General features: G+C 43.6%; 106 protein-coding genes, 1 tRNA gene and 1 pseudogene (2 of these 108 cut by a window edge). 49 read left to right on the top strand and 59 right to left on the bottom strand.

Translation table 11 applies throughout. The annotated features are described in order from the left end of the window. Positions 1-27 carry the 3' end of an NAD(P)H-dependent glycerol-3-phosphate dehydrogenase gene (gpsA, locus tag ABD128_RS05805; RefSeq protein WP_343987875.1) on the top strand. It extends 978 nt beyond the left edge of the window, so the window shows 27 of its 1,005 coding nt (coding positions 979-1,005); its start codon lies off the left edge, out of view; the stop codon is at positions 25-27. Position 28: 1 nt separating this feature from the next. On the opposite strand, the gene trmL is transcribed toward gpsA, so the two are convergent. The 5 genes from trmL to glnA all read right to left on the bottom strand — a co-directional run bounded on the left by trmL (position 29) and on the right by glnA (position 4,430). Next, a complete protein-coding gene (gene trmL / locus ABD128_RS05800) occupies positions 29-490 on the bottom strand; it encodes a tRNA (uridine(34)/cytosine(34)/5-carboxymethylaminomethyluridine(34)-2'-O)-methyltransferase TrmL (RefSeq protein WP_343987873.1) in 462 nt (153 codons plus the stop codon). Positions 491-492: 2 nt separating this feature from the next. After that, positions 493-1,122, bottom strand: coding sequence for a response regulator (locus tag ABD128_RS05795; RefSeq protein ID WP_343987870.1), 630 nt, complete (start codon positions 1,120-1,122; stop codon positions 493-495). After that, positions 1,115-2,239 (bottom strand): nitrogen regulation protein NR(II), encoded by a 1,125-nt coding sequence (gene glnL / locus ABD128_RS05790; protein WP_343987868.1) that lies wholly within the window; start codon positions 2,237-2,239, stop codon positions 1,115-1,117. The genes ABD128_RS05795 and glnL overlap by 8 nt, the downstream gene beginning before the upstream one ends. Before the next feature lie 91 nt (positions 2,240-2,330). Further along, the gene (locus ABD128_RS05785; RefSeq protein WP_343987865.1) at positions 2,331-2,903 is read right to left on the bottom strand and encodes a DUF4124 domain-containing protein; all 573 of its coding nucleotides are present in this window, start codon (positions 2,901-2,903) and stop codon (positions 2,331-2,333) included. Between the two features lie 117 nt (positions 2,904-3,020). Further along, positions 3,021-4,430, bottom strand: coding sequence for a glutamate--ammonia ligase (gene glnA, locus ABD128_RS05780; protein WP_343987862.1), 1,410 nt, complete (start codon positions 4,428-4,430; stop codon positions 3,021-3,023). A 429-nt stretch (positions 4,431-4,859) separates the two neighbouring features. Between glnA and ABD128_RS05775 the strand changes: the two genes are divergently transcribed. Further along, on the top strand, positions 4,860-7,517 hold the full coding sequence (locus ABD128_RS05775) for a TonB-dependent receptor plug domain-containing protein (RefSeq protein ID WP_343987859.1): 2,658 nt from the start codon (positions 4,860-4,862) through the stop codon (positions 7,515-7,517). 63 nt (positions 7,518-7,580) lie between these two features. On the opposite strand, the gene ABD128_RS05770 is transcribed toward ABD128_RS05775, so the two are convergent. Then, a complete protein-coding gene (locus tag ABD128_RS05770) occupies positions 7,581-8,552 on the bottom strand; it encodes a class I SAM-dependent methyltransferase (RefSeq protein ID WP_343987856.1) in 972 nt (323 codons plus the stop codon). A gap of 52 nt (positions 8,553-8,604) precedes the next feature. Between ABD128_RS05770 and ABD128_RS05765 the strand changes: the two genes are divergently transcribed. Next, positions 8,605-9,264, top strand: a complete 660-nt coding sequence (locus ABD128_RS05765) for a putative 2OG-Fe(II) oxygenase (protein ID WP_343987852.1) — start codon at positions 8,605-8,607, stop codon at positions 9,262-9,264. 16 nt (positions 9,265-9,280) lie between these two features. On the opposite strand, the gene ABD128_RS05760 is transcribed toward ABD128_RS05765, so the two are convergent. Beyond that, positions 9,281-9,502 carry a sulfurtransferase TusA family protein gene (locus ABD128_RS05760; RefSeq protein ID WP_343987849.1) on the bottom strand — a complete coding sequence of 74 codons (222 nt, stop codon included), beginning with the start codon at positions 9,500-9,502 and terminating at the stop codon, positions 9,281-9,283. Then, the gene (locus ABD128_RS05755) at positions 9,499-10,584 is read right to left on the bottom strand and encodes a tRNA (5-methylaminomethyl-2-thiouridylate)-methyltransferase (RefSeq protein WP_343987846.1); all 1,086 of its coding nucleotides are present in this window, start codon (positions 10,582-10,584) and stop codon (positions 9,499-9,501) included. Before ABD128_RS05755 ends, ABD128_RS05760 begins: the two co-directional genes overlap by 4 nt. Before the next feature lie 754 nt (positions 10,585-11,338). Between ABD128_RS05755 and ABD128_RS05750 the strand changes: the two genes are divergently transcribed. From ABD128_RS05750 to dtd, 7 genes are all read left to right on the top strand, one after another. After that, positions 11,339-11,713, top strand: a complete 375-nt coding sequence (locus ABD128_RS05750; RefSeq protein WP_343987843.1) for a hypothetical protein — start codon at positions 11,339-11,341, stop codon at positions 11,711-11,713. A gap of 92 nt (positions 11,714-11,805) precedes the next feature. Next, a complete protein-coding gene (locus tag ABD128_RS05745; protein ID WP_343987840.1) occupies positions 11,806-12,312 on the top strand; it encodes a hypothetical protein in 507 nt (168 codons plus the stop codon). Positions 12,313-12,341: 29 nt separating this feature from the next. After that, positions 12,342-12,875: a GGDEF domain-containing protein gene (locus ABD128_RS05740; RefSeq protein ID WP_343987838.1), complete on the top strand. Its 534-nt coding sequence runs from the start codon at positions 12,342-12,344 to the stop codon at positions 12,873-12,875. Positions 12,876-12,961: 86 nt separating this feature from the next. After that, positions 12,962-13,666 carry a hypothetical protein gene (locus tag ABD128_RS05735; protein WP_343987836.1) on the top strand — a complete coding sequence of 235 codons (705 nt, stop codon included), beginning with the start codon at positions 12,962-12,964 and terminating at the stop codon, positions 13,664-13,666. Between the two features lie 98 nt (positions 13,667-13,764). Next, positions 13,765-15,585, top strand: coding sequence for a translational GTPase TypA (gene typA, locus ABD128_RS05730; RefSeq protein WP_343987833.1), 1,821 nt, complete (start codon positions 13,765-13,767; stop codon positions 15,583-15,585). Between the two features lie 117 nt (positions 15,586-15,702). After that, positions 15,703-16,107: a hypothetical protein gene (locus tag ABD128_RS05725; RefSeq protein ID WP_343987830.1), complete on the top strand. Its 405-nt coding sequence runs from the start codon at positions 15,703-15,705 to the stop codon at positions 16,105-16,107. A gap of 2 nt (positions 16,108-16,109) precedes the next feature. After that, positions 16,110-16,547, top strand: coding sequence for a D-aminoacyl-tRNA deacylase (dtd, locus tag ABD128_RS05720; protein WP_343987826.1), 438 nt, complete (start codon positions 16,110-16,112; stop codon positions 16,545-16,547). A 12-nt stretch (positions 16,548-16,559) separates the two neighbouring features. Here dtd and ABD128_RS05715 read toward each other — a convergent pair whose 3' ends face one another. The 3 genes from ABD128_RS05715 to ABD128_RS05705 are packed head-to-tail and all read right to left on the bottom strand — an operon-like array spanning position 16,560 to position 19,882. Next, the gene (locus ABD128_RS05715; RefSeq protein ID WP_343987823.1) at positions 16,560-17,114 is read right to left on the bottom strand and encodes an SRPBCC family protein; all 555 of its coding nucleotides are present in this window, start codon (positions 17,112-17,114) and stop codon (positions 16,560-16,562) included. A 58-nt stretch (positions 17,115-17,172) separates the two neighbouring features. Further along, positions 17,173-19,053 carry an MFS transporter gene (locus ABD128_RS05710; RefSeq protein ID WP_343987820.1) on the bottom strand — a complete coding sequence of 627 codons (1,881 nt, stop codon included), beginning with the start codon at positions 19,051-19,053 and terminating at the stop codon, positions 17,173-17,175. Position 19,054: 1 nt separating this feature from the next. Beyond that, positions 19,055-19,882 (bottom strand): TatD family hydrolase, encoded by an 828-nt coding sequence (locus tag ABD128_RS05705; protein ID WP_343987817.1) that lies wholly within the window; start codon positions 19,880-19,882, stop codon positions 19,055-19,057. Positions 19,883-19,988: 106 nt separating this feature from the next. Between ABD128_RS05705 and ABD128_RS05700 the strand changes: the two genes are divergently transcribed. Further along, entirely contained in the window at positions 19,989-21,035 is a 1,047-nt protein-coding gene (locus ABD128_RS05700) for an AI-2E family transporter (protein ID WP_343987814.1), read from the top strand. 320 nt (positions 21,036-21,355) lie between these two features. Continuing rightward, on the top strand, positions 21,356-21,844 hold the full coding sequence (locus ABD128_RS05695) for an SF0329 family protein (RefSeq protein WP_343987811.1): 489 nt from the start codon (positions 21,356-21,358) through the stop codon (positions 21,842-21,844). A gap of 134 nt (positions 21,845-21,978) precedes the next feature. Here ABD128_RS05695 and ABD128_RS05690 read toward each other — a convergent pair whose 3' ends face one another. From ABD128_RS05690 to ABD128_RS05675, 4 genes are read right to left on the bottom strand one after another with little or no spacing between them, the layout of a single operon-like run. Further along, on the bottom strand, positions 21,979-23,472 hold the full coding sequence (locus ABD128_RS05690) for an efflux transporter outer membrane subunit (RefSeq protein WP_343987809.1): 1,494 nt from the start codon (positions 23,470-23,472) through the stop codon (positions 21,979-21,981). Continuing rightward, positions 23,465-26,608 carry a multidrug efflux RND transporter permease subunit gene (locus ABD128_RS05685; protein WP_343987806.1) on the bottom strand — a complete coding sequence of 1,048 codons (3,144 nt, stop codon included), beginning with the start codon at positions 26,606-26,608 and terminating at the stop codon, positions 23,465-23,467. The genes ABD128_RS05690 and ABD128_RS05685 overlap by 8 nt, the downstream gene beginning before the upstream one ends. Before the next feature lie 12 nt (positions 26,609-26,620). After that, the gene (locus ABD128_RS05680) at positions 26,621-27,763 is read right to left on the bottom strand and encodes an efflux RND transporter periplasmic adaptor subunit (protein WP_343987803.1); all 1,143 of its coding nucleotides are present in this window, start codon (positions 27,761-27,763) and stop codon (positions 26,621-26,623) included. Positions 27,764-27,775: 12 nt separating this feature from the next. After that, entirely contained in the window at positions 27,776-28,348 is a 573-nt protein-coding gene (locus tag ABD128_RS05675) for a TetR/AcrR family transcriptional regulator (protein ID WP_343987800.1), read from the bottom strand. Between the two features lie 232 nt (positions 28,349-28,580). On the opposite strand from ABD128_RS05675, the gene ABD128_RS05670 reads away from it, so the two are divergent. Beyond that, positions 28,581-29,948: a M24 family metallopeptidase gene (locus tag ABD128_RS05670; protein ID WP_425545675.1), complete on the top strand. Its 1,368-nt coding sequence runs from the start codon at positions 28,581-28,583 to the stop codon at positions 29,946-29,948. 22 nt (positions 29,949-29,970) lie between these two features. On the opposite strand, the gene ABD128_RS05665 is transcribed toward ABD128_RS05670, so the two are convergent. The 16 genes from ABD128_RS05665 to ABD128_RS05590 all read right to left on the bottom strand — a co-directional run bounded on the left by ABD128_RS05665 (position 29,971) and on the right by ABD128_RS05590 (position 44,054). Continuing rightward, on the bottom strand, positions 29,971-30,435 hold the full coding sequence (locus tag ABD128_RS05665; protein WP_110199557.1) for a DUF4442 domain-containing protein: 465 nt from the start codon (positions 30,433-30,435) through the stop codon (positions 29,971-29,973). 68 nt (positions 30,436-30,503) lie between these two features. Then, positions 30,504-31,268, bottom strand: a complete 765-nt coding sequence (tatC, locus tag ABD128_RS05660; RefSeq protein ID WP_343987795.1) for a twin-arginine translocase subunit TatC — start codon at positions 31,266-31,268, stop codon at positions 30,504-30,506. Between the two features lie 5 nt (positions 31,269-31,273). Beyond that, positions 31,274-31,636, bottom strand: a complete 363-nt coding sequence (gene tatB, locus ABD128_RS05655; protein ID WP_343987792.1) for a Sec-independent protein translocase protein TatB — start codon at positions 31,634-31,636, stop codon at positions 31,274-31,276. Between the two features lie 17 nt (positions 31,637-31,653). Next, complete coding sequence (gene tatA, locus ABD128_RS05650) at positions 31,654-31,908, bottom strand: twin-arginine translocase TatA/TatE family subunit (RefSeq protein ID WP_343987789.1); 255 nt, start codon at positions 31,906-31,908, stop codon at positions 31,654-31,656. A gap of 28 nt (positions 31,909-31,936) precedes the next feature. Continuing rightward, positions 31,937-32,275: a histidine triad nucleotide-binding protein gene (locus tag ABD128_RS05645; protein ID WP_343987786.1), complete on the bottom strand. Its 339-nt coding sequence runs from the start codon at positions 32,273-32,275 to the stop codon at positions 31,937-31,939. A gap of 27 nt (positions 32,276-32,302) precedes the next feature. Then, the gene (ubiB, locus tag ABD128_RS05640; RefSeq protein ID WP_343987783.1) at positions 32,303-33,955 is read right to left on the bottom strand and encodes a ubiquinone biosynthesis regulatory protein kinase UbiB; all 1,653 of its coding nucleotides are present in this window, start codon (positions 33,953-33,955) and stop codon (positions 32,303-32,305) included. Next, positions 33,955-34,581: a ubiquinone biosynthesis accessory factor UbiJ gene (locus ABD128_RS05635; protein WP_343987780.1), complete on the bottom strand. Its 627-nt coding sequence runs from the start codon at positions 34,579-34,581 to the stop codon at positions 33,955-33,957. The genes ubiB and ABD128_RS05635 overlap by 1 nt, the downstream gene beginning before the upstream one ends. Then, positions 34,581-35,369: a bifunctional demethylmenaquinone methyltransferase/2-methoxy-6-polyprenyl-1,4-benzoquinol methylase UbiE gene (gene ubiE / locus ABD128_RS05630; RefSeq protein WP_343987778.1), complete on the bottom strand. Its 789-nt coding sequence runs from the start codon at positions 35,367-35,369 to the stop codon at positions 34,581-34,583. Before ubiE ends, ABD128_RS05635 begins: the two co-directional genes overlap by 1 nt. Before the next feature lie 35 nt (positions 35,370-35,404). Further along, positions 35,405-35,794, bottom strand: coding sequence for a gamma-butyrobetaine hydroxylase family protein (locus tag ABD128_RS05625; protein WP_343987775.1), 390 nt, complete (start codon positions 35,792-35,794; stop codon positions 35,405-35,407). A 174-nt stretch (positions 35,795-35,968) separates the two neighbouring features. Next, complete coding sequence (locus tag ABD128_RS05620) at positions 35,969-37,822, bottom strand: S8 family peptidase (RefSeq protein ID WP_343987772.1); 1,854 nt, start codon at positions 37,820-37,822, stop codon at positions 35,969-35,971. A 439-nt stretch (positions 37,823-38,261) separates the two neighbouring features. Then, positions 38,262-39,602, bottom strand: coding sequence for an ATP-dependent protease ATPase subunit HslU (hslU, locus tag ABD128_RS05615; protein ID WP_343987769.1), 1,341 nt, complete (start codon positions 39,600-39,602; stop codon positions 38,262-38,264). A gap of 103 nt (positions 39,603-39,705) precedes the next feature. Then, positions 39,706-40,245: an ATP-dependent protease subunit HslV gene (hslV, locus tag ABD128_RS05610; protein WP_343987766.1), complete on the bottom strand. Its 540-nt coding sequence runs from the start codon at positions 40,243-40,245 to the stop codon at positions 39,706-39,708. A gap of 232 nt (positions 40,246-40,477) precedes the next feature. Next, entirely contained in the window at positions 40,478-40,828 is a 351-nt protein-coding gene (locus ABD128_RS05605; protein WP_343987764.1) for a hypothetical protein, read from the bottom strand. Positions 40,829-40,861: 33 nt separating this feature from the next. Then, on the bottom strand, positions 40,862-41,068 hold the full coding sequence (locus ABD128_RS05600) for a hypothetical protein (protein WP_343987760.1): 207 nt from the start codon (positions 41,066-41,068) through the stop codon (positions 40,862-40,864). A 25-nt stretch (positions 41,069-41,093) separates the two neighbouring features. After that, positions 41,094-41,657: an SPOR domain-containing protein gene (locus ABD128_RS05595; RefSeq protein WP_343987757.1), complete on the bottom strand. Its 564-nt coding sequence runs from the start codon at positions 41,655-41,657 to the stop codon at positions 41,094-41,096. Positions 41,658-41,867: 210 nt separating this feature from the next. Next, on the bottom strand, positions 41,868-44,054 hold the full coding sequence (locus ABD128_RS05590; RefSeq protein ID WP_343987754.1) for a primosomal protein N': 2,187 nt from the start codon (positions 44,052-44,054) through the stop codon (positions 41,868-41,870). A 289-nt stretch (positions 44,055-44,343) separates the two neighbouring features. Between ABD128_RS05590 and ABD128_RS05585 the strand changes: the two genes are divergently transcribed. From ABD128_RS05585 to rpmE, 6 genes are all read left to right on the top strand, one after another. Next, on the top strand, positions 44,344-44,676 hold the full coding sequence (locus ABD128_RS05585; protein WP_343987751.1) for a hypothetical protein: 333 nt from the start codon (positions 44,344-44,346) through the stop codon (positions 44,674-44,676). A gap of 439 nt (positions 44,677-45,115) precedes the next feature. After that, on the top strand, positions 45,116-45,661 hold the full coding sequence (locus tag ABD128_RS05580; protein WP_343987748.1) for a hypothetical protein: 546 nt from the start codon (positions 45,116-45,118) through the stop codon (positions 45,659-45,661). Between the two features lie 25 nt (positions 45,662-45,686). Then, entirely contained in the window at positions 45,687-46,274 is a 588-nt protein-coding gene (locus ABD128_RS05575) for a hypothetical protein (RefSeq protein ID WP_343987745.1), read from the top strand. A gap of 193 nt (positions 46,275-46,467) precedes the next feature. Beyond that, positions 46,468-47,124 (top strand): fimbrial biogenesis chaperone, encoded by a 657-nt coding sequence (locus tag ABD128_RS05570; protein WP_486326929.1) that lies wholly within the window; start codon positions 46,468-46,470, stop codon positions 47,122-47,124. 5 nt (positions 47,125-47,129) lie between these two features. After that, complete coding sequence (locus ABD128_RS05565; protein WP_343987740.1) at positions 47,130-49,817, top strand: carboxypeptidase-like regulatory domain-containing protein; 2,688 nt, start codon at positions 47,130-47,132, stop codon at positions 49,815-49,817. A 172-nt stretch (positions 49,818-49,989) separates the two neighbouring features. After that, a complete protein-coding gene (gene rpmE / locus ABD128_RS05560; protein ID WP_343987737.1) occupies positions 49,990-50,202 on the top strand; it encodes a 50S ribosomal protein L31 in 213 nt (70 codons plus the stop codon). A 96-nt stretch (positions 50,203-50,298) separates the two neighbouring features. Here the strand turns inward: rpmE and ABD128_RS05555 are convergent, their stop codons facing one another. Further along, a complete protein-coding gene (locus ABD128_RS05555; protein WP_343987734.1) occupies positions 50,299-52,833 on the bottom strand; it encodes a penicillin-binding protein 1A in 2,535 nt (844 codons plus the stop codon). A 289-nt stretch (positions 52,834-53,122) separates the two neighbouring features. On the opposite strand from ABD128_RS05555, the gene ABD128_RS05550 reads away from it, so the two are divergent. The 14 genes from ABD128_RS05550 to ABD128_RS05485 all read left to right on the top strand — a co-directional run bounded on the left by ABD128_RS05550 (position 53,123) and on the right by ABD128_RS05485 (position 66,665). Continuing rightward, positions 53,123-54,190 (top strand): pilus assembly protein PilM, encoded by a 1,068-nt coding sequence (locus ABD128_RS05550; RefSeq protein WP_343987731.1) that lies wholly within the window; start codon positions 53,123-53,125, stop codon positions 54,188-54,190. After that, a complete protein-coding gene (locus ABD128_RS05545) occupies positions 54,190-54,786 on the top strand; it encodes a PilN domain-containing protein (RefSeq protein WP_343987728.1) in 597 nt (198 codons plus the stop codon). The genes ABD128_RS05550 and ABD128_RS05545 overlap by 1 nt, the downstream gene beginning before the upstream one ends. Next, positions 54,786-55,400 carry a type IV pilus inner membrane component PilO gene (locus ABD128_RS05540; RefSeq protein WP_343987725.1) on the top strand — a complete coding sequence of 205 codons (615 nt, stop codon included), beginning with the start codon at positions 54,786-54,788 and terminating at the stop codon, positions 55,398-55,400. Before ABD128_RS05545 ends, ABD128_RS05540 begins: the two co-directional genes overlap by 1 nt. Position 55,401: 1 nt before the next feature. Beyond that, a complete protein-coding gene (locus ABD128_RS05535; RefSeq protein ID WP_343987722.1) occupies positions 55,402-55,959 on the top strand; it encodes a pilus assembly protein PilP in 558 nt (185 codons plus the stop codon). An 11-nt stretch (positions 55,960-55,970) separates the two neighbouring features. Continuing rightward, positions 55,971-58,142 carry a type IV pilus secretin PilQ gene (locus tag ABD128_RS05530; RefSeq protein WP_343989363.1) on the top strand — a complete coding sequence of 724 codons (2,172 nt, stop codon included), beginning with the start codon at positions 55,971-55,973 and terminating at the stop codon, positions 58,140-58,142. Between the two features lie 98 nt (positions 58,143-58,240). Then, complete coding sequence (gene aroK / locus ABD128_RS05525) at positions 58,241-58,765, top strand: shikimate kinase AroK (RefSeq protein WP_343987719.1); 525 nt, start codon at positions 58,241-58,243, stop codon at positions 58,763-58,765. 12 nt (positions 58,766-58,777) lie between these two features. Beyond that, entirely contained in the window at positions 58,778-59,881 is a 1,104-nt protein-coding gene (gene aroB, locus ABD128_RS05520) for a 3-dehydroquinate synthase (protein WP_343987715.1), read from the top strand. A gap of 16 nt (positions 59,882-59,897) precedes the next feature. Then, positions 59,898-61,334, top strand: a complete 1,437-nt coding sequence (locus ABD128_RS05515; RefSeq protein ID WP_343987712.1) for an SPOR domain-containing protein — start codon at positions 59,898-59,900, stop codon at positions 61,332-61,334. Positions 61,335-61,438: 104 nt separating this feature from the next. Then, positions 61,439-62,506, top strand: coding sequence for a uroporphyrinogen decarboxylase (hemE, locus tag ABD128_RS05510; protein ID WP_343987709.1), 1,068 nt, complete (start codon positions 61,439-61,441; stop codon positions 62,504-62,506). A 13-nt stretch (positions 62,507-62,519) separates the two neighbouring features. Further along, positions 62,520-63,494 (top strand): hydrolase, encoded by a 975-nt coding sequence (locus ABD128_RS05505; protein ID WP_343987706.1) that lies wholly within the window; start codon positions 62,520-62,522, stop codon positions 63,492-63,494. A gap of 117 nt (positions 63,495-63,611) precedes the next feature. Next, positions 63,612-65,003 carry a coniferyl aldehyde dehydrogenase gene (locus ABD128_RS05500; RefSeq protein ID WP_343987702.1) on the top strand — a complete coding sequence of 464 codons (1,392 nt, stop codon included), beginning with the start codon at positions 63,612-63,614 and terminating at the stop codon, positions 65,001-65,003. A gap of 53 nt (positions 65,004-65,056) precedes the next feature. Further along, positions 65,057-65,539: a pantetheine-phosphate adenylyltransferase gene (coaD, locus tag ABD128_RS05495; protein ID WP_343987699.1), complete on the top strand. Its 483-nt coding sequence runs from the start codon at positions 65,057-65,059 to the stop codon at positions 65,537-65,539. Between the two features lie 70 nt (positions 65,540-65,609). Next, the gene (locus tag ABD128_RS05490; protein ID WP_343987696.1) at positions 65,610-65,873 is read left to right on the top strand and encodes a YfhL family 4Fe-4S dicluster ferredoxin; all 264 of its coding nucleotides are present in this window, start codon (positions 65,610-65,612) and stop codon (positions 65,871-65,873) included. Between the two features lie 36 nt (positions 65,874-65,909). Beyond that, on the top strand, positions 65,910-66,665 hold the full coding sequence (locus tag ABD128_RS05485; protein WP_343987693.1) for a patatin-like phospholipase family protein: 756 nt from the start codon (positions 65,910-65,912) through the stop codon (positions 66,663-66,665). On the opposite strand, the gene ABD128_RS05480 is transcribed toward ABD128_RS05485, so the two are convergent. The 8 genes and pseudogenes from ABD128_RS05480 to radC form a co-directional block, all read right to left on the bottom strand. After that, on the bottom strand, positions 66,662-66,961 hold the full coding sequence (locus ABD128_RS05480; protein WP_343987691.1) for a DUF3301 domain-containing protein: 300 nt from the start codon (positions 66,959-66,961) through the stop codon (positions 66,662-66,664). The two genes, ABD128_RS05485 and ABD128_RS05480, sit on opposite strands and share 4 nt — an antisense overlap. A 1-nt stretch (position 66,962) precedes the next feature. Further along, positions 66,963-67,319, bottom strand: coding sequence for an MmcQ/YjbR family DNA-binding protein (locus ABD128_RS05475; RefSeq protein WP_343987688.1), 357 nt, complete (start codon positions 67,317-67,319; stop codon positions 66,963-66,965). Positions 67,320-67,399: 80 nt separating this feature from the next. Then, positions 67,400-67,819 carry an ExbD/TolR family protein gene (locus ABD128_RS05470; protein ID WP_343987685.1) on the bottom strand — a complete coding sequence of 140 codons (420 nt, stop codon included), beginning with the start codon at positions 67,817-67,819 and terminating at the stop codon, positions 67,400-67,402. A 232-nt stretch (positions 67,820-68,051) separates the two neighbouring features. Beyond that, a pseudogene (locus ABD128_RS05465) lies at positions 68,052-68,417 on the bottom strand (ExbD/TolR family protein); the annotation flags it as partial. A 177-nt stretch (positions 68,418-68,594) separates the two neighbouring features. After that, on the bottom strand, positions 68,595-69,404 hold the full coding sequence (gene mutM / locus ABD128_RS05460) for a bifunctional DNA-formamidopyrimidine glycosylase/DNA-(apurinic or apyrimidinic site) lyase (protein ID WP_343987683.1): 810 nt from the start codon (positions 69,402-69,404) through the stop codon (positions 68,595-68,597). Between the two features lie 133 nt (positions 69,405-69,537). After that, the gene (gene rpmG, locus ABD128_RS05455) at positions 69,538-69,693 is read right to left on the bottom strand and encodes a 50S ribosomal protein L33 (protein WP_068988900.1); all 156 of its coding nucleotides are present in this window, start codon (positions 69,691-69,693) and stop codon (positions 69,538-69,540) included. Positions 69,694-69,704: 11 nt separating this feature from the next. Beyond that, positions 69,705-69,941, bottom strand: a complete 237-nt coding sequence (gene rpmB, locus ABD128_RS05450) for a 50S ribosomal protein L28 (RefSeq protein ID WP_110199480.1) — start codon at positions 69,939-69,941, stop codon at positions 69,705-69,707. Between the two features lie 187 nt (positions 69,942-70,128). Beyond that, positions 70,129-70,803, bottom strand: a complete 675-nt coding sequence (radC, locus tag ABD128_RS05445) for a RadC family protein (protein ID WP_343987676.1) — start codon at positions 70,801-70,803, stop codon at positions 70,129-70,131. A gap of 248 nt (positions 70,804-71,051) precedes the next feature. Here radC and coaBC point away from each other — a divergent pair, with 248 nt between their 5' ends. The 3 genes from coaBC to slmA are packed head-to-tail and all read left to right on the top strand — an operon-like array spanning position 71,052 to position 75,386. Beyond that, positions 71,052-72,257, top strand: coding sequence for a bifunctional phosphopantothenoylcysteine decarboxylase/phosphopantothenate--cysteine ligase CoaBC (gene coaBC / locus ABD128_RS05440; protein ID WP_343987673.1), 1,206 nt, complete (start codon positions 71,052-71,054; stop codon positions 72,255-72,257). Positions 72,258-72,297: 40 nt separating this feature from the next. After that, complete coding sequence (locus tag ABD128_RS05435; RefSeq protein WP_343987670.1) at positions 72,298-74,778, top strand: phosphomannomutase/phosphoglucomutase; 2,481 nt, start codon at positions 72,298-72,300, stop codon at positions 74,776-74,778. 14 nt (positions 74,779-74,792) lie between these two features. Next, positions 74,793-75,386, top strand: coding sequence for a nucleoid occlusion factor SlmA (gene slmA, locus ABD128_RS05430; RefSeq protein ID WP_343987667.1), 594 nt, complete (start codon positions 74,793-74,795; stop codon positions 75,384-75,386). Positions 75,387-75,450: 64 nt separating this feature from the next. Here slmA and ABD128_RS05425 read toward each other — a convergent pair whose 3' ends face one another. The 7 genes from ABD128_RS05425 to ABD128_RS05395 all read right to left on the bottom strand — a co-directional run bounded on the left by ABD128_RS05425 (position 75,451) and on the right by ABD128_RS05395 (position 83,157). After that, on the bottom strand, positions 75,451-76,416 hold the full coding sequence (locus ABD128_RS05425; protein WP_343987664.1) for a hypothetical protein: 966 nt from the start codon (positions 76,414-76,416) through the stop codon (positions 75,451-75,453). Positions 76,417-76,454: 38 nt separating this feature from the next. Then, on the bottom strand, positions 76,455-77,099 hold the full coding sequence (gene pyrE / locus ABD128_RS05420) for an orotate phosphoribosyltransferase (protein WP_343987661.1): 645 nt from the start codon (positions 77,097-77,099) through the stop codon (positions 76,455-76,457). Positions 77,100-77,292: 193 nt separating this feature from the next. Next, complete coding sequence (locus ABD128_RS05415) at positions 77,293-77,628, bottom strand: PilZ domain-containing protein (RefSeq protein ID WP_343987658.1); 336 nt, start codon at positions 77,626-77,628, stop codon at positions 77,293-77,295. 71 nt (positions 77,629-77,699) lie between these two features. After that, the gene (gene rsmA, locus ABD128_RS05410; protein ID WP_343987655.1) at positions 77,700-78,512 is read right to left on the bottom strand and encodes a 16S rRNA (adenine(1518)-N(6)/adenine(1519)-N(6))-dimethyltransferase RsmA; all 813 of its coding nucleotides are present in this window, start codon (positions 78,510-78,512) and stop codon (positions 77,700-77,702) included. A 4-nt stretch (positions 78,513-78,516) separates the two neighbouring features. Beyond that, positions 78,517-79,512 carry a 4-hydroxythreonine-4-phosphate dehydrogenase PdxA gene (pdxA, locus tag ABD128_RS05405; protein WP_343987652.1) on the bottom strand — a complete coding sequence of 332 codons (996 nt, stop codon included), beginning with the start codon at positions 79,510-79,512 and terminating at the stop codon, positions 78,517-78,519. Positions 79,513-79,552: 40 nt separating this feature from the next. Next, positions 79,553-80,854, bottom strand: a complete 1,302-nt coding sequence (locus ABD128_RS05400) for a peptidylprolyl isomerase (protein WP_343987650.1) — start codon at positions 80,852-80,854, stop codon at positions 79,553-79,555. A gap of 2 nt (positions 80,855-80,856) precedes the next feature. Next, the gene (locus tag ABD128_RS05395; protein ID WP_343987647.1) at positions 80,857-83,157 is read right to left on the bottom strand and encodes an LPS-assembly protein LptD; all 2,301 of its coding nucleotides are present in this window, start codon (positions 83,155-83,157) and stop codon (positions 80,857-80,859) included. Between the two features lie 198 nt (positions 83,158-83,355). On the opposite strand from ABD128_RS05395, the gene ABD128_RS05390 reads away from it, so the two are divergent. From ABD128_RS05390 to ABD128_RS05360, 7 genes are all read left to right on the top strand, one after another. Further along, positions 83,356-84,399, top strand: a complete 1,044-nt coding sequence (locus tag ABD128_RS05390; RefSeq protein WP_343987644.1) for an aminoglycoside phosphotransferase family protein — start codon at positions 83,356-83,358, stop codon at positions 84,397-84,399. Then, the gene (gene murU, locus ABD128_RS05385) at positions 84,396-85,094 is read left to right on the top strand and encodes an N-acetylmuramate alpha-1-phosphate uridylyltransferase MurU (RefSeq protein ID WP_343987641.1); all 699 of its coding nucleotides are present in this window, start codon (positions 84,396-84,398) and stop codon (positions 85,092-85,094) included. Before ABD128_RS05390 ends, murU begins: the two co-directional genes overlap by 4 nt. Before the next feature lie 23 nt (positions 85,095-85,117). After that, complete coding sequence (gene djlA, locus ABD128_RS05380; RefSeq protein WP_343987638.1) at positions 85,118-85,948, top strand: co-chaperone DjlA; 831 nt, start codon at positions 85,118-85,120, stop codon at positions 85,946-85,948. A 147-nt stretch (positions 85,949-86,095) separates the two neighbouring features. Continuing rightward, complete coding sequence (locus tag ABD128_RS05375; protein WP_343987635.1) at positions 86,096-86,728, top strand: dUTP diphosphatase; 633 nt, start codon at positions 86,096-86,098, stop codon at positions 86,726-86,728. A gap of 61 nt (positions 86,729-86,789) precedes the next feature. Further along, positions 86,790-87,062, top strand: a complete 273-nt coding sequence (locus ABD128_RS05370; RefSeq protein WP_343987632.1) for a hypothetical protein — start codon at positions 86,790-86,792, stop codon at positions 87,060-87,062. A 12-nt stretch (positions 87,063-87,074) separates the two neighbouring features. Beyond that, positions 87,075-87,830: an SIR2 family NAD-dependent protein deacylase gene (locus tag ABD128_RS05365; RefSeq protein ID WP_343987629.1), complete on the top strand. Its 756-nt coding sequence runs from the start codon at positions 87,075-87,077 to the stop codon at positions 87,828-87,830. Between the two features lie 2 nt (positions 87,831-87,832). Further along, on the top strand, positions 87,833-89,110 hold the full coding sequence (locus tag ABD128_RS05360; RefSeq protein WP_343987626.1) for a hypothetical protein: 1,278 nt from the start codon (positions 87,833-87,835) through the stop codon (positions 89,108-89,110). Positions 89,111-89,144: 34 nt separating this feature from the next. Here the strand turns inward: ABD128_RS05360 and ABD128_RS05355 are convergent, their stop codons facing one another. Then, positions 89,145-90,251 (bottom strand): phosphoribosylaminoimidazolesuccinocarboxamide synthase, encoded by a 1,107-nt coding sequence (locus ABD128_RS05355; protein WP_343987623.1) that lies wholly within the window; start codon positions 90,249-90,251, stop codon positions 89,145-89,147. 255 nt (positions 90,252-90,506) lie between these two features. Between ABD128_RS05355 and acnA the strand changes: the two genes are divergently transcribed. From acnA to ABD128_RS05340, 3 genes are all read left to right on the top strand, one after another. Next, positions 90,507-93,218: an aconitate hydratase AcnA gene (gene acnA, locus ABD128_RS05350; RefSeq protein WP_343989361.1), complete on the top strand. Its 2,712-nt coding sequence runs from the start codon at positions 90,507-90,509 to the stop codon at positions 93,216-93,218. Positions 93,219-93,230: 12 nt separating this feature from the next. Next, positions 93,231-94,541: an MFS transporter gene (locus ABD128_RS05345; protein WP_343987620.1), complete on the top strand. Its 1,311-nt coding sequence runs from the start codon at positions 93,231-93,233 to the stop codon at positions 94,539-94,541. Between the two features lie 79 nt (positions 94,542-94,620). Continuing rightward, positions 94,621-95,826 carry an MFS transporter gene (locus tag ABD128_RS05340; protein ID WP_343987617.1) on the top strand — a complete coding sequence of 402 codons (1,206 nt, stop codon included), beginning with the start codon at positions 94,621-94,623 and terminating at the stop codon, positions 95,824-95,826. A 57-nt stretch (positions 95,827-95,883) separates the two neighbouring features. Here the strand turns inward: ABD128_RS05340 and ABD128_RS05335 are convergent, their stop codons facing one another. Further along, the gene (locus ABD128_RS05335) at positions 95,884-98,700 is read right to left on the bottom strand and encodes a M1 family metallopeptidase (protein ID WP_343987614.1); all 2,817 of its coding nucleotides are present in this window, start codon (positions 98,698-98,700) and stop codon (positions 95,884-95,886) included. Positions 98,701-98,976: 276 nt separating this feature from the next. Between ABD128_RS05335 and ABD128_RS05330 the strand changes: the two genes are divergently transcribed. Further along, entirely contained in the window at positions 98,977-100,197 is a 1,221-nt protein-coding gene (locus tag ABD128_RS05330) for an efflux RND transporter periplasmic adaptor subunit (protein ID WP_343987611.1), read from the top strand. 5 nt (positions 100,198-100,202) lie between these two features. Next, positions 100,203-103,310 carry an efflux RND transporter permease subunit gene (locus tag ABD128_RS05325; RefSeq protein ID WP_343987608.1) on the top strand — a complete coding sequence of 1,036 codons (3,108 nt, stop codon included), beginning with the start codon at positions 100,203-100,205 and terminating at the stop codon, positions 103,308-103,310. 26 nt (positions 103,311-103,336) lie between these two features. On the opposite strand, the gene ABD128_RS05320 is transcribed toward ABD128_RS05325, so the two are convergent. The 7 genes from ABD128_RS05320 to ABD128_RS05290 form a co-directional block, all read right to left on the bottom strand. After that, positions 103,337-104,650: a DUF2254 domain-containing protein gene (locus ABD128_RS05320; protein WP_343987605.1), complete on the bottom strand. Its 1,314-nt coding sequence runs from the start codon at positions 104,648-104,650 to the stop codon at positions 103,337-103,339. Positions 104,651-104,811: 161 nt separating this feature from the next. Beyond that, positions 104,812-104,888: transfer RNA gene (locus ABD128_RS05315), tRNA-Ile, on the bottom strand. Between the two features lie 120 nt (positions 104,889-105,008). Continuing rightward, positions 105,009-106,889, bottom strand: coding sequence for an RNA polymerase sigma factor RpoD (gene rpoD, locus ABD128_RS05310; protein WP_343987602.1), 1,881 nt, complete (start codon positions 106,887-106,889; stop codon positions 105,009-105,011). Between the two features lie 149 nt (positions 106,890-107,038). Continuing rightward, positions 107,039-108,820 carry a DNA primase gene (gene dnaG / locus ABD128_RS05305; RefSeq protein WP_343987599.1) on the bottom strand — a complete coding sequence of 594 codons (1,782 nt, stop codon included), beginning with the start codon at positions 108,818-108,820 and terminating at the stop codon, positions 107,039-107,041. 135 nt (positions 108,821-108,955) lie between these two features. Further along, positions 108,956-109,402 carry a GatB/YqeY domain-containing protein gene (locus tag ABD128_RS05300; RefSeq protein WP_343987597.1) on the bottom strand — a complete coding sequence of 149 codons (447 nt, stop codon included), beginning with the start codon at positions 109,400-109,402 and terminating at the stop codon, positions 108,956-108,958. A 55-nt stretch (positions 109,403-109,457) separates the two neighbouring features. Continuing rightward, entirely contained in the window at positions 109,458-109,673 is a 216-nt protein-coding gene (gene rpsU, locus ABD128_RS05295) for a 30S ribosomal protein S21 (protein WP_110199417.1), read from the bottom strand. A 157-nt stretch (positions 109,674-109,830) separates the two neighbouring features. Beyond that, positions 109,831-112,395, bottom strand: coding sequence for a TonB-dependent receptor plug domain-containing protein (locus ABD128_RS05290; protein WP_343987591.1), 2,565 nt, complete (start codon positions 112,393-112,395; stop codon positions 109,831-109,833). A 181-nt stretch (positions 112,396-112,576) separates the two neighbouring features. Between ABD128_RS05290 and tsaD the strand changes: the two genes are divergently transcribed. Next, entirely contained in the window at positions 112,577-113,599 is a 1,023-nt protein-coding gene (tsaD, locus tag ABD128_RS05285; protein WP_343987588.1) for a tRNA (adenosine(37)-N6)-threonylcarbamoyltransferase complex transferase subunit TsaD, read from the top strand. Positions 113,600-113,620: 21 nt separating this feature from the next. On the opposite strand, the gene ABD128_RS05280 is transcribed toward tsaD, so the two are convergent. The 3 genes from ABD128_RS05280 to ABD128_RS05270 form a co-directional block, all read right to left on the bottom strand. Next, complete coding sequence (locus ABD128_RS05280; protein WP_343987585.1) at positions 113,621-114,391, bottom strand: sulfite exporter TauE/SafE family protein; 771 nt, start codon at positions 114,389-114,391, stop codon at positions 113,621-113,623. A gap of 84 nt (positions 114,392-114,475) precedes the next feature. Beyond that, entirely contained in the window at positions 114,476-115,138 is a 663-nt protein-coding gene (locus ABD128_RS05275; protein WP_343987582.1) for a YoaK family protein, read from the bottom strand. A 110-nt stretch (positions 115,139-115,248) separates the two neighbouring features. Continuing rightward, positions 115,249-115,343 carry the final stretch of a multidrug effflux MFS transporter gene (locus ABD128_RS05270; RefSeq protein WP_343987579.1) on the bottom strand. Its footprint extends 1,093 nt past the window's final position, so the window shows 95 of its 1,188 coding nt (coding positions 1,094-1,188); the start codon falls outside the window, past its right edge; it ends in the stop codon at positions 115,249-115,251.

Genomic DNA, 115,343 nt, shown 5'->3' with positions numbered 1-115,343 from the left:
ACGCGTGACTTAAAGGCTGAATCTTAAGTTACTGACAGCCTTCAAAGCCTAGCTGTCTCAGTGCTTCAAACGCCATAATGGCAGCGGTATTCGATAAATTCAAACTTCGACTACCTTCCTTCATAGGTATTCTCAACAGAGTAGTCGCTAACTCCTCTAAAATATGATCCGGCAACCCTCTGGTTTCAGGGCCAAAAATAAAGTAGTCACCATCCTTATACTCAATTTCATGATAATGCTTTTTACCTTTGGTGCTTAGGGCAAAGAGTCTTTGTGGTTGTTGCTGATTTTTAAAATCATCGAAATTTTCATGGATAATAACATTGGCCCACTCGTGATAATCAAGTCCAGCACGGCGCATACGCTTATTCTCTAGCTCAAAACCCAAGGGTTTAATGAGGTGTAGCTGAATACCTGTATTGGCGCAAAGACGGATAATATTGCCGGTGTTAGGCGGGATTTCTGGCTCAAATAATACGATATGCAGCATACTTATTCTTCTTTGGAATTGGGCTTTTGTTGCCAGTATTTTAATTTACGGCTTAAGGTATTGCGACCCCAACCTAATATTTTTGCTGACTTTTGTTTGTGTTCTTGAGTTAACCTTAATGCCGTTTCAGCAACAAATTGCTCAAATTGCTGCTGCATTTCGATCAAGACCTCTGCATTGCCTTGATGGTACTCACTATCAATGTGCTTTTCAGCATGCTGCAACCACAAAGGCAAATCACTGTCCGGCTTATGACTATTTATAGCGCGCTGGCATAAGTTGATGACATGGTTGATGTCAAAGGGTTTGGGCAAATAGTCAAAAGCGCCTAATTCATGGATTTTGCTACCCAGATCAGTATCGGCATAGGCGGTGATCATTATGACCGGAAGCTCAGGCCATTTCTGGATAATGGTTTCTAATAACTCAAGCCCGCTCATGCCACTCATTTGAATGTCGGTAATCACAAGTTGCGGCTTTTGCTCAGAAATAATACTAAGGGCTTGCTGGCCACTGTCACACGAGATTACCTTGAACTGCGCATTGTTCAGCGCTCGTGCCAAGACCCAGCGGATAGAGCTATCATCATCGATCACAAGGACCGTGTTTGAAGTTCCGATAGTATCAGTCATCAAGTGAGCCCAGTTGATGAGTTGTGGCGGCCACACTAGGCTTAAGTTCTTCTTGCGAAACCACCGGTAGATATATGCTGAAACAAGTTTTATCGGCGCTACTGTTAAACTCTATTAAGCCTTGCTGTTGCTGAATAAGGCTTTGGGCAATTCCAAGCCCGAGGCCACTACTGCTTTTACCGCTTATTAGTGGGAAGAAGATATTAGGCTGTAATTTAGGATCAATAGCTGGCCCGTTATTTTCAACCTGCACGCAAAGTGTCAGCGGGTACTGTGTCTCGCCGATTGTATGCCTAGGCAAAGCTCGAGTGCGCAAGGTAATGGTTGCATCATCTTGCTCATGACAGGCTTCTATGGCGTTTTGAGTGATATTCAAAATGGCTTGATAGACCGAATCGGGGGCGCACATAAACTCAGGAAGGCTAGGGTCGTAGTCACGTGTGAGCGTTATATTGCTCGGCAAGTTGAGCTGGCATAAATCAATAACCTGCTCAGTGGTTTCATGAATATTCATCATGACTCGTGTTGCCTTCTGAGTAGAAAGTAACATGCGATTGACCAGCTGTGTTAAACGCTCAGTTTCTTTCTGGATAATAGTGCTTAATTCGCCAATCCCTTGGCTGACTTCATTTGGAATACTGCTTGCGGTAGTTTCTTGACTGAGCAACTGTGCAGCGCCACGAATACCGCTTAAGGGCGTTTTAATTTCATGCGCTAGATTTTGTAATAGCCGTTCGCTGACTTGAGTTTGTTTGGACAAGCCTTGTGCAAAGCTACGATTGCGGAAGTACTGGGAGCTTTGCCACTCGACCAACAAAAAAGGCTCGTCAGCCATAAACCAGTTGCCAGATATATCGACCGATAACTCCTTGCCATTCAGAAGTTGGAGCTGGATATTGTCTTGTACAAATTGACCATTCTGGCGAAGCGCTTCGAGAATTTCGGCTAACGGAAGGCTGTCACTAGCAATAAAGTAACTATAACGCTTTCCTTTTAGAACCTTGTTGCTGGTGTTGAATGCTTTTTCGGCGGCTTGATTTAAGTATTGAAAACGCCCATGAGCATCGAAAAGAATCACTGATGTCGATAAATTATCTAAAAGGCGCTCAAAACGCATGGGCAATGTTACTCAAAACTGCAAGATATGAAGATTGGTTATTATAGCAGTAACGGCCAGATTTGCACCGTTTTGGTGCGAATGGCGGCTGTTAACGTTTTTTGCGTCTATTCTGATTTAGGCGTGATGCAATAAGCGCATGGAAGCTAACAGTGTCGGAGGATTGAACAGCCTCACCACTATCATCGTCAATAATCACCGCTTGTAGTTGATGAGTACCGCGCTCGACATCTGAGAGGTTGAAGTAAGGAATCTTTTGCGCTTGCCCTGTATTATTGCCATCCATTTTGAGCTGCACGCTATGGTTTGGCCTGAGGTTTGGAGTGACAGCTACTATGACATTAATCCTACCGTCATTAGCTCTAATACCTTCGTCATCCTTAGGTGTGTCGATGGCGAGAACTTCGTACTGAAATTCTTTTTCATCAACCATTTCTGTTGGTTGGCTTATTGATGGCGCTTTAAATGTCGGCTTAGGTGTAGAAACCACATTAACATCTGTTTTTACAGTGATGGGTTTAGAGCCTGGGATTGGTTTGTCGGTAAACACCACGTTGCCATCTTTATCTATTTTTTTGTACATAACCGTTTCTTTAGCTAAAACAGCTAATGAACAACTGGCTAGGACAAATAGCGAAAGAACTGTCAAATATAATGACTTCATGGGGCTTCCTTTAAATTAAACACTCTCTCTAGTATCTAAAACTGTGGTAGTAGTGTCAAAACAAAAAAGCCCGGGCTGTGCCGGGCTTTGCAATACAGACGAATCCACGCTAATCAATTACAGACTGTAATATAAGTCGAATTCAACCGGAGATGGCGTCATTTTTAATAACTCAACATCACCACGCTTTAAATTGATATAAGCGTCGAGCATATCATCAGAGAAAACACCGCCACGCGTTAGGAACTCACGATCGTTATTCAGTTCATTAAGTGCCTCTTCTAACGATCCTGCAACCTGCGGGATAGATAAGGCTTCTTCAGCCGGTAGATCGTATAAATCTTTATCCATAGCATCGCCAGGGTGGATCTTGTTCTGAATACCGTCTAAGCCGGCCATCATAAGGCCAGCGAATGCCAAGTAAGGGTTGGCCATAGGATCAGGGAAGCGAGCCTCGATACGGCGCGCTTTTGCACTGTTTACGTGAGGTATACGAATTGAGGCCGAACGGTTCTTTGCCGAGTAAGCTAGCATCACCGGGGCTTCGAAACCAGGAACCAAACGTTTGTAAGAGTTAGTCGAAGGATTGGTTAGCGCATTAAGTGCTTTGGCGTGCTTAATGATACCACCAACAAAGTACAATGCTTCTTCTGATAGACCTGCGTATTTATCGCCGGCGAAGATGTTTGTGCCTTCTTTGGCCAGTGACATGTGGACGTGCATACCCGAGCCATTATCTCCTGCTAGTGGTTTTGGCATGAATGTAGCCGTTTTGCCATAAGCATGAGCGACGTTGTGAACAACGTACTTTAGGATTTGAGTTTCATCCGCTTTTTTTACCAAAGAGTTAAATTGAGTTGCGATCTCGTTCTGGCCGGCTGTACCAACTTCATGGTGATGCGCTTCGATGACTTGCCCCATACTCTCTAAAACTAGACACATTTGTGAGCGTAAGTCTTGCGATGAATCGACAGGAGGTACTGGGAAGTAACCACCTTTGACGCGCGGGCGGTGTGCAGTGTTGCCACCTTCATAGTCTTTATCAGAGTTCCAAGCAGCTTCAGGATCGTCAATTTTATACGATGAGCCGCTGATATCTGTTTTGAATTTAACGTCTTCAAAAATGAAGAATTCAGGTTCAGGGCCGAAGAAAGCTGAGTCAGCGATTCCTGTAGACTTTAAATACTCTTCGGCACGACGTGCAACAGAACGTGGGTCACGATCGTAACCGGTCATCGTTGCAGGCTCTAGGATATCGCAACGAAGCAACATGGTCGTGTCTTCGTAGAAAGGATCGATAAGGGCTGTTTCAGTATCTGGCATAAGAACCATGTCTGACTCGTTAATTCCTTTCCAGCCGGCAATTGAGGATCCATCAAACATTTTACCGTCTGATAGTAAATCTTCATCGACCACGCGTGCTGGAATAGTCACGTGCTGCTCTTTCCCTTTAGTATCCGTAAAACGTAAATCAACAAATTTAACGTCGTACTCTTCGATCATCTTCAAAACATTGTCAACTGACATTGGATCACACCCCGAAATAAGATTGAATTGAAACTGGCGTCATTATAACAAGGCGATGAATTAAAACTATGAATAAGATGGCTTCTAAAACAAGTCGCTGCACCAAAAGGGTGCAAAGGCAGGTGAAAAATAATAATGAAATAGATTAGAAATTATGGGTATTTTTCTGCTTATTAAATAAACAGCTGTGCGCTGTATTTAATGCAAGTAATTAAAAATAAAAGTTAATAAAAACAAGTGTTTAACAAAATCACATTAGGTTCCGCTTTAAAACATTAAAATGTAAATTTTGTTGACCGGCTAATTTTAATGTGGTACCTATAGCATACTCCAAGGCTGTATTTCGCCATGGCCCCTTCTTTGTGGGAGGCGAAAAATGGACTTGGTACAACAAAGAAAATTTACCAACTTATCTATAGGTAGGAATTTATGACTAACAAGACAATGATAGCTAAAGCTGTAAAAGTCGCTTTATATAGCGGTTTTGCTGCTTCTCTAGCTGTTAGCGCTCCAGCTTCTTTCGCTGCAGACGAAGATGGCGCTGAAGCAGAGAAGGTTATTGTAACTGGTTCTCGTTTAAAGCGTACAGACGTTGAAGGCGCAAACCCAATTACAGTAATCGACCGTGAGCAAATCGAACTTTCAGGTGAGATTTCAGCGGCAGAATTATTACGTAATACTACATTCAACACGACAGGTTCTTTCCGTCCACAATCTGGTTCATCAGCGCAAGGTGTTGCGATGATCGACTTACGTGGTATTGGTTCTTCTCGTTCATTAGTATTGGTAGACGGTCGTCGTTTGACTATGTCTCCATCTACTGGTTCAAGCCAAGATTTGAACTCAATCCCAATGGGTGCTATTGAGCGTATCGAAATCTTGACTGACGGTGCATCTGCGATCTACGGTTCTGATGCAATCGGTGGTGTTGTAAACGTTATTACTCGTAAAGATTACAACGGTGCTGAGTTAAGCCTTCAAAAAGGTTCTCCAAGCATCCCAGCAGACGGCGGTGACCGTGAAGCTGGCTCATTAACTTTTGGTTCTTCAAGCGACACTACAAGCGTTCTAGGTGGTATCTCTTGGAACAAGCGTGAAATCGTATTCCAACGCGACTTCCCATGGGTTGAGCCAGGCGTTTCAATCTACGGTAACAACTGGTCAGATACTGACTTCTCGAATGCATTCCAAGCAATCCCTGGTGGTTGTGAAGGTGAAAACTACTACCGTAATGGCGCTGCGTGTGCGTATAACTTTAACGCAACTAACGCTAACGAAGCTTCAACTACAAACGAATCTTTGTTCTTAAAAGCTAGTCACATGATCAATGATGACTGGGAGTTATATTCTAGCGCTACAATCGCTTCAAATGACTCGTTCGGTCGTTATGCTCCAATCCCAGATAGTAACTTCTTCCAAGGCTTTGCTATCGCTTCGGACAGCTATAACAACCCAACAAACCCAAATGCTTGGATGTATGACACTGCAAACAACCCAAATGCAGTTGCCTATGACCCGACTATTGGTGCAGCGCGTGACGTACACTTGTTCCACCGTTTCGCAGCTTTAGGAAACCGTGACAACACAGTAGAAAACCAAAACGTTGACTTCTTAGTGGGTACTACCGGTTATGTAGGTGACGTAGAGCTAGATTTCAGCATGCGTCGTGTTCGCAACCAAACAAACGAAATTGGTAACGGTTACCTAGCAGCACAGATTGCTTGGACATTCGTTAATGATTTCAACCCAGGTTATGATTCAGGTGGTGTTTTTGTTGGTGATAGCGCTCGTTATGGTTATGACATCCAAAACCCATTCTCAAATCCTGAGCAGGTATTGTCTGGTTCAAAAATCACAACTTCTCGTGTAAGTAAGTTCGACTTTGATGAAGTTGCTGCTTCTGCAAGCTTTGACATCGCAGAAATGGACGGTGGTACTGTTCAAATGTTCGTAGGTGCTGACCGTCGTGAAGAGCGTTACAGCGATCAATACGACGCACAATCAGAAGCTGGTCAAGTTGGTGGTTCTGCTGGTAACTCTGCTGGTGGTGGCCGTGACGTTACAGCTGCATACTTCGAAACAGTTCTTCCATTCACAGAAGACTTCGAAATCAACCTAGCTGGTCGTTTCGATGACTATTCTGACTATGGTAATGATTTCTCACCAAAAGTATCTTTCCGTTGGTCGTTAACTGATGAATTGCTACTTCGTGGTTCATACGGTGAAGGTTTCCGCGCTCCAACGTTAGATATCTTAACGCAGAAAACAGCTTTCTCAGCTGACCCTGTACAAGATGAGCAAACGTGTGTAGTGTTCGGTCAAGCTCCAGATTGTGAAGTTCAAATCAACGCTTACCGTATTGCTAACCCAGACCTAGAGTCAGAGCAATCAACTCAATACGCATTTGGTGTTGCTTACCAACCAACAGATTGGTTCAACATGGCGTTGGATATGTACAACATCGAAGTTGACAACCGTATTGCGTTCTTCAGCTCACAAAACTTGATTAACCGTGAACAAGCTGGTGACCCAATCCCTCCAGGTCTTGGTGTAACTCGTCGTTCAAACGGTTCAATTGAACAAATCCTAACAGGTTATGGTAACGAAGGTGATCTTGAAACTCGTGGTGTTGATTTGAACACTCGTTTCAACTTTGACTTTGAAGATGCTGGCCGTTTAACAACTAACTTCCAAGTTAGCTGGATTGACGAACTTTCAATCGACGGTGGTCGTAACTTAGTGCGTGACCCAGGTACTCCTCAATGGCGTGCAGCGTTACAAAACACTTATAACATCAACGACTTCACAATCGCATGGAACGTAAACTCAATCGGTGGTCAATACACTGACGTAGAAGCTGTTCCTGGTGATGATGGTGTTGGACGTTCTGGTAACATGGGTGTTTGGACAACTCACGATTTACAAGTGAGCTATGCAACTCCATGGGATGGTCAAATTGCCGTAGGTGCTCAAAACGTATTTGAGAAGTACCCTACTATCGAAGACTTCGATGGTCGTGAGTACAACTACTACCTATACAATGGCTATGGCCGTGTAGCATATGTTCGTTATACTCAAACTTTCTAAGTTAGAGATTAACATGACATAAAAAAGCGGGGCTTAGGCCCCGCTTTTTATTTTAGACAGAAATTATTTAATCATTTCTATAAACCAAGCAAAAGGTTTGCCTTGTATCATAAATGTTTGTGCTTTTGCCTTTAGCGTAAACTGCTCAGCTTGAGATTTTAGTAATTCAATTTTTTTATCATTAAACGTAGCCTTAGTTTGATCCTTCAAACGTAAACAGTGCTCATTGAGTAATTTGAATTGTTCCGCGAGAAATGTACGAAGTTGTTTAGGGTTTTCTTTTCCAACAAGTTGAAGTACTGAAACCACTCTTTTAAATATGTCCTGAATCCAAACCTCTTGTTGTTGAGTATTAAACTCCTGCTGTAATTTATCTAAAATCCAACGTATGGTTGTACTTATTGATTGGTTATATGGGTTTTGGGGCCAATTGCCGTACTGTCCTGAGGCTTGAACTTGTGACGCAATATCTAGTAGTAGGTCTACTTGAATAAATAGCGGGCTTGAATTCAGGACGTCATTTAGCACTTCAATTCCAGATTGAGTACTATGAGAAACAGCTGAGTCCTGATGGTGGCTAAGCAGAATAACTTTCCCTTCTGGCTTCAAAGCTTTGGATACTTTCTCAAGTGCGATTTGTGTGTCCGCATATTCAAATCCAAATTGACTTATAAACAAATCTACAGAGCTTTCTTCAAAAGGTAGTTCTTCGACAGGGGTTCTAGGGTAAAAGTTGACTTGCTTCAAATTATTAGATTGAGGATTATCATCAAGTATTTGTGATGGGTCTATGTCTGCGGCGTCAATTGCATGCACATTAAAGTTTAATCTATTTATATTACTATATTCGACTGCAAGGCATGAGAGAGCCCCATTACCGCAACCAATATCGACAACTGTAGATCCTTGCTTTTGCTGAGAAAAAATCGTGTCCCAGAAATCTTTTATTTCTCCAGTATATCCTTGAGCTGAATTAGACTCTGCAAAACTATTTAATGCTTGAGTGGAATTCCAGTAATTTGACCAATGTTCCATAATAAGTAATATTAACGTTGATTATAAAATAAGTATAAGGAAGTTATTTAAAATGAACACATCTAAAAGTGAAATATTGCCATTATTTTCTGTTCCTTTGGGGGTAACTTATAATGATAACCACATGGCGATTAAGAGTGAGTTAATTCAGTTATTTAAAGAACGTGAGCAAAAAAGTAACAAATCACAACATGGTTTGGTAACAAAAAATAGTAAAGTATTTGAGAGTTCATTTGATCTCTTTGATTGGCGAAGTGACTGTATTAATGAGTTGAGAACTTATTGTTGGGGGCAACTTTACCAAATGATAGGTAGTCTGAATCAGTATGATGTGGGCATGCTAAAAAAACTACATATTGCTTCAGAAAGTTGGTACCACATTACTAGAAAAGGAGGTTACTTCGGTATTCATAATCACGCAATGTCAGCCTGGTCAGGTGTTTATTGTGTTCAGGCTGGCGATAAAGTTGAAGGAAGTCCAGATAGTGGTTGTTTAAATATCGTTTCCCCTCATATCGGCACTACAAGTTATATTGACAAGTCTTGTTCCAGTTTGAAAGGGCAGTTCAGCCGTGGAAATAGACTCTTTGATCTAAAAGAAGGTCAGCTAGTTATATTTCCTTCTTGGTTATTACATGAAGTCAAACCATACTTTGGGGAGAAAGAAAGGATTACTGTAGCATTCAATGCTTGGTTTAAAATGGCTACTTAATTAAGTAGCCCTAACGTCACTTTTTGATTATAAAAACAATCTCGTGTTTATCTTCTTCTGTCGAAACGACTTCGTGCTGATTAATACGGCACCAAGTAGGGATGTCACTTAGAGTTCCTGGGTCAGTGCAAGTCACTTCAAGCAATTCGCCCTCAGAGAGTTCTTTGAGGGCGTTTTGTGTGCGTATAACCGGCATTGGGCACAAGAGGTTACGGCAATCTAAAGTATGCTGGCTCATACGTGCCACTCCTGTTTTACTTCTTCAGCGCTCATAGGAGGGACGTCCATGACAAAAGAAGTTCCTTTGTAGTTTTCAACTTGAACAGTGACTTGATCAGCGTTCTTGCCACCTGAGTAACGAGCAGCTATTTGCGCGGCAAGCTTAATATCTTCTTTATCAAACTCTCCATCTAACAGTGTCAGTGGTCCGCCATGGCTAACCGTATGTATACTGGTGAATTGCTTCTTGTAGCCACGTAAGAAATTATTTTCACCTTCTTCACGGCTTACTATCAATTTAAAGTTTTTCTTTGGACGAATATGACGGCCTACTTTAAGAAGCATAATGTCATCAAGCTCATAACGGCGCTCACCACGAGCATCCCATAAGTCGGCAAGCTTCTTAGAGTAGTTTGCGTCAGTCAAGAAGCAACAACCGCCTGCTGGCTGTGCGAAGTCTTCGAAACCAAACTTCTTTGCAAGCTCAAACTGTGGTTTGCGACTACGGCCTGAAAAATCGTAGAGCTCATCGCGATTAACCCATCCTTCACGCTCTGGCAGAGTTGGCATAAGGTTTTTCGCACACAGTGGACGCAATAAACGATCATCCGCTCCGGATTCGCGAGCGATAATTGGCATCGTTTCTTTACGCTGTGATTTTGGTCGCTGACCAATAACCTCACCGGTAATAATGAAGTCGAACCCGTTTTCTTCAGCCCAAGCCCAAGCTTGTGCTTGATTGACCATAAAGATTTTACAGTCTAAACAAGGATTGAGATTAGCGCCATAACCGTGTTTTGGGTTTAATACGATATCTTTGTATTCTTCAGAAATATCGATAATATGAAGTTTAATGCCAAGCTGCTCAGCAACCCACAAAGAATTATTGCGTTTTTGCTTATCTTTGTCTTTTTTACGGATCGCGTGCGTGTGGCCCTCGACGCAAAAGCCCGTATAAAAGTTAATCCCTTCTACATGTATTCCTTGCTCTTGAACGACTTTTGCCGCTAAGAGCGAGTCGAGGCCACCGGAAATTAGTGCCACGGCTTTACGTTGTTTAGGCTGTTCGCCTGTGTTTACTGAAGAAGTTTCTTGTGTCATAACCAAAAATCAATAGCTTGCGGAGAGCTTGGTGCTCAAAAAATGGACAGAGATTATATATTAGCCGAGCGTTACTAGCAAAGATAACTGGTAAATAATTGAGCAAAACTTTCACATTTAAAGTGAGATAAGATAGTATCAATAACATAGGGCTACTGGGGGATCGACTCTGAAATGCTACCAGACGGATTTTCTAAAAAAACAAATAATCTACGGTATATTATTTGGCTTATTTGCATTTTTATTTAATTATAACTTTATAATTCCTATCTATGGCCACTTAGTCCTGCATATTGGGGAAGTTTTTGTTTTCCTGTGCCTCATTTTCCGAGGGTTGATTCCTGCTATCATAGCAACCCTTTTGTCTTTTCTAGGATTATTTTTAGCCACTGAGAATCCATCGCTTCTGATTACGACTCTTCTGCAAACCTTTGTGGTCTGTTTTTTGGTTCGTCGAGGGGTACTTATCCTTATAGCAGATATTATCTATTGGGTAATTATTGGCTTGCCCATCACGTATGTAGTGATCACTTACTTTTATCAAGTGACGTCGAGTGACTTCACGCAAGTAATCCTAATTAAACAGACAATCAACGGGGTGCTAAATATTTCTCTTTCCCTGTTAATACAGCCTTTCTTGCCATCTAGACTATACAGTTCGAATATTACAAATAAACTACCTAAATTATCGAGTCGAATATTTGAACTAACGCTTATATGTATTGTTTTTCCGACATTATTAATTACCTTGATCTTGTCAGATAGTAATGCCGAGCAGTCGGAGAAAGAACTTGAAGAAATTCTTAGAATCAGAGCTGCTCACTTTGCAGAGTTAAGCAGTGGTTATCTTTCCTATCATAAAAAGGCCATCGAAAACTTGTCTGAAGTTATAAGTGATCTGCGAGATGAAACTGAGCAGGTTGATACACTAAAGCACTGGAATACAAACTATACAGGCTTTCTCACTATGCTTATTACTGATGAGAGAGGATTAGTTATAAAAGGTGTACTAAGGGAAAGGTTTGAGAAGTTATTAGCATTACCTGAGTTATCTCGCATGGTTAGCGACCGGGATTATTTTATAAAGCTAAAGAGACGAATCAAAGCTTCATTTCAGAGGTATTTCTAGGTAGAGGGTTTGGCAATGACCCGATAATTGCAATTAGCGCACCCTATTATAGTGATGGGAAGTTTAAAGGCGTTGTTGAAGGCTCGTTAAATTTGCCTAATTTTAGTGATGTTGATTCCACCGGTAACACCTATTCGGTGATTGTTCTCGATAAGTCAGACAAGGTCATCTATTCGTCACCGAATCTAAATATCAAGGCCTTAACAGTATTTTCCCAAAAAGATATGACGTTGGCTTACTCAAGCAATTTACCAGCGATACAAATAGGAGAAAGGGAGTATCTCTATAAAGAAGTAACAACCGACAACGGATGGGTGGTCAAGGTTCTAAGTAAGCCCAACACTTTAATCACAGCATATAAATATAACTTCTATAAATTAATCTTTTCACTATTCATTATTTCAGTTCTCGCGCTGGCGGTGACCAGAAGGTTTGCTAAACAAAGTGCTCGCCCCTTGGAGCGGTTAGTAAGGTACTTTGAAGCTCAGAAACCTGTACCAAATAGATCAATGAAATACTTGTCAAGCGAGGAAGTAGAGTCTATTCGCACGCAATTGATTGATGCACAGTCATTGATGATTGATATCAAGAAAAGTTAAAAAAAGAAGTTGATGGTAAAACTAAAGAATTGAAACTAATCAATGAAAAGCTAGAGTTCCTGAGCAGACAGGATCAACTAACCAATATTTTTAACCGTCGTGGCTTTGAACTCGCGACACAAAAAGTATTTAAGCTCGCCGTTCGTAACAAGAACACTGTTACTTTTGCTGTGTTAGATGTTGATAACTTCAAATTTATAAATGATAGCCTTGGTCATAGCGCTGGCGATAAGTGTTTAGAATTTATAGGAGAAAGGTTGCGGGATATTTTCAAGCGAGATACCGACTTTGTAGGTCGCTATGGAGGAGAGGAGTTCGTTGTCCTGATCGCAGAAGGCACTGGAGACATGCACTTAGACTTGTTGGAGCGGCTAAGAGCATCTATCGAGTCAGGAAGGGTCCCGTATGAAGGGCAACAAGTCAAAATGACTGTAAGTATTGGTGCTTACACGCTTAGCGAGGACTTTTCTCTCAGTTATGAAGGAATTATAAAAAAAGCTGATGATCTTCTTTATATCAGTAAAAGAAGCGGAAAGAACAAGATAACGCATAAAGAGCAATAGCTGTATTCGTCTATAAGTTGAGGAAATGGTTAGTAATAGGTATAAGTGGGCATAGAGATTTAAGTAAACAAGGAAAGGAAATAAAAATGTCTATAAAAAAAGTGTTAATCATTGTCAGTTTAATACTATTCCCAACAATAACCTCAGCAAAAGAAACCCTGTTTGATTTACATAGAGTAGAAGAGGGGGCTGAGAAAAAGGCTGATGAGTATTTTGAGCAAGGAAATTATCAAGCCGCATTTGAGCAATATTTATCACTCGCAAAATATGGCGATAAATATTCGCAATACATGGTTTCTTTTCATTATCTAAATGGCTTAGGGGTTAAGAAGGACATTCTCCAAGCGTATGGCTGGGCAGGTTTAGCAAGGAGAAGCCCCTCACTCGAAATTAAAAGGTTTTATCAGCAGGTTCAGGAAGCTGTTCCGGATGCTGAAAAGCATCAGGCTGAAAAGGTTAAGATTGATCTTTCTGAGCAGTACAGTGATTTAGCGATAGCTATGAACCTTAAGAAAATGATCAGGAACACAATTCCTGAATGTACGGGCTCTCGAATTAGAGGCAACTGTGGCTTTATCCAGCATTACTGTGTTGATAGTGGCAACCAAAAGAGTCTTGATGAATGTTTGCGCAAGGTTAGTTTGACAAATCCCAATGTTATTCGAGCTTTGAAGCAGGATTTAGCCAGAACAAATAGATTTATTGAGCAGAAATTAGCGACTGGAGGCTCCGTTATCAGTACAGAAGTGGAAAGTCCAGAGCAAGAACAGCCTGAAACTGAAGAAAAATGACTATTTTCTGTGCGAATGGCGCTATCTAGTATAGAATGGCGCCAATTTTTTGCACAAACTGGTAATTTACTGCCAGAGTATTGAGTTTCAGGAACTATATGATAGATAAATTAAGAAATATTGCGATTATTGCTCACGTTGACCACGGTAAGACAACTTTGGTTGATAAGCTGCTAGAGCAGTCGGGAACATTAGGAGAGCGTGCCGGCGAGCAAGATCGTGTAATGGATTCGAACGATATTGAGAAAGAGCGTGGTATTACCATTCTTGCTAAAAATACAGCGATTGAGTGGAAAGATTACCGCATTAACATCGTAGACACGCCTGGTCACGCCGATTTTGGTGGTGAAGTTGAGCGTGTTTTGTCGATGGTTGATTCCGTATTGCTTCTAGTCGATGCCCAAGAAGGCCCAATGCCACAAACTCGATTTGTGACGCAGAAAGCTTTTGCTCAAGGTCTAAAGCCAATTCTTGTGATTAACAAGATTGACAAGCCAAGCGCGCGCCCTGACTGGGTGATGGATCAAGTATTTGATCTATTTGATAACCTTGGCGCAACCGACGATCAATTAGATTTTGATGTTGTTTACGCTTCAGCACTGAATGGCTGGGCGAGCAAAGATGCTGATACTAAAAGCGAAAACATGCAGCCTTTATTCGAAACCATCGTGGAAAGCGTATCACCACCGCCGGCTAACTCTGAAGGCGGTTTCCAGATGCAGATCTCGCAGCTAGACTATAACTCTTATGTTGGCGTTATTGGCGTTGGCCGCATTAAGCGCGGACAAGTTAAAGTCAATCAACAAGTTACAGTGGTTTCTGCTGATGGCACCAAGCGTAACGGTAAAGTCGGTCAGGTTCTTGGCTATATGGGGCTAGACAGACACGAAGTGAAGTCTGCGGATGCTGGCGACATTATCGCCATTACAGGTCTTGGCGATCTAAAGATTTCCGACACTATCTGTGATCCAAACGTAATTGAAGCTTTGCCGGCGCTTTCTGTTGACGAGCCTACAGTTACCATGACATTCCAGGTGAATACCTCGCCGTTTGCGGGTAAAGAAGGAAAATTCGTCACTTCACGTAATATCTTAGAGCGCCTAAAGCAAGAGCTAGTGCATAACGTAGCTTTGCGAGTAGAAGAAACGGACAACCCGGATAAGTTCCGTGTTTCAGGTCGTGGTGAACTTCACTTAGGTATCTTAATTGAAAATATGCGTCGTGAAGGCTTTGAAATCGCAGTATCGCGCCCAGAAGTTATTATTCGCGAAGTTGATGGCAAGCTGGAAGAGCCTTTTGAAGCAGTAACTATCGACGTTGAAGAAGCGCACCAAGGTAGCGTGATGGAGCGTTTAGGTGAGCGTAAAGCTGAAATGACGAACATGCAGCCGGATGGTAAAGGTCGTGTGCGTTTAGACTTTATGATGCCGAGCCGTGGTTTAATTGGCTTCCAAACTGAATTCTTAACCCTAACGTCTGGTAGCGGTTTGATGTATCACACCTTTGATCATTATGGTCCTTTCAAAGGTGGTGAAATCGGCCAGCGCACCAACGGCGTGTTAATTTCAAACTCGCAGGGTAAGGCTCTAACCAACGCACTGTTTAATTTGCAGGAGCGTGGTCGCTTATTCACTAAGCACGGTGATGAGGTATATGAAGGCCAGATCGTTGGTATTCACAGCCGCTCAAACGACTTAACGGTTAACTGTCTTAAAGGCAAGCAGCTAACAAACGTACGTGCCTCAGGTACGGATGATGCGCAGGTTCTGTCGCCACCGGTTAAATTAACACTTGAGCAAGCGCTTGAGTTTATTAACGATGACGAATTGGTTGAAGTGACGCCTGAAAGCATTCGTATCCGTAAAAGACACTTAACGGAGAGTGAGCGTAAACGCGCGTCACGTCCGCCAAAGGGCTAGTTTTAGCTGATGTCAAAACCGCTGCATTGTCAGCGGTTTTTTTATGCTGAAAGTTTTTATGACTATGCTATATTGTGGGCAAAGCATCCACTCAAATAAAAAAGGTCAGGTTTTTCTATGCGCTATCCCGTTGCTTCAATTTCCGCCATATTAAGTTTAATTTTGTTATCAGCTTGCAGTACAAGTGGTGGCTCTAGCGAAAGCAATGGTGCGATAAAGACCATAAGTAAATTACTGGGTGGGCAGCATGATCAGTCTGTATTTAAGGACACCACGGTTAAAGAAGAGCTTGAGTTCGAATATCGCGTTTGCCTAGGAGACAACGAAGGCGAGCATGAGAAAATGAAGCAATGTGTACAAGAGGCTTACGCCAAAGTGGTAAAAGAAAAAGGAATAGGAGAGCGCCCGACTGGCGGTACTGTTACCATCAAAAAAGAAGATGAAGGCGTTATTAACGATAGCGACGCATCTAGTGACGCGGATGATAAAGACGTTGACGAAAAAGATAGTAGCAATAACTAGACATGATAGCTTTAATCCAACGAGTCGAAGAATCAAGAGTCGTCGTAGATGGCGAAACTATTGGTGAAATAGGCCAGGGTATCATGGCGCTTATTGGTGTCGAACGTGGTGATGATGTTGCTAGCGCTGATAAACTACTTAAGAAAATATTGGGTTATCGAATCTTTTCTGATGACGATGATAAGATGAACCTTTCCGTAGAGGCAATTAATGGTGGTTTATTATTAGTGCCGCAATTTACGCTTGCCGCTGATACCAAAAGTGGCATGCGACCAAGTTTTTCAACTGCTGCGCCTCCAAAGCTGGGCGAAGAGCTTTTTGACTATCTGGTGACGAAAGCTAAAACTACTTACGGTAAAGTAGAAACGGGGAAGTTCGGTGCGGATATGAAGGTCCACCTTATCAACGATGGACCTGTGACTTTTACGCTTAAAGTGTAGCCAGCGCCAGTGTTATTCCCTCAGGCTGTCCTCAAACGCATCAGGCTGTGATTCTTCAATCAACTCTTTGAGTTGCTCTAGGTTGTGCTGATGGCCTTCGTCAATGGTTGAGCCAAGAAGAAAAAGTAAAGCATTCTGAACAATCCCTTTACCCGTATAATTTAAGGTGAGACTTAGCTTGGTGGTTCCAGAGTCAGTCTGCTCAAATATGGCAGTACTGGTGCCTTCTAACCACTGATTCTGATAACTATAACGAATTAATTCGTCGGCTTTATAAGCTAACAACGTTTGCTCAAGACTGCTAATTTCGCCAGAACCGGTGGTAAAGTTAAGACGATGTTTATTGCCCACCTCATTAATCTGACCTTCAATTTGCTCTAAGGACTGATAATTAGTCATCCAACGCTTATACAGTAAAGGGTTATTGTATACAGCAAACACCTGCGACTTTGATGCATTAATCTCGATACTGGCATGACTTTGATAATCAGTTTTGAATATTCCAATAGCAACTAGCGTTAGGAAAATAACGCCCACAAAAATAAATAAATACTTCGCAAATTTCATAGTGACTCTCTTTAGATTATTTTAATCAATTATAAGTAAGCAGGATAAAGTAACGCCATCATGGCTTATCACCTCTAAGCCCTTTAACCACAGTATACAAGCTATCTTTAGTAGCTTCGTTCGCGGCAATTGGCTTGTCAACTACAAGATGAACTTTGGTCCGTAAGCGTTTTACGCGGTCAATAATTTTATTAACTTTCTTGCGGCTAAATAAACTGTGCCAAAGGCCTTGCAGTGCCATCGGTACCACAGGAACCGGTGACTTTTCTAAAATTCTCTCGACCCCAGATTTAAAGTCGTTCATCTTGCCATTAGTCGTCAGTTTGCCTTCGGGGAAGATACAGACTACTTCACCATTATTAAGCGCTTCTTCGATAGTGTACATGGCTTTATTTAAAAGCTCAGGGTCTTCTTTGTGACCAGCGATAGGAATGGCTTTTGCCGTTTTAAAAATAAAACTAAGCACAGGAATTTTAAAGATTTTATGGTACATCACAAAACGAATTGGGCGTCTTATAGTGCCACCAATAATTAGTGCATCTACATAGCTGACATGGTTACAAACCACCACACAGGCACCTTCTTCGGGCACATTTTCGACGCCTGTTTTCTTCACGCGATATATCGTATTGATAAGAATCCAAATTAGGAAACGCATCAAGAACTCAGGTATCAGAGTGAAGATATAAATAGCGACTACCGCGTTAAGAATCGCTGTGAGCATAAAGAATTGCGGAATAGTCATGCCGTTGCCAAGACATATTGCCGCCAGCAAAGCAGCAAACACCATGAACAAGGCATTAAGAATATTGTTACCGGCAATTACGCGTGATAGGTGAGACTTTTCGCATCGCTCTTGGACTAAAGCATAGAGCGGAACAATATAAAAGCCACCAAAGATCCCAACGAAAGCACAGTTAATCAGCGTGCGTATAGCACCGTCTTGGGCTAGAAATGCCGAAGGGCCAAGTTCGCCGATAAAATCACTGCTAGGGTTGGCAAAATAGATATCGAGCGCAAACCAGGTCAATCCGATTGCTCCAAAGGGCACCAAGCCGAGCTCTACTTTTCGCCCCGATAGAAACTCACACAGCGCCGAGCCAACGCCAATTCCCACCGAGAAAGTAGCCAGAATAATAGTTGCAACATTTTCATTACCGTTAAGACTGACTTTGGTGAAGTTAGGGATCTGAGTTAGGAATACCGCACCATAGAACCAGAACCATGAAATACCTAAAATTGATAGAAACACGACCTTGTTCTGGCGCGTATATTGGAAGGTACGCCAAGTTTGAGTGATTGGGTTCCAGTTAATCTTGAGGTAAGGCTGAGCCGAAGGTGTCTCTGGAATATGGCGACTGGCCCAGTAACCACAGGCAGAGACTATAATCAGTAGGGAACATAAAATCTTAATACCGAGATCGTCAAAGCCTATTAAAACGCCGCCAATGACAGTTCCGATAATAATAGAGAGAAACGTGCCCATTTCAATAAGGCCGTTACCACCAAGTAGCTCTTTGTCGGACAAATGTTGCGGCAAGATACTGTATTTAATAGGTCCAAAAAGGCTCGATTGAAAGCCCATTAAAAATAGAATCCCCAACAAGTACCAGATGTTGCTAGAAAAGAACCCTAAAACAGCGAGTGTCATGATACCGATTTCGAGGACCTTTATTTTTCGAATCAGCGCAGACTTTTCGTATTTTTCAGCGATCTGGCCAGCGGTAGCGGAAAATAGGAAGAAGGGCAGAATAAATAGGCCTGCAGCAATGTTATTCAATAAATCTGAATCTAGCCCTAGTTCGTCGCCAGCTCGAAAGGCGATAAAGATCAGCAAAGCGCTTTTAAAAATATTATCGTTAAGCGCGCCTAGAGCCTGCGTGATGAAAAATGACGAAAAGAACTTTTGCTTGAATAAAGAAAACTGATTCTGAGCCATACTAGTGTTCCTTGGCGTTTATATTTTTAGTTATAGAAAGCTGAAAGAAAGCGACCGTATTGTTATAACAGTTGGAAGCCAACTCTTGTAATGATTGCTGACGACAGCTTGCGACCTTTTGCGCTACATGCGGCATCAAAAAAGGCTCGTTGCGATTACTCTTTAATTGTTTCTTCTGCTCTTTGGTTAAGTCGCGTGGGGTAAGAAAGGGCGCGTCGGTTTCTATCATCAGCTTGTCGTCGGGAATCAAGTGCACCATTTGTGCCAAATCCTGCCCACGGCGTTCATCGCAGATCCAGCCTGTAATGCCAATATACAGCCCCATATCGAGGTATTGCTCTAAACTCGACTGACTGCCGGTAAAGCAGTGAATCACGGCCTTGGGAAGCTTTGATTGATACTGCTGTAGTAGTTGCACCATTTCTTGGTCAGCGTCGCGTTCGTGAATAAACAATGGTTTCTGGGTGTCGCAAGCTAATTGTAACTGGTGCTCAAACACCTCAAGCTGAATGTCTGGAGGCGAAAAGTTACGATTAAAATCGAGGCCGCATTCGCCAACCGCAACAACTTTTTCATTATGCAATAGCTCTTTTAGTATCTCTAAGTCACTAGGCTTAAAATCTTTAGCATCGTGAGGATGGCATCCTGCGGTAGAAAAAAGATCCGAGTATTGGCTCGCTAACTTAAACGCTTGTTGGCTTTCTAGCGCTGAGGTACCGGTGATGATTTGAGCGCTAACGCCATGCTGACGGGCTCTTTCTATAACCTCATGGTAGTCGTCATTAAAGCGATTATTCGTTAGGTTTACGCCAATATCAATATAGGACATAAGTGATTAGTTTTCGTTGTAGACTTGTGATTTTGCATTCTTGTTATAAACTATTTTGACACGAAATGATACTTGCCACCAAATACCAATTATTACAGGGAACCCTATGTCATCAGATGTGAGCCGTGTTACCAATGTATTATTAGCCTTAGCGGCTACCTTTATTGTGATTGCTGGATTAAAAGCCGCCAGTAGCTTTATTGTGCCTGTAATTTTGTCGTTATTCGTCTCTATCATTATAGGACCTTTGTATTTTTATATCGCCAATCTAAAGCTCCCGAAAACTACAAAAACCGTACCCGATTGGTTAGCCATGATATTGGTGGTGGTGATTATGTCGCTATTGTTTTTCTTGATTGGGCGTTTAGTTGGTAACTCGGTGGAACAGTTTTCCGCCAAACTGCCTGAATACGAAATCATGCTACGCAATAAGCTCGCTGGGGCTATGACTTGGTTAGAAGGTTTAGGCTTTAGTATTCCTGAAGCGTCGCTAGCAGAGCGTTTTTCGCCTAGCACGGTGATGAGCCTATCCGCCTCGGTACTTAACGGCTTAGGCGGTATGCTGAGCAACCTATTCCTAATTGTCTTAACCTCGATCTTCCTCTTAATGGAAGCCAGCGTGTTTGGTGAAAAAATGCAACGCGCCTTTCCTAAGACGGACAGCAAAGCACACAGTGGCTTAAACGAAGTTATCGACAAAATTAAACGTTACGCCACCATTAAATCCATCGTCAGCTTACTTACCGGCGTCTTAATCAGTGTGTGGCTAGTGTTTTTAGATGTGGAATACCCGTTCCTATGGGGTCTAGTCGCCTTTATGTTTAACTTCGTACCAAACATCGGCTCCATCATCGCCGCCGTGCCAGCCGTTATCATGGCCTGGCTAACCCAAGACTCGATTACCACGCCGCTGTTAGTGGCTGCCGGTTATTTAACCGTCAACTTCGTCGTCGGCAATATCGTCGAACCCAAATTTATGGGGCGTGGCTTGGGGCTTTCGACTTTAGTTGTATTCTTATCCTTATTATTCTGGGGTTGGGTCTTAGGGCCTGTTGGCATGTTGCTCTCAGTACCATTAACCATCATCGTCAAAATCGTCCTCGACAGTAATAAAGAAACCCATTGGATTGGTATTATGCTAGGGGATAAGTGACATACAACATTAATTCTCATTAATGTTGTATGTCATCCCCACGAAAGTGGGGATCTCGAAAAAGTTTGCTGTGAGCTATAACTATAGAAAAAGAGAAAAGATAAAGGCATTGGCTCCGCGGTTAAACGACCGAAGGGAATGCCCTTGGTGCAATCTCATGCCTTCTTGCTGTGAACCATAAAAAAGGAATATAGAGAAAAATACTGGGTCCCGCGGCATAGCTGTGGCCCATAAAAAGTTCGGCGAACCGTGGATGGTTATTTATCCGCATTTTTGCGAAAATCCACCAATTAATTAGGAATTTTATTAAAGGGGTTCTTATGCAGTGGTCGAAACTAAAAAGTAGAATAGAAGAGTCATTCGCGAACTCTATACAAGGACGAATTCAAATATTTACTACTGCTTACAGGCGTCAAGATGGCATGTCGAGAAGTTGGATTGTTATTGACGGTGAGCAGGTAGTTAGCTTAACTGATGAGGCCTCTTGGAGGGAGCAGGGTGCATACTTTCATGAACTAACTCCAACTGATTGTTCGCAGCATGAGGCTATTAGTGAAGAAGACCGTTGTAATAATACAATATATGAGCGTGGTGAGTTTAGTAGTTACGACTTTAAAATAATGGCATTTGAATCTCTGAATTTATCTGCTCAGGACTGCGTTAATTCGGAGCACCCACTATTAAGAGCTCTAGGAGTTCTTAATAAGAAAACGGGGAAAACCAAGGTTAAAGCTTTACAAAGAGATAAGCATCCTATGGTTGCTTATCTTGCAAAGTTTAGAGCCGAGGCTGAGGCAGCTAATAAATAGTAGTATCTGACAAATAGTAAATACGGGTGAAATAAGTTTCCCTGATTTATAAACCGCGGAGCTTCGGAGTTTTAATAAAAAGCCCTGCAAATGCAGGGCTTTTTAGTGTCTAGCAGTCGAGCTTATTGACTAAGTTACTCGTCTACAGGCTCTGATGTTTCTTCTGGGTTTTCCCCTGTTTCCACGCCTGTCTCTAACTTGCCTTGGGCATTGAAGTTAATCACTTTGTCGCCGCCACCGAGCGCTTTGTACAAGGATATAACATTGGCTAGCTGTGCGCGTTCAGTTTCTAGCAGTGCTTGTTCTGAGCTGAACTTATCTTGTTGTGCGTTAAGCACTTCAAGATAGCTGGCTAGGCCGGCTTTGTACTTGGCTTCGGCGAGCTGTAGGCGTTTCGCTTGGGCTTTGACTAATGAACGGTTGGCTTCTAACTCACTGTCGTAAGTTGTGCGGTTGCTCATTAGCTGATAAACCTCGGAGAAGGCTTGTTGCACGGCTTTTTCATACTCGGCGATTAAGCGTTGTTGCTGTGCTTTGGCAATATCGAGGTTTGCTTGTAGGCCGTTGTTGAAAATTGGAATTCGAATCGATGGCATAAAGCTCCAACTTTTCGAATTACTTTCGAACAGGCTGTCGAACTCGGTACTGGAATAGCCATAGTCTCCTGTCAGGGTAATCGACGGGAAGAAGGCTGCACGAGCGGCACCGATGTTGGCGTTAGCCGCGTACAAACTTTGCTCTGCGGATAAAACGTCAGGACGGCTTAGTAATACTTCTGAACTGATGCTTTCTGGTAGTTCCAGCGCCATCTCGGCGATGCGCAATTGCTCTTTATTAAACGGAACCGTGGATAGTGGTTTGCCGATTAATAGTTCAAGAGCACTTTTTGCCGCGGCGTGGGCACGCTCAAAACGAGCTTTCTGTGCACTTACGGTAGCAAACGATGCTTGTGCTTGTGCTAGGTCTAATTCACTCGCGATGCCGGTATCGAGGCGTTTTTGGATCAGATCACGGCTGTCTTTACGGCTGGTTAGCGTTTGCTCGGCTAAGTTTAAACTGCGTTTAGCCGAAACCCAACTGTAATAGGCGTTCGCGGTTTGTGCGATGACGCTAAGCTTTACCGAGCGAGTCGCTTCTGCGCTCGATAGGTATTGCGCTAGTGCGGCGTTGCTCATCGAATTTACACGACCAAAGAGATCAAGCTCATAAGAAACCAAGCCAACTTTGGCATTATAAACATCAACGATATTGTCGTTGCCTTGAACGTTAATCGAGTTTTGGCTACGGACTTGGTTTACTTCGCCACCGATTGCAGGGAATCTGTTTTCACGCTGGATCTGATAACGGCCTTCGAGCTCAGCCATACGCGCGATGGCTATACGCAAGTCGGTGTTCGACTGTAGCGCTTCTTCGATCATGATGCGAGCGTTGGCGTCTGGGAAAAACTGTTGCCATGCTTCTAATGTAAATTCAGCATGGCTAACTTCAGTTTGCTCTCCAAAACTTTTTTCGATAGCTGCTTCGGGGCGCTCATTCGTAGGCCCCATGGAAATACAGCCTGATAGTACAAGGCTCGCTGCCAAAGCCGTTAGGGAGGTCAGCGCCTTAGTGCCTCTAGTGTTACTCATCGTCTTTAACCTCCATACCTTTAGCGGCAAGTTCATAATGTTTTAATTTTCTCGGGAAAATCTTGCGCACCAGTAAGTAGAACACTGGGACGAAGATGACTGAGAATATTGCGGCTGTAATCATACCGCCCATCACGCTAGTACCGATAGCTTGGCGACTCGCTGAGCCTGCGCCAGTAGCAAGAACCAGAGGCAGTACGCCCATGATAAAGGCTAGCGAGGTCATTAAGATCGGGCGCAAACGTAAGCGACAGGCTTCGGTTACGGCTTCGAGCGCACTTTTACCTTCGCCCTGAGCTTCACGCGCAAACTCAACAATCAAAATTGCGTTTTTGGCAGAGAGGCCAATAATGGTAATTAAGCCCACTTTGAAATAGATATCGTTTGGCATCGAGCTTATTGCAGCGAATAACACCGAGCCTAAAATACCCAAAGGAACGACTAGGATAACCGCTAGTGGTACTGACCAACTTTCATAAAGCGCGGCAAGTACAAGGAAGACTACTAAGAACGATAAAGCGAAAAGTAAGGTCGTTTGGTTACCAGCCACTTTTTCTTCTAGCGACTGACCTGACCATTCGTAACCGATGCCTTTAGGTAGCTGCTCTGCGAACTGCTCCATTAACATCATAACTTCACCTGAGCTTACGCCTGGCGCGCCACTACCGGTTAAAGGTATCGACGATGAACCGTTATAACGAGTCAGCTTCGCTGGTGCTTCTGTCCACTCAGCAGTGGCCACTTCCGATAGGTTGACTAAGTCGCCTTGCTTGTTACGAATTTGCATGCTCAGAATTTCTTCTGGCGTCGAGCGTGTGTCAGCGTCAGATTGCAGCCAAACTTGGCGTACCTTCTGGCCTTCAACATAGTCGTTGATATAGGACGAACCTAAAGCTATTTGTAGCGTGTTGTTCAACTCACCAATATCCACACCTAAAGAACGCGCTTTAACCCGGTCGACTTCAAACGTCAGTAGTGGTGCTGGCGGTAATGTGTCTGGGCGAATTTCAGCAAATTTACCCGACTGCATGGCTTGGCCTAATAATTGGTAAGCTGCGCCGATGAGTTGTTGCGTGCCGACACCTGACTTATCTTGAAGCTGGAAGTCGAAACCACTGCTGTTGCCTAGGCCAGGAATCGAAGGCATATTGAATACAAAGGTATTACCTTCTTGAAATCTCGTGAAAGCACCTGTCGCGGCTTCCGCCAGTTGGTCGGCATCGCGCATCTCTTCGCGCTCTTCCCAAGGTTTTAGGTTAACGAACGTAATCGAAGTGTTTTGACCGGTACCAAAGAAACTAAAGCCGGCGACCGTAATAATACGCTCAACTTCTGGCTGCTCTAGGAACCAAGCGTCAGTTTTCTTGGTCAGTTCTAGAGTTCGTGCGCGCGTCGAGCCTGAAGGCATTAGCGACGAGGCGACAATAAAGCCTTGGTCTTCAGACGGCACGAATCCTGTCGGCATGCTAGCAAAACGCCAGCCGACGAATGCAGTGATTACGACAAATACGGCCATAGTGATGATTAGGCCCGTCTTATTGAATAGCTTTTTGACGCCATTCATATAAACGTTTGTGAACTTACTAAAGCCTTGGTTGAAAAGGCGGAATGGTGCCCACTCTTTCTTGCCTTCTTTTTCTTTTTTCAACAAGCCTTGAGCAATTGCTGGGCTGAGTGATAAAGATAGGAACGCTGAAATAGCAACACTTAAGACAATGGTTAGCGAGAATTGTTGATAGATTCGACCTACTGAACCTGAGAAAAAGGCCATGGGAATGAATACAGCAATCAAAACCGCGGTAGTACCAATAATCGCACCAGAAATCTGCTTCATCGCTTTCTTGGTTGCTTGGTATGGGCCTAAGTCTTCTTCATCAAGAATACGTTTAATATTCTCGACAACGATAATGGCGTCATCGACCACAATACCAATGGCAAGCACCATCGCAAACATGGTTAGCATGTTGATCGAGAAGCCTAGCAAGTAAAGCCCCATGCCAGTACCGATTAACGACACTGGTACAACAATCAACGGGATTAAGGTGGTGCGCCAGCTTTGTAAGAATAAGAACATCACCAGCGTTACAAGGAACACCGCTTCGACCAGCGTTTGTATGACTTGAGAGATTGAGCCTTCAACGAACACAGATGTGTCGTATGGGATGACCCACTCAACGTCTTCTGGGAAATATTGTTCTAAGTCTTTTAACTTATCCTTTACAGCTTGGGCTGCTTCTAAAGCGTTACCGTTGTTACTAAGTTTTAGTGCAAAAGCCGCAGAGTCTTGGCCATTTAACATGGCTTGTGAGCCGTAGTTGTTAGCGCCGCGCTCGACTTCCGCTACATCTTTTAGACGCACGATGGCGCCGTCGCTTGAGGAGCGTAGAATGATGTTGCCGAACTCTTCAGGAGTCGATAAGCGCGATGGTACTAGAATGGTTGCGTTAATTTGCTGATTGCTTGGTGACGGTAATGAACCTAATTCACCAGTCGCTAGCTGGGCGTTCTGATCGCGAATGGCCTGTGAAATTTCGCTCGGCGTAATGGCGTATGACGCCATCTTTTTCGGATCAACCCATACACGCATGGCGTAAGTTGCACTGAATAATTGTGCGCTACCAATACCATCGATACGGCGCATCTCACCTAAAATGGCGCGATCAACATAGTCGCCTAAGTCGGTCGAGTTATAAGTGCCATTTGGCGAGAATAGTGATACCACCATTAAGAAGTCAGGGCGAGTTTTATCAATATTCACACCTTGAGTTCTAACCGAGGCTGGTAAACGAGCTTCAACACGCTTTAAGCGGTTCTGAACTTCAACTCCAGCGATGTCTGTATCGGTGCCGGTTGCAAAAGTTAAGACAATGGTTGAAGAGCCGGTACGAGAACTGTCCGACTTGATGTAACGCAAGCCCTCGATACCATTCATTTCCTCTTCAATAACGGTTGTTACCGTATCTTCAATAACCTTCGCTGACGCACCCGGGTAATTAGCTGTAATCGTCACTTGAGGTGGCGAAATATCAGGGTAAGCCATGACTGGAAGATTCTGCACCGCGAGCGAACCGCCAAGTAGAATCAGCAGGGAGAGTACCCATGCAAAGATAGGTCTGTTAATAAAAAACTGTGCCATAAATAATACCTATTACTGAGCCTGTGACGCTTTTTGTTCTGAGTTCTGGCTAGAAGTTGTCATTGCTTTAACAGGTGTACCTGGTTGCAGGAACTGAGTGCTACTAACGATGACTTTGTCGCCTGCGTTTAGGCCACTTTTTACAACCCAGCTAGTGCCCATCATAGGCCCAAGCTCGACCGGCTGCATCGCTAGCTTGCCGTCTTTGACGACTTTGACCATGGCGCCTTGAGCAGTAACTTGAACTGCTTTTTGGGGTACTTGGATTAGAGTTTGCGAATCAGCGACTGGAGCTTTTACGCGTACAAACATACCTGGCAGTAGCTTGTGATCAGGGTTCTTAACAATCGCACGAAGCATTACCGAGCCAGTATCAGGATCAACCGAAAGGCTTGAAAATTCTAGGTGTGCAGGGTGCTCGTAAGGCGTCCCATCATTAAACAGTATTTCTACCTGCTGTGAGCCCGAATCTGTTGCGTCTGAGTTAGCGAACAAATTACGCATTTTATTCAGCTCAGTCGGCGAACGGGTAAAGTCGATGTATACTTCGTCCAATTGCTCAATAGTCGCCATGTGCGTTGCGTTAGTTGCGCTAACTAAAGCGCCTTCTGTGACTAAAGCGCGACCGATACGACCTGAAATAGGCGCAGTAACTGTGGCGTAATCAAGACTAATTTGAGCTTTTTCTAACTCAGCTTTCGCTTGCTCAACCATGGCGTCTGCCTGTTGGCTTTGGGCAAGATAAGTGTCGTACTCTTGCTGGCTCACGGCACCTTGCTGCAATAGTTCTTCATAACGTTTGAGCGTTTGTTTGTTGAGCTTTTGCTGAGCTCGCGCCGTGCTTAAATTCGCTTTGGCCGCGGCAACATTGGCTTTCATCACTCGGTCATCAATCTGGAATAAGGCTTGGCCTTGTTTGACATCAACACCTTCAGTGAAAAGACGTTTTTCAAGAATACCATCGACACGTGCACGAACCTCAGCGGTACGCACTGCTAGTACACGCCCAGGGAGGTTTTGCGTAATGGTTGTGGTATCAGAAGTCACTTCCGCGACTTGCACTGGAACTGCCTGTTGTTGGCCTTGTTGTGCTGCAAAGCTGGTAGAAGCACCGGCAGTCATCAATAAAGTACTGATTAATATTGCTCTTTTCATAACGTGTTATCCTTACGTCTTTTGCTTGGAGTTACTAAGCGCAGCCCAAGCAAAATTGACCATTGATTCAATTTTTTTATCAGAAATCTCTACCTGATTTACGTAGTAGTAATGCATCAAGTAGCTTATTCCGCCATAGATCGATAAATGTTGTTCTGGTGCATCGGGTGAGCCGATAACGCCAGCCTCATAAGCATCTTTATAGAGCTTAATAAAGGTTTCAAATACGGGGTATAGCTTGTCGCGAGTTTCCTGTGTGATGACAGGAGAAAAAGCGTACAAATGTAAAAATCTAAAATAGGAGCAGTTATCCAGCATAAACCGTATGGTTGAGGTGTAAACTTTTTTGAAGCGTGCTTCAAAACTAGCCTCAGGTTCATAGTGCTCAAGCAAGAACTCAACTTCATTCTGTTTTACATAGAGGAAGCACTCATTAATGAGATGTTCTTTCCCCTCAAAGTAGTTGTAAACGCTACCCGTTGCAACCTCTGCTTCTTTGGCGACGAGCGCCATCGAAGAGCCTTGCAGGCCGCGTTCTACGAATGAACGAATCGCTGCCTCAAGAATTTGTTGTTCCTTGGACATATAAATCGGGTGTAAAATGAACGTTCATTCATTTTAGTGTTGTTGAGCTTGCACTGCAACCAATATTATTAAGTCTCATAGTTGTTTAGGAGCTTTAAGGCACTTTGAAATAGTCATATATTTGACCTAGTATCGGTGATATTATCTCTAACATACTGAAAATAAATATAATTTTTAACGATCATAAGAGCGCAGGCCTTTTATGCTTTAAATTGGTCGATAGGAGATTTCTATGAAAGTGCTAAAAAACATAGTTATTGCATCCATAATAGCCGTAACCGCTATGCAGGCTTACAGCAAGAGCAATGAGCAGGTTTTCGAGCAAGGCTTAGAGGTGGGTGAGTTGCCTAAGGTGTTATCTCATCGCGACAGAGCCGCGCCAATCAATAAGATCTTGCAATATCGCTTGGATAATCTTTTACCACAGCTGATGCGCGAATCTGACTTGGATATGTGGTTGGTGATAAATCGTGAATATGGTGAAGATGCGCTTTTCTATACGCTAGTACCCGAGCCGACTTTTGCAGCGAGGCGTACCACCTTACTGGTATTTGCTAAGGATGGTGATCAGGTAGAGCGTTTCAGCGTTAGCCGATACGACATTGGTGACTTTTATAAAAGTCGGTGGGAAGGCGGCACCGTTGATGAGCAGTGGCAACGTCTTGCTGAGATTATTGGCGAGTATGACCCTAAAAGAATCGGCATCAACGTCAGTGAAGAGTGGGCGCTGGCGGACGGTTTAACTCAGGGATTGCATCAAAAACTAGTGAGTAGCTTACCTAAAAAGTTCCAAGAACGATTGGTTAGCTCAGAAGAGCTGGTGATCCGCTGGATGGAAACTCGCACCGCTCCTGAGCTTGCGGTGTACCCACAAATCGTAAAAGTCGCACGAGGCGTTATTGATGAAGCCTTCTCGAATAAAGTAATTACCCCTGGAGTAACTACGGATCAGGATGTTGCTTGGTACATACGAGAACGATTTGAAGAGCTAGGAGTGAAGCCCTGGTTCCAGCCTTACGTCACTATTCAGCGTAAGGGTGATAAAAACTCACCAGACTCACCATTTTTTGGTAAAAGCAATCGGACGATAGAGCCTGGGGATATTATTCACACAGACGTTGGGATTTGCTATTTAAAACTCTGCACCGATACTCAAGAGATGGGCTATGTGGCGAAGTTCGGTGAGTTTGAAGTGCCAAAAGGTCTAAAAGAAGCGCTAAAAGTCGGCAATCAATGGCAAGATATTCTAACCTCCGAATTTAAGACGGGGCGTAGCGGTAATGAAATCTTAGCCGCGACACATAAAGTTTCGAAAAGACAAGGTATTAAGTCCAGTACTTATACTCACCCGCTGGGTTTCGTCGGACACGCCATAGGCCCAACTATCGGTATGTGGGACAACCAAGGACCAACGCCAGTTAAGGGCGATTGGAAGCTGTATCCGAATACGGGCTACGCCATCGAAGGGAATGTTAAGGTAAAACTACCGGAGTGGGATAACCAGTTAATCCAAATCATGTTTGAGCAATCAGCGGTGTTTGACGGGGAACGAGTAGTCTATCTTGGTGGCCGCCAAACGAAGTGGCATTTTATTCAGTAGAACTATAGGCGGCAAAAGACAGTTATGAGGCTGTCTTTTGCTTTTTTGAAATGTGAATGGTTTTCCAGACTTTAGCAATTAAAGTACCATCGGTATCTGTGATATCCACTTCAAACACAGGTTCAATTTTGTCTTGAGTTTCGAGCTGTTGCTTTAACTCTGACATCATATCTTCTGTAATTTTAAATTCAGCAAAGACGTCTTTGCGACCAGGTTTGATAAACTTAATTTCAGCCTTTTTATCCCAGACCACATACTCACGCCCCATTTTATGCAGTAGCAACAACATGTAAAATGGATCGCACATTGAAAATAGTGAGCCGCCATAATGAACATCCACATAGTTGCGGTTAAACCAGTATTTGCGTAGACGAACCTTGGCATAAGACCAATCATCCGCGAGTTCGGTGACGCGGATACCTGAGCCCCAAAAGGGTGGCCATATATTAAGCAGGCGTTTAAGGTTTTTGGCGGAAACTGTTTTCATAGATGTTGATTGTATACTGATCGGATGAGTCTATTGAATCAGATAGCATCAGTTGTAGCAAGAGTGGGCTATAAATCTTCTTGCTCAGTGGTTTCTGCTTTTTTTGGCGAATAAGCTTTAGCGAAGATCAAACCTAGTTCAAACAATATCCACATAGGGATAGCCAGTAGTACCTGTGAGATCATGTCCGGTGGTGTTAACAGCATGGCAAAAACAAAAATACCGACTACTGTATAAGGGCGCGTGTTGGCAAGCTTTTGGTGGCTAACTAGGCCAGACCATATTAGCAGCATGGTGGCTATGGGGATTTCAAAGGCTAGGCCAAAAGCGAAGAACAGTTTTAAGGCGATTGAAAGTACGCTATTAATATCGGGTAGATAGTTAACATCTTGCGGACCGATGCTCGATAAAAAGCCAAATATAATGGGGAATATCACAAAATAGGCAAAAGCAATACCCGCATAGAAAAGGATAATACTGCTGATCAGCAAAGGTACAGCAAAGCTTTTTTCATGCTTGTAGAGTCCTGGTGAGATAAACATCCAAGCTTGGTGTAAGACGAAGGGCATGGCGATAAAAATGGCTAACACAAAAGCTAATTTAAAAGGCGCGAATAGTGGTGCCGTTACATCGATGGCTATCAGCGTTGAGCTTTCAGGTAATGCTTCTTTTAAGGGTTTAGACAACCACTCATAAAGCTCGTTAGCGAAAAAAGCCATACCAATAAAAATCGCAACAATAACAAGCACCGAGCGCAAAAGGCGCGTACGCAACTCAATCAGGTGCGATAAAAGTGGCATGTCATTGTTTTTGTTATTGGTGCTGTCAGTCATGGCAATTAAGAGGAGGTCTTTTTATCGTCGGTTAGATTTGTAGTGCCTGACTCGATAGCTTGTTCGGCGCGCGTTTTGGCTTCTTCAGCGGCTTTAATTTTCTGCTCAGCTTCGTCACGCAGCTTCTGTAGGTCAGAGCCTTCCGCTTGGCGCTTGATCATAGCTTCGTGCTCGGCGAGTTTTTTCTTCATCTCATCAAGCTCAAGCTCACGATTAACTTGGTGGTTAAAGTTAGTCATAGTGCGCTTAGCTTTGCCTGCCCATCGACCAAAGGTTTGCATTGCTTTAGGTAAACGCTCTGGCCCTAGTACTAATAGTGCCAGAATCATTACAAGCAGTAATTCGGAAAAACCAATGTCAAAAGGCATAATTGGCTAGATTGTTGCTATGATTTCTTGTTACTTTCAGAGTCTTTTGACTCGGAAAACTGGGCGTCTTCCGCTTTATCAGCACGGTCGTCTTTTATGCCTTCATTAGATTCTTCTTTCGAAGCGGTCTTTTCGTCTTCATCTTTGAATGCCTTTTTGAAGTTTTTAAAGGCCGCGCCAAAGTCGCCTCCAGCGTTCCGTATCTTCTTAGTGCCAAATAACAGCAAGATGATAACGAGTAATATTAATAATTCCCACATACCAGGTTTCATGGATATACCTCAATTGTGTCGCTTGATATTAAGCAAAAGGTAAGCGACCGCCGCCGCCCAAAATATGAATGTGTATATGATACACTTCTTGTCCGCCTTCATCACCTGTATTGATGATGGTTCTGAAGCCTTTTTCACAGCCCGCTTCGTGAGCGATTTGTGGTACTTTGCGCATCATGTAACCGAGAAGTTCTTGATGCTGGTCCTCGACCTCAGCTAGGCTGGCGATATGTAGCTTAGGGATCATCAGTAGATGAACCGGAGCTTTCGGTGCGATATCCCTAAAAACATAGATCTTTTCATCTTCATAGACTTTTTCTGATGGGATATCGCCATCAATGATTTTACAAAAAATACAGTCACTCATAATATTCTAAACTCTCTATTGTTTGACTTATTTGGTCTTAATCGGCCACAAGCTTTTTGCTAAAAAGAATAGAGCTAATACACCTGACGATACCGTTGGCAGCCAGTCTTGAGGCAAGCCTAGGTATAGCAAGCCGCTTAATAGCGCAAACCCACTGCCTATAATGGCATGCTTTTGTGCATGGTTCTGACGTAATTTATAATGCTCTAGCTGTGTCAGCTCTTTTTTTAAGCCTTCAAACTTTTCTAATTCTTGACCTAGTCGACTAACATTATCGAACAATAACCCGGGGATTTTCGGCGCCTTGTGTAACCAGTCGGGTAACTGTGCTTTGACTTCGTCGAAGATTGCTTGTGGGCCGATCTGATCTCTGAGCCACTTCTTTAGATAAGGTTGTGCGGTTTCCCACAGGTCAAGTTGCGGATAAAGTTGACGGCCTAACCCTTCGACATACAGTAGGGTTTTCTGTAGCAGAACTAACTGCGGCTGAACCTTCATGTTAAAGCGACGAGCGGTTTGGAAAAGTTGAATTAAGAAGTGTCCGAATGATATTTCTGCTAACGCCTTGCCAAATATAGGCTCACAAGCAGCTCGAATCGCAGACTCAAACTCAGGAATAGATACGTCATCGTCGATCCAACCGGATTCCACATGAAGTTCGGCAATGCGTTTATAGTCACGCTCAAAGAAGGCTAAAAAGTTATGTGCCAAGTAACGTTTATCGGCTTCATCTAAAGTTCCCATAATGCCGCAATCAATAGCGATGTACTGGGGCTTTTCGGGATTCGACGTATCGACGAAAATATTACCAGGGTGCATATCCGCATGGAAAAAACTATCGCGGAACACTTGTGTGAAGAAAATTTCGACACCACGATCGGCAAGCTCCTTCATGTTGACGCCATCATCTTTTAAGCGTTGTACATCACCAATCGGAGTGCCGGAAATTTTTTCTACGACCATGACCTTGTTGCGCGTATAGTCCCAGAAGACTTTGGGCACATAGAGTAATTCTGAGCCTTCAAAATTATGGCGCAGGTGCGAGGTATTCGCCGCCTCGATTCTAAGATCCACTTCGCGCTCAAGTGTTGCGTCGTATTCTTTGACGACTTCTTTAATCCGTAAACGACGCGCTTCGCTTGAGTACTTTTCAGCCCAGTTGGCGAGCTCATGCATCATGCTTAAATCACGGCGAATCTTTTTGCGGATATTGGGGCGTAATACTTTAACTACCACTTCTTCACCAGACTTTAAGGTCGCTTCATGAACCTGTGCGATTGAAGCGGACGCTAGCGGGGTGGTACTAAAACTTGTAAAAACTTGCTCAACTTTAGCACCGAGTTGCTTTTCGATAACGGCTTTGGCTTGCTCTGAAGGGAATGGTTCTACTTGATCTTGAAGTCGCGCAAGCTCATCGGCGATGTCAGGTGGCACTAGATCACGACGAGTCGATAGCATTTGCCCTAACTTTATGTAAATAGGGCCTAGCTCGATCATGGCTAAGCGTAAGCGCTCGCCACGAGACTTGTTTTGTGCTGACTTTTTAAAGCTAAAAGAAAACAACCGAGCTACTGGGCGTAACACAGCAAGAGGCGTTGGCGTTAAAAACTCATCAAGGCCATAACGGACTAAAGTGCGATTAATTTTAAGGGCATGGTGCAGCTGCTTAATGGTATTCATTATAATGCTGTGTCCTTATCAGCTTGTGCTCGCTGGCTCAGTCGCTCAATACGCATGGCAAGGCGTTCGACGTCAGATTTTAAGTCAGCGATATCATCATAAAAGTTTTCGAGCTCTATCGATGCCGGCACTGCCTTTGCTTCAAAACGCAGATACTCGCTGGCATTTTGTTGTGCTGTTTGTGTTGTCTTGCTAAGCCAATTGAATAGAGCTCGACCATTGTTAAACAACTGATGGGCAGCGATATCACCCACATACTGTGATAAGTGCTCTTCCCAGTCGATGTCTAACTGGTTAAAGAATTTCTGGAAGTTTTGTGCCGTACTGATTTCTCCCGCAAAGCGAACCTCACCCTTAAAGATAGGCGCGCTATCGTCGCCTGATGCTAAATTGAAAAAGGAGAGCAGGTCTCCGCTAAGCTCTGCATCCGCAGTCTTGTCACAACGATGTTTCACTAGGATATAGCTTTCGTCAATCACGAAATAAAGCTTCTGCTGAATATCGGTAAAGTGGAAAGCGATGATCTTTTGTTCTAGGCGAGCTAAACGTTGTTTAGCTTCTGGATCGAGACTAATAACTTTATTGATAACCGTCTCAATAGTCGGCGCGAATAGATCCACCAGCATTAGTACTTCTTCCCGATATGTAACGCGACCACGCCACCGGTTAGATTGGTGTATTCGGCGTCATCGAAGCCAGCGTCGGTCATCATGCCTTTTAAGGTTTCTTGATCTGGGTGCATACGAATTGATTCAGCTAGGTATTTGTAGCTTTCAGAGTCGTTGGCAACCAATTTCCCCATTGCTGGTAATAGCGAGAAAGAATAAATATCGTATACTTTTGATAATAACGGTAACGCAGGCTTTGAGAACTCTAAGACCAGTAAGCGACCACCTGGCTTGAGGATGCGATACATCGACTTTAGAGCTTTGTCTTTTTCGGTAACGTTTCTTAAACCAAACGCAATGGTGATGCGGTCGAAATAGTTGTCTGGGAAAGGTAAACATTCAGCATTCGCCTGCACGAAGTCAACATTGCCAACAACGCCTGAGTCGACCAACTTAGAGCGACCAACCTTAATCATTGAATCGTTGATATCGGCTAGAATGACTTGGCCTTTATTGCCAATAATTTTAGAAAATTTGGCCGTTAAGTCGCCCGTTCCACCGGCAATATCGAGAATTTTCTGGCCACTACGAGCGGCGGCTCGCTCAATCGTATAGCGCTTCCATAAACGATGAACACCGAACGACATCAGATCGTTCATCACATCGTATTTGCCCGCTACGGAGTGAAATACTTCGGCTACTTTGGCCGCTTTTTCTTCTTTAGCGACTGTCTCGTAACCAAAGTGGGTGGTGTTGCCCTGATCTTGTGGCTTTTTATTGCTGTTTTGCTTGTCGTCTTGTGTCATGACTCGATTCTTTGTTGGTAGCTTCGTTTGCAATGTTAGTTTGAGTTTGGGGAATATACATTTACGCTTTTATCGGCAGAGCGACTTAGGCCCACCGCTTCGAGGCGTTTTAAGTAAGTTTGCCAATTACTGGACTGGTCGCGACCTAGCTCAAACAATGTCTGCCAAGTATACAGGCCACTATCGTGTCCGTCATCAAAACTGAGCTTAATTGCGTACTGCCCCACGGGTTCAATATCGGTGACTTGTACATTTGCCTTGCCACCGACCAAAGTCAGTTCTTGATTACCATGCCCTCGAACCTCCGCAGAAGGGGAAAATACGCGTAGGTATTCATATGGTAGGAAGTAAGTATTTCCAGAGAAACAAACTTCAAGCTGCCGTGATTTTTGGTGAAGCTTAATGGCGCTGGGCACTTGGTTCATAGTTTTTTATTATAAAACGGTTTTTGATAAAGCTATTGTAGCAGAGGAGGGGAAGGAACTGAAAATATGAACAGGTCTGAGTCGCACGTAGGTTTAGGAGGCTAAGACAATAAAAAAGCCGACCCTAAGGCCGGCTTCTATCATCTATAGTTAAGATGAACTAACACGTTGAGATTATTCCCAAACAACGTCCAACGTTACGCCAGAGAACGTCTGATAAGCACGTAAGCTGATGTAGTAACGGTCTTCTGCTGGATTAGAAACAGTACAAGTCTCGTTGTTACCATAACGGTATGGACGGCAGTCATACGCTGACGTAGTAGGCTGTGAGCCGCGACGAACGTATAGGTCAGCATCACCAGTACCACCGCTAGTAGTTGCTGTTAATGTGCTCATACCTGCTGGTACGTCTAGGTAATAGTGCTTCCACTCGCCACTTGTAGCAGAGATATTTTCAATCTTAGCGCTGCCACCATTGCTTGGAGGAGGATTAGTGCTACCGCCATCATGGTTAGCTACTAAGCTAGCACCAGAGTAAGAGCTGTAGCCACGAACCATTACGTAGTAAGTACCAGTTTGTGCGCTGAAGTTACAAGTCTCGTTGTTACCATTTCTGTATGGACGACAATCGTAGCTTGAAGTCGTTGGAGCGCTACCGAACTTAACGTAAAGGTCAGCATCACCAGAACCACCAGACATCTGGAAGTCAACTGAAGTTGCATCAGAAGGAACTTCGAACGTGAAGTCAGTTTCAGAACCTGAAGCACCTGAAATAGTTTGTGCTACACCGTTCTCAAGCTCGTTACCTCCTGGAGGTGGTGGTGGTGGAGGTGTAGAACCGTCGAAGATGCTATATAACAACAAGTTTGGCGAACCGGCTTTAGCGTCGCTTACTTTGTTTGGAGTAGCAGCATCAAGGATTGCTTGAGTTACTTGGCTCACAGAAGCGTTAGGGTTATTAGCTAAGTATAAAGCTGCAACACCAGCAACGTGAGGCGATGCCATAGAAGTACCACTAATCGTGTTAGTGCCACCGTTATGCCATGCTGAAGTGATGCTTGAACCTGGCGCGTAGATGTCTAGGCAGTTACCGTAGTTCGAGAAGCTTGAACGAGAATCGCTTGAAGTTGTTGAACCAACAGTGATCGCGCTTGATGCACGTGCTGGAGAGTAGTTACAAGCGTTTGAGTTGTCGTTACCTGCCGCTACAACAGTAGTTACACCAGCAGCAGTCATACGAGCAACCGCTTGGTCAGTAGCAGTAGATGCACCGCCACCTAAACTCATGTTAGCAACAGCTGGCTTAACGTGGTTGTCAGCAACCCAGTCCATACCAGCGATTACGCCAGAGTTAGAACCGCTACCGCTACAGCTTAGTACACGAACACCGATAAGCTTAACGCCTTTAGCGATACCGTAAGTGCTACCACCTACTGTACCTGCAACGTGCGTACCGTGACCATTACAGTCAGTCGCATCGTTATCGTTATCAACGGTATCGATACCACTTACTGAACGACCGCCAAATTCGCTGTGCGTGTTCAAGATACCTGTATCAATAATGTAAGCGTTTACATTTGATGCAGTAGTGTTGTAAGTGTAAGTACCGCTTAGAGGAAGGTTACGTTGGTCAGAACGGTCAATACCCCAAGTCGCATTGTTTTGAGTTGCGTTGATAGACATCATTTGGTCTTCTTCAACCAACTCAACACTTGGGTCTTGAGCAAGCTTCATCGCTTGATCTTCAGACATTTGGTATACGCCGCCTTTCAATACTTTCTTATAAGTACGAGTAACGCGAGCCTGGTATTTGTTAGAAAGCTGGTCGTTAACCATTTGAACGGCTTTAAGGTTTGCTTGTGAAGCGAATAAACCTTCGTTCTCAGCAACAACATCATCTTTAAGAACAACGATATATTGTCCTTCGATAGCGTTTGAAGGGTTGTGCGCTGTTTTGAACTGACCAGCGTATGCGCCAGCAGCTCCAGTCGCAAGTAGTACCCCTGTAACCACTTTAGTTAGTTTCATATTTTTTACCCCTTGGTATTAATTTTGTATCTCTCTTCTCATAAGAGCACTTGGACTGTATAAAAATTGACTTGTTAAAACAATTTTATTTATGCAAAAAGGGTAGTTAGATGAATAATTCTTGAGGCTTGTCACTTTTGTACACAGCGTTACAAATCTCAAATATCTCAAAAGTTCGGAAGATCAGCGTGATTTATCTGTTTAGCCTGAAAACGCTACATACTGATACTTTAAGGCTAAGTTGTTGTTTTATGGGTGAACGTAACTCAGATGATTTAAGAATTATCTAGGGTTGTCAGGATAGCGGAAGGTGTCAAGCTGTGATTTCTAGCATTAGTTCAGCTAAATGCAAATGTGAGCTGTAGGTTTGTGATTTTTTAAGGGGGAAACAAAAAAAGCTGACCGCTGGCCAGCTTTTTTGTATGAGTGATTGCCTTTACTAGAGGATAAAGCGACTTAAATCTTCGTCATCGGCTAAATCTGATAGCTGTTTTTTGACGTAATCTGCATCAATCACTAGCGGTTCGTTATTCTCGCTAGCATCAAAAGATACTTCGTCGAGTAAACGCTCCATGACTGTATGAAGGCGTCGAGCGCCGATGTTTTCTGTGGACTCATTGACCTGAAAAGAGTATTCAGCAATTTTCTCAATACCGCTTTCGTCAAACTCGATGTTTTTGCCTTCGGTCGCTAATAGCGCTTGATATTGCTTAGTTAGAGCTGCATCTGGCTCAGTCAAAATACGTTTGAAATCTTCTGGCGTTAATGCGCGCAGCTCAACACGAATCGGCAAACGCCCCTGTAGCTCGGGGATCAAGTCTGACGGCTTCGATAAATGGAAAGCTCCTGATGCAATAAACAAGATATGGTCCGTTTTGATCATGCCGTACTTGGTATTGACGGTACAACCTTCAACCAGTGGTAATAAGTCACGCTGTACGCCTTCCCGCGAAACGCCACCTTCTTGGCTGTCGCTACGTTTAGTCACCTTGTCAATTTCATCAAGGAAAACGATACCGTTCTGCTCAACAGATTCCACGGCTTTGATCTTCAGCTCTTCCTGATCGATCATTTTGGCTGCTTCTTCTTCGGTCAACATCTTCATAGCGTCTTTGACCTTAACCTTGCGCTTCTTGCTTTTACTTGGACTCATGTTTTGGAACATGGACTGAAGCTGGCTAGTCATATCTTCCATGCCCGGAGGTGCCATAATATCGACTCCAACCGACATTTGCGCAACGTCGATTTCAATTTCTTTGTCATCTAAATCACCTTGGCGCAACTTCTTACGGAACACCTGACGAGCAGAGGAGTCTTCAGTTTTAGGCTGTTCCTCTTGATCCCATGGGGAGTTAGACGATTTTCGAGCTGGTGGTAGCAAGGCATCTAGAACCTTCTCTTCGGCAGCGTCTTGCGCGCGACCTTCTACTTTTACCATTTCCTGTTCACGCAACATTTTAAAGGCCGCATCAACCAGATCGCGAATAATAGACTCGACATCGCGACCGACATAGCCCACTTCTGTGAACTTAGTGGCTTCGATCTTAATAAAAGGCGCGTTAGCTAATTTCGCTAGGCGGCGGGCAATTTCAGTTTTACCAACACCAGTAGGGCCAATCATCAGGATATTCTTAGGCGTGATTTCATTACGCAAGCTTTCATCAACCTGCATACGGCGCCAGCGGTTACGTAGCGCGATGGCGACCGAGCGCTTAGCACCACTCTGGCCAATAATGTGTTTGTCCAGCTCATGGACAATTTCACGAGGAGTCATAGACATAATTAATTCTCTACTCTATTTATCAAAGCATCATTGCGAGGAAAGTAAGGGCGGAAAGCATAGCAATAATACAGAACGCCACGGTTAACATCTCGCAATGAGGTTAGTATTCTAGTTCTTCAATGGTTTGGTTGTGATTGGTGTAAATACAAATATCACCAGCGATAGTTAAGCCAGTTTCAACAATCTCACGTGCACCAAGATCAGTCTTTTGCAATAAAGCTTTAGCTGCTGACTGTGCAAATGCGCCACCAGAACCAATCGCGATTAGGTCATCTTCTGGCTGAATAACGTCACCATTACCGGTGATAACTAGCGAATGTTCTTTATCAGCCACAGCTAAAAGTGCTTCGAGTTTTCTCAAAGCGCGATCGGTACGCCAATCTTTTGCTAACTCAACCGCAGCGCGCATTAGCTTACCGCCATGCGACTCTAGCTTGGCTTCAAAGCGCTCAAAAAGAGTAAAAGCGTCAGCGGTGCCACCAGCAAAGCCAGCGATAACTTGATCGTTATATAAGCGGCGAACCTTACGAGCATTACCCTTCATAATGGTATTGCCTAAAGAAACCTGTCCATCGCCTCCAATGACGACTTTTCCATTGCGACGCACCGATAAAATGGTGGTTCCACGATATTGTTCCAAAATTCTGCTCCGGAGTTTTGTTCTTTGTTACTCAGCTAAATGGGGGCGTGACTAATGAATTCAAGGATAAATTATGCTCTAGACTCGCTGAAAATGTTGCAAAATGTGATGTTACATACCGTCTTAAAACGGCTAATAGATTTATCGGCGGAGAGAGTTTAGTCGATAACTGGCTATCAGGAGGGATGTGAGATTGATAGCCTTCAGTTGGCGGTTAGGCTTTAGAGACCTTCTATTTCAAAGAAAACTTAATACTGGAGTGGTCTTTGTCTTTAGTGACATTGAGCAGTGATACTCTTTGATAATATTGGTCTAGCTGTCGGTCATCGAGAAATTTCATGAGTTTTGCAATTTCGGGATTTGTTTGTGTGCCTGCGGAAACATTGGCGTCGAGCGTACAGAAACCATTCTCACAGGTAACATCGACAATTTCTGTGGATGCGTTGTCAGCGTTAAATTGGTGGACTAAGTTGGTGACATAAGTTTGACGCTCATAGTCGGTGGCTGGGATAACTTCTTCTCCAGGCGCTGAGTTTTGGACTTCAGCTTTTAGAGCAGTTAGTTGTTGCTCTTGCTGTGTCACTAGCTCTTCTAGAGCTTGGCTTTTAGCTTGCTCTTAAGTTAAGGCTTGCTTGATCGAGTCGGTGTTTTGATTCTTTTGGGAGCTTTGCGCTTCGCTGGCTAAAGGCTGTGATCTCTTTTCTAGATTGTCGTTACTGTGGTTTTGTTGAGAGTTAGGTTCTGTTTTGTTATAGCCCACATAAAAGCCAATGGCGAATGCGATTACAACCATTATGGCTGTAATAACTGAAAGGTTTTTCATGAGTAACTCCTTGTTTTATAAAGCCTTACCAAATCTGACAGTTTAGGTATTTATTATCCTGTAGTTTATGGCGATCGCTTTCGGCGGTTCGCTTACTTTTATAGGGGCCAAGGCGTACGCGATGCCAGTCGCCTTTACTGAGGATGTTTGCTTGAAAGCCGATAAAAGCGAGCTCTGCCTTCATCTTTTCAGCATCACTAATCTTCTTAAATGCTCCGCATTGCATGATGTAGGTTTTATCGCTGTCAGTGGTTTTGGGCTTGTTGATCACCACATCAACTTTTTTATTGGTTAGAGTTTCATGGTAGGTAAACTCTGTATCTGGCTCTTTTTTAGATTCTTTTTGAGTATTTTCCGATGTTTCAGTCTGTGATTTTGTGTTTTTGGCTCCGACCTCTTTTTGCTCCACTATTTCCTTGATTACGTCAGGCTTTTTTACAATAGCCCATAGGAAGACGGCAAACAGCGTCAGTAAAATACCGCTCAGAAAAACAATGATCGGGGAAATGGGTTTTTTATTGTTGCTGCGTGGTGTGCGCGTGTTGGTTTTTTTCTTTGCGCGCTTACGTTTGGCGTAATCTTTAGTCATTATTATTAGGAAGCTCAGTTTTAGCCTAGGTTACCGACATTGTTTAGTCTATTGGAGTATTTTAAGCACTGGGCTTAGGAAGTCCAACGACAAGTTTTAATAAAAAGTAAAAATGTGACCCTTTATGGTTGATTCGTGAGAAAAAGATATTGCACCAAGTGTATTCCCTTCGGTTACCGCCTCGCTTTACTCTTTCGCAATGACTACAATTTAAAAAACCTCTTGTGGATCGATATCAATCGACCAGCGAACTTTACGCGAACTCGGTAACTGTTCGAGTGTTGGTGTGATGGGGCTCAAGACCTGCTGCAAGCGCTTGCGCAGAGAGTGTTGCACCATTAATTGTGCGCGCATCTTACCTGCTCGTTTGGGCATTGGTGCCGGAAAGGGACCATAGACACTTAAGTCAGACTGCTTAAGCTGTTGTTTTACATCGTTTAAAAAGGTCATAGGCATTTCGAGCGTACTGGCTTCTGCGCGGAAAATGGCCATGGCTGTAAAAGGGGGAAGTTGTGCTTCTTGACGCTCGGCCAAGATATTCCGACTCAATGTTTGGTAATCCTGAGTGAATAAATTCACTAACAAAGGGTGATCCGGGTGATGCGATTGAATAACAACTTCACCTTTAATACCTTTGGATCGCCCAGCTCGGCCAGCGACTTGGGTTAATAATTGTGCGGTTCGTTCGGTGGCTCGAAAGTCAGCACTAAATAGACAGCCGTCGGTATCGACTACGCCCACTAAGGATAGCTTCGGGAAATGATGGCCTTTAGCGAGCATTTGAGTGCCAATTAAAATGTCGATTTCGTCATTTTTAATAGCCTCTACAAATTTCTGCATCGAGTCTTTACGCCGCGTGCTGTCTCGATCAATTCGAGCTACTGATTTGTCAGGGAATATTTCTTTTAGTGCCTCTTCTAGACGTTCTGTACCTAACCCTACAGGATTAAGTTGAGGTGATTGGCACTCAGGGCAACGTTTCGGCATAAAAACTTGCTTGTCGCAATGGTGGCAATGCAAACGTTTGAAGCGTTGGTGGTAGGTCATGTGGCGATCACAGCGTTGACAATCAGCAATCCAGCCACATTCATGGCACATCAAGGTTGGTGCAAAACCTCGGCGATTTAGGAAAATCATGCACTGCTGGTTTTGCGCAAGGTGTTTGCGCATATTATCGATTAAAGGTTGCGATAGCCCTTGGTTAAGGTGACGCTGACGCACGTCTAACACCTTGATATGCGGTGGCTTTGCTTCACCAGCACGCTTCGTCAGTCGTAATAACGAAAGCTTACCTTGCTCAACATTATGCAACGACTCCATAGAAGGTGTTGCGCTACCCAGCACAATCGGAGTTTGTTCGTACTGCGCCCTAACGATAGCGAGATCGCGCGCAGAATAACGAAAACCTTCTTGTTGTTTATAGGAAAGGTCGTGTTCTTCATCGACAATAATTAACCCTGGATTGGCTAGAGGTGTAAAAAGTGCAGAGCGGGTGCCAATGACGATAGAGATTTTACCGGCACGAGCTTTTAGCCAGATATTTAAGCGCTGTTTATCGGTTAAGCCAGAGTGAAGCATAGCGATGGGGACATTAAAGCGGCGCTCAAGACGCTTTACCGTTTGTGGCGTCAGGCCAATTTCAGGCACTAACATCAACACTTGCTGCTGGCGACTTAGCGCTTCACGAATCAACTGTAAATAGACTTCTGTTTTACCACTACCTGTAACACCATCCAACAAAAAGCCCTTAAAGCTCCCAAAATTCGGCTTAATCGAGTCCACTGCATCTTCTTGCTCGTTGGTTAAGGTTACGCTTTCTGTGTCGTAGCCTGCTTCGGGCTCATAGACCACTTGGCTTGGCTTTTGCTCAGATCTCACAAGCCAGCCTTTTTCTTCAAAGGTTTTCAGATAAGAGGGTATAAAGTCGTAAAGTCCTAACACCTGCTCGGTAATAACACCATTGTGCTCGAGACATAGCTGAAAGAGTTGCTTTTGTTTAACTGCATTGCTGCGGATTTTGGGAATAGCATCCTCGCCTGATGTAGTCAGCGACCACTGCCATTCGGGCTCTAACCTTGCGGGCTCACCTTTGTTAAGAAGGGTTGGTAAACAATTGGCGAAAACTTCACCGATTGGGTGTTGATAGTAATCAGCAGCAAAACGAATAAGCTTAAACAAAACGTCTGGTAGTAAAGGCTCACTATCGATAACTTTGTCAATATACTTGAGTTTGCTGCTAGGCACCTGACTGCTTTCAGGATGGCTCAACACTACGGCGGTTAACTTCTGACGACCAAAAGGTACTACAACGCGGCAGCCCACAGCTGGCGCTGTACCTTTATATAGGTAATCAAAAGAGCGACGTAGGGGAGTCGGAACCGCGAGTCGAATTAGCATTTAGTAACGTTATTAGATCTTAAGCAAAGTGAATGCATCAAGGATAGGTAGTGCAGACACTTATGGCAATAAATATTTTGCAGTTTAACGCTTGTGAAAGAGGCGTGTTGCGTTGGGAAAGGAGAAAGCGACAATCTGGTCGGACTTGTGATTGTAAAAAAACCTGATACTGTATGCTCTAGTAAAAATACTAATATTAAAATAAGCAAGAGATAGAAAAAACTAATCGTTAGGCAGAGCAGAGCCTATAATTACGATCAAAAGCAAATTCAATGGGGAGGAGCGTGACATGAAAATAGGCAGTATTGCGTTTTTAGCGGGGTTAGCGGTAGCGGTAATCGGTGGCTTTATAGAAGTTAGCTGGTTTCCTTTATTACTGGTAGTCGTGGGTTTAGTGGTAGGCCTCCTAAATGTCTCGGGTAGTGAGACGAAAGGGTTCTTAATCGCATGTATTGCCTTTTTAATGGCATCGACAGCGATTTACCCACTAGAAAATGCCTTAAATGATTTCGCCGGATTAGGTTCTATTATCGGTTCAATCATGTATAACATTGGCTATATGGTAGGTGCCGCAACCTTGATTGTTGCAATCAAAGCGCTATTTGAGATGAGCAAAGATTAATAACGACAACAATTTATAATAGCAATAATAAAAACTGAAGCAATTAAGCGACCTAGTGTCGCTTTTTTTATATTTAACCACTATCCCTACTTTCATCTGACAAAAAATACGATTCAATATTACAAAATTCCAACTGACTCATATAAATCTTAATTCTAACCCACTGTATAAAAGTGACAATATTTGTCAGCAATTGTCGAAAATTTATACATAATCCGAATGATTTCGAATCTCTGATTATGTTGATTTTATAATTAGGATTACCTCGGTTAATCTAAAATATTTATAAGTTATTGAAATATAAGTCTATATGAGTATAATGTCGGCGCCGCTCTGTAAGCTAAATAATTAATGCAGATTTGACTTATCGATTGTCTATACAATGTGATATAGTTCACATCTAATTGCCATAGAGCAGTTCTATACATAGGGGAATTATATGAATATCTTGAAAAAATCTACAGTTGTAGCGATTTTTGCTACAAGCTTTATCTTTGCATCCTCATCTAAAGCCGCATCTTTAGATGTTAACGTTGATGTATCAATACCAGATGTGTTGATTCTATATGCGTACACCGATATCGATCTAAGCTTTGCTCCTGGTGAGTTTACTAAGCTCTTAGATAGTAGTTGTAGTTCAGAAGACTGTGCATCAGCATTAACGGCAACGCAAAGTGGTACTATCACTAGCAGTGTTGTTGACCTTGATATTGCTTCAGACCTTTCGGCGACAGGCACTTCAGCTAGTATCACTCTTCAAAACAGCTGGGCAGTACGTGCGCTAGGTTACGGTACTTTCAACGCTTCTATCGCCGACAAGGCTAGCGAAACAGCAGTTTCAAATCTCGATATAACACCATCAACTGGTACACCTTCTATGGTAGCTACTACGGGTGATGTGTCTTTTGATATTGATTTAACATCTTCAGATTTGGATGACGGTACTGTAACCGCTAACTATACGATTACAGTAACGGGTTCTTAATAGCGATCGGTTATTGAGAGATACCATGGATGTTTTACGAAAAAAGTCGAGCCTATTGAGTTCGGCTTTTTTTGTTTTATGTCTTTCAATATTCTCTCTTAAAGCTGAAGCGAAAATTCGTTGTAAGTCTAAGGACTTTACGGACGATATAACACGCTCACAGATTACTGGTTCGGGGAGTTCTTCCACAGCATACGGGTTCAACAATCTACAACGTAAAGCTATTTCTGCTCAAAAGGTTAATCTTAATATTCAGCTCGATATTAGTTCACTTGCCAAGGTGCAAGTAACAGCCGAGAGTAATGATTGGATTTGGGAATTAAAAGCGGGCGGTAAGGATGGTTTACGGGGTGATATTATTGCTAAATATAAAATTGAATCAGCTAGCGGCCCCATGAAAATATGCTCAAGTTCGAGCTCTTGTATTGAGGTCGTGAGGCTGGATACTGATGTTACCTATAAGCGTAATGGAAAAGGCGTTATAACTCGCGCGAATGGCAGAATACAGTTAACACTTGATTTGTCTCAGGCTAACGAGGCTGGGAGTTACCAAGGCGATATGACTGTGACTCTTCACGAAGATAGCACTACAAACCCAGCCCTTTGCCCATGATTATGGTTTACTTGAGATGAATGTACTCACGAAGATATTAATACTATTGTTGCTCCTTCAAATTCACTTGGTTTCAGCAGCACAGTCAAAATTACAACCGCAATTAGCTATCTCGCCGTCACGCGTAGAATTCAATACCGAAGAAGTGCGTAGCACTAAAAGCGTTACAGTCCTAAATTTAGGGTCAGAGCCCATGAGCGTTGAAGTCTCGGTACAAAACTGGGATTTTGATGAGAATAATAACTATCGCGCTCTACCACCGACACCACAAAGCTTGGATCAATGGTTGATCATTAACCCTGTGCGTCTAGAGATCCCTGCCAATAGTCAGCAAACAGTCCGTATGGCGATTCGTCCAAAGGCAAAGCCAATGGACGGTGAACACCGCGCTATGGTCTTTTTTAAGCAGCAACAAAAAGAGCAGTCCAAAGGCGTGAATGTACAGTTTAACGTGGGTGTACCTGTGTATGCATTCTTTGGTGACATTGAGAAAGACGCAATATTTCATGGCATGAGTTATTCGAAAGAAACACAGGAACTAACATTCGACTTAACAAATAAAGGCAATGTCTACATTCGCCCGCAAGGAACCTTTAGGATTGTGACGGAAACTAGCCTTTCTGATGAGGAACTGTTGTCACAACTAAAGCTAAAAGCTGGTGAGTCTGAAGGCGAGTATATTGAGCAAGGTAAGCTGAATGCGAAACCTGTTTTTGCTGGCGAACGTCGAACAGTAAAAAGCGCCTTACCGCTTACTAAGCCGCTACCTGTCAATTATGCTCTAGTGTTAAAGGTGGATATTGCAGGTACTGTCTATGAAAAGGTTTACCGTGTAACAATCGGTAAGTAAGAGCATTGGACAGCAAGATTATAACCAAGGTAGGTTTTGCGCTAGCGACAATGCTAGCGGCGAACGCCTTTGCACAGCCTGTGCAGCACTCATCAAATATAGACGAAGCCACAGACGACTTAGCCTACCATAGCCCAAAACCGCTCGACAGTAGCGCAATTTACAGCCCGTGGGAAGCGAGTTATAGCGAATCTGGCTCGGCTAAAACTGCCGGTAACAGCTACGGTTATGAAAAAATTCTGGTCGGTTTAGAAGTGCGAGGCCGTGAGCTTATCGCGCTCGATATCGTAAAGTCAGAAACTGATTATCTAATTCCCATTGAACAAGTATTCCCAGTCATCGGCGCTAGTTTTAAATTAGAGAATGGCGTTATCACTGTGAGTGTGCCTGGAACCGAAGTCGAGATTCCAGCCGGCCATAGTTTCCGCATCGATGGTGAGTTATGGCTAGGGCTTAGCACCTTAAACGATTACCTTAGAGTTAATGGCGATTTTGATGAGTCAAAATATGCGCTGACGTTTTTACCACCTTGGTCGAATAAATCTGAGCCTGTGACGAGTAGCAGCAATACTCGAGACATCGATGTGGACTTTAAACCTGACGCATTTAGTTTGCGCCAGTTCCGCTTGTCACATGAAATTTATGCAGAAAAAGAGGGCGGGCCATTAGATTTCAAGCAAAATAATAGTCGCAGTGAAATCTTAGGTAGTGGTGCTGCCGCGGGTGGATCATGGTTATTGGAAGCAGAAAAAAACTCTTCGGGCGATTGGCGCTTGGATGAATACTTTTGGCTTAAACGTGATGATAAAGAGCAGTGGTTGATTGGTAAGCAGGTAGCGAGCCCATCGGTGGTGTCACCAACGGTTACGATTACTGGAGCGCAGTATTTTTACAGCAACAAAAGCTTGCCTTTTGACCCCTATCAAGACATTAGCCAGTCACGTTTTTTCCGTGAACTAGGAACTTCAGTTCAGAAGATTAGAGGTAATGCGGAAGCTGGGGCGGTCGCTCAACTTTTCGTTAATAATCAGTTAATTGGCGAAACCTTTGTTCGTCTCGATGGGACCTATGATTTTGGTGAGGTGCGCTCTGAATCAGGGCTTTATAATGAAATTGAAGTGGTGGTTTTAGATGCTATCAGTCGGACCGAGCTTGAGCGTCAAAATAAAACACGTTTAAGTTCCGAGAGTTTACTGAGTGAAGGTCAAATAGTCACCAGTGTTGCTTATGGTAAGAAAGGGAATTGGCTGGATCCTGACTTTGAAGATAATGGTGAAGCAGGCGTGTTTCTTTATCGTTACGGTTTAAGTGATGAGACCACGCTAGAAGCTGGCTACTTATTGGATGATGTTGATACTAAAACTGCAGGTGTAGCGTCTTCTTTGGGCAGTCACTTTGTTGGGGCGTACCGTGCTGCTTGGCGTAATGACGCGCTGACACAACAGCTGGAACTCGACGGTAGCGGTAAAAAATGGCGAGCCTCTACTTTTGTTCGTCAGCAGGAAGCGGGTTTTTATGACCACACTGATGGTGATTTAACCACAGCCAATACCTATTTTTACTACACCCCTGAGACGAATTTACGCCTAGAATTAATCGGTCGTTATCAAGATCGCAAGAACCAGCAAAGTAGCGCTCTAAACAGTGAGAGAGTGAGTTTTATTAAGCCCGGTGTCTTTTATGGAGTAAGTGATAACTTCTCCGTTGCGATGCGTGCTGACTACGATGGTGCATATCGAACAGAGTTATATTACCGCCCAAATTTTGAGTCCCGATTTCGAGTGACGCATAAGCCGGACGAGCAAACGGTGCGCTTTGATCATGGTGTTAATGAAAATGTACAAAGCTATATGTCTGGGCGAATGTATAAGGACACAATAGAGAATCGCCCTTACCAGAACACCATTATTGAGTCGGCCGCTGGTTTCTATTGGCGCTCGTCTGATTGGACAAGCTATGACCATTTGCGAGTTGAGATCAATCACTCCAACGAGTACGGGGCTGGTATGTTCGCAGAGTATCGAAAGCAAGTCGCGTCGGGGGTCTACTTGGACTTGAGAGTGCGTGAGGCAGACCCTCAATACGATGGTGGGCTTTCAGTGTTTGCTCGAGTTTCGATGGATTTTGCGGTCGCTGGCGATAAGTTTGTGCCTGCGACTCATCGCAGATCCTATAACACTAACGGCACCATCGCAGGCAGTCTCAACACCGGCAGTGACAGCTGTGATATGGAGCATGTCAGTGTGTTGGTGAACGGTTCAAATTATAAAGTTCCTGTACAAGGCTGTACCTTCTATCTAGAGAAAGTAACGCCTGGAATCCACCGTGTGGCATTAGATGGTGAGTTCTTGCCTATTGAGCTGGTGCCTGATACGAAAAGCTATATTGTTGAAGTGGGGGCTTCTGCGGTAACCCGCGTCGATTTTGACATGGATGCAAAGTATAGCGCTGCGGGGCAGGCAACTATTAATGGTGAGGCTAGCCCTCAAACCAAGATTTCTGTGTTTGATAAAGACGGGAACCTAGTCATGAGCACTTATACCGATCAGTTTGGTTACTTTAGGGTTGATGGGTTAGGCAATGGCGATTATCAGCTGCAAGCGATAAATGATAAGGATGAAATCCTTGGGCAGCGCCCATTTTCTGTAAATAATAACTTTTTATTTGGCGTGGATATCGAGCTTGTAAGGTAAGAGTGTCCATAAAGAACAAGGCTTTTCATTTTAGCGACTTGATCTCATTAGCAATGGCGCGTACAATCTCGCTTCCCAAATATTTGAGTGGTGTTTGGCGTAGCTTGGTTCTGTTAGTTAACGGTTCTTTAGGTTATAGCCCGAATGGCGACTCCAAAAAGAGAGATGAATTATGAAACAAGGTATCCACCCAGAATACAAAACGATCAAGGCAACTTGTAGTTGTGGTAACGTTATTGAAGTAGGTTCAACTGGTTCGGACATTAGTCTTGATGTTTGTTCAGCATGCCACCCGTTCTATACTGGTAAGCAGAAGATGGTTGATTCAGGCGGCCGTGTTGATCGTTTCCGTAAGCGTTTCGGTAATCGTTCGCTTAACAAGTAATAGCCCTAGGTTATTATTGAAAAAAGCACCTTTCAAGGTGCTTTTTTTGTGTCTGAGGGAAAGCCAACAGAAAATTACAGTTGGCAGACCTGAAAGCTAAAATATAGAGCTTGGCTCAGGCTCCTGTTCTTCCTCTGGTTCTTGCAGGCCATCCTCTTGAATAGAGTCAATCAGCTGGTCTAATTGTTCTTGCTCAAGATTTTCAGGCGAGCCTTGCTGTTGAGAACGATTGGTCTGATTATAAATATCGCCAAAATCAGTGCTTCTTTGGCTAACCTCAGAAGGTACATTGTCATCTCTAAAATATTCGAAAATAGCATTACTTTGGCCAAGAGCCGCTAACTTCCCTGTTTCAGGATCGATCTTAGCCGAGACTACACCAGGCGGCTGGATAATCTCTTGCTCAGGCACGCCCTCAAGAGCCTTTTCCATAAAGGACGCCCATATCGGTAATGCCGCTTTACCGCCGTATTCGTAACGGCCGAGACTACGTCTATGGTCAGAGAATCCCATCCAAGCGCTAGCGACGAGCTTATCGTTAAAGCCCGAGAACCAGGCATCTTTATAATCGTTAGCGGTACCTGTTTTGCCCGCTAAGTCTTGGCGCTCCAATAAAGGACTGTTTCTGCGTCTTAGCTGCGTCGTCGCTGTACCACTATGAATAACATCCTTCATCATGTCGTAGATAATAAAAGCATCACGCGGGTCGATGACTTCTTTAGCAAACTTCTTTTCAGGCAGTGGTAGAGCAGGGTAGTTGCGTATTTCAGGTTTGTATTTAGCGTCACGAATTTGGTTGTTAATACGAATCTGCTCGCACTCATCACAGACTATTTTCGGTGTTGCTTGATAAAGAATGTCACCATAAGAGGTGGTTACCTTCTCGATGTAATAGGGCTCGACTTGATAACCGCCATTAGCCAACACGGCGTAGGCTGTGGCCATTTCAAGAGGGGTGAAGCTCGCGGTACCCAGTGCTAAGGATTGATAAGGATCCATGTGTTCATCAGGCAGACCAACTTTTACTAAGAACTGCTCGGCGTAGGCGGGACCAATGCTGTCAATCAAGCGCGTCGAAATAGTGTTAATGGAGCGTTTTAGGCCAACTCTTAAACGAGTAGGACCATTGTATTTTAAGTTGTCGTTTTGGGGACGCCAAACTTCATCAATTTCATTGTTCACTTTGACATAAGGGGCGTCGTTGACCAGGCTAGCGGGCGTGAAGCCTTTGGCAAAAGCGGCTGCATAGATGAAGGGCTTGATGTTAGAACCTGGCTGCCGGCGAGCTTGAGTGACCATATTGAATTTGTTGGTTAGGTAATCGAAACCACCAACCAAAGATGTTATAGCACCATCTTTAGAGCGTATCGAGACAAAACCAGCCGAGGCCTCAGGGATTTGACTCAGTTGCCACTTGCCGTCACTGACAGCAATGATACGGACAAGGTCACCAATGGCAGCGACTTCTTGAGCAGTCTTAGGCTTGTAGCCAACCCTACTATCACTAATAAACTTAGCTGCCCAATTGAGACCGTCCCAATCAATGGTAATTTCTCCTGCGTCAGCAGTCAGAACCTTAATCGATTGCTCTTTAACCTCAGTCACTATTGCAGGGCGTAAGTCAGCGATAACAGGAGTATCTTTTAGAATTTGTAACAACTCAGCTAATTCTTTATCTGCAAAGGCATCAATCTGTCTTTCTGGGCCTTTGTAACCATGACGGCGGTCATAGCTTAAAAGACCTTCACGCAGGGCGTTATTCGCTATTTGTTGGTGCTTTGAGTCAATGGTTGTGACAATATCAAGACCATGGTTGTAAGCAATATCGCGGCCAAATCGATTAATGACATCGAGCCTAACCATCTCTGCGACATAGGGCGCTTCAGCATCGAGAGCAGCGGCATGTTTTGTTGCGGTCAGTGGCGTTTGAATCGCAAGATCGTAAATGTCTTGATCAATGTAATTTTCTCTAAGCATACGACTCAACACTAGATTTCGTCTCTGAAGTGCACGCTCAGGGTTTGAAATAGGGTTATAGGCTGACTCACCTTTGAGTAAGCCCGCCATCATGGCTGACTCTGGTAGCGTCAGTTCAGTGAGTGACTTGCCATAATACACCTCAGCGGCTGCTGCAAGACCATAAGCTCTATGGCTAAAGTGGACTTTATTGGTATAGAGCTCAAGAATTTCTTCTTTGGTTAATTCTTGCTCCATCCTAACCGCTAAAAACATCTCGATGAGTTTTCGCTTAAGACGTTGGTCACGCGTCAAGAACATGTTTCGCGCAGTTTGCATCGTTAAGGTGCTCGCACCTTCCGAGAACTCACCAGTGGTTACTGCAACTTTGATGACCCTGAGAAGACCCTGAAGATCTACGCCACTATGCTCGTAAAAGCGCTGATCTTCGGTCGAAATTAACGCATTGATGAAGTTTTTGGGGATCTGCTCATAGCTGACTGGTTCTCGCCTAACGTCACCAAACTCACCAATTAACTTCCCATCCGAGGTAAATATCCGCATCGGGGTTTGTAATTTTACATTTTTGAGAGAGTCTATTTCAGGCACTTGCGGAGTCGCATAGAGGAATGCGCCAATTATGGTCATAACCACAAATATTGTGATAATAATCACAAAAAGGGCTAATTTCTTCAATATATTGATGGTCATTTTATGAGAAAGATTTATTGTGAAGCGTAATAGCTGATGAACGAATTGAGTACCAGTATACCTTTTCTAAAAAAAAAGGCTGAATTTTTTTGTAAATCAGTGTAAATATAGTATCTTAGAAGTGTTAGTTAACAAAAAAGTTTAAGTTTAATGTGGATTTGTATCCACTTTTCTGGGGACATGTCTTAGAAGTGTATTAAGATAAAACGGACAAATGGATTGTGTTGAACCAACTTAATGAGGCATAGGATTTATGGTTCTGGGGTTATTCAAAAAGAAACAAGTACCAGTGATAGGTATCGATATCAGCTCGACGACGGTCAAGGTTTTACAACTTGGCAAGTCTGGCGGACGCTACAGAGTCGATCGATACGCTGTTGAACCATTACCGCAGGGCGCAGTTGTTGAGCGAGATATTCGTGATACAGAAGCGGTCGGTAATGCAATAAAAAAAGCTGTCCAAAAAGCTCAAGCCAAAACCAAAGACGCCGCTGTTGCAGTGTCGGGCTCAGCAGTAATTACTCGCACTATCCAAATGGAAAAGGGTCTGTCGGACCAAGAAATGGAAGATGTGATTAAAGTTGAAGCGGATCAGTATATTCCATACCCACTTGAAGAAGTTAATCTTGATTTCGAAGTATTAGGCGATTCAGCGACAGATGATAACTTGGTTGATGTGCTTTTAGCAGCCTCACGAAGTGTCAACGTTGATACACGTCTCGATGCTTTGGATATTGCAGGTTTGACACCAAAGATTGTTGATATCGAGGCTTACGCGATTGAGCGCTCGTATCAGCTAACCAAAAAGAAAACAGTTGAGCACCTAGAAGATTCGATAGTTGCGATTGTCGATATCGGTGCAACCATGACAAGTTTAAATGTGCTTCAAAATGGCCAAGTAATTTATAACAGAGAGCAATTGTTCGGCGGTAACCAATTAACAGAAGAAATCCAAAGCCGCTACGGACTATCTTACCAAGAAGCAGGCTTAGCCAAAAAACAGGGCAGCTTGCCGGATGATTATGAGTCAGAGGTGTTAATGCCTTTTGCTGAAATCATTACACAGCAAGTCGGTAGAGCGTTACAGTTCTTCTTCTCTGCCAGCGAGTTCAGCTCGGTAAACGAAGTGATCTTGGCAGGAGGGTGCGCATCGATTGATGGTTTGGATGGTATGATTCAAGAGCATCTGGGAACTCCTACTCGCGTGGCTAATCCATTTGCGGATATGTCAATTTCGTCTCATGTGAACACACAAGCATTGAGCGCCGATGCGCCAGCAATGATGATAAGCTGTGGACTAGCATTAAGGAGTTTCGAATAATGGCACGCATTAACTTACTTGATTGGCGTGAAGAGTTACGCCAAGAACGCAACAAAGAGTTTTGGATTACGTTTGGCTTAATGGTGGTTCTGGCTGGCTTAATTTGGTTACTGGTCAATACAGTTATGAACTCTAGAATTGAAAACCAAGATAAGCGTATAGCAAAATTAAATACCGAAATCAGTGTGCTTAAGCAACAAACTAAAGAAATTGATCGGCTTAAAAAGGAAAAAGAAGAGTTAATTAAGCGGATGGAATTGATTACTGATTTACAGCAAAGTCGACCTGAAGTAGTGCGAATGTTTGACCAGTTAGTTCGAGTAACTCCAGAAGGGATTAACTTAATCACTTGGACTAGACAGGAAACACCAAATACGGGTGAGCAAGCTTCAGAGCATAAATTAGTATTCACTGGTCAGGGTGAAACTAACCCTAGAATATCTGAGTTTATGCGTAAGATGGACAGTTCTGACAGACTGCAAACATCGGCACTGAAAGATGTTAATAGGCAGACCAAAGGGCTCCCTGCACAAAACTTCACACTGGAAGCAAAACAAATTATTCCTGACAATGTGAAACAACAGGAGGGCAAATAATGGCTGACTTAAGTCAATACCAGGATTTTAATAATATTGGTTCTTGGCCTCTTCCTGGGAAAATAGTATTTATCATTATTGCCATGTTAGTAGTTCTTGGCTTGGGCTATTATTTTGATACCAGTGAGCAAATTAGCGAGCTTGAGTCAAAGGAGAAAAAAGAAGTTCAATTACTAGCCGACTATAAGCGTGAATATGAGAAAGCGGTTAATCTTGACGCTTATCGTGAGCAAATGGCTGAAATGAAAGAGACCTTCAAAGGGCTTTTAGAGCAACTTCCGAAAAATACTGAGATTCCAGGCTTACTAGACGAAATCTCATACGCTGCCTCTGGTGCTGGCGTTGAGCTTTTGTCTCATAAATATTTGAATGAATCTAAAAAAGCTTTTTATATTGAAAAGCCTATAGAAATAGTGGCGACAGGTAATTATCACCAAATCGCAGATTTCGTGAGCCGTATATCGAAGCTACCTCGCATTGTTACCTTGCACAGTTTTGAAATTACACCTGCAAGCAACGAATCGAGAAGAGGCACGCTTAGCCGTGAACAGTCCGAACAGTTAAGTTTTAGTGTCTTAGCTAAAACCTACCGTTATGAGTCAGAGGAGGGATAAAATGGTGCTAACAGTAAAAATGAAAGCCCTTCTAAGCACTATTCTTGCATTGGTTGTATTAACTGGCTGTGAAGATGGCGATATGCAAAGCTTGGATGACAAAATAGCAAAGATAAAGAGCGACACGAAAACGAATATTGAGCCTTTACCAAAGGTGGAAGCTTATGAGCCGTTTACTTATTCAGCCTCAAATTTACGTAGCCCATTTGCTAAGTTAGATCCTGAGCTTGAGTCTACAATGATGCTAATTGATGGAGATTGTGAATCAGATGTTAGACCCGATCCTAACCGTCAAAAGTTTGAAATGGAAAAGTATGGCTTAGATGCATTACAGTACTCCGGCATGATTGCTAATAAGCAAGAGTTAAGAGGTTTAGTCAAAATTCTTAGCGGTGATAGTGCTGGTGTCATTCAGCCTGTTCATGTAGGTGAGTATATCGGTTTGAATAATGGAAAAATTAGCAAGATCGATAGTAACCAGATCACCATTGAAGCGATTGTCCCAAATGGAAGAGGTTGCTGGGAAAATCGTACACAATTCCTAGTATTAGGGCAGTGAGGGGCTAAGTGATGCATATTAAAAATGAAGAATGGATGAACAAGTCAGAACTGGGTAAAACGACTATGTTGACAAAGATGAATAAAATGATGAAAAGTTGCACTGTATTATTAGGGGCAACACTATTTTCTTGGGGCGTCCAGGCCAGCCAACTGCAATCTATAGATTACAATGTGTTGCCAGGGGATAAGGTGATGGTTCGTATGAGCTATTCAGATACTCCGCCAATGCCACAGGAGTTTACGACTTCTAATCCAGCAAGAATTTCTATGGACTTTTCAGGAGTTGGTTCAAGTTTAGGTTATAAAACCAAAGATATTGGTATTGGTGCTGTAGGCTCAATTACAGCTATTGAAGCTCAAGATCGTACACGTGTGGTGATTAACCTTTCTGAGTTGGTTGCTTTTAACAGTCAGATTCAAGGCAACGACTATGTGGTAACGCTTGATTCGGGCACAGCACCAGCTATGGCTTCAAACAAATCGAGCACCAGCTCAAGTTACACGTCTGGTTCAGATTATGATATTGAAGGCGTAGACTTCCGTAGAGGTACCGATGGGGAAGGTCGCGTTTTAGTTAACCTAGGCGCAGCCAATGTCAATGTGGACTTACGACAAGAAGGGCGTACAGTCATCGCAGACTTTATCGGTAGTGATATTGACCCTAGCTTTATTCGTAGACTAGACGTTATCGATTTCGGAACACCTGCCCAGCTGGTTGAAACGACTCGTCGAGGTGATAATGTTCGATTGAAGGTTCGTGGTAATGATGCTTTCGAATACTTAGCATACCAAGCGGATGACTTATATACGATTGAGCTTAAGCCTCTTTCTAAACAAGAAATTGAACGTCGTGAACGTGAAAAGCCAAAATATACGGGTGAAAAATTAACGCTACAGTTCCAAGATATGGATTTAAAAGCAATTTTACACACATTGGGTGACTTCGCGGGCATTAACATTGTTATTAGTGATGATGTACAGGGTTCTATGGCTCTAAATCTAGTAAATGTTCCATGGGACCAGGCGCTAGATATCATTTTGAAATCAAAAGGCCTCGATAAGCGCAAAGACGGTAATGTAATGATGATTGCTCCGGCTGACGTTATTGCCGCCCGTGAGCAACAAGAGCTTGAAGCAAATAAGCAACAAGAAGAGCTAGCCCCATTAAGAACAGAGCTAATTCAAATCAATTACGCAAAAGCGGGTGAGATAGCAGGGTTATTATCGTCATCGACGGGAGGCTCTGACAGTGATGGCGCTACACTTGGGATTCTATCTGAGCGAGGTGCTGTGTCAGTAGATGTTAGAACAAACACGATTATTGTGAAGGATGTCGCTTCTAAGCTAGAAGATGTACGTCGCCTTATTAATCAGCTAGATATTCCTGTGGAGCAGGTACTTATTGAAGCAAGAATTGTCACTGCTTCAGATGGATTTGCCCGTGATTTGGGTACGAGATTTGGCATCAGTGACTCAATGAACTCTGGCGAAGTAGGTGTTTCTGGCACTGTTGTGGATGCAGGCCGAATAAATGGCTCCGTTCAGGGTGAAAGAAACCAAAACGATGGTTTTAACGTAAACCTTCCGGTTTCTAACCCAGCAGGATCATTAGGACTGTCATTTGCTCGACTAGCTGACGGAATCATTGTAGATATGGAGTTATCAGCACTTGAGGCTGAAAATAGAGGTGAAGTAGTGGCTAGCCCTAAAGTAATTACAGCTAACCAGAAAGAAGCCTTTATTAAAGCTGGTGAGGAAATTCCTTATCTTCAAGGTGGTTCAAGTGGTGCTTCAAACATTCAGTTTAAAGAAGCCGTTTTAGAGCTCAAAGTTACACCGCAGATTACCCCAGATGGTCGTGTATTTTTAGACTTATCAATCACGCAAGATACTCGTGGTGAAGAAGTCTTATTTACCACTCCTGACGGCTTTGCAGTTGGCGGTGCACCTGCCATCAATACTCAAGAGATCGGCACCCAAATCCTAGTAGATAATGGCGAAACCATTGTACTTGGTGGTATTTTCCAGCACAGAACTAAGCTAGATAAAACTAAAGTACCACTATTAGGTGATATTCCATTGCTAGGTTGGTTGTTCCGTAATACGTCTCGTGAAGACTCGAAAGAAGAACTATTGATCTTTGTAACACCAAAAATCATTAAACAAGGCTTGAAATATTAGTCAAACATACCCAAATACTAAAAACCTAGGTATAATCGCGTGCCTGGGTTTTTGGTTTTTCATATTTGGTTAATTAATAAAAGAGTTCAAAGTTAATAATGAAAGGTAAGCGCAATATCTTCCTAGTAGGACCAATGGGTGCGGGTAAAACCACCATTGGAAAGCAGCTGGCTGAAATCTTAAAGCTCGAATTTGTGGATAGTGATCATGTACTTGAAGAACGTACTGGTGCGCCTATCGATTGGATCTTTGATATCGAGGGTGAAGACGGTTTTCGTGTTCGAGAGGAAAAAATCATAGAAGAGCTGACACAAGAGCAAGGTATCGTGCTTGCAACTGGCGGAGGAGCTGTTGTTTCTGATAAAAGTCGCAACCATCTTGCCGCGAGGGGAGTTGTGGTTTATTTGGAAACTTCGATTGAGCAGCAATTAGAAAGAACTCGTCGTGATAAAAGACGCCCACTAATCCAACATGGTAATCCAAGAGAAACTCTTGAGGCACTCATGAAGGAAAGAGAGCCTCTATATACTGAGATTGCAGATCTTACTGTTGCAACCAATATCAGCTCTGTGAAATCTGTAGCAAAAGAAATTGTCGAGTTGATGGAACAACCTATAGCCTAGCTAGAGCAAGCTTTGAATATTCTGGATTTACAATTACCCAATAAAAGTTCGGATTATCAAATACTTATCGGAAATGGTCTACTCTTAGATGTAAATAATTTCCTACCAGTTATCAAAGGGCAACAAGTTTTTATTGTCAGCAATGAAACCGTTGCCCCTATCTACCTTGAACACCTCAAAAAAACTCTCAGCCAATTTGAAATTCATAGTTATATTCTTAAGGATGGAGAAAAGTATAAATCATTAAGCAGTCTAGAGGATATTCTTGATTCAATGCTGAACTCAGGATTAAGGCGTAACGCAACTTTGATTGCGTTAGGCGGCGGGGTGGTTGGTGATATTGGCGGTTTTGCCGCAGCAATATACCAGCGAGGGATAAATTTTATTCAAGTCCCTACAACCGTTCTATCGCAAGTTGACTCTTCGGTAGGTGGCAAAACGGCGGTAAATCATCCCTTAGGGAAAAATATGATAGGGGCATTCCATCAACCCGTGCGTGTTATCACCGATCTTTATACTTTAAAAACGTTATCTAATAGAGAGTTTCTAGCTGGAATCGCAGAAATAATAAAAGCCGCAATTATTGCGGATAGACAGCTGTTTTATTGGCTTGAAAACAACAGTGAAAGCATATTAGCTCAAGAGATTGAAACTCTTTCTACAATGATTCATGCATCATGTTCCATAAAAGCCAAAATTGTCTGTCTAGATGAAAAAGAGCAAGGTGTTAGGGCTTGGCTCAATCTTGGGCACACATTTGGGCATGCCATAGAAAGGGTTTTAGGCTTTGGTGAATTGTTACACGGCGAAGCAGTGGCCATTGGAATTGTCATGGCGACAGAGTATTCAGTAAGGCTGGGCTTATTAAGCTCCTCCGAGTCAGAGGCCGTTAGACGACTAATTCAAAGATTTGGACTACCGACTACCTTAGATTCAATGAATTTTAGAGTCAGCGCATCAGATTTAGTCTCCGCTATGGCTTTGGACAAGAAAAATGTTGACGCAGATCTCACTCTGATTTTGCCAAAAGCGATTGGGAAGGTTACTATTAGGAACAATATAAAAACTCAAGATGTTGAACAGTTCATTGAACAATTTCTTGAATTTAAAACATAACAAGGCATTGTTTTAAATGGCTTTTTCACAGTCCCTAAATCCAAATGTTTTAGAAAAGCATAATCGTATTTTATTTTTGCCATCAAGTTGGAACCGATTGATCAGTTTGATCAAGTATCAGGTACCAAATGGTGGATTTGCCGTTATGGAAGGGGAGTTTGGTGCTGGAAAGTCTTCTTTCGCTAAGATATTTGAAAAAAAAGTGGTACTCGATGAAAAAATCGATTGCCAGGTTATCCAGGTTCACCCTTTAAGCACCATTCAACAAATTCAAGCTCAATTACCCAAGTCTCCAGAAAAGCCAATGATAGTGATCATTGACGATGCCCACGAAGCTTCAACATTATTACTCCAAAAGCTTACTAAGCCCCAAGATAATATTTATTGGCTGCTATTAGCTGAGCCTGGAATTGACGAACGTGTCGATGCATTTACTGAGAGAAAAGTTGAACTTCCACTTTTTTCCAAGGAAGACTGTTTTGAGTTCTTGCAGAAACAATTGCAAGATCAACCGAAGTACGTTCAAGTTTCTCAAATGCAGAGTGATACTATTTGGTATTCGAGCCAAGGCCTTCCGAAAAACATCATTGAGCAAGCAAGGCAAAATCTAAGTAAGCTTTTTTCTGGCCAAGAGAGCAGTGAAAACTTCGAAAAAGCAAATAAAAGCTGGTATATGACAGCGGCCCTAGCTGCTGCCGGCTTAGTTTTTATCATTTTGTTAATAATTAATATAGCAACTAATGAAGAGGATACTAAGGATGAGGGAGAGACAGCAGGTGGTGAGTTAGTGATTAAAGGCTTGCAAAAAAACAATAATAATCAGGCTAGCCTCTCGCAAAGCGAGACGTCTGATGAAAGCATTGTTGTCGTAGATCGCTCAAATCGTTCTAACAAAGAGGGTATGGAACAGCTAGATGCCGACTTATCTGAAAAATCAATCCAGCAAGCCGCAATCAATGATAAAAATACCGCTTCTGCCAGCGATAACTCGTCAAGCCAAGAACCAGCAGCACGAGATTCTGCAAGATCTAATTCGACTAACCAAGCTTCACTTTCACAGGCCGAGGTTGATGAAGCCGCTGAGTCTAGCGATCCCATAGAATCTATTGCACTTAAGGTCGCGCGTAAGGATGTCACTCCGACTAGGGCGCCGCGACAGGATGAGGACTTCACAAGTTGGCTAAGCAAGCACTCACAAGATGTTTATAGTATGCAACTCTTTTCTCACTCTGAGCGAGCTGCTGCTGAACGTTTTCAAAAATCTCTAGATTTGGCTGACAGTTTTGTTTATCGAGCTAATCTAGATGGGAAGATCCGCTACCGTGTGCTGTGGGGAGCCTTCAACACTCGTGCTGAAGCGAAGCAAGCTATTGAGTCATTACCGGAAGATATTTTGGCTCAACAACCATGGATTCGTCAGTTTTCTGCTATCTCTAAGGAAGTTTCCCGATAAATAGACAATAAAGCTGAATAAAGACTGCTTTCTTAAGATTAGGCTGTTTTCGTGCGCTGTTCCATCTATAATAGCGTCCAACAGAGACTAACTTTTAGAGCACCATGAGCCATCCACTCGTTAATGATCGTTATATCAAAGCCACCCTACAGCAAGAAACTGATCGCACGCCAATCTGGATGATGCGTCAAGCTGGCCGTTACTTGCCGGAATATCGCCAGTTGCGAGCAGAAGCGGGTAGCTTTATGGATTTATGCACTAATCCAGAATTAGCTTGTGAAGTAACCTTACAGCCATTACGTCGATTCCCTCTAGACGCTGCTATATTATTTTCAGATATTTTAACGATCCCAGATGCCATGGGACTTGGTCTTTACTTTACGCCTGGCGAAGGTCCTGCCTTCAAGAAAGCTGTACGTGATGAAAAAACGGTTAAAGAATTACCGATCCCAGATCCAAATCAAGAACTAAAGTATGTGACGGACGCTGTCAGTACGATTCGTCGTGAGTTGAAGGGCAGTGTCCCCTTAATCGGTTTTTCGGGCAGTCCGTGGACCTTGGCGACTTATATGGTCGAAGGTGGTCCAACTAAAAACTTCTCAGAAGTGAAAGGTATGATGTATGGCAATCCAAAAGCTATGCACTTATTGTTGGACAAGCTTGCAGACTCAATCATTGTTTACCTTAACGCACAGGTCGAAGCCGGCGCACAGGCTTTGATGATCTTTGATACGTGGGGTGGGGTTTTATCACCTCAGGCCTATCAAGAGTTCTCTTTGCGCTATATGAGCAAAATTGTTGATGGCTTGACTCGTGAAAAAGATGGTCAGCGCATTCCAGTTACCTTGTTTACGAAAGGTGGTGGCAAATGGTTAGATATCATGGCTGAGTCAGGCTGCGATTGTCTTGGTGTTGATTGGACAACGGATTTGAGCGAAGCCAGACAGCGCGTGGCGGGTAAAACAGCACTCCAAGGTAATATGGACCCTTCGTTACTTTACGCTTCTGATGAAAGAATTCGTGAAGAAGTCGAGACTATTTTAGCTAGCTATGGACACGGTAACGGTCATGTGTTTAATTTAGGACATGGCATTCACCAATTTGTAAAACCAGAGAAAGCTGGGGTATTCATTGAGGCGGTGCACGAATTAAGCAAAAAATATCATCAATAATTCATAGGGTTCTATGTTAAAAGAAAGTCACTTTGATCCACCATGGTGGTTAAAGAATCGTCATTTGCAAACATTTTGGGCGCCTTTAGCGCCTAGATTGCCCTTGCCCGAGCTTACTCGACAGCGTGTCGAGCTTAGCGATGGTGACTTTATTGATATGGACTGGGTTAACCCAGAAAGAGATGCCCCAACAATAGTTTTATTGCATGGGTTAGAAGGGGATATAAACTCTCCATACTTACGGCGTATGCTATTCCAAATTCAGCAACGTCGTTGGCGTGGAGTATTGGTATATTGGCGTGGATGCAGTGAAGAGGAAAACCGTCTCGATAAAACGTATCACTCAGGTAGAAGTGACGATCTAGATGAAGTGATAACTGAAATTCATAACAGTAAAGCTCCAGATAAGTTATTTGTTGCGGGATACTCCTTGGGCGCAAATGTGCTTTTAAAGTGGCTAGGTGAGCAAAGAAATAATGCAGATATCGATGTTGGTTGCGCGGTTTCTACTCCTTTTAACCTGTCTATCTGTGCAGACTCGATTGACCAAGGCTTCTCAAAAATCTACAAGTACTTTTTATTAAACTCCTTGAAAAAGCGGATTGTTAGGAAGTTTCCTGAGCATCGAATGCTAGAACTTTTAAATTTATCGCCAAGAGATGTTATGGCGATTAACTCCTTCCGAGAATTCGATAATCGGGTAACATCTTTTTTAAATGAGTTTGAAGATGCCGATGATTATTATCGTAAAGCATCGAGTATTTATCATATAAGCACGATTAAAAAACCAGCGTTAGTGATTCACGCGGCTGATGATCCGTTCATGTCACCTGAAATTATTCCAAGAGAAGATCAGCTTCCAGGAAGCTTGGAGTTACTAATTAGCGAATATGGTGGTCATGTAGGCTTTGTTTCAAGCCCAGGCAGTAAAGGTGTAAGCTTCTACCTTGAAGAAACCATTTTAGGTTACTTTGATCGCTTCCTATAACTGTAGTATTTATGGGAGCAAAGCTTACCGACTTCAATGCTGACTTTTTGATTAGGTGCGAACTCTTATATCTGTTAAGCTAGGTTCCATTAACATATTGATATCTATATTTTTATTATGGACTTAAAGAGCAGACTAGAGACCTTCAAGCAACACTATCAAAGGGAACCTTATCCTAGCTTAGAAGAGCGCGATAGGCGGCTTCGTGATCTTAAGCGTCTACTACTAGAAAACCAAGACGCGATTAAAGATGCGCTTAATACTGACTTTGGCTATCGCTCACCCTACGAAACCGAGTTTGCAGAAATCTACCCTGCTTTAAAATCCATTAGTTTTACACGAAAATCGCTTTCTAAGTGGATGGCGCCTAGTAAGCGCGGTGTGGATATTTGGTTTAAACCTGCGAAGGCAAAAGTTATGTATCAACCGTTAGGTGTGGTTGGTATTATTGTTCCTTGGAATTATCCGCTATTCTTAGCTTTAGGGCCTTTAATTGGAGCTTTAGCTGCGGGAAACCGCGTAATGTTGAAAATGTCGGAATTTACCCCAAGCTTTAGCCAGCTGTTTGCAAAGCTCTGCGAGCAATATTTAGGCTCTATGCAAGTGGTGGTAATTAACGGTGGTGCGGATGTTGGAGAGGCATTTTCAAAGCTTCCGTTTGATCATCTTGTGTTTACGGGGTCGACAAATATCGGTAGAAAAGTCATGGCGGCAGCAAGCGAAAACCTAACGCCAGTGACCTTAGAGCTCGGTGGAAAGTCCCCAGTCATTATCGATAAAAAGTTTCCGCTGAAAACTGCAGTAGAGCGGGTGCTGTTTGGTAAGTTATTGAACGCTGGCCAAACTTGCTTGGCTCCAGATTATGTCTTTGTGCACGAATCACAAGCTAAAGACTTTGTACGTTTATCCAAGGACGTCGCTCGAAAATTCTACCCAGAGTGGAGTGGGCGAGACTATACGGCTTTAGCTTCCGAAAAACAGGTGAAGCGTTATCAGGGAATGCTTAAAGACGCTAAAGAAAAGGGCGCTAAGATAATTCCGCTTTTTGAACACGAAGCTGATCAGCTCGTTGATAACAAAGCAGTGCCAACGCTAGTCTTAAATACCACGCCAGATATGTTGATTAGACAGCAAGAGATTTTCGGGCCACTGCTTCCGGTGGTATCCTATCAAGAACACTCAGAAGCTATTGCTTGGATAAATCATCAGCCCCGCCCATTGGCACTTTACTTATTCAGCTATAACAAAAAAGTAACGAATCATTATATGCTGAATACGATCTCAGGTGGCGTCACTTTGAATGATACCATTTTGCACGTGAGTCAAGATGAGCTACCATTTGGAGGAGTAGGCGCAAGCGGCATGGGGCATTATCATGGTAGAGAAGGGTTCAAGACTTTCTCAAAAGCCAAAAGCATTTATCAGCAAAGTCGATTATCCGGTGTCAAACTGATGTATCCGCCACCTTCGAAGTTTACGAAATTTTTACTGAGCATCATGAAGCGGTAAAACCGTTGGTACAATGCTCCATGTACACAACCAATAATTGAATGAAGTTTTCTATGAAGAAAATAGTACTATACCCAGGGACTTTTGATCCGATTACTAAGGGCCATATGGACCTCGTTAAAAGAGCCTGTCGCCTTTTTGATACTGTTATTATTGCGGTAGCGGATAGCCCCTCAAAAAAACCTTTGTTTAACCTAGAAGAACGAGTGGGAATGGTGCGTCAAATCTTTAAAGGCAACAGCCAGGTCCAAGTGGAAGGGTTTAACGGCTTATTGGCGCATTTTGCACAAGATAAAGGGGCGTTAGCGGTACTTCGTGGAATTCGCGCGGTATCGGACTTTGAGTTCGAGTTCCAGCTAGCCAATATGAATCGTCACCTTGACCCTGATTTAGAGTCTATATTCTTAACGCCTTCGGAAAAATATTCTTATATCTCTTCGTCATTAGTGAGGGAAGTGGCGTCGCTAGGAGGTGATATCACAGCCTTTGTGGACTCAACTGTGCAGCAGGCTCTTGAGCAGAAATTTTCGCAATAACGCTCGAACTTGTATAGCATATAAGCGATAATACTCTCTAGCTCATTAACGAACCGTTGGTTTAAATAGTATGTCATTAATAATTACAGACGAATGTATCAACTGCGACGTTTGTGAACCTGAATGCCCGAACGAGGCTATTTATCAGGGTGAGGAAATTTACGAGATTGATCCGGACAAATGCACTGAGTGTGTAGGCCATTATGATGAACCACAGTGTCAGCAGGTCTGTCCGGTAGACTGCATTCCTTTGGATGAAAATAATCCAGAAACAGAAGAGCAGTTAATTGCCAAATATGAACACTTAACTGGTGAAAAGTACGTTGAAGTTTAATTGCGTGAGCTGGGGGATTGCAGCTCAAATATCTCCATGAACCTGCATGACTGGCTGTCGCAAGAGCCATTCACCTTAACCCTGTCTTCAGGGTTTTTTAGCTTCTTTGTTCATACCGGGATGTTAGCCGCGCTTGAAGAGCATGAGTTGTTACCACAAAGATTGACGGGGTCCAGTGCTGGGGCTTTAGTTGCTGCCTGTTGGGCTTCCGGCCTCGATACATCCGAACTTAAAAATATCCTATTTGAATTAAAACGTTCTGACTTTTGGGACCCAGGCTTTGGCTGGGGCTTACTGAAAGGTGAGAAGTTTCGACAAATTTTAACTGATATCTTGCCCGTTGAGACCTTTGAAGAGTGTCGAGCTGATCTTTCGTTGTCGGCTTATGATATTAAGACCAAATCAACCGTGATAATCAATAGTGGCGAATTGGTATCGGCGATTTATGCATCGTGTGCCATTCCTTTTTTATTCCAGCCGTTGGACTACCACGGCTATCGCTTGCTAGATGGTGGAATTAAGGATCGTCCTGCATTAGCAGACGTGTCTCAGGGGGAGCGTGTGCTTTATCATCATATTGTCTCTGTCTCACCATGGCGTAGCAAACAATCAAAAGCCTTAGAGGTTCCACAAAGAGATAACTTAGTCTCGCTACAGTTGTTTGATTTGCCCCGTTGTGGGCCTACAAAGCTCCATTTAGGTCCAGAAGCCTTTGTTGACGCTTATAATGCTACAAAAAGGGCTTTAAAGCGCGAAATTGGAGATGAACAAAAAGTGGCACTAGCGGTTTAAGCCGACTCCATCTCAACGATGACTGGCCACTTTCCTCGCATAACAATAAATCCAGCATAACGTTGAGCCCCATCCGTGGCGAACTCGAATTGGTAACGTCTCAAAAACTGACGCTTGCCGTCTGAATCTTTATCAAAATATACCTTTTTAAGAGCGACGTAGCCATCTAGGTTTTGGACTGAGGCATCCTCACAGGCTTTCTGAGCGGCTTTATAGGCGTTTTCTTGTATTCGTCTATTGTAAACCCAAATTCCGACGACAAGGGATATGAGAAGGATTGTAAATAACTGAGTCATATTAAGAGTGTAAGGTCTGCTGCTTCTTTTTGCTTAATTTAGAATAGACCATATCGTATGAGCCTTTGATTAGAAGTTCCAGTCCTTTCTGGGGTAATGTTGCTTTGTCTGTGATTGAAATCCAGTGATATCGAGCAAGGTAAGGTGCTGGCTCAATTCCGTGCATATCCGTCAGTACAATAAAGTCTGCTGGAGTGACTTTTAAACACAGCCGTTTTGAGGTTTCAGGCCTCGAATCACAGCAAAAAACAGCAAACATTTTATCTGCTATGCAGTAAGTTCGGTCTGCCCCCCACTTTAGGTCAAACTTGGCACCAGGCAACTGCTCACAAAAGTGTTCTAAAGTATTGATGTTCATTTCTAAAGGAGTGCCTTAGGCAATAAAAAAGGTGGCACAAGCCACCTTTTGTAACGCTTCCTATAAGCTTAACCGAACGCTTAGTCAGCTGTAATCCAACGAGCTACGTTTACTTTAGATACGCCAGCAGAATTAGCTTGATCAACTGCAGTTACTAGAACTTCGTTGACAGCATCTTCGTGCACTCGTACCAAAACAGGCGAGCGTGGGTCGACTGCTAATTGAGTTTCGATGTTAGCTCGAATAGCTTCAGGATCAACAGAACGCTCGTTCATAAAGACATTACTCTGACCGTCGATTGAAACCACAATTAATGGTGGTGGGTTCTTTGGCGGTGTTGTGTCTTGGTTCGTTGTTGGTCTTGCAAGCTCAATCGTATCTTCTTTGACGAATGACGTCGTTACAATGAAGAAAATCAACATGATGAATACGATGTCTAGCATCGGTGTCATGTCAATTGCCGTTTCGTCTTCGTCTCTATTTCTTCGTTTACTACGCATATATCTTTATCCTGTCGCACTTTTGTTGCTTCGATGATGTTATTGAATCAACTTAAGCATTTGGCCCACAAAGGCGGCATTGTTTAAATGTGTCGTTAAAGTATAACCGCCACATTAAATGTGATCCAGCAAAAAATGTCTACCCTTAATTCAACAAAAATTGCTAATCGTACCTGTGGCGGCTGTCTGTTAATTTAAAATCAAGCGATTAAAGCGTATGACCGTTTTCCTTTCAAGGCCATCGAGCCACACTAACGTTAGCCACACCTGCTTTATTCGCTTGGTCGACAGCGGAAACTAAACTGAGGTTATGTACATCGCCATGGATTTTAACGATTACAGGGGCTTCGGTATTGTTAATGAGCTGACTTTCTAAGTTAGCTTGAATCGCTTCAATATCGATATTTCTTTTATTAAAAAAGACCTGGTTATGCTCGTCAATTGAGACTATTAGAGGGGAGGTATCTTTATTGCAATCTTGCTCACAAACGGTTGATGGGCGAGTGATATCAACGCTCTGCGTTTGAACAAAGCTGGTTGTAACGATAAAAAATAGTAGCAAGATGAAAACGATATCCAGCATTGGGGTCATATCGGCTTGAACATTGTGTGGCGTGTTCTTGGTTTCTTTCTTAGCATATCAATACTCCTTCGATGGCTTCCTAAACGGCTGGCATTAATAATACTTAGTGATCCAACTAAGTAAGTACACCAAGTCATCTGACCAGCGCCTAATTCCAACATAGCAAAAAAAGGAGCCAAGAACAATTTTAGGTTAGCGCTGGCACTTCGGGCAGTAAAAGCTGGAGCGTTGGCCAAGCACGATATTCTTAATGGGCGTTTGGCATTGGTTACAAGGCTGGTTTTCACGTCCGTAAACATTTAACTCTTGAGCAAAATAGCCAGGCGAACCGTCTGCCTGAGTGAAATCTTTTAAGGTGGTTCCACCTTGTTCGATAGCTTTTTTCAGAACCTGCTGGATATTGTAGGCCAAAAGGCGGCAGCGTTTTAAGCTGACGCGGTTAGCGGATCTTTTAGGATGAATGCCGCTTAAGAACAAGGATTCACTAGCATAAATATTGCCAACTCCAACGACCACGGCGTTGGTCATGATAGCGTTTTTGATTGCGCCTTTGCGCTTACTGAGCTTGTGGTGCAGATAATCACCGTCGAAGTTCTCTGATAGCGGTTCCGGCCCAAGGGAGTCAATGATGTCGAGTGTTTGGCCTTTAGTCTGCCACAAAACGGCGCCGAAGCGACGCGGGTCATTAAGACGTAATGCTTTGCCGTTGTCGAAAACGACTTCAAAGTGATCGTGTTTCTTTAATGGAATATCGGCATCAACAACGCGCATTGCTCCTGACATGCCTAAGTGCATGACCACTGAACCAGTTTCGAAATGCCATAACATGTATTTGGCTCTGCGCTCTATAGCGTAACTCGATTTACCAACTAGCTGTTGTAGCTCTTCTGGTATAGGCCAACGTAACTTAGGCTGATGAATGTTCACGCCAATGATGGTTTGCCCAGTAATATGAGGGGCTAATCCACGTGTTGTTGTTTCGACTTCAGGCAACTCAGGCATAAGGGTTCTAATACGTAGTTATTGATAAGGCAGTGATATTGTAATGCAGAATAGCAAAAAGCCCAGCGATGCCGGGCTTTTTAATTGTTTTCTTGGAGGCAGAAAACAGTGAAGCTAGATTTAAGTGGTTGTATTACTTAATTTTAGCTTCTTTGTACATAACATGCTTGCGAATGGTTGGATCAAACTTTTTGATCTCCATTTTACCAGGCATGTTTTTCTTGTTTTTGTCAGTGGTATAGAAATGACCTGTACCAGCACTAGACACTAAACGGATTTTATCGCGCATCTTTCAGCTCCTTATACTTTTTCGCCACGAGCACGCAATTCAGCTAGCACAGTATCGATACCTTTCTTGTCGATAATGCGCATACCTTTTGCAGATACGCGTAGTTTTACGAAACGCTTCTCAGACTCAACCCAAAAACGGTGAGAGTGTAGATTTGGTAGAAAACGACGTTTTGTACGGTTTTTAGCGTGTGACACATTGTTGCCTGTCACTGGACGCTTACCCGTTACCTGACAAACTTTAGCCATGATATAGCCTCCAAAAAATAATCTTTACATTGGCGAGGAGATGAAATTATCCCACCGCTACTCTTCAAATAGGGCGCACTTTATACCAGAAAGGAGTGTCTTTGACAACTAAACTGACAATAAAAGCCCAATTTACACGAGTTTTTGCCAGTTCACCCAGCGAAACTCGAGTAAGTGCCGAATTTGGTCATATTAAGCCATGCTCCGCAAAGGAGTAGCTTTTGTTGTGAGCGATAATAATATGGTCCAGCGTTCGAATATCTACCAGCTGTAAAGCTTGTTGAATACGGTCGGTAATTTGCCGATCGGAAGGGCTGGGCTCCAGGCAACCACTCGGGTGGTTATGCGCCAATATCACTGCGGCCGAATGATACCTTAGGGCTTGCTCCACCACAACCCTTGGATGCACTTCTGCACTATTAATTGTGCCTTGGAATAAGGTTTCTTGAGCGATGAGTTGATGCTGATTGTTAAGGAAAAGAACCAAGAATTGCTCACGTTTATGGTGACTGAGCAAGCTTGAGAGGAATTGCTTGACGTCATCGGGCGATGAAAAGCTTTGATTTAATTGTAAATTTTGCTGTAGGTAGCGTTTTGATAACTCTAAACTTGCTTGTAGCTGGCAGTATTTTGCCGTGCCCATTCCCGGTTGCTCAGTAAATGTTTTATGCTCAGCTTCAAGCAATTGTCTTAATCCACCAAATTGACTCAGTAAATGTCGAGCTAGATCCACAACATTGTAATTCCTAGTGCCTGTTCTAAGGAATATGGCGAGTAGCTCCGCGTCGGAGAGGCTTTCTGCGCCATCGCGCATCAATCGTTCCCTAGGTCTTTCTTGTTGTGGCCATTCCATAATCTTCATGTTATTAACGTCCTTGTTTTAGTCTATGTATTGAGCATTTTTATTAATGCAATCACACGCTGTTAGCGTTGTCGATTGAGTTAAAGTGAGGAGTGCTTGCGCGATTCGGTACAGCCGTTATCCATTAACTTCTGATAAGTATGAAGTGTAGAGGCTGAAAGAGAAGATGTAATTAAGAATTTGACTATAATTTTTGTGCGTAAAAGCGTAAACTTGTAATTCATTATAAGTTAAATCAATCGGTTAGCATGAGTTTGCAAGGTAAAAAAATCCTGTTAGGAGTGACGGGCGGCATAGCTGCGTACAAAAGTGCGGAATTAAGTCGCTTGTTAATCAAAGCTGGCGCAAACGTCCGAGTCGTTATGACGAAGGGCGCGCGTGCATTTATAACTCCGATGACTTTTCAAGCGTTGACAGGTAACCCTGTGCACGAGCATTTGTTAGATTCTGATGCGGAAGCTGCAATGGGGCATATCGAATTAGCGCGTTGGGCAGATTTGGTGGTGATTGCTCCTGCTACTGCTGATGTTATCTCTAAATTGACTAACGGTGCCGCTGATGATCTACTGACGACCCTTTGCTTGGCGACTGCCGCACCGGTTGCTGTGGCGCCGGCGATGAATCAGCAAATGTGGGCAAACAAAGCGACACAAGCGAATGTTACGACTTTATTGGAACGGGACATTCAGGTTTGGGGCCCTGGCTCAGGGGAGCAGGCTTGTGGAGATACTGGTCTTGGGCGAATGCTTGAGCCTGCTGACTTGTTGCAGCGCACGGAACACTATTTAAGCGCAAAACCTTTGCAAGGTCAGCACTGGGTGGTTACTGCTGGGCCGACAGTCGAAGCGATTGATCCGGTACGTTATTTGGCGAATCGTAGCTCGGGTAAAATGGGCTACGCCATTGCTGAAATGGCTGCTAAGGCGGGAGCTAAGGTAACCCTAGTTAGTGGCCCAGTCAGTTTAGACGTCCCTTTTGGCGTTAACTGCTTTAAAGTTGAAAGCGCGGAGGCTATGCTTAAACAAGTTCAGGATGCTTTGGATAACGATTCTGTGTTTGTATCCTGCGCTGCTGTGGCTGATTACAAACCAAAAACGATGGCCACAGAAAAAATGAAAAAGTCTGGAAGCGAAGGACTTACTATCGAGTTGAGTCAAAACCCCGACATACTGAGGTGGGCGGCACAAGAAACTAATGCTTTCTGTGTGGGCTTTGCGGCGGAAACGCAGAATGTTAGCGATTACGCTAAATCAAAAATGGAACGGAAGGGGATCACCATGATTTGCGCAAACGATGTCAGTCGCGATGATATTGGCTTTTCATGTGACCACAATGAGTTACTCGTTTTTATTCGCGAACACGATACTACAAAAGAGCAACGAATTGGGCCAGCAAGTAAAATAAAAGTTGCTGAGCAATTAATTGAGTTAATCCATCAAGTACGACCGTCATAATAATAAAGATGAGTACTTACGGGGAGAATAGGAGTCTTCAATGGGAAAAGGTAAAAGTTTAAGCAGCTTTTTTATTATACCTTTAGCGATTGGGTTACTGATTTTAGTCGCGGTTTCGGCAAGTTTATATTATTTGGGGATTCAGGATCCGCTAGAGAAGCAGGCCCAGCAGTTATTGGCTTCACGTACTGCTGAGCGAGCTAATTTAATCGAACAACGAATCCAACAGATACAGAGTTCTTTAGATTTGGCAGCACAGTCAGTGTTTGCCGAAGACAATCCTAAAGTTATTGAAAAGCTGAAAAAACAAGTACCGAAGCTGGAAAAGGTTATGGTGTTTGAGAATAGCTCGATTCAGCCAGATGGTAACTCGGATCCTGTAATTACTCACGTCGTTATTGATTTATTAAGAAAGGCTGCCCAAGGCGAAAAAACAAAACCTGAGCTCATTCTGAAGAATGGCCAGCCTAGTTATATTGCTCTGACAGAGAAGCTCGCAGACGATCGTTTAATCTTAGCAACGGTGAGTTTATCTGAAGTGAAGAACTTGCTGGGTAAAGCCGATGGCGAAAGCCGGTTAGAGTTGCGACAAAATTTTGGTGACACATCGCATGTAGTAGCAGCCATTGGCAATGGGACTGCAGAGGGTGAGCCTTTATTAGAAACTCAAAGTTTTGGTGCGAATTGGTCCCTTGTATTATGGCAACGTGTCAGTGCCTTTAGTACCGATGCAGGACAATTACCCTTGCTATTATTTATTGCGGCAGTGGTCGCATTTTTAATTGTTGGATTGATGCCGTTATTGAGTATGAAACGCTTGTTTGCCAATGATGCTCGAAAATTTATTCAGGGTGTCAAAGAGCAGAGTGTTACTCAGAATAGTTATCAGCTTAGCTTTTTTAAGGACCTTGCTGCGGGTTATCGCAGAGCATCTACAGGCGTGGATGCTAATGAAGAAGAAAACGCCTCGGCCAGTCAAGTGGTAGAGGAGCAATCATCGCTACGTCGTAGAAGGCGTGGAAAAGCAGTAGCTGGTGTAGCAGAAACTGCAGAGCAGGAGACAGCTGAGCTTCCAAAAGAGGCTCCAAAGCCCCAAGTGGTCAAAGAGGCGCCTATCAGCTTGGAGGTGGATGAGGGGAGTGCTTCCAAAGCGATCAATCCAGACATTTTCCGCGAGTATGATATTCGCGGCGTCATAGGGGAGAACCTTGACGCTGAAACGGTGTACGTTATTGGTAAAGCAATAGGTAGCGAGGCTTACTCTCGTGGTGAACAAAGCATCGTTGTTGGTAGAGACGGACGATTATCGAGTCCCAAGCTTCACAAAGCACTAGTTGAAGGTCTCGTTGCAAGCGGTCGAGACGTTATTGATATAGGCATGGTACCGACGCCACTAGTGTACTTTGGTACTCACACTCTTGGTTCTCGCTCAGGGGTCATGCTCACCGGTAGTCATAACCCACCAGAACATAACGGTCTAAAGATCGTGCTAGCTGGCGAAACGCTTTACGGGCAACAAATTCAAGATTTGCTAAAGCGAATTCAAATGCAGGAATACTTTAACGGTAAGGGTAGTGTAACGGAGTCAAGTATTGAGCAGAGCTACTTGGATAAGCTGCTTGCTGATATTAAAGTCGATAAACCGTTAAAAGTAGCGTTGGATTGCGGTAATGGTGTTACTGGTAACTTTGCCCCTAAGATGTTACAAGCATTGGGATGTGAAGTGATTGGTCTATATACCGATGTTGATGGTAACTTCCCATACCACCACCCAGATCCAAACTCAGCTAAAAACCTTGAAGCATTAATAGACATGGTCATTAAAGAAAAAGCAGACGTTGGTATTGCTTTTGATGGTGATGGCGATCGGGTGGGTGTGGTTGACAATAAAGGTAAAATAATTTGGACCGATCGTTTGATGATGTTGTTCGCACAGGATATTTTATCACGCCACCCTGGTGCCGAAATTATCTATGACGTCAAGTGTACGAGATTCTTGAAAGATGTAATAACCCAGGCGGGCGGTAAGCCACTGATGTGGAAAACTGGGCACTCACTGATGAAAGCTAAGATGCGTGAAACCGAGGCTCCTTTCGGTGGCGAAGGAAGCGGACACTTATATTTTAATGAGCGCTGGTATGGCTTTGATGATGCGCTTTATGCGGCAGCGAGACTATTAGAGATTTTAGGGAAGTCACAAGCCACATCGGCTGAGCTATTTGAAGAGCTACCTGAAGGTATATCCTCAGAAGAAATTAACGTCCCAGTGCCTGATAAGGTGAAGTTCAAACTAATAAAGGCTCTAGTGGCCAAGGGCGACTTTGGGGATGGAGAGGTTAATACCATTGATGGATTGCGTGTGGACTACAAGCATCGCTGGTTATTAGCGAGAGCCTCTAATACAACGCCGAGCATAGTTGTAAAGTTTGAGGCTGACAATGAAGTTTCATTAGAAGCAGTGAAAGATCGATTGAGAACGCAATTAATAAAAATTGCGCCAAAAATAAAACTTAATTTTTAAAATTTGAGAGTAGCATGGCAACTAAAAATTCATCGAAAAGAAAGAATGAAATATTACAAGCGCTAGCATTGATGCTTGAAAAAGACCCCGGAGAAAGGATAACAACAGCAAAACTAGCTAAACAAGTAGGCGTTTCGGAGGCCGCACTTTATAGGCACTTTCCTAGTAAAGCGAGAATGTTTGAGGGCTTGATTGAATTTACTGAAGAAGCACTATTTTCACGCATAAACTTGATAGCAAAGGAACAAATGACACTGAGTGTGCAGTGCCAACAAATACTGGGGTTGGTGTTGACTTTTGCCAGTAAGAACCCTGGCATTTGCAGGTTATTAACTGGAGAGGCGCTATCTGGCGAGCATGAACGGTTGAGAGGGCGAATCAGTCAGTTATTCAATCGGATCGAGACACAGATTAAACAACTGTTCCGTCAGCATGAGGTTTCAACTAAAGCGAAATATACTCCAGAGGTCGGTAGTCGGGCGAATTTGTTGTTGGCGGCTGTAGAAGGACGAATTCAGCAGTATGTTAGAACTGATTTTATGCAATCGCCTCTAGCCAGTTGGGAGAGCCAGTGGCAGTTGCTTGAGCCAATAACAGATGTGGACTGATGATTAGAAATACTGAGCAAGCTGCAGTGTTAGAGCTTGCTCAATAATAATGTTGTCATTGTAACTAGCTATTTTTCTGTGAGATGTATTGGACAAACTCAGACTTCAATAGATTAACCTTTTCACCATTACACAGCTTTTCACCCGCCTCAGAGTTATAGCATTGCACTTCTAGCACAATTTGCATCGCGTCGTTGTCGGCTGGGATCCGTGTAATTGACAAACCTAGTTGCTCATCATTTTTAGGTTTGCTTGAAATAATTAAACTATCAGTAACAATTTCTAGCTTGTTCGAAGCATTCTCATGAGCAAAAATTTGAGCAAGCTTCCAAGAGCGTTCACAGGACTTGTAAGAGTCACACTCTACTTTTGTGGTAGTCGGAAGAGAACGTTGATTTTCAGCATATTGCTCTACAAGGCGCATCGCTTGTAACTCTTTAAATCTAACTAAATCATTTTTAAATTGCTCACTTATAACTTCTACTTGAGATTTGTAGCGAGCAATTGAGTTGGTATTCTCTTCAATTTGATCTTTAGTTGCGTCAATCTGTGTGAGAATTGATTTGGGTACGGCTGTACCTTTACGCTCATAGTTTGCTGCGCTTGACTGCAAATTGGAGAGCTTTTTTTCTAAATTTTTATTGTGGCTATTGAGTATTGAAATATTGATGTTCAGCGATGCCGTTTGGTTTTTTTCAGTACGCTTGATGTCATCGATCGTTCTGTATTGGCGCAATAACATTCTGTCATGCTGACGCATCTTTCTTTCTTTTTCTTGCTGAGCTGCTATTTTTTCTTGTCGAAGTTCTTCAGCTAATTTTTCTTCCCTAGTCATAATAGGGGCAACCTTTTCAACCACGCGTCCACTTTCGTTTATGACTTCATAGCCTGACTTTAAAGCTGAATTCGGCAAATAGTCTTTAACCACAAGACGGCCATTACTATCTTTAAATCGATAATAGTTTTTTGCATCGACCGAAGTCGAGACAAAAATTAAAATCAATAAAATAAGTATATGTTTAAAGCTCATAGTGCTCCATCTAATTTGATTAATATCACCCTTAGGGATTATTCCACTCCATATGTTTCGCGGTAGGCGAGAACTTTAGGGTAGAAGCTACTGAAAGTCGGGTGAACTTTTAAGTAATTTAGCAGATCTGTCAACTTTATAATAGAAAATACAGGAATTCCGTAATCTTGTTCAACTTCTTGAACAGCCGAAAGCTCGCCGGTGCCTTTTTCTTGACGGTCGAGGGCAATCAGAACAGCTTTAGGTGTTGCTCCATTTTGTTTAATAATATCGATTGATTCACGGATTGCCGTACCTGCACTGATAACATCGTCGATGATTAAAATATCACCGTTAAGTTGACTACCAACGATATTGCCGCCTTCACCATGATCTTTCTTTTCTTTGCGATTAAAGCTGTAAGGCGCATTCACGTCATGATGCTCAGCAAGCGCCATTGTGGTACAGCTGACTAGAGGAATTCCTTTGTAAGCGGGACCAAAAATAACATCGAAAGGAATATTTTGTTGGACGATGGTTTGCGCATAGCAGCGCCCAAGCTGCGCCAGGTCTGCTCCACTATCGAAAAGGCCTGTGTTGAAAAAGTAAGGGCTTCTGCGGCCACTTTTGAGGGTAAACTCACCAAATTTAAGTACATTTTTGGATAAGGCAAGCTCTATGAACTGTTTTTGATAGTCGTGCATGATGGGTTCGCTGAAAAGTGAATATAATCAGCCAACTATGATAACCTTATTTGGGAGCAAAAAAAACTAGAAGGCGCAGTCTGCATGATTAAAGTGTATTCATAATTCTTCTGGTGAGGCTAAGGATATATACGATAGGAGGGCTTCAAGTGAAGCGGTCCGAAGATCAAATGTTATAGGTGCTGCAATGAAATCAAGTAAACTCTAGGGCTATTGTATCTTCTTCAACTCGAATAACCCGCATCGGGTGTAATACCATTTGGTCTTGATCTTCACCCAAAATACCTTCAATGTGGACCTTAACTAAATCGCCTTTTTTAAGTTCATGTTCACCGATATTTTTTACGAGAACGCCACCCTCTGAAATATCAAGACTTTCTGAGATTAAAACATTCGAGTTTTGTTGGCGAATTGCAATTGGAAGGTGAATGGAAACACGATAAAAGCGCCTCGCATCTGCTTGAGATTGAAGAGACTCGTGCTTTCTCTTAACTTTACTTTTATCCGACTTATCTTGCTCTATTCTCATAGTTACTCCCGTAAATATGCAATCCTTGTTCCTAATCTAGATTAGCAAAAAGTGTGAGAAAGTCCACATTTTTAAATGTTACGAGCTTCTATGGTTTGGCAGATATTAATAAAGTCAGTTAGTGACAGTCTCTCAGCTCTTTCCGTTGGCGAGATTCCAACAGTCTCAAAATCTTCTGGGGAGAGCCAATCTTTAAGGCTATTTCGGATAGTCTTACGACGTTGGTTAAAAGCCGCTGTAACGACTTTTGCCAGTAAATCGGTATCGCTAACAGGATTCTTAATGGTCTCGTAGGGTTTCAGGCAAACGATGGCAGAGTCCACTTTTGGGGCGGGAGAAAAGGCACCTGGCGGGACTACAAACAACATGGCGGCTTGGCAATAATACTGTGCCATAACGCTTAAACGACCATACTGTTTAGTCACTGGGGCGGCACAGAGACGCTCTACCACTTCCTTTTGCAGCATAAAGTACATATCGTGGATGACATGCTTTTGTCGCAGCAAGTGGAAAATTAAAGGGGTGGAAATATTGTAGGGTAGATTGCCAACGATACGTAATTTTTCTTCCGGATCTGACTGAAGCTGGGTGAAATCAAACTTCAGAGCATCACTTTGATGGATCGTAAAGTTTTCTTGCTCAGCAAACTTCTTTTCGAGACGGGGAATTAAATCACGGTCAAGCTCCACGACATCAAGTTTTCCAGCTTTAGTTACTAGATGCTCGGTTATTGCGCCCAAACCAGGGCCAATTTCAACTAAGTGGTCGCATTCCTGAGCGCCAATTGATTCCACAATTTTGGAAATATAGAAATCATCGGATAAAAAATTCTGACCAAAGCGTTTGCGAGCTTGGTGACCTTGAACCACTTTTGAATTTACCATGAGTTTAGCTTTGTCGACGGCGTTGAATTAAATCTTGAGTGAATTGTAGCGCATATTGCATGCTACCGATATCGGCAATGTTACTGCCAGCGATATCAAGCCCTGTGCCGTGGTCCACTGAGGTGCGGATATAAGGCAACCCTAGGGTGACATTTACTGCTTTGCCAAAGCCTTTATATTTGAGGGTTGGTAGCCCTTGATCATGGTACATGGCTAAAACCGTATCGACGTTCTCGATCTTATTCGGTTGAAAAGCGGTGTCAGCGGGAAGGGGGCCAATAAGCGTTGAATCGAGCTCTTTGTTTAACTCAGCAAGAGTTGGAGTGATAATTCGCGACTCTTCGGTGCCGAGGTGGTTATTCTCGCCAGCATGAGGATTTAGACCACAAACGAGTATTTGTGGCTGTTGTATTGAGAATTTCTCGCGAAGTTCACGATCAATAATAGTGATCACCTCGCGCAGCAATTCAGGCGTGATGGCGTCAGCAACTTCACGTAACGGTAAGTGAGTGGTTGCTAGCGTAACGCGTAACCCTTCTGTAGCAAGCATCATCACGACTTTGTCACAACCACAACGCTCAGCAAAGAACTCTGTATGGCCAGAAAACTTTAGACCAGAATCATTGATAATCCCTTTGTGTACTGGTCCAGTTAAGATGGCATCGACTAAACCCTGTTGGGCTAAATCGCTAGCGATATTTAAGGTTTCAAGGACGTATGCGGAGTTCTCAAGGTTTAATTGGCCGGAAGTGACTGGTTGTTTGAGCTGGCAAGGAATAACCCAAAGGTGTCCTATTTGATGGGGCTTTGGCTCTGCGTCTAGGTCTAGTTGGGTTATCGCTAGGGGCAGTTGAATCTCATTAGCGACTTGTTGTAGTAGTTCGGGATCGGCGCATACCACGAGTTGATCTGTACAAGGCTGTTGCGCCATCTTGACGATGATTTCAGGACCAATACCGGCGGGTTCCCCCGCCGTAATTAAGATTCTTGCAATATCCATGATACTACCTACCCAGCTTTTAACGGGTGTTATGAAGGGGTTATGCGTCTTCTTCTACAACTTGTTTAACGTAGGCTTCGTCGCGGATTTCACGGATCCAGTTCTCAACTTCTTCTGAGAACTTGCGCTGACGCAATATTTTCGCTGCTTGTTGACGTTTCATATCATCCGACTGGTCATCTTTCCTTTTACCCGTCAGTTGAACAATATGCCAGCCAAAGCTGCTTTGAAATGGCTGACTGATTTCATTAACTTCTAAATTGCTGAGAGTCTCTTCGAATGCAGGATCAAAAGCACCGACATTGTTCCAGCCAAGTTCGCCACCAAGGTTCGCTGAACCTGGGTCATCAGAATGTTTCTTCGCCATGTTGCCGAAATCTGCTTCACCGGCCATAACTTGCTCACGGATGTGATTAAGCAGATCAATGGCGTCGCTCTCAGTGGTAATCGCGTCGGGACGTACAAGAATGTGACGAGACTTGGTTTGTTGCACCACGTGCTCTAAATCACCGCGCTTGTCATACAACTTTAAGATGTGGAAACCCGCTGGACTTCGGATAGGCGTAGAAACCGCGCCTTTTTTCAAATAGTAAACAGGTGTTCTAAAGAGTTCAGGTAAGCTTTGCTCGGAATTCCACCCAAAATCACCACCTTCGCTAGCTTCTGAGCCATCGGAGTGTTTTTGTGCAATTTCAGAGAAGTCCGCACCGGATTTTAGTTGATTCGAGAGCTCAAGAGCCTCTTTCTTGGCCTTTGCTACTTCAGCGTCAGATGCATTTTCATCAACCGCAATAAGAATATGGCCTAATAAATACTCAACGTTACTCTTTGCATCCATAGCTTTAACTAGCGAATCAATTTCTTTGTCGCTAATCTTAATACGGCGCGCAACATAAGCATCTCTGAAACGTGCAGTAACGATTTCTTTGCGTAGGTCATCTAAAAACAATGGCCAAGCGATACCTTTTTGTTGCATGTGTAAGCGGAACTCATCCAGCGACATATTGTTTTGTTGGGCAACACGAGTTGCGAATTGCTGTAACTCTGCTGGCTGAACCTGCATACCGGCGCGATTAGCCATTTGGTATTGGAGGCTTTGTACAATCAGCTGCTCTAACAATTCTTTTTCTAACAGGCTGTCAGGTGGTAATTGACCGCCGCGGGCGCGGATCTGGTCTTTGGCTTGTAGAATTTTTCTATCAAGCTCACTTTTTAAGATGACGTCTTGGTCAACGTGAGCAATAATTTTATCAATAGTTTCTACGCTTTGAGCGCTTAGCGGTGCTAATGTCGCGACTGAAACCGCTAGTAAGCAAGCTGAAATCAAATGTTTCAATGTCATAGTTATTTGCCTAATAAATCTTCGTATCCGTAAATACTGTCTTCTAAAAACTTAGTGGTGCTGCCTTGCAGGCTACCAATTCCTTTCAGAACAAATTGGACGTAGACGCCTGAACTGTGTTCATCACGCTGGTCGGGAACTAAAGCACCTTGGCTATCGAGCTGAATATTGATGTAACGTCTAGCGACCACACGAACAGCCCAGCAACAGGACTCATACTCTAGACCGAGAAAAGAATCGTTAGTTCGATTTTCTGTGAGATCTTGATTATAACGGCCTAAAAGTCGCCAATCTTGGGCCATTGGCCATGCAAATGCAAGCTCAGCTTCTTCTTGTGTTCGATTCACCGTTTTGCGATAGCGGTGGCCTAGGTTAAGAATGTGGTTTTCTTCCGGCTCGTAATGAAGATTGACTAAGCCGTGAGTGGTTTCGTTGTTTTGGTCATCCCACTCAATCGCCGACTTAACTTCTATGCTGTCCGTCCAACGCCAATTAACCTCAGCCAGCAAGCCTGATTGTTTATCGGTTTCAACCGGCAGGTTGAGCATAGTCACTTTACGATCTTTTAGATATACCGTTCGCCCAATCGACACTGACGCTTTTTCGCGGCCTTGTTCGTCTAGGAAACGACTAGTGATGGCGCCACTGACTTGGTTGGCGTCACCTATACGATCGATGCCACTGAAACGATTTCTACTGAATAACTGAGTAAAGTTGAAGGTCGGCAGACTGGTATCGTAAAAAGCGATGTTTTGCTGCTCTTCGTAAGGCGTGTATAAGTAAAACAGTCTCGGCTCGAGTGTTTGCGTCATATCGCCATCATCAAAGTTGAGTGTACGCTCGAAAAACAGGCCGGTGTCTATAGAAAGAGTCGGTAAGCTACGATCGATGGTTTGATCGTTACCCGATATATCTGTCTGCTCATACTGGGTATAAGCAAAACTGAGCTCTGGGCGGAAAAAACTGTAGAGAGTTTCATGACTCCAAGCGACTGATGGTTCGACGTGATAACGCTCAGCCGTCACTGCGTTATCTTTATCAAAACGCGTGATCTCACTGTTAACTTTAGCTTCGAAGCCATTATCGCTCGGTTCGAAAAAACGGGTTAATTGCACGCGAGGTGCAATTGTGTAGCGCTCGACAGGACTGTTGAGTAGCTGCCAGTCTTGGTATTCAGTGCGCATAAGCCAGTCTTGGCTTAGATACTGCACATAGAGGTTCTGGCTTAAGATATCTTGATTGGAGTCTTCAATACTGCCACCAAAATCTTGAAAATAACCGTCATCACTCACTTTTCTTGCTGCGATACCGCTCGACCAGTTGTCGGTAAACCGAGTTGTATGGTCTAAGTCGTATTGCCAACGTTTATCAGGCAGAGTCTCACCGTTGCTGGTAGCAGCTGCTTTGTCATTGGGCAAATACTCAAAAAAGATCTCGCCGTAGTTTTGCGGCGTTAAATATCGAAATTCAGTGCCTAGCATAGAACCGCGAGAGGTCATATAGCGAGGTGTTAGAGTTAAATCGTAGTTGGGCGCTAGGTTGACATAATAAGGAGCACTGATGTCACGGCCATTACGATTGGAGTTGCTAAATGATGGCGGCAATAGACCTGTTTTACGGCGGTCATCCACGGGGAAGGTGATGTACGGCAGATAAAAAACAGGAATATCCGCTATTTTTACCACACTGTTATAAGCCTTACCCCATCCACTATCACGATCGATTACAATTTCATCTGACTCGAAAACCCAACTTTTTTGGTCTTCGGGGCAGGTTGAGAAGTCCGTATTGGATAAGGTGAGAACCTGCTTATTATCGACTCGAATATTTTCCGCACGACCGTTACCGTTATTGCTGTAGAGGTGGAAGCGTGTATCTTCGATGCTGGTTGAGCCTTCGAGGGAATAATAATCCAGGCTTTCAGCGCCTACCACAAAGTTTTGGTTAGTGAATAAAAGGTCGCCCTCGGCGCGATAAGACTTGGTTTTATTATTGGCAATAAGCCTGTCGGCGGTTAGCTGTTGTTGATTTTGCGAAACTCGGACATTACCCGTTAGGTACGCCATATCGTTTTCACGAGAGGCCTCGTCGGAGTAGATTCTGATGGGCTCGCCGTCTGCACCAAGAAGAGGCTGGTAGCGTATTGGCGCTAAGGCTTCGCTTGGACAAGTTCTAAACTCAGGGAATTGGTCAACAAAGTCGTTTTGACGCAGTTCGGACTGAGTTTCCTCGAAAGAACTGTCTTCTGTAGCATTTTCTTGTTCCTGCTCGACATTTTTCTCTGCCACAGAAGGCATCGCCATTATTAAAGAACTGCTAATAGCGGAAACTAAAAAAGATTTTACCCAACGGACTTTCTTGCTTACCATGTACTTTCGAGTATATTTTTCGGGTTGGTCACAAAATAAACAGCCCGTTGATTCAAGGGCTTACGCTTTGTAACTGACATCAGTTATAAAGACCTAATGATAAACGCTTACGAGGCAGATTGAAAATTAATAATGACAAAAGATAGTCGTCAAAGCCAACTTAAAGAGTGGTCAAAGCAACAAATTGTCGCTTTGGTTGGCGTTGCAAGCCACTCTGCAGAAACGTTCCAGTGGTCGATGGTCTCAGGAGACGCCAGTTTTAGGCGCTACTTCCGATGGTCTGATGCTGCTAGTGGACAAAGCTGGATAGCCGTTGACGCGCCTCCTGAGCATGAAAATAGCCGACAATTCGTAAAAGTCGCGCAATTACTCGAAAGAGTGAATGCGCCTCGTGTACTGGCAAAGGATTTTGAGCAGGGATTTATGCTCTTGAGTGACTTAGGTGACCGCTTATACCTACCTCTGCTAGAAGAAGCGCAAGCGTCGAAAAATATCGCTATTGCGGATAACTTGTACCGTAGAGCAATAGACAGCTTGGTTAAGATTCAGCAAACGCACTCCACAAGCCTCCCTGATTATGATGAAATTATGCTACGAGCAGAAATGGAGCTGTTTCGAGACTGGTTTTTACAAAGGCACCTTGGCTTGGTGTTATCCACTGTAGAGCATCGGCTTATAGACACCACATTTAATCATTTAATCAAAAGTGCCCAGACGCAGCCACAGGTCTTTGTGCATCGCGATTATCACTCGCGGAATATCATGGATTGTGGCCCTACTGAATCGCCAGGCATTATTGATTTTCAAGATGCGGTACGCGGTCCTTTAACCTATGATCTGTTGTCGTTATTGAGGGATTGTTATATTAAGTGGTCGCCAGAGCAGGTTGATAACTGGGTTGATTATTACCTCGAACGTTCGCCTGCAGTATTAGAAAAGGACAAATTTATTCAATGGTTCGATTGGATGGGGTTACAGCGCCATATCAAAGTCGCAGGGATTTTCTGTCGCTTGAATTACCGTGATGGTAAAGAGGGTTACTTGAAAGATATCCCGCTAACCCTTACTTATATTCTTCAGCAAGCAGAGAAATACCCAGCAATGTCTGAATTTTACCATTGGCTCAAAGAAAAAGTGGTACCAGCTTTTGAACAAAAGCAGGGGGTAACTCTGTGAAAGCGATGATCCTTGCCGCCGGGCGTGGTGAAAGAATGCGGCCATTGACCGACGCGCATCCTAAGCCACTGCTAAAAGTGGATGGTAAAGCGCTAATCGAGTGGCATATCGAAGCCCTAAAAGACGCTGGAATTAAAGACATTCTAATTAATACCTCGTGGCTCGGTGATCAAATCCCTGAATATCTAGGCGATGGCGCCTACTGGGGAGTAAATCTTACCTTTTCTCATGAGCCTACCGCCCTAGAAACCGCGGGAGGTATTCGGAAAGCATTAGACTTTTTTGATGAGCAGCCTTTTATCGTCGTCAACGGTGATGTCTGGAGCGAATATGATTACGAAAAACTACTACAGCAGCCGACAAAGTTGGCGCATATCGTATTGGTGCCGAATCCAGAGCATAACCCCCAGGGAGACTTTTTCTTGCGCGATGATGGTTTAGTTATTGCTGAAGGTGAAAATCGCGCGACATTCTCCGGCATTGGGGTGTATCAGCCAGAGGTGTTTAAAGATTTGAAAGAAGACGAACCTTTGCCACTGGCGCCTTTATTGAGAGAATTAATGGTGGAAGCGCAGGTAACAGGAGAGTTATTCGATGGGAAATGGCATGATATCGGCACGCCAGAGCGTTTGAAGAATTTGAATCAAAGCTTCCAAAGACGCATTAATACCATCGAGTACGATGGAAAAATATAATCCAAAAACGGTGAAAATAACGCATGAGTTGGTTTGGTAAAGTAATTGGCGGTGTCCTAGGGTTTTCCCTTGCCGGAGGCCCGATTGGCGCAATCATTGGCGCTGTATTAGGACATCAACTAGATAAACGAAGTGACGATTATCAAGAGCGATACGCTCCTGGCGATCAAGAAAGAGTGCAGGCCGCATTTTTCACAGCGACCTTCGCCACCATGGGGCATATTGCAAAAGCCGATGGCACTGTGACGCAGAACGAAATCCGCCATGCGGAAAATGTAATGCAACGCATGGGACTCGATCAGGATGCGCGAAAGTTCGCGATTGATTTGTTTCAGCAAGGTAAATCCAGTAGCTTCGACCTAGAGGCAGTGCTGACTCAGTTTAAACAAGAGTGTCATCGTCGCCGTAATTTGATGCAGATGTTCCTAGAGGTGCAAATCACTATGGCCTTGGCCGACGGCACCATCCATGCGCATGAGCGAGCTATTTTGCATCGAGTGGGTAAGCACCTTGGCTTTGCTGGCTTTATGATCGACCAGCTGATCAAAATGGTGCAAGCGCAGCAAGGTTTCCATCAATATTCTCAGCAAGGTCAAACAGGTGGTGGGCATGGTGGAGCTCAGTACGAAGCGCCGAGCGCACCAAGTGTCGAGCAGGCATATCAAGTGCTCGGCGTTAAAAGCTCGGACGATGAAAAAACGGTTAAAAGAGCGTATCGCCGATTAATGTCACAGCACCATCCTGATAAGTTAGTGGCAAAAGGTTTGCCAGAAGAGATGATTAAGATGGCGACGGAGAAGACGCAGGAAATTAAGTCGGCGTATGAGTTAATTAAAAAACATAAAAATTGGTAATAAAGTCTAAGCTACTTGGACTTGCGATTACTTTGTTAATTACAATTTTTAATTTGCCTCGCACTTCCTTCGTTCGTAACGTTTTACGAGTGTTTGTAATTGAGTGCTGAGCGACATTGAAAATAACTTAAAAGTATAGAGAATTGAATGAATAAAGAATTAATGGTAAAGCAAATCGCAACGATGCTGGAAATGCAGCATGCGATGAACACGAAAGTTCATGAGAAATGGTTTGATCAAAACTATGAGTGGTATCGTGCAATCTGGATTGAATGCGCGGAAATGCTAGAGCACTTTGGTTGGAAATGGTGGAAGCATCAAAAGCCAGATGTTGATCAAGTCAAGATGGAGCTAGTTGATATTTTTCACTTTGGCTTAAGCTCACGCATCGACGGAGGATTGTCGTTTGAGGAAATTGCAGAAGAACTCGCAGGTGAAATGTTAGAGCCATTAGTTAAAGATGACTTCAAGCAAACCCTGGAAGTTTTAGCGGGACAAGCGGTGCTGTATCAACACTTTGACGGCACAAGTTTTGCAGGATGTATGGCGCAAATCGAAATGCCTTTTGAAGAGTTATTTAAAAGTTACGTTGGTAAAAATACGCTTAACTTTTTCCGCCAGGATAATGGTTATAAAGACGGCTCTTATATAAAAGAATGGAACGGGCAGGAAGATAACGAAGTTCTAGTTGAAATTTTAAATGCGCTTGACCCGACGCATGAAGATTTAAAAGACCAAGTTTATAAAGGGCTCGCTGATAGATATTCAGTTTTAAAGTAAACTAGGGTTTAACTATTGTTAGCAAACGATTCTTAAGATAATAAAAAATACTGGAGAAATCATGTCAGAATGTACTCATAAAGTTGTATTAAAAGGGTATGAAGATTCAGACAAAGGAAAGTATTACATCGAGCAAGACTTAGCAGAGCTTTTTGGGATCGAACAAAAAGTGGCTAAGCGACTATTAGAAATTACAGCGGAAGAGCCGCGCGATGTAAAAACTAACGTAGACTCGAAAACTGCTGAACGTTATCTCAAAGCATTAGAAGCCACTGGTGCAGAAGGCGAAGTCATCGATACTCGCTTTGATTTTAGTGGCCTTTCAATAGAGTAGTTAGCTAGCGATATGGATATCGAACCTGAAATCTTAGCGTTAATTCAAAACGCTAAACGAGTTACCATTTTAACAGGCGCCGGAGTCTCTGCGGAATCCGGCGTTGCTACATTTAGAGCCTATAAAGATGAAACCAAAGAAAGCCTATGGAGCCAATACGATCCGCAGAAAATGGCGAGTATTGATGGTTTCCTAGAAGATCCAAATTTAGTCTGGCAGTGGTACCAATGGCGTCGTGATGAACTTAAAGAAAAAGAACCTAACGATGCTCACAAAGCCATTGCTAAATGGCAAGAGTCTAAATCTCTTGGTTTAAAGCAACAAAACGTGACACTAATTACGCAAAACGTCGATGGACTACATCAAGCTGGTGGCTCGGAAGACGTTATCGAGCTTCACGGCAATATCTGGCGCAATCATTGCCTGCAGTGTTGCGCTGAGTATCAAGGTGATGTAGATGGGGTTGAGAGTGTTATCGAGTGTCCCGAATGTGCTGGCCAAATTCGCCCTTCAGTCGTCTGGTTCGGCGAAGCTCTTCCCGAACAAGCGTGGCACGATGCCGAAAGCGCCTCTTACTCCTGCGACCTCTTTTTATCCGTCGGAACATCTAGCCAAGTTTATCCCGCCGCCGGACTCGCCGCCCTCGCCAAAAGCCAAGGCGCAAAAGTCATAGAAATTAACCCAGAGCCAACAAAGAGTTCGGTGGTGGATTTAAATGTTATTGAGAAATCGTCTTATGTCTTAGTTTGGTTATTAGGAAATATTTAGCTATGTCAAAAAGTATAAAATCATACGAACTCCATGGTAGTTATGATTTCGCTACTCATGAAATTAATATAATAAAATTAAATAATAGGGATTTGAGCTTTTTGACTGAGCTCAAGGAAGTGTCTCAAAATAAAATAACAAAGAGTGATCTAAGTGACATAAGGACTATCGTCCATGAAATCACACATTTTTTAGATTCCACAACAACTATTTGGGGCGCAGAGTTTAATTATAGGAAAAATCTTTACCTGGTTGAACAAAGCAATCAAAGAGGAGAAGTCCTTCAATTGAATCTTTCAGAGCTCAGTTTGCATCATGAGCTGAACGACGGTGCTGGAGAAAGTTTAAGTCTTAACTTTAAAATTGAGCATGCTATTGAGTACGACAATGAATATGGAGTTTATATCTCCGTTCTTTTTTACAATGAGGGAGGTGAGGTTACAGCCAAGGTTCCTACAAGTATGCTTGCGCTGTTAGAGTGTAATGCTATTGCAAGCGAGATTTTAATAGCTTTAGAGTTGGTTAAGTCAGTTGACGGGTATAGTGGGAGTGATATTGAAGAGGAGTTTAATGATTTTTTAATTAGCTCTAATGACATCGAGTACAAATTATTTCTTTTTCTTGCAAGGAAGCACTTTAACTTTTTACCACTAGAATCATTTTTAAGGTTATTCAAATCATTTGTCGACTTATCTTTAAATGTTGAAGCCATTCCGTTATCAAAATTTGCTAATATTGTTGAGCGTACTTGCTTGAATAAAGAACTTGGTAGATTGCTATCAGCGGAGTTAAGAAGAGGCAGCTCTAGAGCTGCTTTCTTATTTAAATTAATACTGTTTTCCTATGGTCATTATATTACTTGTGATGATGAAGAAAAGCTGAAATTGAGGGAAACCATATGTAAAAAACCAATAAACTTTATACATACAGTGCTTATGAAGCTTGGAGTTAGACTTACAAACATTAATGAGTTTGGTATAACTCAAGAACAACTTAAGAACCAATGTTTTTTTGACTCAGAAATTTTTATGATGACATCATCATTTAATAGAAACTTGCTTAAAAGTGAACAATTCTGTTTTCAGACTCTAAAAAAGTTGAAGTATCCTGATATCTTCAAGCTGAACAATAAAAATGCTACTCTACCTTGCTTTATCAAAGTAGACCTTGAGTCAAAAATTAGTCAAATATTCCCTGCTTTTAGTCAACTTTATGATCTATATGATGAGGCTCCAAAGTTTCATTTGGTTCCAGGTTATAAGGAGTTTTATATAAGATAAAAGGCGGGGTACCCTGCCTTTTAGTCTCCAAATCTTAATCAACCAACTTAAATTCGTTTTTTAAGATTTGGATGATTTCTGCTTTTGGATTTTCCGATAATTCGATCTTTTCACCAGTAACTTTTTCAGCGATATCTAAGTAGGTTCTCGAAAGATTCATCAGTGCTTCTGTGGGTAGTTCGTTGTTACGAGCTAATGCTTGACGTTCGTCCATGCGATCTTTGTTCAACAGAATGTCTGGATCTTCGAAATGGTTCAGTAGGAACTGACGGAAGCCTTCTTTCGATTTCTCGACTATTTTGCCTTCTTCACGAAAAGCTTGACCATCCCAGATTCGTGATGAGTCTGGCGTACCCACTTCGTCCATGTAGATCAGTTTTTCGTTGCCGGCTTTGTCGGTGACGTAACCAAATTCAAATTTGGTATCGACAAACATTTGATCTAGTTTGGCAAGTTCGTTGCTGATAAGTTCGAAGCCTTCTTTGAGTAGCTTTTCGTACAAGTCGATATCGTCTTTACGACGGAACGCAAAGGATTCGTAGTTATCTTCGATGTTTTTACGAGTGACGTTGACGTCGTCCGCTTCAGGTACGCCAGGGATACCTTTTAGAATGCCTTTAGTTGATGGAGTGATTAATAACTCATCAAGCTTTTGGTCTTTTTCAAGGCCGTCAGGGAGTTTTATACCACAAAATTCACGTTCGCCTTTGGCGTAAGCGCGCCACATTGAGCCTGTGATGTATTGGCGAGCAATCGCTTCGATCTTTACCGGCTTGGCTTTTTGTACAATCCAGACAAACGGGTGTGGAATTTCAAGGATATGGCTATCGGCTAGGCCGTTTTCGCGGAATAGCTTAAACCAGTGGTTTGAGATAGCGTTTAGGGCTGCGCCCTTGCCAGGTACACCGTGCATACCGCCTTCGCCGTGCCAGATGGCGTCGAATGCAGAAATACGGTCACTGATGACCATAATGGCGAGCGGTGCGTCAGCAACGACGTCGTAGCCGCGTTCCTTGATTAAGCGTGCGCTGTCTTCTTTGGTTAGCCAGTAAACTGAGCGGACTTTACCGCTATGAACTGGTTGATCGGTACGGATCGGTAGATCGTTATTAACGGCTAAAACTTTTCCCGCGAGGCTCATGGAGTAGTCCTATTGTGCTATTCAGTTAATGACACAGGGTCCTACGGTGTTAGAAGATTTCTCAACACCAAATTTAAGAGCGCAATAATACCAGAAATCGTGACGTTCTCCACGAATTGTATGAGTTTTAAGCAATATTTTTAGTAATTTGACAGTCTAAATTTTATGTTATTAAGTAACTAAGGTATAGTGATGAGTAGCGTGAAAATAATTTAATTCTTTGATTTTATTATTGTAATTACAAGGGAGCCCATGATGAGCGACAAGGTAATTGATTGTAAGAAATCTTTATCAGTCAATGGTAAAGATTTTGATATTTGGAGCCTCAAAGATCTAGAGGCACAAGGCCACGGCATTAAGAAACTGCCATTTTCTATTCGAATCCTTCTTGAGAACGCACTGAGAAACCATGATGGGCTAGCTGTTACTGGCGATCATGTGGACACTCTATTAAATTGGAAGCCAAACCCTGAAAAAAAAGAAGTGCCTTATAAGCCTGCGCGAGTTTTGATGCAGGACTTTACGGGGGTTCCAGCGGTGGTCGACTTGGCCTCAGTTCGTGCGGAAGCGAGCCGACACGGTGTGGATGGCAAGAAAGTTAATCCTTTAATTCCCGTAGACTTGGTCATTGACCACTCGGTTCAAGTTGATTTCTATGGCGACAAGAACTCTTTAGATAAAAACATTGATATGGAGTACGAGCGCAACCAAGAGCGTTATCAGTTCTTGAAGTGGGCGCAGACGGCTTTCGATAATTTCACGGTGGTGCCACCAGGTATGGGGATTTGTCACCAAGTAAACCTTGAGTATTTAGCTCAAGGCGTGGTCGAGCGCGATGGCGCTTTGTTCCCTGATACGTTAGTGGGTACTGACTCACACACGCCGATGGTTAACGGTATTGGTGTTGTCGGCTGGGGCGTTGGTGGTATTGAAGCTGAGGCTGCCATTCTTGGGCAACCGATTTTCTTTATCATGCCGGAAGTGGTCGGTTTGAAGCTGACAGGTAAATTACCTATCGGCACCACGGCTACCGATATGGTGCTGACGATTACTGAACTACTGCGTAAGCATGGTGTGGTCGGTAAGTTTGTTGAAGTCTTTGGCGAAGGTCTTGACCATTTAACGGTAACAGACCGTGCGACTATTTCTAACATGTCGCCTGAGTTCGGCTGTACCGTGACTTACTTCCCGATTGATGATCGCACATTAGATTATATGCGCGACACCAATCGCAGTGAAGAGACTATCGAGCGCGTAGAAGCCTATACCAAGAACAATATGTTATGGCGTGAAAACGAAGATGATATTGAGTACAGCAGTGTCGTTGAACTGGATTTAAGTACGGTAGTGCCGACTGCTTCGGGTCCGTCGCGTCCACAAGACAAAATTGCGATTAGCAACTTAAAAGCACAGTTTAAATCCTTGATGGAATTGAACTATGGTCGCCAGTATCAACAATTGGAAGATCGTAGCCCAGCCGATAACGATAAAGGCTTGTTAAAGACTATCGTGGTTGATGATAAAGATAGCGATCAGGATTATCAGCTGCACGATGGTTCGATTTCTATTGCTGCGATTACTTCGTGTACCAACACATCAAACCCAAGCGTCATGATTGGTGCAGGTTTGGTTGCGAAAAAAGCCAATGAACTGGGCCTAAAAGTTAAGCCATGGGTCAAAACTTCGCTGGCTCCGGGTTCTAAAGTGGTGACCGACTATTTAGAAAACTCAGGTCTTATGGATGATCTTGAGGCGCTAGACTTCTTTTTAGTAGGTTATGGTTGTACTTCATGTATTGGTAACTCTGGACCTTTGCCAGACGCAATCGGCAAAGCGGTGACCGAGAACGATTTAGTGGTAGCTTCGGTGTTATCAGGCAACCGAAACTTTGAAGCGCGCGTTCACCCAGACGTTAAGATGAACTTCCTCATGTCGCCTATGTTGGTGGTGATTTATGCGTTAGTTGGACGCGTCGACATTGACTTCGACAGTGAGCCAGTCGCGCATACACCAGAGGGCAAGCCTGTTTACTTTAAAGACTTGTGGCCATCAAACGAAGAAATTCAGGAGATTATGGCGAAAGTTTTAACACCAGCAGATTTTGCGAAAAACTATGGCAAAATTTTCGATGGTAATAAACAGTGGCGTGAGATGGAAGTGTCCAAAGATAAGGTTTATCAGTGGGATGACTCGTCGACCTACATCAAGCAAGCACCATTCTTCCAAGGACTTAAACCTGAGCTTGATGAGCCAAAAGATATTGAAGGCGCGAAAGTTCTTTTGAAATTAGGTGATTCGATTACGACAGACCATATTTCGCCAGCAGGTGGCTTCTCTGAAGATTCGCCAGCGGGTCAGTATCTAAAAGGTCGTGGTATCGAACCTCGTATGTTTAACTCTTACGGTTCTCGTCGCGGTAACGACGAGGTCATGGTGCGCGGTACTTTTGCTAACGTTCGCATCAAGAACCAGCTGGTGGATAAAGAGGGTGGTTATACTCGTTATATTCCTACTGGCGAAACTATGACAGTGTTTGATGCGGCGCAAAAATACAAAGCGGAAAACACACCGTTAATCGTTTTGGCGGGTAAAGAGTACGGTAGCGGTTCATCGCGAGATTGGGCGGCCAAGGGTACAACTTTGTTAGGGATCAAAGCCGTCATCGCAGAAAGCTACGAGCGAATTCATCGTAGTAACTTAGTTGGTATGGGTGTCTTGCCATTAGAGTTTGCAAATGGTGAAGACGCTGAAACCTTGGGCTTAACGGGTGAAGAGAGTTTCACCATCAAAGGTAAATCAGGTGGTCTCGAAGTGAACCAAACCTTTGAAGTCGAAGCGAAATCAAGCGATGGCAAAGTTAAAACTTTTGAAGCCTTGTCGCGCTTAGACTCGAAAGTCGAGCTGGAATACTACAGAAATGGCGGTATTCTGCATTACGTCTTAAGAGACTTTATTAGAAAAGGATAAGGATTAAGACGCATGTCAAAAGAGTCCACCGTTGAACAGGTTTACGAGGCTATCAACAGTGGCGACGATGGGCGGGTCTGCAAAGATATTCCCGAGCAGGCCTGCGACCATCAGCCTAAAAATGTCACAACACATGTCATCTCGTTAGCGGCTACTAAGGTCGCTGATGGGCTGATTGATCCAAAACTTATCCTGAGCTGGTTACTTTCTGCCTTGGGCGCATCAACGTTTCTAGTGGGTCTCTTAGTTCCTATTCGTGAAGCTGGAGCTTTACTGCCACAACTGTTTACGGCGGGTGCGTTACGACGTTTACCACAGCGTAAGTGGGCGTGGGCACTAGGTAGCCTTGTACAAGGTTTATCGGTTGTCGGCATATTATTAAGTGCTATTTTTCTTAAAGGCCAAACCGCTGGGATAGTTATTGTCAGCCTGCTGGGTGTTTTAGCTATTGCACGCAGCGTATGCTCCGTGTCTTACAAAGATGTGCTCGGTAAAACAGTTTCAAAATCCATGCGAGGCAAAGTCACCGGACTCGCCGCAAGTGTCGCTTCGGCAGCTGTCATAATCTTCGGTCTGGTTTTAGCTTCAGACTACGTTGAACGCATGACCTTAGTATTGATTGCGCTAGGCTCAGCAGCAACTTTGTGGATTTTTGCCAGTTTAATGTTCACAAAGCTAGAGGAAGCCTCCGGTGCGACGGAGGGCGGCGGCAACCCATTAACTGTTGCCAAAGAAAACCTCGCTCTGCTAAAAGACAAACAGCTATTATTATTCATCAGCGTTCGTGCACTGCTTATTGCTACGGCCTTAGCGCCACCTTTTATGGTGACTCTAAATGGCTCTGGCGGTATTGAAAATCTAGACTCAATGCTTGGGGGGTTAGGCGCACTCGTTTTGGCTTCATCTTTGGCAAGCTTTTTAAGCAGCTATGTTTGGGGCTGGTTAGCCGATAAATCGAGTCGTAAGGTATTATTGTTTTCTTCAGTAGTAGCGACTATAGCGTTAACCGCAACTGTGGTTTGTGCTTATTATGATCTGATAGGTCAAAGTCTTGTTTTAGCAATACTACTGTTTGTTTTAATGATTGCTTACCACGGCGTACGTCTCGGCCGCTCAACCCATTTAGTCGATATGGCCACCGCAGAAAATCGCGCCGCATACACCGCACTGTCCAACACCATTATAGGACTTATCTTGCTGACCGGCGTTGGCTTCAGCGCCATAGCCCAATATTTTGGCAATATTGTAGTGCTCGGCGTTATGGCGGTTATGTGCTTTTTTGCCGCGCTATTGGCATTAGGACTGAAAGAGGTTCAGCAGTAATTAATTTTGGGTGGGCTGTAACATAATCTCGCTAAGAGTATAATGCCCACCACATTTTTTAATAGTCACGGCATAAGCCATGAACTACCTGCAATTTGTTAAAAGTAATAAGTATTTGCTTTTGTTCGGTTTTCTCTGTGTTTTTGTAGGAAACTTGGGGCAAACCTTTTTTATTTCGCTTTTTAACAAAGATCTTATTGGCAACCTTTTATTGGAAAAGGATAGCTTAAGCCTTGTTTATTCCCTCGCGACATTAATTAGTGGTTTTACCATATTTTTTGTTGGCGCCAAGATAGATGATATTGAAGTTAAGAAATTCATGTCTATCGTGATCTTAGGGTTAATTGCTTCTTGTGTGTTGTTTGCGAATAGCTCGAATCTTGTCACGTTGTTCTTTTCGTATCTCGGTATTCGTCTGTGTGGTCAGGGTTTGATGACGCATATTGCTGTTACCACATTAATGCGATACATCCCAAAACACCGTGGTAAAGCAGTAAGCTTGTCACTACAAGGCATGGCGTTTGGTGAAATGGTGATGCCTATTATTGCGGTGATATTGCTTAAAAATTATGGGCACACTGCGAGCTGGATGACCTACGCTACCATTGCTTTGGTGGTGATATTCCCACTGTTATTGTGGTTGCTTAAGAAGGCCGATTTAGTGCCTGTGCATGAAGTGTCTGAATCGAATGATGAAAAGACGATCACCAAAGACTGGTCTCGCACGGAAGTTATGGCAGATTGGCGTTTTTGGGTGGTTCTGCCAGCTATCATCGCACCTGCGTTTTTAATTACAGGACTCTTTTTTCATCAAACCCTACTAATTGATGGCAAGGGATGGACATTGGACTGGCTTTCCATTGGACTGATGATGTATGGCCTAATTCATTTTGTCGGTGCCATTGCGACGGGACCCTTGGTGGATACTTCGCACCCGCGTGTCTATATGCGTTGGTATTTGCTGCCGTTAGTAGCAGGTATGGTTTGCCTTTATGTAGGGCAGGACAAGCTATGGTTAATAGCCTTTATGGTGTTGGCAGGTTTGACGGTGGCATCTAGTGGTCCGGTCATTAACTCTTTCTACGCCGAAGTGTTTGGTAGCACCCACCTTGGTGCTATTCGAGCGCTGGTCTCGGCGACAATGATTATATCTACAGGCATTGCGCCTTATTTATTTTCACTCTTTGACAGTATTGAAACATTTTTGACTTTCGCTATCGGCTACGGCGTTGTTGCGAGCTTGTTAATTCAGAAGAAATTGCTGGCGGAGAAGCATACAGAGTAAGAATGGGGATATAAAAAAGCGCTCATAAAGAGCGCTTCTTTTGTCTGAATATCAGAATTACTGCTTGCTTAAGTATTCTTTAACATCGGCTTGATGGTACTTCACTTGCGCCATACAAAGCTCAATCGACTCGATGCTTTGTTGATAGGCCCGTGGAGCGCCGGCGAGCTCTTTAACGATAGGGCTAAAGAACTGCTCAAACTCTTGTTTCATTGGAGCGGAGCAGAAGAAGCGACCTACTACCGGTAATCGGTTTTGACCGAAAGGTGGTACACGCCCTTTAACGCCTTCAAAATTCTTTTTGAACCAGTCCCACATTGGCTGCTGGAGTGCATCAATATTCAGTTGACCAACAAGTATCGAGTAAATCTCATTATCCCTTAACGACTCGGACAATATTAATTCACGTAACTCTGTGGCGTACTCAGGATCTTTGACTGAGCCTAAACCATTCAATAAGCGACCACGGACTGTGCCATCGTTTGAGGAGTCAAAAAGCATCTTTAGGTGTTTAGCGAAAGGCGTTCCTAAGTCTTCTACAGCAACTTTAAGCGCTAAATTTATGGTGTTACTATCAGCTTTATCGGGGTGAAGATTTCCGTCTTCTTTATAACCTGTATAAGATACTGCCATAGTAGTTAAGTATTGACGAACTACCTTGTCTTCACCCTCTTGCGCTAAAAACTCAATCAACGAATTACGCAATTGAATCGTATTTACGCTATCCATCTTTTTAGTTTCAAGACCGAGCTCGGTAAGTCTTGGACCATAAAGATCACGACTTAGCTTCGCAAGCTTTGCCTTTTGCTCCTCATCTTGGAGGATTTTGTTATAGGCAAAACTGAGTAAGCTACTTGGGCCCATAGCAATCGCTTCTGAGTCCGACGATATAATTCGAGGGGCCACTTTTACCAGATCCGTAAAAGATAAATTACCAGCGTTGATGGCGCCTAATAAACTATTATTGAGAGACATCATCTCGCGAGTATTTAAACTTTCTTTATGATTTAACAGTGACTGCCAGCCGTCGCTACTCATGCTAAAGCGGTAATAACCAGCACCATCTGCATTAGGCATAAAGTAAGCAGGGCAACCTTGCTCAGGGAGTTCAATCGTCTGCTGTTTTTGATCTAATACTTGGCACAACTGATGTTCGTTGCCATCGATGGCGTATTTAAAGCAAGCGGGCACTTTCCAAGTTTGGTCAGTGGAGCCTTTCGAGCCAATCGGTAAATAGCGAGACTGCTCGATAGCGACGCTGCTGTTATTCGACTCATCACAACTTAATTCGACCCTAAGGTATGGAATCCCTGGCTGCTCTAGGAAGCTGTTAAAAGCCTGCTGAATCGTTTCAAGTGGTATGTCAGGTGACTTTTCACCAATCGCGGTAATAAAGTCTTGAGCGGTAGCGTTTCCGAACTCAAACTTCTTCATGTAGTTTTGAATGCCGGCTCTAAAGTTTTCAGGGCCAAGAAACGCCTCAATCATGCTTAGAACGCCGCCACCTTTGGAGTAGGTAATACCATCAAAAGCAGACTGAATGTCATGATTACTTTCAATCGGTTGGCGGATTTGGCGTGCACTTATTAAGCTATCAGAACTCATCACGTTCAAAGAGCGATCGAGTAGTGCTTGTTTAAATTTCTGCTCTGGATAAACCTTGTCGTTAGAAACGTGCGCCATCCACGTAGCGAAAGCTTCGTTGAGCCAAATATCGTCCCACCAAACTGGCGTCACTAAGTTACCAAACCATTGGTGTGCTAACTCGTGTGCATGCACATTCATGTATGCACGTTTTTGGCTTAAGGAAATGGTGTTATCGAATAGTAGCAGCTGCTCTCTGTAGGTAATTAACCCGGCATTCTCCATAGCACCAGCGTTAAAGTCTGGCACCGCGACTATATCGAGCTTTTTATAAGGGTAGGGTATTTGGAAATATTGCTCTAAGCCATTGAGGATGTCTTTGGTGTTTTTGAGCGCGTAAGTTAAGCGGTGGCCTTTGCCTTTAGTCGCGATACCGCGTAAAGGAATGCTAAAGTTTCGCACATCCGATTCTGGAATGTCTTGCCATTCAACCACATCAAAGTCGCCAACGGCAAAGGCAATTAAGTAGGTTGGTAAAGGTTTAGACTTGGCGAAAACTATTTTCTTCCAACCATTACCAAGATCCGTTTCAGAGATAGCAGGCGTATTGGTAAAGGCTTTATGTTCGTTACGGACGGTCATGCTGTAGGTAAATGGAACCTTGAAGGCCGGCTCATCAAAGCTTGGAAAGGCTAATCGAGCAGCTGTCGCTTCAAACTGAGTGAAAGCGTAATTTAAATCACCGTCTTTTACACGATATAAGCCTTCTAAAGCTTCATTAAAAGGGGCTTCGTAATCTATCACTAATTCAGCTGTGGTCACAGGAATCACTTCCTCGAAGCTGAGTTTAGCCACACCAGTAACATCCAACTCTTCATAAGTCGCGCTTAAGGGCGTTTGCCCCTTGATAGTAAGCGTGACGTTTTTAGCGGTAATATCACGACCATGGAGCCAGATATGTGACGTCGGTTCGTCAATATTTAACTGAATTGTTACCGTACCCGTGAAGCTTGGTTTATCAGGATCGACCTTTAAATGAATATTATAGGCTGTGGGCTGAATCCCCGCGGGTAAACGCCCTGTTGGGATATCGTCTGGATAGTTTGACTCTAGAGAGTCGGCGGTTGGCGTTTCCTTTTCCTGCTCTAATTGCTCACTTTGCTGTTCTTTAAGCGATTTAATGACCGTTGTATTCGCCTCTACAACTTCTTGCTTTTGTACCTCTTCCTGCTCACAACCACTGATGACTACAAGCGACAAAAATGTTGCTATAAACCACTGATATTTCATAGTTTACCCCAAAGTAGACCTATCCTAATTATAAGAGTCCATAGCATACATAAAATATGGTTTTGCGACTAGATTTGTTGTCAAAAGTCGGCGTTGAAGCGCAATTTTGCGCTTTAAATGGTTTTACAAATTCAGGAGAAATATTTTGTTACATTTATAAAGCTATACTTAAGAGTAGGATGACGACGAAATGTTTACACTGTAGGCGCTACATTAAAGAGCAAGCACGGATTCTGCATTAATCCTTTATTTTCAAAAACTTATAAGCATTGAGTTATGAGCAGTAAAAAGAAAAACCTGTGGTTTTCCACAATATTACCTATCGCACTTCTAGTGGCTGTCATTATTGTGGTTAATATGATGACCAGCAGCAAGCCGAAAGCCTTTAGCCGCAAAGCGCCTGAGCGCGTGGAAATGGTTAATGTAGAGCCTGTGGAGTTTACCGATTACCAAGTCTTTATTGACTCTTATGGCAATATAGAAGCCGCAACTTCGAGTCAGTTAGTGGCTCAGGTTTCAGGTCAGGTAATTGCTGTCGCTCCTAACTTTAAAACAGGTTTGCCTATTAAGAAAGGACAAAAGTTACTGCAAATCGATGATCGTGATTACCAAATTGAAGTTCGAATAGCTCGAGCTGAGGTGGCAAATGCTCGGTTAGCGCTGAATGAAGAAAAAGCGCGAGCAGAGCAGGCGCTTAAAGACTGGAAAAAAATAAACCCTAACAAAAAGGCCAACTCATTAGTATTGCGCGAGCCACAAATGGCATCGGCTCAAGCAAAGCTAGACGCAGCCATTGCGCGCTTAGAAAAAGCAAAGCTAGCGTTGAGCCGTACGCAAGTGGTGGCACCTTATGATGGTTACATTGTAAAGCGCTTAGTCAGTGAAGGTGAATTGATTAATAGCAATAAGCCAGTGGCAGAGATTTTTGCAAGTGACTCATTGGAAGTTCGCTTGCCAGTGGCGAGTAATAAAGTACAGTTTTTAAAGTCTGGGGATGGTGAGCCTGCTCAAGTAAAACTCCAGGCTGATTTTGCGGGTAATACAGAGTCTTGGATTGTGCCACTGGACAGAAGCGATAGCGTCATCGATAAAGATACGCGCCAATGGTATGTCACAGCTAAATTACCCAAAGACTTTTTGCAAAAAAATCCACAGGTCAAAGTGGGGCAGTTCGTTAGTGCTGAAATTGAAGGTCGTTTGTTAAAGAATGTGGTGATAGTGCCATCAACGGTTCTGACCTCCGACAACCGCGTCTTCAAATTTACTGATGGTGCTGTCTATCGTAAAAATATCAAAATTCTATGGCAAGATGATAAAGACACAGTTATCGATCCTGATGGCGCTGAAACTGAGTTAGAGCTAGGCGACTTGGTGGTGACATCACGACTTAACTTTGTGGCCGATGGTGCGAAAGCAAAGGTTAATGAACAAAGCTCCCAGGTCAGCCGTAGTGTAAACGATGGCCTGACTTCTAAATCAACTAATGGGGTGGAGTAAGATCTATGATTAGTTGGTTTGCAAGGAACTCCGTGGCCGCTAACTTATTAATGTTCGTGATTCTTATCGCGGGTGCTTTCACCATGTGGAAGCGAGTGACGGTAGAGACGTTCCCCAGTATTGAGTTTGACTACATTAATGTTTCTGTACCTTTTCGCGGTTCTACGCCGGAAGAAGTTGAGCAAACGGTATCGACCCGAATTGAAGAGGCTGTGTATGACCTCGAAGGAATAAAGCAAATATCTTCTACGTCTTCGGAAGGTATCGGGCGCGTAACGATTGAAGTTGACGAAGGCTATGACGTTAAAGATTTGCTCGACCAAGTCAAATCACGCGTCGATGCTTTAAATACGTTACCGAGAGAAGCTGAAAAACCGATCATATCTCAGTCAATAAGACGCAGAGAAGCCATTAGTGTGGTGATCAGTGGAGACTTGCCGGAAAAGGATTTAAGACGCTACGCAGAGATTATTCAGCAAGAAATCGCGTCACTACCAGGACTATCCCAAATTGAAACTTCCGGCGTTCGCGCTTATGAAATAGCCATTGAATTTAACCAAAATCAGCTGAACGAGTATAACTTAACACTGCAGGATATTGCTAACGCGGTGAATAACCGATCATTGGATTTATCAGCAGGGCAAGTGCGTTCAGAGCGTGGCGACATCTTGTTGAGATTAAAAGGACAGTCTTATACGCGTGATGAATTTACACAGATTCCGATTCTAACAAAAAAAGATGGCACTATATTGGAGTTGGGTGATCTGGCCGTGGTTCGAGATGGTTTCGAGGAAGAAAGCATTAACACTCGCTTCGATGGCAAGCCGTCGATCGAGTTAGAAATTTATCGAACCGGTACACAAAGTACGATCGATGTTTCCGAAACGGTAAAGTCTTTTGTCGAATCGAAACAAGGTTCTCTCCCTACTGGGGTTAGTCTATCCGTGTGGCGTGATCGGGCCAAGCCCTTGGAGGCGCGACTAAGCACACTGGTCAGTTCCGCGATTCAAGGGGGCTTGCTTGTTATACTGCTATTAGCTCTGTTCCTACGCCCGAGTATCGCCATGTGGGTGAGCCTCGGCATACCGATTGCATTCGCCGGCGGTATGATTTTTATGCCTGAGTTAGGGATTAGCGTTAACCTTATCAGCTTATTTGCCTTTATTTTGGTGCTCGGTATCGTGGTTGATGACGCCATTGTGACCGGTGAAAATATTTATAATCATCTGAATAAAGGCGCTAGCCCATTAAACGCTGCAATTGATGGCACCAAAGAAGTTGCAGTGCCAGTGACCTTTGGTGTGATTACCACCATGGTTGCTTTCTTACCGCTAGCTTTCATGGGCGGTGGCTGGGGAGTTTTCTATTCGCAGATTCCATACATTGTGATCCCTGTTTTAATCTTTTCGCTGGTGGAGTCGAAGTTAATTCTGCCAGCTCATATTGGTCACACTAAACCACGCCGTGAACAGAAGAAACCGAATAAAATCATTCAGTATCAACAGAAGTTCGCTAAAGGTTTTGAAAGCGCTATCCTAAAGTTCTATAAGCCTATTTTGGATTTCGTACTTGACCGCTGGCAGTTGAGCTTAGTCATTTTTCTCGGAATTTTGCTTCTTGTGTGGGCGAGTATTTCAAGCGGTTTAACGCGTTTCGTGTATTTCCCTCGAATTCAAAGTGAAATTGCACGAGTGTCGCTGAAGATGCCTGAGGGTACGCCCTTTGAGTTAACCGATTCTTATGTTGAGAAAATTACTAACGCTGCTTTAAAGCTAAAAGAAAAATATCGAAATGATGAAGGTGAGTCGCTTATTCAGCACATCTTCTCATCCAGTGGTTCGACTTGGGGGGGCGGCTCTGCTTCATCCAATATCGGTCGGGTTATGGTCGAAATGATGCCTCCTGAAAGCCGCGATGATGACATAACTAGCATGGAAGTTGTGTCTGAGTGGCGTAAGTTAATTGGTCCATTGCCAGGGGTCGAGACCTTAACATTCCGCGCCGAAATTGGGCGTAGTGGCGACCCAATAGATATCCAGCTTAGAGGCTCGGATATTACTCGCTTAAACAGCGCGGCTAAAGAGGTTGAAGAAAGTTTAAACGACATTTCTGGGGTCTTTGATATTGCCGACAGTTTCTCCAAAGGTAAGCAGGAGATTCAGTTCAAGCTTAAACCCCAAGCAGAAACTTTGGGGTTAAGTTTGAGTGATTTGGCGCGACAAGTTCGAAGCTCGTATTTTGGCGTCGAAGTTCAACGAATACAGCGTGGTCGTGAAGATGTGCGCGTGATGTTACGACTAGCGAAAGAAGAGCGTGGTAGTTTGGAAAGCTTAAACAGCTTACTGATCGATACACCAGCTGGTGGCAAAATCCCTCTTTCCCAACTGGCCGAGCTTTCTTATGGAAAAAGTCCATCGAGCATCTATCGTATCGATCGCCAGAGAACTTTAAACATCACCGCCGATGTCGATAAAGTGAACGCCGATATTGAGGCAATCAAGCGTAGGATTATTGACGAAGCAACCGCCATCGTCTCTAAGTATCCTGGCGTTTCATTCAGCTTAGAAGGAGAGGCTAGAGAACAGGAAGAGTCAAATGCTAGCTTAATGATCAGCTTGGGCTTCGTGTTGTTTGTAATTTATATCTTGCTGGCCATTCCATTTAAATCCTATGTGCAACCTTTTGTGGTTATGACAGTTATTCCATTTGGTGCGGCTATGGCGACAATTGGCCACTGGATTATGGGGATGCCGTTGTCGATTATGAGTATGATGGGGATGTTGGCTTTAACAGGTGTTGTGGTCAACGACTCGCTAGTACTGGTGGATTATATTAACCAACAACGCAGGAATCATGGCGAGAGCTTGAAGAATGCGGTTTTGCATGCTGGAGTAAGACGTCTTCGCCCAGTAATGTTAACCTCATTGACGACTTTCGCGGGCTTGATGCCGCTAATTTTTGAAAAATCGACACAAGCCCAATTCCTCATTCCTATGGCGGTATCACTAGGTTTCGGCATCTTGCTATCGACCGCAGTGACTCTGGTATTGGTGCCATTGATGTATTACAAAGCGGCTCATGTGAAACAGTTCTTTAGACGTAAAGTTGCTTAACTAAAAGCAAGGGCTTGAGTCTTGTGTTAAGACTTAAGCCCATATTTTGACAGCATTTTCTCGAGTGCTTTTTGCTCTTCACTCTCCGCAAAGAATTCGGTTATATGCTGGCGGATATAAGCTATTTGTAGGTTTATGGCATCGTACTCTTTATTTGGATACGAGGAATTCTTTAGCTCTCCTAAAACAAAAATCAATTGCATTAAGATACCAGGATTTTGTTTTCCTGCATCCCTAATTTTCGATAGAGCGCGGAAGAATATCTCGGGTTTATGACTTGATTTTGCAACTAACTTTAGTTGCCCAGACTCATCATGGTAAATATGACTAGGGAGCTTGGAGTCCATCAGCTGTGCTAGTAACCCTGAAAGTTTATCGAGTACCGTTATAGCGGTAAAGTCATCATTAATTCCTGGCGATAAAGCTCGAATAGCGATTTCTACTAGGTGTCGCACTGAATACTCGATATCTTGTGCGCCAGTTCGATTCTCTCCTACATCAATACATGCAAACAATGCCAGCTCGATCTCTGGAGTGATTTTGTTTGCAGGGTAAACGATACCGACTTGCTGGCCTTTAAAGAGATAGTCTCCTGCCATGCAATCCAATTGAATCACAAGGCCTGTGTCTTGAGCTAAAGTTAAAAGTGTTGGGTACTGGATATTCTGAATATAACCATTATGAGAGCTATACAGGGCTCGACCATTTGACTCAAAGTCTGCAGGCTTTAAAGCTTGATTGGCTTTATTATCATTAAGGTCATCGGTTGTGCAGAGTCGTTCTAAGGATTGCTGGATTTCACAACTGACTCTATTGATGGTTGTATCAGCGATGCCTGAACGAGCAACGTGGTTAACGTACCCTAAAAGGATAAATAGGTTGATAAAGGTTATGGTAAAGCTGGCGCTAATTGATAATCGCGGCGTTTTATCAAAAGTTGAGTTGTCATGTAAAAGAATTAATAGAGTCAAACAAAGGGCAATACTGCCAAAAAAGAAGCCTATATAGATTTGTGTTACTCGGCTGCTCATAAATGTATTAATAAGACGTGGACCGAGTTGTGATGCAGAAAGGCTTAAAACTACCATGGTTATCGAAATGACCAGTGTGGTCATGGTTATCATTGCCGACAAGGCGGTTTGTAGAATACTTTTCGCATCTTCAATACTACCAGCATATAGGTAGTGGATCTTATGGACGAGTTCCGTATAGTGAAGCTCGAAGAGGAAAACGGCAATAATACCCGCTATGAAGCAGAAAGATATAATAACCGGAACATAAAATAAGCTATTCCGCGTCAGTTCCCAAATATTATAAAGCTTAGATACCCAAGATTTCATGACCATCCTTTTAATTAAAGCGTTTAACCATTGTTGGCTAAAATCGATTGATAATCAATGGGGTAGACGCTTGAGGTGCAGTTAATCGAAAGTAACAAGAACTGGCGACAAAAGAGGAACTGGGAGGTGATTGGGTTGTAAAAATAATGGGGTTGTATAAATGGTGGGCCTTCCCAGACTTGAACTGGGGACCTACCGATTATGAGTCGGGTGCTCTAACCAACTGAGCTAAAGGCCCATCTATACAACTAAAAAAAGAGGTGCTGCAAAAATGCTAACGCGCAGGAGTTTACGAAAAATCTCCTGCGCGTGCAATAATAAATCTGAATTAATTAAAACTAATTAAGATTCCTGTTTCCTACTCATCAATATAAGTACGAAGTTTTTCTGAACGACTTGGGTGGCGTAGCTTGCGTAACGCTTTGGCTTCGATCTGACGAATACGTTCACGAGTTACGTCGAACTGCTTGCCGACTTCCTCTAACGTATGATCCGTATTCATATCAATACCGAAACGCATACGAAGGACTTTCGCTTCACGGGCGGTTAGGCCAGCTAGAATTTCGTCAGTCACTTCTTTCAAGCTTTCGCCTGTAGCAGCGTCCACCGGCGAGTCAATCGTCGAGTCTTCGATAAAGTCACCAAGATGTGAATCTTCATCATCACCAATCGGCGTTTCCATAGAAATCGGCTCTTTGGCAATTTTAAGGACTTTACGGATCTTATCTTCCGGCATTTCCATACGCTCTGCCAACTCTTCCGGTTGTGGCTCACGACCCATTTCCTGAAGCATTTGGCGAGAAATACGGTTTAGCTTATTGATGGTTTCAATCATGTGTACAGGGATACGAATCGTACGTGCTTGGTCAGCAATCGAACGAGTAATCGCCTGACGAATCCACCATGTCGCATAGGTTGAGAACTTATAACCACGACGGTATTCGAACTTGTCTACCGCTTTCATCAAACCAATATTACCTTCTTGAATCAGATCCAAGAACTGTAAACCACGGTTTGTGTATTTCTTTGCGATTGAAATAACCAGACGTAGGTTTGCTTCAACCATTTCTTTCTTCGCGCGGCGAGCCTTCGCTTCACCAATCGACATTTCACGGTTAGCTTCTTTAATTTCAAGCACCGATAAGTCACAGCTTTCTTCTACTAGTTGCATTTTGCGCTGAGCTTTGCGAATATCTTCAGCATACTCTGCTAAAGCTTCTGAGTATTTACTTTTCTTTGCAAGATGACCGTCTAACCACTCAGGATTGGTTTCTGAGCCTGAGAAAGTAGAAATAAAGGTCTTGCGTGGCATACGAGCTTTTTTAACAGCCATGTGCATGATATAGCGCTCTTGCTCACGGATGCTGTCCATCTTAGTACGTAGGTTTTGTACTAAGTAATCGAACATACGTGGAGCCAGTTTAATGTTCATAAACAGCTCACACATCGCCTCAATTTGCTTGATTGCAGACTTGTGGTCGCGACCGTAGCGCTTAATGGCTTTTACTGTTTTATCATATTGCTTGGCAAGTGCAGTGAAGCGCTCTTCCGCTTCTTCTGGATCTGGCCCAGTATCCACTTCTGTCGCTTCTTCATCATCGGCGTCGTCTTCATCTTCTTCGACATCATCATCAAGATCTTCATCTTCAGCTTCCGCTTCCGCATTGGCACTCGCGATTTTAGCTGCTTCAGACTCTTCTTGTACGAATTCGGCTTCTTCGCCGTCGAGGAAACTGTTTACGATATCGGTAAGGCGGATAAACTCGTTTTTATACTGATCGTATTCTTCAAGCAAAATACGGATTGTGTCAGGGTAGTTGCCAATTGCTGTAAGAACTTGGCGAATGCCTTCTTCAATACGTTTAGCAATATCGATTTCGCCTTCACGAGTAAGAAGTTCAACGCTACCCATTTCACGCATGTACATGCGTACTGGGTCGGTTGTACGGCCAAACTCACCATCGACACTGGCTAAAGCGGCTGCAGCTTCCTCAGCGGCTTCTTCATCAGTCACTGATTCATCGTTAATGATTAACTCGTCGGCATCAGGCGTTGTTTCGTAAACCTGAATACCCATATCGTTAATCATGCGGATAATGTCTTCGATCTGTTCTGGATCGACAATATCTGGCGGTAGGTGATCGTTCACCTCCGCATAGGTTAAGAACCCTTGTTCTTTACCACGCGCAATAAGTAACTTTAACTGTGACTGCTGTGACTGTTGCGAATTCTCTGACATCTAGAATACCTTTGTTGTGATCACACACCATTTGCGTATATACGCGAATTCATAATTGGCTAGGCGTTAGGCGCACATAACCCTCGCGGTTAACGCATGGCGAACCGCAAATTATACAGAATTTGCCCCCATTTCAGCAAGCGTTAGCTTTATCCTGATTTTTGAGGCTTTTGTTTCGCCAACAATAGTAATTGCTGGTATTCGGATTTTTCTGTAGCCGTTAATTTTTGACCTGATTGTTCATCCTTTAATCGAAGGTAATCCAAACGTTGGGTTTGGGCCTGGCGAAGGAGTTGTTTCATGCAGTCTTGGAGCTCTGCTTGCTCATTACCCCGCATCCGCTCTTCTCGTTGGTGAATTGCGAGTTGAGAAAGCCGTTGATAGAGCTTTTCATGATCTCGCCAATGCTCGAGCAGGGTACCTGTTGTTATATTGGGGTTTCTATGAATAATTTCAAGGAGCTGCTGTAGTAGCTTAGGCCCCTTTTCAGGTAACGTTTTTAACCATACAAAGTTAGTAATCGATAAGCCCAAAGATGGCTGTTGTAACAGTAACGTTAGAGCTAGTTGGATTGTTTTATTGGTCTTCCCCGTCTTTTGTGCAGACTGCTGTCGAGGGACGGTTTTGGGTTTCACCTCAGGCTGGGCGATGATTTTCTCTAACTTTTCAACCGATAACTGAGCTTTTTTGGCCAATGCATGGCTAAAAAACTCGTGATATATCGGGTCTGAGACTTTTTCCATGTAAGGTTTAGCCAGGTGAACTAGTTGGCCACGACCTGAAACCGAGTCCAAATCAACTTGTGACGCTAAGTGGCTCAGTAAAAACTCAAATAGCGGTGTCGCCTCTTGAACCTGCTGGGTAAAGGCTTCTTGACCAACTTTTCGAACCATCGAGTCTGGGTCTTCGCCGTCCGGTAAAAACATCAGCTTAATTTCACGGCCATCTCTGAGCTGACTCAAGCCATGGTCTAGAGCACGCAGTGCAGCGTCGCGACCGGCTCTATCACCGTCGAAACATAGCACTAGCTCGCGAGTCGCTCGAAAGAGTTGCTGTAGATGACTTTCTGTGGTCGCCGTACCGAGCGTAGCCACCGCGTTGGTGAAGCCGAATTGCGCAAGTGCCACCACGTCCATATAGCCTTCTACAACCAGTAAACGCTCAAGCTTCCGGTTAGCCTGGCGCGCCTGATATAGACCATAAAGTTCGTTACTTTTGTGGAAAATCGGCGTTTCAGGTGAGTTCAAATATTTAGGCTCACCTTGATCAATTATACGACCACCGAAGGCAATAACACGACCACGTTTATCCTTAATCGGGAACATGATGCGATCACGGAAACGGTCGTAGCTAGAATTGTCTTTTTTGATCAACATGCCACAATCGACGAGTTGCTGCTGAAGCTTCTTGTCGCTTTTCAGTTTTGGGAAGATTTTCTCTAGATTGCGCCATTCGTTTGGCACGAAGCCAATACCAAACTGTTTGGCTATCTCGCCACTTAAGCCGCGCTTTTTTAAGTACTCAACAGCTGGCTTACCCTGAGGTGTGGTTAATTGACGCTGGTAGAACTTAGCTATTTTCTCCATCAAGTCATAAAGAGACACATCGACCTTAGGGCGGTTGGGCGCATTTTCATCGCGCGGAACCTCCATGCCAAGACTTGAGGCTAGTTCTTCAACAGCATCTGGAAACTCTAAGCGATCGTATTCCATGATAAAGCCAATGGCGTTGCCATGGGCACCGCAACCAAAGCAATGGTAAAACTGTTTATCCTGACTGACCGAGAAAGAAGGGGTTTTTTCGCCGTGGAAAGGGCAACAAGCCTTATAGTTGCTCCCTGCTTTTTTTAATGGCAGACGCGAATCGATCAAATCGACAATATCAATTCGAGCTAAAAGCTCCTGAATAAACTGCTGAGGGATAAGGGCCATTATTCTTTCTTAGAGAGAAACGTTTTATTGAGACACAAAAAATTATTAGCCCAATCATAGCAGAGGGAGCTTATTTTACCTAGCTTGTAGGAAAATAGTCTTGTAGAAAAATTGTTTTAAAACAGGAAAGTCTAATTAAGACAAACGAGCCTTAATTTTACCACTAACGGCGCCCATATCTGCGCGACCTTGGAGTTGTGGTTTTAATAGCCCCATGACCTTGCCCATATCTTTCATTGATTCTGCGCCAGTTTTGTTAACGGCATCTTCAATCAGGGCGCTGACTTCTTCGTCAGTTAATGGTGCTGGAAGGAAATCTTGTAGAACTTCGATTTCAGCTTTTTCGATTTCGGCGAGTTCTTGACGACCGGCATCTTCGTATTGCTTAATCGAATCACGACGCTGTTTTACTAGCTTGTCTAAGATAGCAAGAACGGCCGCGTCATCTAACGTCTCACGAGTGTCTACTTCGACCTGCTTAATAGCAGACAAAGCTAAGCGGATAGTGCTCAAGCGCTCTTTTTGCTTAGCGCGCATGGCATCTTTCATGGCTTCTTTTAGACGATCATGTATTGCTGACACGGCTATCCTCTCACTTATCTAATGCGTTCTTAAAAAGAATTGCTTAAATAAGCTCTTAATACAAGCGAATGCGACGAGCGTTTTCGCGAGCTACTTTTTTCGCTGCACGCTTTACTGCCGCTGCTTTTTCACGCTTGCGTACAGATGTCGGCTTTTCGTAGTATTCACGCTTACGAACTTCAGCCAAAATACCTGCTTTTTCGCATGAGCGCTTGAAGCGACGTAATGCAACGTCAAATGGCTCGTTATCTTTTACTCTTACGCTTGGCATTAAAAATCACCTAACCTTTAAGTTAATGTTAATAAAATCAGAAAGTTAACTTCTTGAACTGAAACTATTGACTCAAGAAGGGCGCAAATTTTAAACATTTTTCAAGCAAAAAGCAAAGAAAAGGCCCCTTTCGAGGCCATTTATTTGCGATCTTTGCTTAATTTGATGGACTGAAGTCTAGTTTGACGTAGTAAAAAGCACCATTTATACCGAATGGAGTGGATTCCCAAGGGTAAATATAGTTACCAAATTCAGGGGCATCACTAATAAAACGGTGAACCGCATTGTCTGGTAACTTGTCTGGGTACTCATCAGTAATATTGTTTCCACCAACCGTTAATCTAACGCCATTGTCGAAGTCATAACGAACCTCAAGATCCGCTAACCACTTGGCGCTTGAGCGGACTGACGGTGATGGGTCGATCCCTAAGACGCCATTACAAACGTCTGGGTTGGAGGTTGGAATGCCCAATCCTTGGCAAGTAAAGAATGATGTCTTTACTTTACCGTAACGATTCACCTTTAATGAAGATGACCAGTTATTAAGTGCCCAATCCAGGCCAAGCATTAAACGCTGACGTGGCTGTCCCGTTTCAATATTATCAACTTGTGCTTTTGAGAATAGTGTTTCGGGTAAGACTCCTTCGGGGGCGTTAATCTCTTTAACTTCGGTACGGTTGTAGTGACTTAACCAGGTAAAGGTGTAATCACCCCAGCTTTCAGTTCCCCAATCGTAAGTTAATACAAAGTCAGCACCAAAGGTTTCGGTGTCGATTGCGTTGGAGAAGAACTGACCTTTGTTATAGCCATTGGCGTTGAGGTAATCCAAAGCTGGTTGGTTAACGACCGGGGTACCGTTAGCATCAGCATTTTGGCCATTTAAACCACCGCCTAGTACGATACGATCTTCAATATCGATTTGATAGGCATCTAACGAGATGCTAAGGCCGTTGCCAGGACTATACACTGCGCCAAGACTAATATTGTCCGAGGACTCGTGCTCTAGCTTACTTACACCGTAGGCTGCTGCAAATTCACTGCCTTCTGGCGCATGGTAGGTTTGTGACAACTCTGTGCCATCAACGTCAGTAAATACTGTGGTGAAAGCACGCTGAGCTAGACTTGGTGCGCGGAAGCCTGTTGAAACCGCGCCTCTTAAGCCAAAGGTTTCAGTTAGATCCCAGCGAGCTGATAGTTTTCCGGTGGTAGCGTCGCCTGCATCACTAAAGTCTTCGTAGCGGGCGGCAATACCGAGCAGGAAGTTATCGCTTAGGTTGGACTCCATGTCGATGTAAAAGGCATAGTTGTCACGCTCGCGCTGACTTGCCGCTGAAATTTCAGGGCTGTAACCTGGGAAGCCTTGCATACCGCAGGCCGCAGCAACGTTTGGATCGATTACTGACGGGAATGGGTTGTTGGTGTTGCCAGTGTAACCACAAGAATATGAAACCAGTTCACCAGCGTTGATACCATAGTCCTCTTCGCGGTACTCGATACCAGTTGAAAAATACACATCGTCGTGCAATCCCCAGTCCAACGGACTACTTAAATCAAAGTTATAGGTTAATTGCTGAAACTCGATGCCACCACTATCAGCTCGGGTTGGCCCTGCGTTGGCGGCAATTTCCGCGTCTGTAGCGCCAGGATTGTTAGCCACATATTGAGCGGCGATGGAGGCGTTCAAGGAGTTTGACGCGATAAAACCGTATTCGTTTTTGCCATAAACCGCGCTCAGGTCATATTCCCACGACTCGCCAATAAAATCGCGAATACCAAACGCTAGAGAAGTGTCATCGACACTGGTGTTCTGCAAAGGCAAGAAACCATCGGGATACACTTGCGGTACGTTTCGGTCTGCGCGATCTTCGAAGCGGTAGAAACCACCAGATTGACCTGAGCGTGATGAAACACCACCAAAGAAATAGGCAATGCCTGCCTCGCCATTAAAGAACAGGTATTTATTTTCAGCTGAAGAGTCGCCTAGACGCATAATTACTCGATCTTTGCGATTACTGATCCCCGCTCGATTGGTAGCGCCACGGTCACGGAACTCGGCGGTTAAGTTCAAGAAGCCAGTGTCGCCAAGCTCGATGGTGCTGTTGGCGGAAACCTGCTTTACTGTTCCGTCGCCTTCTTTAGTTTGGCCCCATTTTCCAGAAAGTGTTGTTCCGGCGCTTCCGCCTTTGAGGATGATGTTGATTACCCCAGCAATAGCGTCGGAGCCATATTGGGCGGCTGCGCCATCACGTAATACTTCGATATGCTCAATTGCGGAAACGGGGATTGAGTTGATATCAGTACCCGCAGAACCACGTCCGATAGTTTGCTGGATATTGACCCAAGCTTGGCTGTGGCGGCGTTTACCATTGACTAAAATCAGTACCTGATCGGGGCCGAGGCCTCTTAAGGTCGCTGGACGGATGATATCGGTACCGTCACTGACGGTGGTGCGAGAGAAGTTGAAGGATGGTGCCAGTTTTTGTAGTAACTCACCAACTTCGCTGGCTCCTGATTCTTCGATAATGTCGCTGGTGATTAAATCAACCGGAACGGCGGTGTCTTCAATCGTTCGACCGCTGACACGAGTACCAGTGACAATGATGGTTTTGGATTCTTTTGAAGCATTTTGTTTAGTGTTGCTCTCTTGAGCAGCTTCGGTAGTACTTGAATAAGTTGCGGCTAAGGTTGCAATCACCGCCGCGTGAATTATGTTTTTTTTCATAGTTACCCCCTAATAGTGGAAAGCTAAAGGTATCTAGAAGGCCACTTTTTGACTGTGAGCTAGTTCACATTTATGTGCGGAGTAAGCTTATTTGGTGCCAACCCTAGCAATACTCGCCACGGCCTTACGATTTCTATATAATCTTGGCCAGTCATTAAATAAAAATTTAAGCGGAATTGCAGTGAAAATACTGGGTATTGAAACTTCTTGCGACGAAACTGGCGTGGCGATTTATGATTCTGAAAAGGGCATCATCGGCGATGCACTTTATAGCCAAGTCGAGTTACATGCTGAGTATGGTGGCGTGGTGCCAGAACTGGCCTCGCGTGATCATGTACGCAAAACAATTCCTCTCGTTCAAGAGGTTCTCAAACAAGCGAATTGCAACCAAGATGACATCGATGCCATCGCTTATACCAAAGGTCCAGGATTGATTGGCGCTTTGTTCGTCGGAGCTGGCGTTGGCCGTAGCTTGGCTTATGCGTGGGATATCCCTGCTGTTGGCGTGCACCATATGGAAGGCCACTTGTTAGCGCCTATGCTAGAAGATGATAAGCCTGAGTTTCCGTTTGTCGCTTTACTGGTTTCAGGAGGGCATACGCTCTTGGTCGATGTTGAAAACCTAGGGCAATACCATATTTTGGGTGAGTCGATTGATGATGCCGCCGGTGAAGCTTTCGATAAAACTGCAAAAATTATGGGGCTTGGATATCCGGGTGGCCCTGCGCTAGCGAAACTTGCGGAAAAAGGTCGAGCCGGGATTTATAAGCTACCACGCCCCATGACTGATAGACCTGGTTTAGATTTTAGTTTTAGTGGCCTAAAAACCGCGGTGGCTAATTTGTACAACAGTTCTGATAAGTCTGAGCAGTCCCTCGCTGATATTGCTTATGCCTTCCAAGAAGCGGTGGTCGATACCATTTTTATTAAGTGTCGCCGAGCCTTAGAGCAGGCGGGTAGGAATCGGCTTGTTGTGTCGGGCGGTGTCAGCGCTAACGTTGCTTTAAGAGCAAAGCTCAGCGACTTACTCGAGTCGAAGGGTGGTAAAGCTTATTATCCACGACCTAAATTCTGTACCGATAACGGTGCCATGATCGCTTATGCTGGCTTCTGTCGCTATCAGGCAATTCTAAAAGGGCAAGGTGAGTTCGAAGAGCCAGCGGTTAGAGCAAAACCTCGCTGGCCTATTGCAGAGTTAAGTTAACTTTGTGACTATCTTGGTAACCTAACTCGCATAAGTCTCTATAAAGAAATATGCGGTAATCGCAATACTGGCTAGAATCACAACCAGTCTGACATAATGTTGAGAGATGCGGCGCGAAGCGTGCGCCGCTACATAACCGCCAAATAAAGTGCCAACCAATACAATAAACCCTTCATACCAAGCAATTGCGCCGTTATAGATAAACACTGTGGTGGCGATTAGCGATACCACCGAAGAAACCAGAAGTTTAATACCATTCATGGCGTTGATGTCGGTAAAGCCTGCTAGCGCAAGATAGCTGAGGGTGATAACCCCTAGCCCTGCGTTAAAGAAACCACCATAGGTACAAACTCCAAGCAATAAAAGTAATAACAGATAGTTTCCTATCGAAGATGCGTGTTGATGGTGTGAGGTCAGGCGTCGTAGCGTTTGGTTGATGTAACCACCAAAGGTAAAAAAGAAGGTGGCGAATAACAGTAACCAAGGGATCGATTCACGGAACAGTTCTTCGGGTGTCTGCAATAATAACCACGAACCGAGAACGCCACCCACTAAGCTGACGATAATTAGCTTTGGTAACTTTTTCTTTTGTTTCTGAAGATCTTCTTTGAAGGCATAGGCACCGCTTAAATAACCAGCACAAGAAGAAAAGGTGTTGGTAGCGTTGGCGCTAACCGGTGGCACGCCTACGAACAGTAGAGCAGGAAAGGTTAAAAAGCTTCCACCACCAGCAATAGAGTTAAGTACCCCACCAAAGAAACCGGCAGCGAACAGCAACAATAATTCAAACATATACAATCACCTAAGGGTTTTTAATGTTTTAGGCAAAACATAACGTGAATGGTTACACTCGATTTGCGTCATTTATGTCGTGCTTTACGAGGCTAGACGTGTTTTATAAACCGAGTAGGATACCGCTAGTAATAAACAAATCCCCGCAGGGATAAAGAGCGCTTTGAATTTAAGGATACTGAATAAATAAGCTCCTAAAGCCCCGCCAAGCACAAAGCCAACGATGATCAGAATAAACAGTAAAGCTTTGCGTTTATCGAATGGTTCACCCCTTAACTTACCTTCAAGCATAATACCTAAGTCGGTAAAAATACCGGTGACATGAGTCGTACGTACTATGGCACCGCTGTAGGTACTGGCGAATGCGTTTTGTAGCCCACAAGCCGCGGATGCGAGAAAGTGTCCATACAAGGAGTCGTTCATTAAAAAGAAAACTGAAGCAATTAAAAGCGCGGCTTCTAGCATAAGTAGCCCGCTGTAATTGCGCCCTAGCTTAAGAGCACCATCGCGTAGCGTATAACCTGAGACAGAAGCGCCTAAAACAAAACATAAGATAATAAAGGTTAGGTGCAAAACATCAGCCCACGCAAAGTCTGCAATACCCGTGCCTAGAAGTGTGGTGGTGCCTGACAAGTGCGATACGGATTGATGCTTAAACCCTAGAAAGCCAATGGCATTAACCAATCCAGCAATCAAAGCGAGGATAAATGCACCATATTCAACCCATCGGGGCAACTTAGTAATCACATGAGTCCTTTATAAATGAAGCTCTCAAGCTACAGCTATGTAGGTGTATGTTGAGGCTTAAAAGTTTTTATCAATAGTCATGGAGCTAAGTCATTGATTTACTGTGATATTCAGCCTCTCGTGTTCTTAAAATTAAGCGCTTGCATCAAGATTACCAGAATCACCGAGGCTAAGACTAGCCATGCGAAATTGTGCGGTGTTCCAT

It is taken from the genome of Kangiella japonica, from assembly GCF_039523535.1.
In the GTDB taxonomy this organism is placed as follows: domain Bacteria; phylum Pseudomonadota; class Gammaproteobacteria; order Enterobacterales; family Kangiellaceae; genus Kangiella; species Kangiella japonica.
Note: the sequence above shows the minus strand (reverse complement) of the source record. Positions and strands in the feature narration are given on the sequence as shown.

Coding starts and splice junctions, on each gene's coding strand:
- ABD128_RS05705 (WP_343987817.1), bottom strand. CDS start 19,882: ATGTCCTATATTGATATTGGCGTAAACCTAACGAATAATCGCTTTAAT.
- rpoD (WP_343987602.1), bottom strand. CDS start 106,889: ATGTCAGAGAATTCGCAACAGTCACAGCAGTCACAGTTAAAGTTACTT.
- tatC (WP_343987795.1), bottom strand. CDS start 31,268: ATGACTGACAGCACCAATAACAAAAACAATGACATGCCACTTTTATCG.
- ubiE (WP_343987778.1), bottom strand. CDS start 35,369: ATGACACAAGACGACAAGCAAAACAGCAATAAAAAGCCACAAGATCAG.
- ABD128_RS05635 (WP_343987780.1), bottom strand. CDS start 34,581: ATGCTGGTGGATCTATTCGCGCCGACTATTGAGACGGTTATCAATAAA.
- rpsU (WP_110199417.1), bottom strand. CDS start 109,673: ATGCCAAGCGTAAGAGTAAAAGATAACGAGCCATTTGACGTTGCATTA.
- ABD128_RS05355 (WP_343987623.1), bottom strand. CDS start 90,251: ATGAGCCTCGCGGGAAAAGTTTTAGCCGTTAATAACGATCTACCGATC.
- ABD128_RS05540 (WP_343987725.1), top strand. CDS start 54,786: ATGGCTGACTTAAGTCAATACCAGGATTTTAATAATATTGGTTCTTGG.
- hslU (WP_343987769.1), bottom strand. CDS start 39,602: ATGTCTATGACTCCTCGTGAAATTGTCCATGAGCTGGACAAACACATT.
- rsmA (WP_343987655.1), bottom strand. CDS start 78,512: ATGGTAAATTCAAAAGTGGTTCAAGGTCACCAAGCTCGCAAACGCTTT.
- ABD128_RS05530 (WP_343989363.1), top strand. CDS start 55,971: ATGCATATTAAAAATGAAGAATGGATGAACAAGTCAGAACTGGGTAAA.
- ABD128_RS05700 (WP_343987814.1), top strand. CDS start 19,989: ATGTCATCAGATGTGAGCCGTGTTACCAATGTATTATTAGCCTTAGCG.
- ABD128_RS05685 (WP_343987806.1), bottom strand. CDS start 26,608: ATGGCACAGTTTTTTATTAACAGACCTATCTTTGCATGGGTACTCTCC.
- ABD128_RS05345 (WP_343987620.1), top strand. CDS start 93,231: ATGTCAAAAGAGTCCACCGTTGAACAGGTTTACGAGGCTATCAACAGT.
- ABD128_RS05470 (WP_343987685.1), bottom strand. CDS start 67,819: ATGCGTAGTAAACGAAGAAATAGAGACGAAGACGAAACGGCAATTGAC.
- ABD128_RS05280 (WP_343987585.1), bottom strand. CDS start 114,391: ATGTTTGAATTATTGTTGCTGTTCGCTGCCGGTTTCTTTGGTGGGGTA.
- ABD128_RS05425 (WP_343987664.1), bottom strand. CDS start 76,416: ATGAGCTTTAAACATATACTTATTTTATTGATTTTAATTTTTGTCTCG.
- ABD128_RS05370 (WP_343987632.1), top strand. CDS start 86,790: ATGTCAGAATGTACTCATAAAGTTGTATTAAAAGGGTATGAAGATTCA.
- ABD128_RS05695 (WP_343987811.1), top strand. CDS start 21,356: ATGCAGTGGTCGAAACTAAAAAGTAGAATAGAAGAGTCATTCGCGAAC.
- ABD128_RS05620 (WP_343987772.1), bottom strand. CDS start 37,822: ATGAAACTAACTAAAGTGGTTACAGGGGTACTACTTGCGACTGGAGCT.
- glnL (WP_343987868.1), bottom strand. CDS start 2,239: ATGCGTTTTGAGCGCCTTTTAGATAATTTATCGACATCAGTGATTCTT.
- dtd (WP_343987826.1), top strand. CDS start 16,110: ATGATAGCTTTAATCCAACGAGTCGAAGAATCAAGAGTCGTCGTAGAT.
- ABD128_RS05335 (WP_343987614.1), bottom strand. CDS start 98,700: ATGAAATATCAGTGGTTTATAGCAACATTTTTGTCGCTTGTAGTCATC.
- ABD128_RS05390 (WP_343987644.1), top strand. CDS start 83,356: ATGACAAAAGATAGTCGTCAAAGCCAACTTAAAGAGTGGTCAAAGCAA.
- ABD128_RS05675 (WP_343987800.1), bottom strand. CDS start 28,348: ATGTCCAAGGAACAACAAATTCTTGAGGCAGCGATTCGTTCATTCGTA.
- hemE (WP_343987709.1), top strand. CDS start 61,439: ATGAGCCATCCACTCGTTAATGATCGTTATATCAAAGCCACCCTACAG.
- ABD128_RS05490 (WP_343987696.1), top strand. CDS start 65,610: ATGTCATTAATAATTACAGACGAATGTATCAACTGCGACGTTTGTGAA.
- ABD128_RS05785 (WP_343987865.1), bottom strand. CDS start 2,903: ATGAAGTCATTATATTTGACAGTTCTTTCGCTATTTGTCCTAGCCAGT.
- ABD128_RS05645 (WP_343987786.1), bottom strand. CDS start 32,275: ATGAGTGACTGTATTTTTTGTAAAATCATTGATGGCGATATCCCATCA.
- ABD128_RS05595 (WP_343987757.1), bottom strand. CDS start 41,657: ATGACTAAAGATTACGCCAAACGTAAGCGCGCAAAGAAAAAAACCAAC.
- tatB (WP_343987792.1), bottom strand. CDS start 31,636: ATGCCTTTTGACATTGGTTTTTCCGAATTACTGCTTGTAATGATTCTG.
- ABD128_RS05330 (WP_343987611.1), top strand. CDS start 98,977: ATGAGCAGTAAAAAGAAAAACCTGTGGTTTTCCACAATATTACCTATC.
- ABD128_RS05795 (WP_343987870.1), bottom strand. CDS start 1,122: ATGACTGATACTATCGGAACTTCAAACACGGTCCTTGTGATCGATGAT.
- ABD128_RS05395 (WP_343987647.1), bottom strand. CDS start 83,157: ATGGCGATGCCTTCTGTGGCAGAGAAAAATGTCGAGCAGGAACAAGAA.
- ABD128_RS05545 (WP_343987728.1), top strand. CDS start 54,190: ATGGCACGCATTAACTTACTTGATTGGCGTGAAGAGTTACGCCAAGAA.
- ABD128_RS05585 (WP_343987751.1), top strand. CDS start 44,344: ATGAAAATAGGCAGTATTGCGTTTTTAGCGGGGTTAGCGGTAGCGGTA.
- ABD128_RS05625 (WP_343987775.1), bottom strand. CDS start 35,794: ATGAACCAAGTGCCCAGCGCCATTAAGCTTCACCAAAAATCACGGCAG.
- ABD128_RS05580 (WP_343987748.1), top strand. CDS start 45,116: ATGAATATCTTGAAAAAATCTACAGTTGTAGCGATTTTTGCTACAAGC.
- ABD128_RS05590 (WP_343987754.1), bottom strand. CDS start 44,054: ATGCTAATTCGACTCGCGGTTCCGACTCCCCTACGTCGCTCTTTTGAT.
- glnA (WP_343987862.1), bottom strand. CDS start 4,430: ATGTCAGTTGACAATGTTTTGAAGATGATCGAAGAGTACGACGTTAAA.
- ABD128_RS05325 (WP_343987608.1), top strand. CDS start 100,203: ATGATTAGTTGGTTTGCAAGGAACTCCGTGGCCGCTAACTTATTAATG.
- ABD128_RS05725 (WP_343987830.1), top strand. CDS start 15,703: ATGCGCTATCCCGTTGCTTCAATTTCCGCCATATTAAGTTTAATTTTG.
- rpmB (WP_110199480.1), bottom strand. CDS start 69,941: ATGGCTAAAGTTTGTCAGGTAACGGGTAAGCGTCCAGTGACAGGCAAC.
- acnA (WP_343989361.1), top strand. CDS start 90,507: ATGAGCGACAAGGTAATTGATTGTAAGAAATCTTTATCAGTCAATGGT.
- ABD128_RS05680 (WP_343987803.1), bottom strand. CDS start 27,763: ATGAAAAGAGCAATATTAATCAGTACTTTATTGATGACTGCCGGTGCT.
- rpmG (WP_068988900.1), bottom strand. CDS start 69,693: ATGCGCGATAAAATCCGTTTAGTGTCTAGTGCTGGTACAGGTCATTTC.
- typA (WP_343987833.1), top strand. CDS start 13,765: ATGATAGATAAATTAAGAAATATTGCGATTATTGCTCACGTTGACCAC.
- coaBC (WP_343987673.1), top strand. CDS start 71,052: ATGAGTTTGCAAGGTAAAAAAATCCTGTTAGGAGTGACGGGCGGCATA.
- ABD128_RS05505 (WP_343987706.1), top strand. CDS start 62,520: ATGTTAAAAGAAAGTCACTTTGATCCACCATGGTGGTTAAAGAATCGT.
- ABD128_RS05290 (WP_343987591.1), bottom strand. CDS start 112,395: ATGAAAAAAAACATAATTCACGCGGCGGTGATTGCAACCTTAGCCGCA.
- ABD128_RS05320 (WP_343987605.1), bottom strand. CDS start 104,650: ATGAAATCTTGGGTATCTAAGCTTTATAATATTTGGGAACTGACGCGG.
- ABD128_RS05600 (WP_343987760.1), bottom strand. CDS start 41,068: ATGAAAAACCTTTCAGTTATTACAGCCATAATGGTTGTAATCGCATTC.
- ABD128_RS05665 (WP_110199557.1), bottom strand. CDS start 30,435: ATGAAAACAGTTTCCGCCAAAAACCTTAAACGCCTGCTTAATATATGG.
- ABD128_RS05770 (WP_343987856.1), bottom strand. CDS start 8,552: ATGGAACATTGGTCAAATTACTGGAATTCCACTCAAGCATTAAATAGT.
- ABD128_RS05765 (WP_343987852.1), top strand. CDS start 8,605: ATGAACACATCTAAAAGTGAAATATTGCCATTATTTTCTGTTCCTTTG.
- ABD128_RS05360 (WP_343987626.1), top strand. CDS start 87,833: ATGTCAAAAAGTATAAAATCATACGAACTCCATGGTAGTTATGATTTC.
- trmL (WP_343987873.1), bottom strand. CDS start 490: ATGCTGCATATCGTATTATTTGAGCCAGAAATCCCGCCTAACACCGGC.
- ubiB (WP_343987783.1), bottom strand. CDS start 33,955: ATGAATACCATTAAGCAGCTGCACCATGCCCTTAAAATTAATCGCACT.
- ABD128_RS05500 (WP_343987702.1), top strand. CDS start 63,612: ATGGACTTAAAGAGCAGACTAGAGACCTTCAAGCAACACTATCAAAGG.
- ABD128_RS05735 (WP_343987836.1), top strand. CDS start 12,962: ATGTCTATAAAAAAAGTGTTAATCATTGTCAGTTTAATACTATTCCCA.
- ABD128_RS05570 (WP_486326929.1), top strand. CDS start 46,468: ATGAGCGTTGAAGTCTCGGTACAAAACTGGGATTTTGATGAGAATAAT.
- ABD128_RS05755 (WP_343987846.1), bottom strand. CDS start 10,584: ATGACACAAGAAACTTCTTCAGTAAACACAGGCGAACAGCCTAAACAA.
- rpmE (WP_343987737.1), top strand. CDS start 49,990: ATGAAACAAGGTATCCACCCAGAATACAAAACGATCAAGGCAACTTGT.
- tatA (WP_343987789.1), bottom strand. CDS start 31,908: ATGAAACCTGGTATGTGGGAATTATTAATATTACTCGTTATCATCTTG.
- ABD128_RS05690 (WP_343987809.1), bottom strand. CDS start 23,472: ATGAGTAACACTAGAGGCACTAAGGCGCTGACCTCCCTAACGGCTTTG.
- ABD128_RS05480 (WP_343987691.1), bottom strand. CDS start 66,961: ATGACTCAGTTATTTACAATCCTTCTCATATCCCTTGTCGTCGGAATT.
- ABD128_RS05400 (WP_343987650.1), bottom strand. CDS start 80,854: ATGACATTGAAACATTTGATTTCAGCTTGCTTACTAGCGGTTTCAGTC.
- ABD128_RS05760 (WP_343987849.1), bottom strand. CDS start 9,502: ATGAGCCAGCATACTTTAGATTGCCGTAACCTCTTGTGCCCAATGCCG.
- coaD (WP_343987699.1), top strand. CDS start 65,057: ATGAAGAAAATAGTACTATACCCAGGGACTTTTGATCCGATTACTAAG.
- ABD128_RS05415 (WP_343987658.1), bottom strand. CDS start 77,628: ATGAGAATAGAGCAAGATAAGTCGGATAAAAGTAAAGTTAAGAGAAAG.
- ABD128_RS05670 (WP_425545675.1), top strand. CDS start 28,581: ATGAAAGTGCTAAAAAACATAGTTATTGCATCCATAATAGCCGTAACC.
- ABD128_RS05435 (WP_343987670.1), top strand. CDS start 72,298: ATGGGAAAAGGTAAAAGTTTAAGCAGCTTTTTTATTATACCTTTAGCG.
- ABD128_RS05375 (WP_343987635.1), top strand. CDS start 86,096: ATGAATAAAGAATTAATGGTAAAGCAAATCGCAACGATGCTGGAAATG.
- pdxA (WP_343987652.1), bottom strand. CDS start 79,512: ATGGATATTGCAAGAATCTTAATTACGGCGGGGGAACCCGCCGGTATT.
- slmA (WP_343987667.1), top strand. CDS start 74,793: ATGGCAACTAAAAATTCATCGAAAAGAAAGAATGAAATATTACAAGCG.
- ABD128_RS05515 (WP_343987712.1), top strand. CDS start 59,898: ATGGCTTTTTCACAGTCCCTAAATCCAAATGTTTTAGAAAAGCATAAT.
- ABD128_RS05485 (WP_343987693.1), top strand. CDS start 65,910: ATGAACCTGCATGACTGGCTGTCGCAAGAGCCATTCACCTTAACCCTG.
- ABD128_RS05575 (WP_343987745.1), top strand. CDS start 45,687: ATGGATGTTTTACGAAAAAAGTCGAGCCTATTGAGTTCGGCTTTTTTT.
- ABD128_RS05550 (WP_343987731.1), top strand. CDS start 53,123: ATGGTTCTGGGGTTATTCAAAAAGAAACAAGTACCAGTGATAGGTATC.
- aroK (WP_343987719.1), top strand. CDS start 58,241: ATGAAAGGTAAGCGCAATATCTTCCTAGTAGGACCAATGGGTGCGGGT.
- ABD128_RS05715 (WP_343987823.1), bottom strand. CDS start 17,114: ATGAAATTTGCGAAGTATTTATTTATTTTTGTGGGCGTTATTTTCCTA.
- ABD128_RS05775 (WP_343987859.1), top strand. CDS start 4,860: ATGACTAACAAGACAATGATAGCTAAAGCTGTAAAAGTCGCTTTATAT.
- ABD128_RS05475 (WP_343987688.1), bottom strand. CDS start 67,319: ATGAACATCAATACTTTAGAACACTTTTGTGAGCAGTTGCCTGGTGCC.
- mutM (WP_343987683.1), bottom strand. CDS start 69,404: ATGCCTGAGTTGCCTGAAGTCGAAACAACAACACGTGGATTAGCCCCT.
- ABD128_RS05710 (WP_343987820.1), bottom strand. CDS start 19,053: ATGGCTCAGAATCAGTTTTCTTTATTCAAGCAAAAGTTCTTTTCGTCA.
- ABD128_RS05365 (WP_343987629.1), top strand. CDS start 87,075: ATGGATATCGAACCTGAAATCTTAGCGTTAATTCAAAACGCTAAACGA.
- dnaG (WP_343987599.1), bottom strand. CDS start 108,820: ATGGCCCTTATCCCTCAGCAGTTTATTCAGGAGCTTTTAGCTCGAATT.
- radC (WP_343987676.1), bottom strand. CDS start 70,803: ATGAAGATTATGGAATGGCCACAACAAGAAAGACCTAGGGAACGATTG.
- djlA (WP_343987638.1), top strand. CDS start 85,118: ATGAGTTGGTTTGGTAAAGTAATTGGCGGTGTCCTAGGGTTTTCCCTT.
- ABD128_RS05340 (WP_343987617.1), top strand. CDS start 94,621: ATGAACTACCTGCAATTTGTTAAAAGTAATAAGTATTTGCTTTTGTTC.
- pyrE (WP_343987661.1), bottom strand. CDS start 77,099: ATGCACGACTATCAAAAACAGTTCATAGAGCTTGCCTTATCCAAAAAT.
- ABD128_RS05535 (WP_343987722.1), top strand. CDS start 55,402: ATGGTGCTAACAGTAAAAATGAAAGCCCTTCTAAGCACTATTCTTGCA.